This window comes from Bradyrhizobium sp. DOA9, from assembly GCF_000617845.2.
In the GTDB taxonomy this organism is placed as follows: Bacteria; Pseudomonadota; Alphaproteobacteria; order Rhizobiales; family Xanthobacteraceae; genus Bradyrhizobium.
This window is the reverse complement of sequence record NZ_DF820425.1, coordinates 2,194,433-2,304,744: the sequence shown is the minus strand read 5'-3', so window position 1 is coordinate 2,304,744 and position 110,312 is coordinate 2,194,433. Positions and strand designations below refer to the sequence as shown.

Here is a 110,312-nt window from a genome sequence, read left to right as displayed (position 1 = left end):
ACCGCAGCGATCTGCCCGATCATGACATCGGGCGCCGGGCTCGCGACGGAAGCGAGGTTGTGATGCTCGGCGAGCCAGTAGCGGACATAGCCGAGCCCATCGACGTGACGCGCCAGATCGATGCTGTTGCGCAGCGCCGCGGCGGGCTTGGTGCCTGTTGTGACGACGGAGAGGTCGAGGACGGAGAGCGGGATCATGGCGCGTTAACCTAACGAAGGGCCGGGCGGCGGCAACGGCAGGCTGCGCAGGTCAGAGGGTACGGAGGGGCAGGTCGCCGCGGAAGATGCAAGTTGGGACAGATTACATTCACAATATCATAACTTCATCCTGCCCACCAGCTGAATTGACATTTTGAAGGCGCCTGGATCAAGTAAATACGTTATAATACAACACACTATATCAGTTAATTCACTTTCCCACGACAAAGGGCATACAACATCAAACTTTCACATTATCCAGCATTAGTGGGCCATTTCCCATCGTCGATGGGCTGTCGGCCAAACTGCCTTTGCCTTATCTTAGGTGCTCCCAAGCTAGACCCCACGGCCGGCGGAAATTGGAGCGAGTGGTGCCATGACTGACGTGACGACGCCTGCGACGGCCGATGGGCACCTGAAGCGGCCTGCGATCTCCTTCGAATTCTTTCCGCCCAAGACGGAAGAGATGGAGCGCAATCTCTGGGAAACCATCAACCGGCTCGCCCCGCTCGATCCGAAATTCGTCTCGGTGACCTACGGCGCCGGTGGCTCGACCCGCGAGCGCACCCACTCGACCATCGCGCGCATCCTGAAAGAGACCGCGCTGCTACCGGCGGCGCACCTGACCTGCGTCGGTGCCTCGCGCGGCGAGATCGACGAGATCGTCGACCGCTATCACGACGTCGGCGTCCGCCACATCGTGGCCTTGCGCGGCGATCCCGCCGGCGGCATCGGCACGCCCTATTCGAGCCATCCCGAGGGCTATCAAAGCTCGGCCGCGCTCGTCGCCGGGATCAAGAAGCGGCACGGCGATATCGAGGTGAGCGTGTCGGCCTATCCCGAGAAGCACCCCGAAGCCCGGAACTTCGATGCCGATATCGACACGCTCAAGGCCAAGGTCGACGCCGGCGCGACGCGGGCGATCACGCAGGTGTTCTTCGATAACGACCTCTACTTCCGCTATCTCGACCGCGTGCGCGCGCGTGGCATCGACATCCCCGTAGTGCCGGGCATCATGCCCATGCACAATTTCAAGCAGGCGCGCAATTTCGTGACCCGTGCCGGCACAACGGTGCCGGACTGGTTCGCGGCGAAGTTCGAGGGCCTCGATGACGATGCCGAAACGCGGAAGCTGGTGGCCGCGACCGTTGCGGCCGGCCAGGTGCAGAAGCTCGCCAAGCACGGCGTCGACACCTTCCATTTCTACACCATGAACCGCGCCGATCTCGTCTTCGCGATCAGCCATTTGCTCGGCATTCGCGCCAAGAGCGCGCAGAAGGCGGCGTAACACAAAATGACTGTACCCGTTTCCGCCAAGCGAACTGCCCTGCTGAACGCCGCGCGCGAGCGCATCCTCGTGCTCGACGGCGCCATGGGCACGATGATCCAGAACCTGCAGCTCGACGAGACAGCCTTCCGCGGCGAGCGCTTCAAGTACTTCCATCGCGACCTGCGCGGCAACAACGACCTCTTGATCCTGACGCAGCCTCAGGCGATCGAGGACATTCACGCGGCTTACTTGCGCGTCGGCGCCGACATCGTCGCAACCAACACGTTCTCGACCACCTCGATCGCGCAGGCCGACTACGACCTCACCGACATCGTCTATGAGATGGCGCGCGAAGGCGCCCGCCTTGCTGGCAATGCGGCACGGCGCGTCGCGGCCGAGGACGGCAAGCCGCGCTTCGTCGCCGGTGCCATCGGTCCCACCAACCGCACCGCCTCGATCTCGCCCGACGTTTCCAATCCGGGTTACCGCGCCGTCACCTTCGACGATCTGCGCAAGTCCTATGGCGAGCAGATCCGCGGCCTGATCGACGGCGGCGTCGACCTCCTGCTGGTCGAGACCATCTTCGACACGCTCAACGCCAAGGCGGCGCTCTATGCGATCGCCGAGATCACCGAAGAGCGCGGCATCGACGTTCCCGTGATGGTGTCCGGCACCATCACCGACAAGTCCGGCCGCCTGCTCTCGGGGCAGATGCCGGAAGCGTTCTGGAATTCGGTGCGACATGCAAAGCCCATCACCATCGGCTTCAACTGCGCGCTCGGCGCCGAAGATCTGCGCGCGCATATCGCTGATATCGGCCGCGTCGCCGACACACTGGTGTGCGCCTATCCCAATGCCGGCCTGCCGAACGAGTTCGGCCAGTATGACGAGACGCCGGAATACATGGCGCGCCTCGTCGGCGAGTTCGCGCGCGATGGCCTCGTCAACATCGTCGGCGGCTGTTGCGGCACCACGCCGGAGCACATCGCGGCGATCGCTGCCGCAGTTGCCCCGCACAAGCCGCGGATCATGCCGGAGATCGCGCCGCGCCTGCGGCTCTCCGGCCTCGAGCCGTTCGTGCTGACGGACGCGATCCCGTTCGTGAATGTCGGCGAGCGCACCAACGTCACCGGCTCGGCGCGCTTCCGCAAGCTGATCACATCAGGCGATTACACCGCCGCGCTCCAGGTCGCGCGCGACCAGGTCGAGAACGGGGCGCAGATCATCGACGTCAACATGGACGAGGGCCTGCTCGACTCTGAAGCTGCGATGGTGACGTTCCTCAACCTCGTCGCCGCCGAACCGGACATCGCCCGTGTGCCCGTCATGGTCGACTCGTCAAAGTTCTCGGTGATCGAGGCCGGCCTGAAATGCGTGCAGGGCAAGCCGGTCGTCAACTCGATCTCGATGAAGGAAGGCGAGGAGAAGTTCATCCTCGAGGCCAGGATCGCCCGCCGTCACGGCGCGGCCGTGGTGGTGATGGCATTCGACGAGGTCGGCCAGGCCGACACGTTCGCGCGCAAGACCGAGATCTGCAAGCGCGCCTACGACATCCTGGTCAACAAGGTCGGCTTCCCGCCCGAGGACATCATCTTCGATCCGAACATCTTTGCGATCGCGACCGGCATCGAGGAGCACAACAATTACGGCGTCGACTTCATCGAGGCGACGCGCTGGATCCGCCAGAACCTGCCGGGCGCGCATGTCTCGGGCGGCGTCTCCAACCTGTCGTTCTCGTTCCGCGGCAACGAGCCGGTGCGCGAGGCCATGCACTCGGTGTTCCTGTATCACGCCATCAAGGCCGGCATGGATATGGGTATCGTCAATGCCGGGCAGATGATCGTCTATGACGACATCGACCGCGAACTGCGCCAGACCTGCGAGGACGTCGTCCTCAACCGCGATGCCGGCGCCTCCGAGCGGCTGCTCGCGCTCGCCGAGAAGTTCCGCGGCAAGAAGACCGAAAGCAAGGAAGCCGATCTCGCCTGGCGCGAATGGCCGGTGGAGAAGCGGCTGTCGCATTCGCTGGTGCATGGCATCACCGAATTCATCGAGCAGGATACCGAGGAGGCCCGCAAGACCTCCTCGCGCCCACTCGACGTCATCGAAGGCCCCCTGATGGCCGGAATGAACGTGGTCGGCGACCTCTTCGGCGACGGCAAGATGTTCTTGCCGCAGGTGGTGAAGTCCGCCCGCGTCATGAAGCAGGCGGTCGCCTACCTGATGCCGTTCATGGAGGAGGAGAAGGCGCGCAACCTGGCGAGCGGCATCGGCACCGAGGGCTCCTCGTCCGCCGGCAAGATCGTGCTCGCGACGGTGAAGGGCGACGTCCACGACATCGGCAAGAACATCGTCGGCATCGTGCTCCAGTGCAACAATTTCGAGGTGATCGATCTCGGCGTGATGGTGCCGGCCGCAAAGATCGTCGAGACCGTGAAGGCCGAGAAGGCCGACATCGTCGGGCTGTCGGGCCTGATCACGCCCTCGCTCGACGAGATGGCATTCTTCGCCGGCGAATTGCAGCGCGAAGGCTTGAGGCTGCCGCTCCTGATCGGCGGCGCCACCACCAGCCGCGTTCATACGGCCGTCAAGATCGACCCGAGCTATCGCGCCGGTCCCGTCGTGCATGTCAACGATGCCAGCCGCGCCGTCGGCGTCGCCTCCGCGCTGCTCTCGCCGGAGAAGCGCGAGGCCTATGCCGCCGAGGTCCGGGCGGAATACGCAAAAATCTCGGAGGCGCATCTGCGCGCGCAGGCCGACAAGAAGCGGCTGAAGCTCACTGACGCCCGCGCCAACCGCGTGCCGGTCGACTTTGCCAAGAGCAAGCCGGTGAAGCCGATCTTCCTCGGCATCAAGAGCTTTGACGATTACGATCTCGCCGAGCTCGTGCCTTACATTGACTGGACGCCGTTCTTCCAGACCTGGGAGCTCGTGGGGCGCTTCCCTGCCATCCTCGACGATGCCAAGGTCGGCGAGGTCGCGCGCTCGCTCTATGACGATGCGCGCAAGATGCTCGACACCATCGTGAGGGAGAAATGGTTCCGGGCGCGCGCCACGATCGGCTTCTGGCCGGCGAATGCGCAAGGCGACGACATCGTGCTCTATGCCGACGAGAGCCGCACCAGGAGCATCGCTACGCTGCACACGCTGCGCCAGCAGCTGGAGAAGCGCGAAGGCCGCTTCAACGCGGCGCTGTCCGACTTCATCGCGCCGGCCGGCGTGCCGGATTACATCGGCGGCTTCGTCGTCACCGCCGGGATCGGCGAGGATGCCGTTGCCGACCGCTTCAAGATGGCCAACGACGATTACTCATCGATCCTGTGCAAGGCGCTGGCCGACCGCCTCGCCGAAGCCTTTGCCGAACGCATGCACGCCCGCGTCCGCCGCGAGTTCTGGGCCTATGCGCCGGATGAGGCGCTCTCCAACGAGGAGCTGATCCTGGAGAAGTACTCCGGCATCCGCCCGGCGCCCGGCTATCCCGCGCAACCCGATCACACCGAGAAGGCGACGCTGTTCGAGTTGCTCGACGCGGAGGCGACCGCCGGCGTGAAGCTGACGGAGAGCTTTGCGATGTGGCCGGGCTCTTCCGTCTCCGGGCTCTATTTTGCGAACCCCGAGAGCTATTATTTCGGCGTCGGCAAGATCGAGCGCGACCAGGTCGAGGACTACGCCGCGCGCAAGGGCATGAGCGTCGCGGAAGCCGAGCGCTGGCTCGCGCCGGTGCTGAACTACATCCCCTCGCAGCAGGACAAGACCGTCGCGACAAGGCCTGCGAACGACGAGATGCCGAAAGACCTCGCCTCGCATCCGCCGGGCTGCACCTGCGCGGTGCACCTCGTCTGGCAGAAGAAGCGCGCGGGGGCGGGGTAAGCGGGGCGTTCAAAACAGAAAGCTGGAAAACAACCCCATGCACAGTAGCGATGGGGTTGAAAAGGCTTGAGGATTTTCGGTCTTACCGAAAACGCGTTGCGGCGTCGGGCAAAACAGGGGTATTATGGCATCATCGGCTGCTGTGCGGGGTGACGCAAAGGCGGCGGATGTATCCTGTACCCCTCCCAGATGCACGATGCCCATCCTCCCCTGGAGGGGGAGGATCGGTTCGCATGCAGCGAAGCGGAATGCGGACCGAGGTGGGGTGACGGTCTGTCCGCGTTGAACACTGCCCGCGGTGAGAGATCACCCCACCCCGCTCGCGCTGCGCGCGATCGACCACGGGCGAGCTACGCTCGTCCCGGACCCCTCCAGGGGAGGGTAAGCACCTCACCCCTTCGGCGGGGACAGCGGCTGCACGATCTCCTTGAACGGAGCCAGGGCCTCGCAACGCTCGCTGTGGGCCGCGAGCGCCGGATAGCGCGCGGCATCGAACAGAAGCGGGTGCGCTTCGCGGGTGAAGCGGATGACGCAGGCGACGGCAACGTCGGCGTGGCCGATGCGCATCCCCAGCCAGTACGGCGTCGTCACCTTGGCGCGGTCGGCTTCGAGCACCTTCAGCACGTCCGCGATCTGCGCCTGGCAGCGCTCGACCCATAGCGCGAGCTGCTCCTTCCGCAGCACGCGCTCGTAGAGCAGGCTGACCGCCTTGTCACCGAGGCCGGAGGCGAGCGCGCAGATGCGCAAATGCCTGCGCCGCTCGGTGCCGCCGCGCGGCAGCATGGCCTTGTCGGGGCCGACGAGGTCGTCGAGATAGTCGAGGATGATCATGCTCTCGATCAGCGCCTCGCCGTCGTCGAGCACCAGGGTCGGCACGCGGCGGAGCGGATTGTAGGGCGCGATCCTGTCGGCATCGCCGAAGGTCGACCATGGCTTGTGCTCGAAGGCGAGCCCATAGAGCCGCAGCGCAATCGCGACGCGGCGGACGAAGGGGGAATCATATTGGCCGATCAGGAACATGGTGCACCTCTCGTCATTGCCGGACTTGACCAGGCAATTCATCTTTCCTCAGAGTAGAGAGCGATGGATGCCCGGATCAAGTCCGGGCATGACAGATCGGAGCTTCATCGTGCGCATGCGACATCTGCCATTTCGTCTTCTCGCGCTCTTCGTCGCGATCCCCGCCCACGCCCAGGATCGCCCGATCGGCTTCCTGACGCCGTCGAAGAACATCGCCTGCCAGTTCTTCACCGACAACGGCCAGGGCGTGCTCCGCTGCGACATCATGAACATGGACGCGCGCCCGCGCCGGCCCGCCGATTGCGAGCTCGACTGGGGCCACGCCTTCGAGATGAGCGCGAAAGGCGCCGCGGGTCGCATCTGCGCGGGTGATACCGTGATGGACACGTCGCTGCCCGTGCTGGCCTATGGCGAGGTGTGGCAGCGCGGGGGATTCACCTGCCGGTCGGAGCAGACGGGGCTGACGTGCTTCAACGCGATGCAGCGGGGGTTTTCGCTGGCGCGGGGGAAGCAGGAGGTGTTTTGAGTTTATAGATAGGCAGACTCCGTCATTGCGAGCGCAGCGAAGCAATCCAGACTCTTTCCGCAGAGGCACTCTGGATTGCTTCGTCGCAAGGGCTCCTCGCAATGACGCTGGGGAGGCGGCCGCGTGCTATTCAATGATCGGCACATGCGACGCCGCGTCCCGCGGCGACCTGCCGTCGAGGCGCGGGTCGTCGTCGATTTCGATCTGGCGGCGGAAGGGACGGAAGCCGGAGCGCTGATAGAAGGCGACCGCTCCCGGATGATCGAAGGTGCAGGTGTGCAGCCAGAGGCGGCGGAGGTCGCGTGACCATGCGATCTCCAGCGCACGCTTCATCAGGAAGCGGGCGGCGCCGGTGCCGATCAGGCCGGCGGTGACGCCGAAATAGACCACCTCGCACTGGCCGGGCTCGCGGAAATCCAGCTCCAGAAAGCCTTCATCGCGCCCATCCTGAACGAGGGCATAGACCTCGACGCCGGGCGCGTGGATGATGGCGGCGAGCTCGGTGTCGGTCAGATGCGACCGCGCCAGCCACAGCCATTCCTCGCCGACGCGACGGAAGATGTCGCGATACCAGGGAAGCGCGGGCGCATCGACCTTGCGCAGGGACCAGTTTCCCGGCGGATCCCCGCGGCGCGCGGGAGGCGCGGTCATCTCGAGATGAGTGACGATGGCGGCGATCTTACCGTTCGGGACGTCGGAGTAGCCGTCGGGGACGATCATGGTTCTTGCTTCTTTTGTTTTGGGCTATGCCGATTTGAAGAACAGCAGCAGCCCCGCGCTCCGTCATTGCGAGCGCAGCGAAGCAATCCAGAATCTTTCCGCAGAGGCAGTCTGGATTGCTTCGTCGCAAGGGCTTCTCGCAATGACGGTCGAGGCAGTTGAGCGCACCTCGCGGGGTTGGAGCTAGGAGTCCGTGCTACCCTTCCCCCTCGTCGCTCGCGAGCACGCCCTTCACCGCGCGCGCCCAGCCGGCGAGCTTCCGCTCGCGCGTGGCCTGGCTCATGTTCGGCTTGAAGCGGTGCTCGAGGCGCCAATTGTCGGCGAATTTGGTCGGCTCGGGATAGACGCCCGCCTGGAGGCCGGCGAGGTAGGCGGCGCCAAGGGCCGTGGTCTCCTGGATCACGGGGCGGTCGACGGGAGCATCGAGCAAATCGGCGAGGCGCTGCATGGTCCAGTCGGAGGCGGTCATGCCGCCGTCGACGCGGAGCACGACGCTGGCGGTTTCCGAGCTCGGCCAGTCCGCGCGCATCGCGGCCCAAAGGTCGAAGGTCTGGTAGCAGACGCTCTCCAGCGCAGCATGGGCGAGCTCGGCGGGGCCAGTGTTGCGGGTGAGGCCGAACAGCGCGCCGCGGACGCGCGGATTCCAGTAGGGCGCGCCCATGCCGACGAAGGCCGGGACGAGATAGACGCTCTGCATGGAGTCCGATTGATCCGCAAGAGGTCCAGTCTCGGCGGCGTGCTTGATGATGCCGAGGCCGTCGCGCAGCCATTGCACGGCGGAGCCCGCGACGAAGATCGAGCCTTCGAGCGCGTAGGTGCGCTTGCCCTCGAGCTGATAGGCGACGGTGGTGAGCAGCTTGTTCCTGGAGACGACCGGCGTGGTGCCGGTGTTGAGCAGCGCGAAGCAGCCGGTGCCGTAGGTGGACTTCATCATGCCCGGGCGGAAGCAGGCCTGACCGATGGTGGCGGCCTGCTGGTCTCCGGCGATGCCGGCGATGACGATGGGGCCGCCGAACAAATCGGGCGTGCTCTCGCCGAAGCGCGCGGAGGAATCCTTCACCTCGGGCAACATCGAGCGCGGCACGCCGATGATCTCCAAGAGCTCGTCGTCCCATTCGCCGGTGTGGATGTTGAACAGCAGCGTGCGCGAGGCATTGGTGGCGTCGGTGGCGTGCACCTTGCCGCCGGTGAGGCGCCAGAGCAGATAGCAATCGATGGTGCCGAACATCAATTCGCCGCGCGCGGCGCGGGCGCGCGCACCGGGGACGTGATCGAGAATCCAGGCGACTTTGGTGCCGGAGAAATAGGGATCGATGATCAGGCCGGTCTTCTGCGAGATCACGCCCTCGCGGCCGTCGGCTTTCAGTTTCGCGCAGATGTCAGCGGTGCGGCGGTCCTGCCAGACGATGGCGCGGTGCACGGCCTGGCCCGTGGCACGGTCCCACACCACGGTGGTCTCGCGCTGGTTGGTGATGCCGATCGCGGCGATGTCCTTCGGCTTGATACCGGCGTGCTCGATCGCCTCGCGGCAGACCATCACGGTCGAGGTCCAGATGTCCTCCGGCTCGTGCTCGACCCAGCCGGAGGCCGGAAAATGCTGCGGAAACTCGGCCTGCGCCTTGGCGGCGATGGAAATGTCGCCGCGAAACACGATCGCGCGCGAAGAGGTGGTGCCCTGGTCGATGGCGAGGACGAAAGACATGGCGGCTTACCTTGGCGTTTTCTTTGGGCGTTTTTCCCTGGAGGGGGTCATTGTGTCGCGCCAAAGAAAACGAGATTGCCGGCAAGAGGTCAAGGCGGCTCTTCTCTTACCCTCCCCTGGAGGGGGAGGGTCGATCGCGCGCAGCGCGAGCGGGGTGGGGTGAAGCCACAAAGGTGGCTCACGTTTGTTCCCTGGATTCTTTTCCGTTCATTCCGAAGCACCGCATTCGCCGATAGTCTGTTACCCCACCCCGCTGCGCATTGCATGCGCAGCGACCCTGCCCCTCCAGGGGAGGGTAAGAAAGGGCGCTTCTCGATTACGTTGGCGTTTTTCGCTTGCGCCGGTGAGCGAGGTGCATCGTTTCCGCTTCGCGCGATCCGTACAGCTCGATATAGAATACGCTCGAGCACGGCGGTCAGGTCGCTGGCGATCTCCGAATTCCAGAATCGGATGAGGCGGTAGCCTTCGTGTTCGAGCCAGCGTTGGCGTTCGAGATCGCGTGCGGCCGCATCGTCTTCGTTGTGGTGGCCGCCGTCGAGCTCGATGATGAGACGCTTGGCTGGACAGAAGAAGTCGACAACGTAGGGACCAATTGGAGCTTGGCGGCGGAAGTGCGAGCCGTCCATCGGGAGTTCTTTGAGGGCACGCCATAACATCCGCTCGTGCGGCGTCGTGTTGGCTCGCAGCTTCTTTGCGGCGGCGCGTCGGATTGATGTCGAGACCATTGTTGTGGCTTCACCCCACCCCGCTCGCGCTTTTGCGCGAGCGACCCTCCTCCTCCAGGGGAGGGTGAAGTGAAGCGCGCTCGCGTTACAATTGCAAGTGGTGTGACAGCTACACCGCCGCAGTCGTGACGCCGCCGTCGATGACGATGGTCTGTCCGGTCATGAAGCTCGAGGCGTCGGAGGCGAGATAGGCCACCGCGCCGGCGATCTCTTCGGGCTCGCCGATGCGGCGCAGCGGCGTGGTGGCGGTGCGGCGCTTCAGATTGGCTTCGTCTTCCCAGAGCGCGCGCGCGAAGTCGGTCTTGACGAGGCCGGGCGCGATGCAGTTGACGCGGACGCCTTTCGGGCCCCATTCGCCGGCGAGCGAGCGGCACAGCGCAAAGTCGGCGGCCTTGGAGATGCCGTAGGCGCCGATCACGGTGGAGCCGCGCAGGCCCCCGATCGAGGAGATGATGATCACAGAGCCCTTGCCGCGCTCGGCCATCTCAGGGATCGCGAGCGCGGAGAGCCAGATGTTGCTCTTGACGTTGCTTCCCATGATCTTGTCGAAGGCTTCGTCTGATATGTCGAGCAGCGGGCCGTAATAAGGATTGACCGCGGCGTTGCAGACCAGGATGTCGATCTTGCCATAATGCTTCGTGGCACCCGCGATCAGCGCCTCGACCTCCGGCTTGCGCGCGATGTTGCAGGGGATGACGATCGCATCGCCGCCGGACGCATTGATGCCGTCGGCGACCTCCTTGCAGGCCTCCGCCTTGCGCGAGGAGACCACGACCTTGGCCCCGAGCCTGGCGAGCAGCTCGGCCGAGGAGCGGCCGATGCCGCGGCTGGAGCCGGTGACCACGGCGACCCTGCCGGTGAGATCGAACGGGGTGTTTTGCATTTGGTGTTGCTCCGCTGCTTCAACGGGGTCCGTCATTGCGAGGAGCGAAGCGACGAAGCAATCCAGACTGCCTCAACGGAAAGATCCTGGATTGCTTCGCTTCGCTCGCAATGACGATGTGGAGGGTTCCCGGGTTCACACTACGCGCGCCCATGGGTGACGCCAAGGCGTCAGATCAACCCGCCCGCGTCGGCAACACGGCGCTGGTGGTAGTCGGTGTCGCCAAACGTATTCTCGATCATGGTAAGGCGCTTGAAGTAGTGGCCGATCTTGGCCTCCATGGTCATGCCGATGCCGCCGTGGAGCTGGATCGATTGCTGGCCGACGAACTTCAGCGACTTGCCGATCTGCACCTTGGCCGCGGCGATCGCGCTCGAGCGCTCCCTGGCGTCCTCGAAATCGCCAGCCATGGTCGCGAACATCGACATCGAGCGCGCCTGCTCGGTGGCGACGAACATGTCGGAGGCGCGGTGCTGCAGCGACTGGAACGAGCCGATCGCGACGCCGAACTGCTTGCGCGTCTTGATGTACTCGACCGTGGTCTTGAGCGATTCGTCCATCAGGCCGACCGCCTCGGCGCAGAGCGCGATTCGGGCCTCATCAACCACGCGCTCGATCAGCGCCAGCGAATCCTCGGGGTTGCCGAGCACGGCGTCCGGGCCGACCTCGACGCCGGTGAAGGTGATGTCGGCGGCGTGCTGCCCGTCTTGCGTGGGATAGGACTTCCTGGCGACGCCCTTGGCATTGGCCGGGACCAGGAACACGCCGATGCCTGACTTGTCGCGGCGGTCGCCCTTGGTGCGCGCGGTGACGATCAGCGTGTCCGCATTCTCGCCGTTGAGCACGACGAACTTCTCGCCGTCGATCACGTAGGCGTCGCCCTTCTTCTTCGCGGTCGTGGTGACGTCGAACAGATCGTAGCGCGAGTTCTTCTCGAGCTGGGCGAAGGCCAGCGTCTTGCTGCCGTCGATGATGCCGGGCACGTGCGCGGCCTTCTGCGCCTCGGTGCCGGCATGGCGCAGGAAGCCGCCGCCGATCACGACCGTGGCGAGATACGGCTCCAGCACCAGCGCCTTGCCGAGCGCCTCCATCACGATCATGGTCTCGACGCCGCCGCCGCCGAAGCCGCCATCGGCTTCGCTGAAGGGAAGGCCGAGCAGGCCCTGCTCGGCGAGCTTGAGCCAGACCGTTTTGCTCCAGCCGCCCTTCTCCGCCATGTACTTCTTGCGCTGCTCGAAATCGTAGGAATCGGTCAAGAGGCCGTCGATGCTTTCCTTGAGAAGCCGCTGCTCCTCGTTCAGATCAAAATCCATGTTTCCCTATTCTCCCGGTATTGAGGTCGTCATGCCCGTCCTTGTGCCGGGCATCCACGTTCTTCGTGCCGCTAGGCGTGGATGGCCGGGTCAAGCCCGGCCATGACGGCGAGTGTGTGGTGACTGGCTACGATCACAGCCCCAGCACCGCCTTGGCGATGATATTGCGCTGGATCTCGTTGGAGCCGCCGTAGATCGAGACCTTGCGGTTGTTGAAGTAGCTCGGCGCGATCTGGGCGGTCCAGTCCATGGCTTCGTTCGAGCCGTCGTCGCCGTGCACGTCGTAGGGCGCGGCGAACGGGCCGATCACTTCCATGAGAAGCTCGGTGGTGGTCTGCTGGATCTCGGAGCCCTTGATCTTCAGCACCGAGGAGGCCGGATTGGGCTTGCCCTTGCCGTGCTTGCCTTCGTCGGCGACGACGCGCAGCTGCGTCAGCTCGAGCGCCTTCAGCTCGATCTCGCAGGCCGCCAGCTTCTCGCGGAAGGCGGGATCCTGGATGATCGGCTTGCCGGCGGATTCGACCTTCGACGCCAGATCCTTGATGCGGCGGATGCGCTCCTTGGAGACGCCGACGCGGGCGATGCCGGTGCGCTCGTTGCCGAGCAGGAACTTTGCGTAGTCCCAGCCCTTGTTCTCCTCGCCGATCAGGTTCTCGATCGGGACCTCGACGTCGTCGAAGAAGACCTCGTTGACCTCACGGCCGCCGTCGATGGTCTGGATCGGGCGCACGGTGACGCCTTTCGACTTCATCGAGAACACGATGAAGGAGATGCCCATCTGCTTCTTGGCGTTGTTGTCGGTGCGGCAGAGGCAGAAGATCATGTCGGCGTGCTGGGCGAGCGTGGTCCAGGTCTTCTGGCCGTTGATGATCCACTTGTCGCCTTTGCGCTCGGCTTTTGTCTTCAGCGAGGCGAGGTCGGAGCCGGAGCCGGGCTCCGAAAAGCCCTGGCACCACCAATCGTCGACATTGGCGATGCGCGGCAGGTACTTCTTCTTCTGCTCCTCGTTGCCGAAGGTGTAGATGACAGGGCCCACCATGCTGACGCCGAAGGCGAGCGGCTGCGGCGCCGGATAGGACTGCAGCTCCTCGTTGAAGATGTAGTGCTGCACGCTGGTCCAGCCGGTGCCGCCATATTCCTTCGGCCAATGGCTGACGCCCCAGCCCTTCTTGTTGAGGATGCGCCACCACGTGACCATTTCGTCCTTGGAGAGGTGGCGGCCCTCGACCAGCTTGCGCCGCGTATCCGGCGGCACGTTGTCGCGGAAGAACTGCCGCACTTCGTCGCGAAACGCCTGCTCTTCTTTCGTGAATGCGAGATCCATTGGATCCTCCTGTGAAACGTTACTTCATTTCGTCATTGCGGGGGCATCAGCAGCCCGAATCCCGGACGACGGTTTCTGCTGCTGGCGCAATTCGTGGCGCGACAATTTCCCGACCGGCGTGCGCGGCAGGTCGTCGACGAATTCGACCGCGGCCGGCAATTCGTGCTTGCCGAGCTTGCCGGCAAGCTCCGCGCGCAATTCGTCGAGCGTGAACGGCTTCGCCTCGGGCCTCAGCTTGATGAAGGCCTTTGCGGCTTCGCCGCGATAGGGATCGGGAATGCCGAGCACGATCACCTCGTGCACGCCCGGGATGGTGTAGATCGCCTGCTCGATCATCTGCGGATAGACGTTGAAGCCGCCGGAGATGATCATGTCCTTCTTGCGGTCGACCAGGAAGAAATAGCCGTCGTTGTCGACGTAGCCGATGTCGCCGGTGAGGAAGCGGCCGTCGACGAAGGCCTCCGCGGATCCCTCCGGCTTGTTCCAGTAACCCTTGGTGACGTTCGGGCCCTTGATGCGGATCTCGCCGACTTCGCCCGGCGGCAGCACGCGCTTGGGATCGTCGAGCGCGACGACGTCGAGCTCGATGCCGGGCAGCATCAGGCCGATCGAGCCGGGCTTCTCGGGTCCCGTGGGCGGATGGCCGGTGCCGGGCGAACAGGTCTCGGTCATGCCCCAGCCGCTCTTCAGCTTCTTGCCGACCTTGCGCTCGAAGAAGCTCGCGATCTCAACCGGCAGCGGCGCGCCGCCGGAGCCGATGGTGACGAGCGAGGAGAAGTCGCGCTTGTCGAGATCGGGCAGCGCGGCGATCGCGATCCACATCGTCGGCACGCCGGGAAAGTAGGTCGCGCGCTTGACCTCGATGTCGCGCATCACGGCTTCGACGTCGAAGCGCTGATGCAGCGAGATCAGATTGCCGCGGCGGAGTGAGGACAGCAGCACCACGGTGAGCGCGTAGATGTGGAACAGCGGCAGCACGCAGATCACGCGCTCGATTGTCTCGCCGCGGGCGGCACGGGCCGGCCTGCCCCAGACGTCGTAGATCGACACCGCCGAGGTGAGATTGCCGTGGGTGAGCATTGCGCCCTTGGGCAGGCCGGTGGTGCCGCCGGTATATTGCAGCAGCGCGACGTCATCGGCCGTAACGAGTGGCCATTGCGCAGGCGCGGTGGCGCCCTCGACGAAAGCCGCGAAGGTGACGATGCGGGGATCGTCGGGGATCGCCGCCTGCGGCGTGCCGACCTTGCCCCAATGATCGTCCTCGCAGACGACGAGCTTGTCGATCAGGCCCTTCTCCAGGAATTTCAACGCGGTCGGCAGCAGGGCCTGGAGGTTGGAGGTGACGAGCAGGCGCGAGCCGGAATCGGCGATCTTGTGCGTCAGCGCGATCTCGCCGTCGAGCGGCGACAGATGCGCGACGCGGCTGCCGGCCTTCAATGCGCCGAAGAAGTTGACGGGGTGATCGGGCGTGTTGCCGAGGAACAGCGCGACCGACGCGCCTTTGCCGATCCCGGCGCGCAGGAACGCCGCGGCGGCGCGATCGGCCAAGCTCGCGAGTTCGGTATAGGTGATGGGCCGGTCCCGGAATTCCAGCGCGGTGCGCGCGCCGTAATCGGCGGCGGCCTTCGCGAGAAGGTCCGGCAGCGTGCCCTGGACGATGGTCTCGTCCCAACGCACGCCCTCGGGGTAAAACTGTTCGCCGGGATGAGTCATGGAATCCTTAAACCGCACAAGCCGTCATTCCGGGGCGCCCGAAGGGCGAACCCGGAAGCCATCGGGCAGCGCACTCAGAGGCGAAATGGATTCCGGGCCTGGCCCTGCGGGCCATCCCGGAATGACACCGAGAGTGCAAGCCCCCATCACGCCGCCTTCGACTCCGCCGCGAGCGAGGCAAACGTCTTGCCTTCCGCCGCCAGCTTCTTCAGCAGCGGTGCCGGCTCGAGGCTGGGGTCGTTGGTCTCCCTGGCGTAGAAGGCCAGGCGATCGGCGATGTGCTTGAGGCCGACGCTGTCGGCCCAGAACATCGGGCCGCCGCGGTAGATCGGCCAGCCATAGCCGTAGAGCCAGACCACGTCGATGTCGGAGGGACGCGCCGCGATGCCCTCCTCCAGGATCTTCGCGCCCTCGTTGATCATCGGATACATCATGCGCTCGAGGATCTCCTCGTCGCTGACGATTCGCTTCTTGCGGCCGAGACGCAGCAAGGTCTCGTCGATCAGCTTCTCGACGTCGGGGTCAGGCAGCGGCGCGCGAGAACCCTGCTCGTACTTGTAGTAACCCTTGCCGGTCTTCTGGCCGAAGCGGCCGGCTTCGCAGAGCGCGTCCGCGATCTCCGACTTGATGCCGCGGTCCTTGCGCGAGCGCCAGCCGATGTCGAGGCCGGCGAGATCGCTCATCGCGAACGGGCCCATCGGCATGCCGAATTTCGTCACCACGGCATCGACCTGCTGCGGCAGCGCGCCCTCGAACAGCAGCTTCTCGGACTGCTTGCCGCGCTGCGCCAGCATGCGGTTGCCGACGAAGCCGTCGCAGACGCCGACCACGGCCGGCACCTTCGCGATTTTTCGCGCGATGGTCACCGCAGTCACCAGCGCATCCGGCGCGGTCTTGTCGGCGCGCACGATCTCGCACAGCTTCATGACGTTGGCCGGCGAGAAGAAGTGCATGCCGAGCACGTCCTGCGGACGCTTGGTCGACTTCGCGATCTCGTCGATGTTGAGATAGGAGGTGTTGGAGGCGAGCACGGCGCCGGGCTTGGCGTACTGGTCGAGCTTGCCGAACACCTCCTTCTTCACCGCCATGGTCTCGAACACGGCCTCGATGACGAGGTCGGCATCGCCGACATTTTCGATGCCGACCACGCCGTTGATCAGCGCCATGCGCTTGGCGGGCGCATCGGCCGGGATGCCGCCGCGCGCGGCGGTCGCCTCCCAGTTCTTCTGCATGATGCCCAGGCCGCGCTTGAGCTGCTCTTCGCCGGTCTCGATCAGGGTGACGGGCACGCCGGCATTGGCAAAGGACATCGCGATGCCGCCGCCCATGGTGCCGGCGCCGAGAATGGCAACACGGTTGACCTGTCGCGGCTTGGTGCCTTCGGGCACGCCCGCGATCTTGTTGGCCTCGCGCTCGGCGAAGAAAGCGTAGCGCTGCGCCTTGGACTGGTCGCTGGCGACGAGCTTGAGGAAGCCCTCGCGCTCCTTCTTCAAGCCTTCGTCGAAGGGTAGGTCAATGGCGTAGCCGACGGCGTCTGCGGCCGCGAACGGCGCCTCCAGGCCGCGCGACTTCTTGGTCATGGCAGCGACCGCATTGGTGAAGATCGAACGGTCGGCCTTGGCCGCCGCGAGCTTGGAATCGTCGTCGCGCAGGCGGCGCAGCGGACGCTTTTCCGCCAGCAGCTTGCGCACGAAAGCCTCGCCGCCGGAGGCCGGCCCTTCGATGATCTCCTCGATCAGGCCGTTCTTCAGCGCTTCCGCGGCCCCGATCGGGTCGCCGCCGACGATCATCTTGACGGCGAGCTCGGGCCCGACCGCGCGGGGCAGGCGCTGGGTGCCGCCGGCGCCGGGCAGCAGGCCGAGCTTGACCTCGGGCAGGCCGAGCTTGGCCTCTTTCACCGCGACGCGGAAATGGCAGGCCAGCGCGACCTCGAGGCCGCCGCCGAGCGCGGTGCCGTGGATGGCGGCAACGACCGGCTTCGGCGAATTCTCGATCTCGGACAGCACGTCGTTGAGGGCGGGCGGCTTCGGCGGCTTGCCGAACTCGGTGATGTCGGCCCCGGCGATGAAGGTGCGGCCGGCGCAGGTCAGCACGATGCCCTTGATGGCGGGATCGGCGATCGCGGCCTTGACGCACTCGAGGATCCCACCGCGGACTGCGGCACTCAGCGCATTGACCGGCGGGCTGTTCACCGTGACGATCCCGATTTCGTCATGACGCTCAAGCTTGACCACTTCGCTCACGGTGTCCCTCCTTGGTGGGGATTTGCTTTTGTTCGATTTCGCGGTGCGGAATTTAATTCCGCATCTTGACGGCAGGGTTATTTTGAAGCACGGACGTTGTCAACGACTCCGCGCAAGAAGCAGATCAGGGATGAAGCGTACAGGAAAGAAGACCGCGACCGATCGGAATTTCGTCGTCGCGCTTTCCCGCGGACTCGAAGTATTGCGCGCGTTCCAACCCAATGACGGCCTGCTCGGCAATCAGGAGATTGCCTCGCGCACCAATCTCCCCAAGCCCACCGTGTCGCGGCTGACCTACACGCTGACCAAGCTGGGCTATCTGACGCCGGTTCCCCGCTTCGAGAAGTACCAGCTCGCACCTGCAGCGATGTCGCTCGGCTACGCGGCGCTGGCCAATCTGGGCGTCCGGCATTTGTCCGAGCCGTTTCGCGAGGAAGTGATGCGCGCGACCGGCGGCGCCGTCGCCGTCGGCGGCCGTGACCGTCACAGCATGATCTATTTCGGGCAGAGCCGCGGAAGCGAGACCGTCGGCGTTCAACTTGACGTCGGCTCGCGCGTGCCGATTGCAACCAGCGCGATGGGCCGCGCCTATTTCTGGGCGCTCGACGACGAAGGTCGCGCCGAAGTGTCGCGCATTCTGCGCGAACATTACGGCAGCCGCTGGCCGAAGATGCGCGAGGGATTGGAGCGCTCCGGCGAGATGGTCGCGAAATACGGTTTTGCGATTTCGGTCGGCGACTGGCACGACGACATCGGCGCGGCCGGCGTCGCGCTCAGGCTCAACGACGGAACCGGACCTTACGCATTCAATTGCGGCGCGCCCGCATTCCGCTTCACGGAAGAGCGCTTGATCAACGACATTGGACCGCGTCTCTTGGCGATGGTAAGGAACATCGAAGCGGCGCTCGGGGGTCTGATGCCGCATTCAAAAAAAGACATCAGCAAAAAGCTGAAATCAGGAGGAAAAGTTGCGCGTGTGGCCGAGGGATTCAGATAGCCTTTGTCATCGTCGGGAGCGGCTCGCATCGCCCCATCGCTCACCGAACGACGTGAGCGAGACGAGATGACGCAGGCACAGCTCGCGCAGGGTACATCGCCCCTGCTCGCGGTTCGCGACGTCAGCGTCGTGTTCGGCGGCATCGTCGCGCTCAACGGCGTGTCTTTCGACATGCACAAGGGCCAGATCCTCGGCTTGATCGGCCCCAACGGCGCCGGCAAGACCACGCTGTTCAACTGCCTGTCGCGGCTGTATCAGCCGTCGTCCGGCGATATCCTGATGGACGGCGTGAGCATCCTGTCGCGGCCGCCGCACCGCATCGCCGAGATCGGCATCGGCCGCACCTTCCAGAACGTGGCGCTGTTCCCGAACCTGTCGGTGATGGACAACGTCCGCGTCGGCGCACATTCGAAGACCTCCAGCGACATCATCAGCGATTCCTTGCGGCTTGCCTGGGTCCGGCGCAGCGAGACCGGCATCAACAAGAAGGTGCACGAGATTCTCGCCTATCTCGGCCTCGAGGACGTCGCCCACACCGTCGTGTCCGGCCTGCCGTTCGGCACGCAGAAGCGGGTCGAGCTGGCGCGCGCGCTCGCGGCAGACCCGAAGATCCTGCTGCTCGACGAGCCCGCCGGCGGCCTCAACCACGAGGAAGTCTACGTGCTCGGAGCTCTCATCCGTCGCATTCGCGACGAGCGCCACATGACCGTGCTGCTGGTCGAGCACCATATGGGCCTCGTGATGTCGATCGCCGACCACGTCGTGGCGCTGAATTTCGGCAAGAAGCTCGCGGAGGGGACGCCCGCCCAGGTGCAGGCCGACCCCGACGTCATCAAGGCGTATCTCGGGAGCAAGGACCAATGACGACGCTGCTCAACGTCAAGGACCTGCGCGCCTATTACGGCCAGGTCCAGGCACTCCATGGCCTGTCGTTCTCACTCAACGAGGGCTCGCTGGTGACGCTGCTCGGTGCCAACGGCGCCGGCAAGACCACGACACTGCGCGCGATCTGCAACATGGTTCGATCGACCGGAGCGATCGAATTCGAAGGCAAGCCTCTGAACAACCGTTCGACCGAAAGCATCGTGCGGTTCGGCATTGCCCACGTGCCGCAGGGCCGCGGCACCTTCACCACCATGACGGTGGAGGAGAACCTGCAACTCGGCGCCATCACCCGCAAGGACAGCGCCGGCATCGTCTCCGACATCGAGCGCATGTACGCGCACTTCCCGGTGCTGAAGCAGCGGCACACCCAGGTGGCCGGCACACTCTCCGGCGGCGAGCAGCAGATGCTCGCGGTCGCCCGCGCCCTGATGCTGCGGCCACGGCTGATGCTGCTGGACGAGCCGTCTTTCGGGCTCGCGCCGCTGGTGGTGCGCGACCTGTTCGGCATCCTCGGCAAGATCAACCGCGAGGACAAGGTGTCGATCCTGGTGGTCGAGCAGAACGCCCAGCTCGCACTCGAGCTGGCCGACCAGGCCTATGTGATCGAGACCGGGCGCATCGTGATGTCGGGCAAGGCCAAGGACATCGCGAACAACGAAGAAATCCGCAAATCCTATCTGGGCTACTGAGGGAGCGGATGATGGCAACAATGTATCGTCGCGCTCAGTCCACCTCTCCCTTTGGGAGAGGTCGGCGCGCAGCGCCGGGTGAGGGGTTACGGTCTCAACTCGGAGCTGCGGCCCCTCACCCGGATTGCTTCGCAATCCGACCTCTCCCCTCCGGGGAGAGGTGGATCCTCGACCTCGCCGCATTTCAACCCAAAGCCGTCAGACTCTAGGAGCCGGGACAATGGAGCTGTTCACCAACCAGGTCCTGGCCGGCATCGCCACGGGCGCGATCTATGCCTGCATGGCGCTCGCCGTGGTCATGATCTACCAGGCCATCGACCATCTCAATTTCGCACAAGGCGAGATGGCGATGTTCTCGACCTTCATCTCCTGGCAGTTGATGCAGTGGGGCGTGCCCTATTGGGGCGCTTTCGTCCTTACGTTGGCTTTCGCGTTCGCAGGCGGCATCGTCATCGAGCGCGTCCTGTTCAAGCCGCTCGCCAAGGCACCGATCCTCACCAATGTCGCCGGTTTCATCGCGCTGTTCGCCATCATCAACTCCTCGGCCGGCCTGATCTGGGACTTTACGATCAAGCAGTATCCGACCCCGTTCGGCTCCGCGCCGTTCCTCGGCAGTCAGTTGATCTCGACCCACCAGGCCGGCATGATTGGTGTCACCCTGGTGCTTCTGCTCGCGCTCTACTTCTTCTTTCAGTACACGCGGATCGGGCTCGCGATGCGGGCTGCTGCCTCGTTGCCTGAATCGGCCCGGCTCGTCGGTATCAACACATCCTGGATGATTGCGCTCGGCTGGGGCATGGCGTCTGCCATCGGCGCGATTGCCGGCATGCTGATCGCGCCGGTCGTATTCCTGGAGCCCAACATGATGGTCGGCGTCCTGCTCTATGGCTTTGCCGCGGCGGTGCTGGGTGGCCTCACTTCGCCGCTCGGCGCTGTGGTCGGCGGCTTCCTGATGGGCATCTTCGAAAACCTCGTCGGCACCTACATTCCCGGCGTCGGCAACGAGCTGAAGCTCCCGATCGCGCTCGCGCTGATCATCTCCGTCCTGGTCGTCAAACCCGCCGGCCTGTTCGGCCGGCACATCGTCAAGCGAGTTTGATCATGAGCGCAGCAGAAGAAGTCGTCGCCGAAGGCCACGAGGCGGTCGAGGCGGTTCCGAAGCGGGCCATGACGCTGGGCACCGGCACCTCGCTGGTTGTGCTGGCGGCGCTCTTGATCGTTCCGGTGTTCGTCAAGAACTTCATCATCTTCCAGATGACGATGCTCCTGATCTACGGACTCGCGGTGCTGGCGCTGAACATCCTGACCGGCGGAAGCGGCCAGTTTTCGCTCGGCCAGAGCGCGTTCTACGCCGTCGGGGCCTATGTGTCGGCGGTGCTGATGGAGCATGCCAACGTCAATTACGCGCTGACCATTCCGATTTCCGCCGCGGTCTGCTTCGGATTCGGCTACCTGTTCGGCAAGCCGGCGCTGCGGCTGTCGGGGGTCTATCTCGCACTCGCGACCTTTGCGCTCGCGACCGCGATGCCGCAGCTGCTCAAGCTGAACTTCCTCGAGCACTGGACCGGCGGCGTGCAGGGCCTCGTCGTGACCAAGCCGGACGCGCCGTTTGGCCTGCCGATGTCGCAGGACATGTGGCTCTACTACTTCTCACTCGCCGTTGTGCTCGCGATCTACATCTTCTCGGTGAACCTGCTGCGCTCCCGCTCGGGGCGCGCCTTCATGGCGATCCGCGACAACGAGATCGCGGCTTCGGCCATGGGCGTCGACGTCGCGCTCTACAAGACGCTGGCCTTCGGCGTGTCCGCCGCCATCACCGGCGTTGCCGGCTCGCTCGGCGCCATCGCCGTGCAATTCGTGGCGCCGGACAGCTTCACGATCAACCTCGCAATCTCGCTGTTCCTCGGCATGGTCGTCGGCGGCGTCGGCTGGCTGCCCGGCTCGTTCGTCGGCGCGGCCTTCATCATCTTCGTGCCGAACATGGCGGAGAGCATCTCCAAGGGCCTCTCCGGCGCGGTGTTCGGCGTGCTGCTGTTCCTCGTCATCTACCTCGTGCCGCATGGCGCAAGGCAGGTCGCGATCCTGGGCCAGCAACTCGTCGGCAAGCTCAGGAAGAACTGAAGACCCGTTGAATTAACCAAGGAGACCGAATTGTATTCTGGAAGAACACTGCGAGCCGCCGCGCTGGTCACGGCAACGGCGGCCATCACTCTCACCTCCGGCGCTGCACTCGCCCAAAAGAAATACGACACCGGCGCGTCCGATACCGAGATCAAGATCGGCAACATCATGCCGTACAGCGGTCCGGCGTCGGCCTATGGCATCATCGGCAAGACCGAGGAAGCCTATTTCAAGATGATCAACGACAAGGGCGGCATCAACGGCCGCAAGATCAACTTCGTCACCTATGACGACGGCTATTCGCCGCCGAAGGCCGTCGAGCAGGTCCGCAAGCTGGTCGAAAGCGACGAGGTGCTGGTCGTTTTCAACCCGCTCGGCACGCCCTCGAACAGTGCGATCCAGAAATATCTCAACGCCAAGAAGATTCCGCAGCTCTTCGTCGCGACCGGCGCCACCAAGTGGAACGACCCCAAGAACTTCCCCTGGACCATGGGCTGGCAGCCCTCCTACCAGAGCGAAGCGCAGATCTACGCGAAATGGCTGATGAAGGAGAAGCCGGACGCCAAGATCGCGATCCTCTACCAGAACGACGATTTCGGCAAAGATTACCTCAAGGGCACCAAGGACGGCCTCGGCGCCAAGGCCTCGTCCATGATCGTCATGGAAGAGAGCTACGAGGTCTCCGAGCCCTCGATCGACGGCCACATCGTCAAGATCAAGGCCGCCAATCCCGACGTGCTGCTGATCTACACCACGCCGAAGTTCGCGGCCCAGACCATCAAGAAGACCGCCGAGCTCAGCTGGAAGCCGCTCCAGATCCTGACCAACGTGTCGATCTCGGTCGGCAGCGTGATGAAGCCGGCCGGCTTCGAGAATGCACAGGGCGTGCTCTCGGCCGCCTATGCCAAGGACTCCACGGATCCGCAATGGGCCAACGACCCCGGCATGAAGAAGTGGAACGAGTTCGTCGACAAGTACATGCCGGGCGCCGACAAGTCGGACACCAGCATGGTCTATGGCTATGGCGCGGCGTCGACGCTGGCCAAAGTGCTGGAGATGTGCGGTGACGATCTCACCCGCGCCAATATCATGAAGCAGGCCGCCTCATTGAAGGACTTTGCGCCGGATACGCTGCTGCCCGGCGTCAAGATCAACACCAGCGCCACCGACTTCGCTCCGATCGCGCAGCTGCAGATGATGCGCTTCAAGGGCGAGAAGTGGGAACTGTTCGGCGAGATCATCAGCGGCGACGTCGCCTCCGAGTGACGGTGACGCGATAATCGAGGACGATGAGCCCCCGCGGACAGCCGCGGGGGCTTTTTGTTGACGACGGGAGCCAATCTTGTTCAATGCGGTCGATCCATCCCGGGGCAGGAGAACAATGGCCGTCGTTCGTTCCCAGGTTGCGCTCCTCTGGGCCGCGCTCGCCTTGTGCACTGCAACGAGCAGCGGAGCACTGGCGCAGAAGAAATACGACAGCGGCGCGTCCGATGCCGAGATCAAGATCGGTAACATCATGCCCTATAGCGGGCCGGCCTCCGCCTATGGCGCGATCGGCAAGACCGAGGAAGCCTACTTCAACAAGATCAACGCCGAGGGCGGCATCAATGGCCGCAAGATCAAATTCATCTCCTATGACGACGCCTATTCGCCGCCGAAGACGGTCGAGCAGGCGCGCAAGCTGGTCGAGAGCGACGGGGTGCTGCTGATTTTCGGCTCGCTCGGCACCTCCACCAACAGCGCCATCCGCAAATACATGAACGAGAAGAAGGTGCCGCAATTGTTCGTGGCGAGCGGCGCATCGAAATGGAACGATCCCAGGCAATATCCCTGGACCATGGGCTGGCAGCCGAACTACGCGAGCGAGGCGCGCATCTACGCCAAATACCTTATGAAGGAGAAGCCGGACGGAAAGATCGGTGTGCTCTACCAGAACGACGATTTCGGCAAAGACTATCTGAACGGGCTGAAAGAGGGCCTCGGCGCCAAGGCCTCGATGATCGTGCTGGAAGAGCCCTACAGCACCTCGGAGCCGGCGATCGACGAGCACGTGGTCAAACTGAAAGCCTCCGGCGCTGACGTCTTCATCAGCATCACCACACCGAAATTCACGGCGCAGGGCATCAAGAAGGCGGCGGAGATCAACTGGCATCCGGTCCACATCATCTCGAACGTCTCGGCTTCGGTCGGCGGCGTGCTCGAACCGGCCGGGCTCGAGATCTCGCAAGGCGTCCTGTCGGCGAGCTACACCAAGGACGGCTCCGATCCGCAGTGGAATGCCGATGACGGCATGAAGAAATTCTACAATTTCCTCGCGCAATACGAGCCCAAGGCCAACAAGCTCGATGCCGGCGTCGTGTACGGCTATGCCGCCGCACAGACCATGGTGAAGGTGCTGCAGATGTGCGGCGACGATCTCACCCGCGAGAACGTCATGAAGCAGGCCGCCAGGCTGAAGGACTTCGCACCCGACACGCTGCTGCCCGGCATCAAGATCAACACCGCGCCCGACGATTTCGCCCCGATCGAGCAGCTCCAGATGATGCGTTTCAAGGGCAGGAAATGGGAGCTGTTCGGCGACATCATCTCGAGCGAGATGAGCCACTGAGTGCGGCCGCAGCGACGCAATTCAAGATAGCTCCTGTTCGACCGAACAACTTCAGAGCGGCCAAACAATGACACCGCCCTATCTCGCGCGCCGGAATATTCCGCAGCCTCGTTAAAAAAGAGCGTCTCGCCGTGCCAGCTCCGCCAGGGCGTTCTCCTTGCTGGCCGCTCGGGAAGGGTATTGAATGTGTGCCGGAGCGACGCGCAACGATCGCTCCCAACAAGAACAATCGACACATTCAATTCTGTCCAGGGAGATCAAAATGCCTGCAATGCATGTGCGATTGGGGGCCTTCTCGGCTGCCCTCGTGCTGGCTACCACCCTTTCCACGGCAGCGTCCGCGCAGAAGAAATATGACACCGGCGCTTCCGACACCGAAATCAAGATCGGCAACATCATGCCCTATAGCGGTCCCGCATCCGCCTACGGCGTGATCGGCAAGACCGAAGAGGCCTATTTCCGCAAGATCAACGCAGAAGGCGGCATCAACGGCCGCAAGGTCAACTTCGTCACCTATGACGACGCCTATTCGCCGCCGAAGACCGTGGAGCAGGCGCGCAAGCTGGTCGAGAGCGACGAGGTGCTGCTCGTCTTCAACTCGCTCGGCACGCCGCCGAACACCGCCATTCAGAAATACATGAATTCGAAGAAGGTGCCGCAGCTGTTCGTGGCCACCGGCGCCACGAAGTGGAACGATCCGCAGAACTTCCCGTGGACGATGGGCTGGCAACCCAACTACCAGAGCGAGTCGATCATCTACGCCAAGTACATCCTGAAGAACCATCCGAACGCCAAGATCGCCGTGCTCTACCAGAACGACGATTACGGCAAGGACTATCTGAAGGGCTTCAAGGACGGCCTGGGCGCCAAGGCCGCCTCGATGATCGTCATCGAGGACAGCTACGAAGTCTCCGAGCCGACCATCGACTCCCACATCGTGAAGATGAAGGCGACCGGCGCCGACGTGTTCTTCAACATCACGACGCCGAAATTCGCGGCACAGGCGATCAAGAAGAACGCCGAGATCGGCTGGAAGCCGCTGCACTTCCTCAACAACGTCTCGGGCTCGATCGGCAGCGTGATCAAGCCGGCCGGCTTCGAGAACGCGCAGGACATCATCTCGTCGCAATATTTCAAGGATCCGACCGACGCCCAGTGGAAGGACGACAAGGCGATGCTCGCCTGGAACGAATTCCTGGATAAGTACTATCCGGAAGCGAACCGCGCCGATGCCTCGGTGATGTACGGCTATATCGTCGCCCAAGGCCTCGTTCACGTGCTCAAGGCCTGCGGTGACAATCTGACCCGCGAAAACGTCATGAAGCAGGCCGCCAACATTAAGGACTTCGAGCCGGCTGGCCTGTTGCCGGGCGTCAAGGTCAACACCTCCGCCACCGATTTCGCGCCGCTCTCGCAGCTGCAACTGATCCGGTTCAAGGGCGAGCATTGGGAGCGGTTTGGCGAGGTCTTGAGCGGCGACGTCGGCGGCTGACCATTAACCAGTTGCTCAAGATGTAGCCAAATCGACTAAAGACGCAGCCCCTGCAGCCATGCCGCAGGGGCTTTTCCTTGAAGCGTTCGGGCAAATCGTATTGAATTGCGCTCGCGTCGCGAAGAAAAACCAGACAAGAAAAGGGACGCACACACAAAGAAAAAACAGGGAGATTGGAATGCCTGCTGTCACCGGCAAGATTGCGGCCGCATCATTGGCACTCGCGCTCATCGCGGCCTCGGCCTCAACCGCAACGGCCCAGAAGAAGTACGATACCGGTGCGACCGACACCGAGATCAAGATCGGCAACATCATGCCCTACAGCGGACCGGCCTCCGCCTACGGCATCATCGGTCGCACCGAAGCCGCCTATTTCAAGAAGATCAACGACGAGGGCGGCATCAACGGCCGCAAGATCAATTTCGTCTCCTACGACGACGCCTACTCGCCGCCGAAGACGGTGGAGCAGGCGCGCAAGCTGGTCGAGAGCGACGAGGTGCTGCTCGTCTTCAACTCGCTCGGCACGCCGCCGAACACGGCGATTCAGAAATACATGAACTCGAAGAAGGTGCCGCAGCTGTTCGTCGCCACCGGCGCCACCAAGTGGAACGATCCGCAGAACTTCCCGTGGACGATGGGCTGGCAGCCCAACTACCAGAGCGAGACGCAGATCTACGCGAAATACATCCTCAAGGCCATGCCGAACGCCAAGATCGGCGTCCTCTACCAGAACGACGATTACGGCAAGGATTACCTGAAGGGCCTGAAGGACGGCCTGGGCGCCAAGGCCGCGAGCATGATCGTGCTGGAGGAAAGCTACGAGACGTCGGAGCCGACCATCGACAATCACATCGTCAAGTTGAAAGCCACCGGCGCCGACGTCTTCATCAACATCACCACGCCGAAATTCGCGGCGCAGGCGATCAAGAAAATCTCCGAAATCGGCTGGAAGCCGACCCACTTCCTCAACAACGTCTCGGCCTCGGTCGGCAGCGTGATCAAGCCCGCCGGCTTTGAGAATTCGCAGGACATCATCTCGGCCGCCTATCTGAAGGACGTCTCCGATCCGCAGTGGAAGGACGACGCCGGCATGAAGGCGTTCCTGGACTTCATGACGAAGTACTTCCCCGAGGGCGACAAGCTCGACGGCGGCACCATCGTCGGCTACGGCGTCGCGCAGACGCTGGTCGAGGTGCTGAAGAAGTGCGGCGACAATCTCACGCGCGAGAACGTCATGAAGCAGGCGGCGAGCCTGAAGGACTTCCGCACCGAGGTGCTGCTGCCCGGCATCAAGATCAATACCGGGCCGAACGACTTCGCACCGATCAGCTCGCTGCAGCTGATGAAGTTCAAGGGCGACAAATGGGACCTGTTCGGCGAGGTGATCAGCGCCGACGCCGGCGGCTAGCGGCCGCAAAATCCGGACAACGAGCCCCCTGCGCCGATCGCGCAGGGGGCTTTTGCTTTGTGCGGCAATTACGATCACGCGATTGCACAATCGAATGACGGCGAAGGCCGCTTACGCTTTGGCGCACGATGCGGTAGGCAGATGGCGGCGACCTCCTCGCCGTCACTCCAGTCTGCGCAAGGCCATTGTCCATGACCGACCGTCGTCCCCTGCTCCGCGCGCTCTACGAGGCCGCCGTTGCTGCCGCCCATCCGGGCGTGGTGCTGGCCCCCCGTTTGCGGCCTGCGCCCACGGGGCGCGTGATCTGCCTCGCCGCGGGCAAGGGCGCCGGCGCGATGGCGGCGGCCGCGGAGCGGCATTATCTCGACGCGCTGGGATTGGCGCCGGAGCGGCTCGTCGGCATCGCCACCACGCGCCACGGCTACGGCGTGCCGACGCGCCGCATTCGCGTGGTCGAGGCCGGTCATCCCGTGCCGGATGAGGCTGGCTTGAAGGGCGCGGCCGACACGCTCGCCCTCGCGGCCGAGGCTGGGCCGGACGATCTCTTGCTGGTGCTGCTGACCGGGGGCGGCTCGGCCAACTGGATCGCGCCGGTGGACGGTATCAGCTTCGCGCAGAAGCAGGCCGTCAACAAGGCGCTGCTGCGCTCGGGCGCGCCGATCGGCGAGATGAACGTCGTGCGCAAGCACCTGTCGCGGATCAAGGGCGGTCGTCTCGCCCGCGCCGGCAGCAACGCCGCGGAGATCGTGACGCTTGCGATCTCCGACGTGCCGCATGACGACCCGTCCGCGATCGCCTCCGGCCCCACCGTGCCCGATCCGACCACGCTGGCCGACGCACGCGCGATCGTGGCGAAATACAGGCTCGACATCGACGATGCGGTGCGCCGCGCGCTCGACGATCCCGCCAATGAAAGTGCCAAGCCCGATGACGCCGCCTTTGCGCGCGCCTCGTTCGAGCTGATCGCGCGGCCCAGGCAATCGCTGGACGCCGCGGTGAAGCTCGCACGCGAGGCCGGTTACGAGACCATCGATCTCGGCGCCGATCTCGAAGGCGAGGCGCGCGAGGTCGCCGCCGATCACGCCAAGCTGGCGCTTGCCGCCCGCACGCAGGGCAAGCGCGTCGCGATCCTGTCCGGCGGCGAGCTCACGGTCACCGTGCGCGGCAATGGCCGCGGCGGACCGAACCAGGAATACGCGCTGGCGCTGGCCTCGCTCTTGAAGGACACGTCCGGCATCGCGGCGCTGGCCGGCGACACCGACGGCGCCGACGGCGGCGCCGGCCACCCGACCGATCCCGCCGGCGCGATGATCGATGCTGCGACCTTCGCGAAGATGAAGGCGCTTGGGCTCGAGCCGCAGGCCTATCTCGACAATAACGACGCGACCGCGTTCTTCGAGGCGACCGGCGACCTGCTGCAACCGGGCCCGACGCTGACCAACGTGAACGACATCCGGGTGATCTTGGTGGATTGAGGCTAGCCTTGTCCGATGCCATCGCGGGCGCGGATTGCAGCACGCTGGCAATGACGGAACGTATGAGCGCGGCTTACCGCTTGCCGCCGACGTGCTCCAGCAGCGCGAGCAGGCCCCTCAGCAGGTCCGTCGGCGACGGCGGGCAGCCCTTGATGTGCAGGTCCACGGGAATGGTCTCGGACACGGCGCCGGCGCAGGCGTAGCTGCCGCGGAAGATACCGCCATCGATCGCGCAATTGCCGGCGGCGACGACCCATTTCGGATCGGGCGTCGCGTTGTAGGTTCGCTCCAGCGCCTGTCGCATGTTCTTCGTCACCGGGCCCGTGACCAGCAGCACATCGGCATGCCGCGGCGAGGCGACGAAGCGCAGGCCGAAACGTTCGATGTCGTAGAAGGCGTTGGACAGCGCGTGGATCTCCAGCTCGCAGCCGTTGCAGGACCCGGCATCGACCTCACGTATCGCAAGAGAGCGCCCAAGCCGGGCCTTGGCCGCGCGGTCGACCTTCGTTGCAAGCTCCGCCAGCGCCGCCTCGTCCGGCGCCGGCGCGGGCTCCGTCAGCGAGCCGTGGGTGAGGCTTTCGATCAGGATCCTGCGCATGGCTCAGAGGTCCGCGCCCGAATAGGAGCAATTGAACGACTTATTGCAGAGCGGAAAGTCGGCGATGATGTTGCCCTCGATCGCAGTTTCCAGCAGCGGCCACTGGAACCAGGAGGCGTCGCGCAGGTGGCAGCGTTCGACGCGCAACTCACCATCGAGCCGCAGCCACACCAGAACGTCGCCACGGAAAGCTTCCGTCAACGCCAGGCCTTCACATGCGCCGCGCCCCGCCGGCAGCGTGCTCCTGATCTCGCCCGGCACCATCAGGTCGAGGATCTGCGCGATCAGCCCGACGCTCTGCTCGACCTCGCGGATGCGAATCCAGATCCGTGCGTTGACATCGCCGGCTTCCAGCACCGGCACCTCGAACGACAAGTGATCGTAGGGCGCGTAAGCCAGGTTACGTCGTGCATCGAAATTGCGGCCGGAGGCGCGGCCGACATAGCCGCCGGCGCCGAACTGCCGCGCATATTCCGCCTTCACGATCCCCGTGGTGACGGTACGGTCCTGCAGGGATGCGGTGTTGTCGTAAAGCTCGATCAGGCGCGGGAACACCTTCTCGATTTCAGCCAGCAGCGTTCGCAACGCCGGGATACCGTCCGGCGCGATGTCGCGCGCCACGCCACCGGGCACGACGGCGTCCATCATCAGGCGATGGCCGAACGCGGCATCCGCAGCGCGCAGGGTCCGCTCGCGCAAAATGCCGGTCTGGGCGTGCATCAGCGCGAAGGACGCATCGTTGCAGATCGCGCCGATGTCGCCGAAATGATTGGCGAGCCGCTCCAATTCCGCCATCAGCGCCCGCAAATAATTCGCGCGCCGCGGCACCTCGATGTCGAGCGCGACTTCCGCCGCGCGGGCAAAGGCGAAAGCGTAGGCCACCGCGCTGTCACCGGAGGTGCGGTTGGCGAGCCTTGCCGCGGCCTCCAGGTCAGCGCCCTGCATCAGCTGTTCGATACCCTTGTGGGTGTAGCCGAGCCACTGCTCCAGCCGAACCACATGCTCGCCATTGGCGGTGAAGCGGAAATGGCCGGGCTCGATGATCCCGGCATGGACGGGGCCGACCGCCACCTGATGCAATGCCTCGCCCTCGGCCGGAAGGAACTGGTACGGCTGCACGTGGCGCGCTGCGTTGCTGCCCGAGAGCGGATAGGATTTGCCCCAAGCGCCATGATCGAGCCATGGCCGCAGATCTGGCCGCAGATCGTCGGCCGCGGCGGTCGGAACAAGCCCAAACAGATCGTGAATGGTCCGCTCGAGCCGAAGCGCCGGCGGATGACGGCCGGCGACACCTGGAAACGTGCCGGCGGCACACGCGTAGGTGACGACCGCAATCTCGGCCGAGCCTGCCTCCAGCATCGCCATGTGCACCGCGGTCGGCTCGCCCCAGAAGCCGAGCAACGTGAGGCTGCCTTCGACCAGCCGATCGATCGCGACCTGCCAACCCGCCTCCGTCACGAGTGCGCGCGGCCAGGGTCGGTGCGAGGACACCGCATGGACATGGGGGATGCCGTCGAGGATGCCCATCGCCTACCCCAGCAGCTTCGCGACGTTCTGGAAGCCGGTGACCAGCCCCGGCGGCAGATAGATGCCGGCCATCAGAACCAATCCGAGATGCGTGAACATCGGCACGTAGGAGGCTTCCGCGGGCGCGGTCTTGCCTTTCGGCTCGCCGAACATCACCGGGCCGATCCGCAAGAAAAGCCCGCCGAGCGCGATGATGATGCCGAGCACCAGGATCACCGTCAGCCAGGGCGCACGGGCGAAAGTCGAGCTCACCACGAGAAACTCGCTCATGAAGATGCCGAGCGGCGGCAGCCCGACGATGGCGATGACGCCGAGCATCAATCCCCAGCCGAGCACCGGATTGGTCACCGTAAGTCCGCCGATGTCGGCGATCTTCTGTGTGCCCTTGACCTGCGCGATATGGCCGACCGCGAAGAAGATCGCCGACTTGGTCAGGGAATGCATGGTCATGTGGAGGAGGCCGGCAAAATTCGCGAGCGGCCCGCCCATGCCGAAGGCGAAGACGATGATGCCCATATGCTCGATCGAGGAGTAGGCGAACATCCGCTTGATGTCGCGGCGGCGGTAGAGCATCAGCGAAGCGAAGATCACCGAGATCAGGCCCATCGTCACCATCAACGGCCCCGGCGCGATCGCCGCGGTGTTGACCGCCAGCATCATCTTGAAGCGCAGCAGCGCATAGAGCGCGACATTGAGCAACAGACCGGACAGCACCGCCGAGATCGGCGTCGGGCCCTCGGCATGCGCATCCGGCAGCCAGGCGTGCAGCGGCGCCAGCCCGACCTTGGTGCCGTAGCCGAGCAGCAGGAAGACGAAGGCGACGTTGAGCAGCGCCGGGTCGAACTCTGCCGCGTGCTTCACCAGCACCGTCCACACCATGCCGTCGAGCCCTTCGCCGACCACGGGGCGCGCCGCCATATAGACCAGGATGGTGCCGAACAGCGCGAGCGCAATGCCGACGCTACCGAGGATGAAATATTTCCAGGCCGCCTCCAGCGCCTCATGGGTGCGGTAGATGCCGACCATCAGCACGGTCGTCAGCGTCGCCACCTCGACCGCGACCCACATCAGCCCGATATTGTTGGCGAGGAGCGCGAGGTTCATCGCGAACATCAGCGTCTGATACATCGCGTGATAGAAGCGCAGGAACGTCGGCGTCAGGCGTCCAATCTCGATCTCGTGCTGGATGTAGCTCGCGCTGAACACCGACGTGGTGAAGCTGACGAAGGTGGTCAATACGATGAAGACCTTGTTGAGGTCGTCCACCAGCAGATACTGCCCCGACACCGGCTCGACCACGAACAGCGACAGCGAGGTCAGGAAGGTGGCGAGTGCCGCCACGACGTTGAGCTTCGCCGTCTGTCCATAGCCCGGCAAAATCGCCAGCAGCGCCGCCGAGACGGCCGGGATCACGAGAATGGCGCTGAGGACGTCGATGCTCATCGCCGCTCTCCGCGGAAACGATCGAGCGCCTGCATGTCTACGCTGTCAAAGCGCTCGCGGATGCGGAACAGGAAGATGCCGATCACGATGAAGGCGATCAGCACCGAGAAGGCGACGCTGATTTCGACCACCAGCGGCATGCCCTTGGCGCCGGTTGCCGCCAGCACCAGCCCGTTCTCCAGCGACATGAAGCCGACCACCTGGCTCACCGCGTTGCGCCGCGTCACCATGATCAGCAGCCCCAGCAGCACCACCGACAGCGCGAAGGCGAGATCCTCGCGCGCGAGCGCGTCCGCGCCCGGCGTCACCCGCAGCATCACCACCATCGACAGTGCGACGAGGCCGATGCCGGCCATCATGGTCAGCCCGATCCCGATCACGTTCTCGATCTCGCGGTGGATACCGAGCCGCTTGATGATCCGGTGCAGCGCCACCGGGATGACGACGGCCTTGAACAGCAGCGCGATCAGCGCCGTGACATAGAGATGCGGCGCCTGCTGCACATATGCCTGCCAGGCCACCGACAGCGCGAGCACGCCGGCATGCAGCGCATAGACGTTGAGCAGCGCGTAGAGCCGGTCCTGATAGAGCATCATGAAGCTCGCCAGCACGAGGGAGCCGGCGAGCAGGTGGGCAATGTCGAATTGCAGGCTGCTCATCCGTCAGAGGCTCCCCGACACAAAGCGCAACAGGGTGGCGAGCAGCGCCAGCATCAGCGCCGCGCCCAGGAACTCGGGAATCCGGAACACGCGCATCTTGGCGATCGAGGTCTCGAACACTGCGAGCAGGAAGCCGAGAACCGTCAGCTTGCCGAGATAGAGCAGCGCGCCGAAGGCGAACCTGTCGACGCTCGCGTCCGCGGTCGCCATCCCCCATGGCACGAACACGCAGGCGATCAGCGAGACATAGAGCAGGAGCTTGAGCTGCGACGACAGGTCGATCAGCGCGAGATGCCGACCCGAATATTCCAGCACCATGGCCTCGTGCACCATGGTGAGCTCGAGATGGGTTGCGGGGTTGTCGACCGGGATACGGGCGTTCTCCGCCAGCGCCATGATGGTCAGCGCCACGAACGCCATGCCCAGCGACACGCGCAAGCCGACCGCGTCCGAGCCCATGAACTCGGCCACGTTGGCGAGCTGTGTCGAGCCGGCGATCATCGCAACCGAGAATACCGTGATCAGCATCGCGGGCTCGGCGAGGGAGGCGATCATGACCTCGCGGCTGGAGCCGATACCGCCGAAGGCGGTGCCGACATCCATGCCGGCGAGCGCCTGGAAGAAACGGGCGCTGCCGAGCAGCGCAATGATGGCGATGAGGTCGGCGGTCCAGGAGAACAACAGACCATTGCCGAAGGTCGGCACCAGGGATGCAGCGACCCAGGTGCCCGAGAAGATCAGATAGGGAATGACGCGGAACAGCCATGACGCATTGTCGGCCAGCACGACATCCTTGCGCATCAGGCGAACGAGGTCGCGATAGGGCTGGAGCAGCGGCGGCCCGCGCCGGCGCAGCAGCCGCGCCTTCACCTTGCGCACGAAACCCGTCAGCAGCGGCGCCAGCCCCAGCACCAGCGACATCTGGGCGCCCTGCGAGAGAATGTCGCCCAGCGCGTTCATAGTGCCACCACCAACAGCAGCACGATCAGCGCCACGAAGACCAGCGTCAGGTAGCGGCGGATGGTGAAGAACTGGAGGATATTGATGCGCTCCGTCGCAAAGCCGACGACCATCGCAATCGGCGCGTACAGCCCATCCCAGATCAGATCGTGCAGCTCGACCCGGAGCCGCGCAGGACGCGGCGAGGACGGCGGCGGCATCTCGCCGATCTCGCGCGCGGCGAAGATGACGCTGCCGAACACGCGGCGGATCGGCTGCGAGAAGCTGGACGCCGAGTACTGGATCGCCGGGTTCGGATCGGGATAGCCGCAATCCCAGGCGGGTGCACGGCGCAGGCGATCGGAAGCGAGACGGTGAATGGCTGATGCCGCCGCCGTGCCGCAGAGTGCTGCGAACACGAACACCAGAAGGCCGTTATAGGAGCTGCGGCTTTCTGCAATCGGCACGATGGTGAGCCACTGCAATCCGACCTGATGCGGCATGATGTTGCCGACCATAGCCTTGCTCACGGGCGCCAGCGCGTCGATGAACAGCCCGGGCAGGATGCCGGCAATGAGGCAGAGGGCGGCGAGCGCGAGCATCGCGGTGAGCGAGAAGCGGTCGGTCTCGAGCGCTGATGCCGCGACATCCGAACGCGGCCGGCCGAGGAAACTGATGCCATAGAGCTTGACGAAGCAGGCTGCAGCGAAGGCGGCCGCGAGCGCGAGCAGGCCGCCGACCGCCGGAATCGCCAGCTTGAGGCCCCAGGACGGCAATTGCGGTGAGAGCAGGATCGCCTGGAAGGTCAGCCATTCCGAAACGAAGCCGTTGAACGGTGGCAATGCCGAGATCGCGACGCAGCCGATCAGCATCGCGAACGCCGTCTTCGGCATGCGATGGATGAGCCCGCCGAGCTTCTCCATGTCGCGCTCGCCGGTTGCTCCCAGCACCGCGCCGGCGCCGAAGAACAACAAGCTCTTGAACAGCGCATGATTGAGGACATGCAGCATCGCCGCGGTGAAAGCCAGCGCCGCCACCCAGCCGAGCCCTTCCGCCTTGAAAGCCAGCGCCAGCCCGAGGCCGGTGAAGATGATGCCGATGTTCTCAATGGTTGAATAGGCCAGCACACGCTTGATATCGCGCTGCATCAGCGCGTAGAGCACGCCCAGCGTCGCCGTCGGACCGCCGACCAGCAACACCACCATGCTCCACCACCACGCCGGTTCGGGCAGAAGATCGAAGACGATGCGCACGAAGCCGTAGACGGCGACCTTGGTCATGACGCCGCTCATGAGGCCGGAGACGTGGCTGGGTGCGGCGGGATGGGCGAGCGGCAGCCAGGCGTGCAGCGGTACCAGGCCAGCCTTGGAGCCGGCCCCCAGCAGCGCGAGGATCACCACCATGCCGGCCACTGCAGCGGAAGGATGCGAGGCTCGGATCGCATCGAAACTGTAACCGGCGCCGCTCGCGAGCAGGCCGAAAGCCAGCAGCAGAGTCAGCGTGCCGAAGCTTGCCATCAAGAGATAGACATAACCAGCGCGGACGTTTTCGGCTTCCCGGTGATGCGAGACCACCATCACCCAGGAGGTCAGCGACATGAATTCCCAAGCGACCAGGAAGCTGAAGGCATCGTTTGCCAGCACGACGACGTTCATCCCGGCGAGATAGGCAGGATAGAACGGCAGCACGCGGCCGGGGGAGTCTTCGTGCCTGGAGTAGCCGAGCGCGAACAGGCTCGCAGCGGCGCCGCCGAGATTGACGACGACAAGGAAGAAGGCGGACAGCGCATCGAGCCGGAAATGGGCACCGAGCCAGGGCAGGCCGATCGGCAGCGTCGCGCTCGGCGACAGATGAGCAAAAAAGAGCAGATCTGACAGCGCCGTGACGCAGAGCGTCGATGTGGCGATCAGGCAGCCGCCATAGAGGATGATCGAGCCGCGCGGGCGCGCCGACAGCACGACTCCCGCAGGCGCCAGCACCAGCAGAGCCGCCACTGATAAGAGCGCCACGGCGATCATGACCGCTCCTGGATCATGATGTGCGCGCGCGTCATCACGATTGGCCGCCTGCGCTCGGGGGTGGAGGCTTCAGCCGCACACCGCGTCCACCGGTGCTCGACACTGCCCCCTCGGCGATCAGCTCGATGCCGGCGACCGACAGCGCCTCGACCAGCTTCACCAGCGAATCGACATTGCCGCGGATCACCCCTTCGGAGGCCTCCATGCGCTGGATCGTCGGCAACGACAGCGAGCAGCGCTGCGCGAGCTCGCGCTGGTCGATTCTGAGCAGAGCACGGGCGGCTCGAAGCTGCGCGGCGGTGATCACGGGGCACAATGTCCGTGGCAGTTACAGCGCTTGATTTACCAAGCTTATGGCGTGCAAAATGACGTTTCAAGCGTCATCTTCTAGGTGCGACGCATCATTCGGGCGACGTGCTTGGAGCCCACGCCCTCCGGGCGCGTGTGGGCGCGCTTACCCTCCAGCCGAGGATCAGAGTCAAAACTCGTTGGCGATCTTCGCGAGCATCCCGAGCAGGGCTTCGCGGTTGGCCTGGCCGAGCAGATCGTTCAGCCGGGCCTCGTGCTTGGTGGCGACGAGCTTCTTCGCGCGCGCCAGCACGGCCTTGCCCTTGTCGGTCAAGACCAGGATGTGCGAGCGGCGGTCGTTGGTGGAGCGGATCCGCGCGCAGAGGTCGCGGCTCTCCAGATTGTCGAGCATGGCCACGAAGTTCGGCCTGAGGATGCCGAGCGTGGAGGCGATCTCGGTCTGGTTACGGCCGGGGTTCTTCTCGACCAGCAGCAGCACCGAGAACTGCGCCGGCGTCAGCTGGAGCGAGGCCATGCAGCGCAGGAAATTCTCGAACACCTTGAGCTGTGCCCGTTTCAGGACATAGCCCAGCTGCTCGGACAGCTCGCCGAGCTGGAGGGCTTCCGCCTGCGGCTCGCTTGCGTCCTTGCGGCCCTTGGCCGCGTCGGCAGGCTTTTCGGAGGACTTTTCAGCGGTTTTGGAAACGGTCATCGCCTCGTGCTCGTAATCCCGCTAAATTCCGGGACGGGTCGCCCCCACCCTTGAAGTTATATTTGATAATTGTTATGGACCATACCAAATATCGCATGCGTTTTTCAATGGCTGTGAGCGGACCGTCCACCGCAATCGGGAGGACGGGTCCGGATTAGGGGGAGCGTCCGGTCTTGAATACCACCATCATGCTGTTCCTGGTGCAGGACGGCATCACCAATGGCGCGATCTACGCGCTGCTCGGCCTGGCGCTGGTGCTGGTGTTCGCCGTCACCCGCGTCATCCTCATTCCCCAGGGCGAATTCGTCACCTATGGCGCGCTGACCTATGCCTCGCTGGCCGCCGGCCAGATGCCGGGCACGGCAAAGCTGGCCCTGGCGCTCGGCATCGGCGCCTTCGCCTTCGACCTGTTCGAGGCGCGCAAGGCGCTGCATGGGCGGCTGATCGTCCGCAGCTTCATCGCCAACGTCGTGCTGCCGGCGATCGTGCTGGCGCTGACCCTGTCCCTCGCCGCGCAGAAGCCGCCGGTCGCGGTCTGCATCGTGCTGTCGCTCGTGATCGTGGCGATGATCGGCCTCTATCTCTACCGCATCGCGTTCCAGCCGCTGGCGCACACCTCGGTGCTGGTGCTGCTGATCGCCTCCGTCGGCGTCCACCTCGCGCTGCAGGGCCTCGGCCTGCTGTTCTTCGGCGCCGAGGGCCAGCGCGGCCCTGCCGTGCTGTCCGGCGCCTTCACCGCCGGCGCGCTGCGCTTCACCGGCCAGAGCATCACCGTCTATGCCATCACCATCGCCTTCATCGTCGCGCTCTGGCTGTTCTTCGGCCTGACGCTCTATGGCAAGGCGCTGCGCGCGACCGCGGTCAACCGGCTCGGGGCGCGGCTCGCGGGCATCCGCACCACGCTGTCGGGCCAGATCGCCTTCCTGCTGGCCTCGGTGATCGGCGCAATCTCCGGCATCCTGATCGTGCCGATCACGACGCTGTATTATGACTCCGGCTTCCTGATCGGGCTGAAGGGCTTCGTCGCCGCGATCATCGGCGGCCTCGTCAGCTATCCCCTCACCGCCGTCGCGGCGCTGGTGGTCGGCACCGTCGAGGCGTTCTCGTCCTTCTATGCCTCCAACTACAAGGAGGTGATCGTCTTCATGCTGCTGATCCCCGTGCTGCTGCTGCGCTCGCTCGCCGCGCCCGCGGTCGAGGAAGAGAAGGACTGAGCCCGATGCAGAGCCGGCTTCCCATCCTCTTCTTCGCGATTCTCATGGCGGCGATCCCGTTCATCCCGGGCGTGCCCCCGTTCTGGATCGTGCTGCTCGACAATATCGGCCTTGCGGCCCTGGTCGCGATGGGCCTCGTGCTGCTGACCGGCGTCGGCGGCCTCACCTCGTTCGGCCAGGCGGCCTTCGTCGGCTTCGGCGCCTATACCACCGCGGTGCTGTCGACGGCCTACGGCCTCTCGCCCTGGCTGACGCTGCCGCTGTCGCTTGTGGTCAGCGGCTCGCTCGCGGTGCTGCTCGGGCTGATCACCGTGCGCCTCTCGGGGCATTATCTGCCGCTCGGCACGCTCGCCTGGGGGCTTGGGCTGTTCTACCTGTTCAGCAAGCTGGAGTTTCTCGGACGCAACGACGGCATCTCGGCAATCCCGCCGCTGTCGATCGGCACGTTCAAGATGCTCTCGCCCGGCTCGATCTATTACGCGATCTGGGTCGCCGTGATCCTCTCGGCCCTGCTGACGATGAACCTCCTGGACTCCCGCACCGGCCGCGCCATCCGCGCGCTGCGCCGCGGCCATGTCGCGGCAGAGGCGTTCGGCGTCCACACGCCGCGCGCAAAGCTCCTGGTGTTCATCCATGCCGCGGTGCTCGCCGGCCTCTCCGGCTGGCTCTACGCCCATCTGCAGCGCGCGGTGAACCCGACGCCGTTCGGCGCGCATATGGGCATCGAATATCTCTTCATCGCCGTGGTCGGCGGCGCAGGCTATGTCTGGGGCGGCGTCCTGGGCGCGGCGATCGTCGTGGTGCTGAAAGAGGTGCTGCAGAGTTATCTGCCGCTGATCCTGCCCGGCTCCGGCCAGGTCGAGACCATCGTGTTCGGCATCATGCTGGTGGCGCTGCTGCAGCTTGCGCCCGGCGGCCTCTGGCCCTGGCTGATGTCGTTTTTTCCCGAGCGCACCGATGGCAAGAAGCCGGACACCTCGCTGAAGCTGGCGCATCGCGCCCGCGCGCCGGCCGAGGACGGCGTCCTGCTTCAGGTCGAGAAGGCGCGCAAACAGTTCGGCGGCGTGGTCGCCGTGAACAACGTCTCGTTCGACGTCCAGGCCCGCGAGATCGTCGCGCTGATCGGCCCGAACGGCGCCGGCAAGAGCACGACCTTCAACCTGATCACCGGCGTGCTGTCGGCGACCTCGGGCTCGATCTCGGTGCTCGGCCGGAAAGTCGACAACGCACCGCCGCAGGAGATCGTCAAGCTCGGGATCAGCAGGACCTTCCAGCACGTCAAGCTCGTCCCCGACATGACCGTGCTGGAGAACGTCGCGATCGGCGCGCATCTGCGCGGCCATTCCGGACCCGTTTCCTCGATGCTGCGGCTCGACCGCGCTGACGAGGCCAAGCTGCTCGCCGAGGCCGCGCGCCAGATCGAGCGCGTCGGCCTCACCGAGCAGATGCACCAGCTGGCCGGCTCGCTCTCGCTCGGCCAGCAGCGCATCGTCGAGATCGCCCGCGCGCTCTGCGTCGATCCGATGCTGCTGCTGCTCGACGAGCCGGCTGCGGGCCTGCGCCACATGGAAAAGCAGCGGCTCGCCGCGCTGCTCCGCGAGCTGCGCGACGGCGGCATGAGCGTGCTGCTGGTCGAGCACGACATGGGCTTCGTGATGAATCTCGCCGACCGCATCGTGGTGCTCGATTTCGGCACCAAGATCGCGGAGGGCACGCCGGCGACGATCAAGACCAATCCCGAAGTGATCAAGGCCTATCTCGGAGTGGCGGCATGAGCACGCTGTTGTCCGTCACCGACGCGCATGTCGCCTATGGCAAGGTCGAGGCGGTGCGTTCGGTCTCTCTCGAGGTCGGCACCAACGAGATCGTCACCATCGTCGGCGCCAACGGTGCCGGCAAGACCACGCTGCTTTCGGCCATCATGGGCATCCTGCCGCTGAAGGGCCGCGTCGCCTTTGCCGGGCAGGATCTCGCCAGGTTCGACATCGAGGACCGCGTCGCGATGGGGCTCGGTCTCGTTCCCGAGCACCGCGAATTGTTCGTGACCATGAATGTCGAGGATAATCTGGAGCTCGGCGCGTTCCGGATCGAGCGCAGCAAGGCGAAGGCCTCGATCGAGCGGGTCTATGCGCTGTTTCCGCGGCTGAAGGAGCGTCGCAAGCAGCTTGCCGGCACGCTCTCCGGCGGCGAGCAGCAGATGCTCGCGATGGGCCGCGCGCTGATGGGCGAGCCGAAGCTCCTGATGCTGGACGAGCCGAGCCTGGGCCTTGCCCCGATCATCGTCGCCGACATCTTCCGCATCGTCACCGAGCTCCGCGCCGCCGGCGTCTCGGTGCTGCTGGTCGAGCAGAACGCGCAAGCCGCGCTGAAGATCGCGGACCAGGCCTATGTCATGGAGCTCGGCGAGTTCGTGCTCAGCGGCAAGGCCAGCGACATCGCCGCCAACGAGCGGGTGGCGGCAAGCTATCTCGGCTTCCAGCACGAAGGCGCGAGTGTGATTTGATCTTTCTTACCCTCCCCTGGAGGGGGAGGGTCGGCTCACATGGAGCGCAGCGAAATGTGAGACGGGGTGGGGTGACGGTCTCTCCACATCCGACACTGCCCGCGTTGAGAGATCACCCCACCCCGCTCGCGCTTCGCGCGATCGACCCTCCCCCTCCAGGGGAGGGTAAGAGGGACCGCGGCTTACGGAGCTTCACCCGTCCCCTTCTCCCCCTTCAACGCCGCAACCTCCGCTTCAAGCTCCGCGATCCGCTGATCCCGCGCCGCGAGCGCGGCCGCGACATCGCCCGCGTCGAACTTCTGCGGAATGTGCTGCGGGCAATTGGTGTCCCAGGCTGCGATCTTGAACAGGATCACCTGCTCGGGCCGGGCCCGATAACCTTTCGGCATCAGCGAAGTCGTCAGCGCCTCGTCGTCCTCGACCACGCGCGCTTCGCCCCAGATCTTCACCCTCCGGCGATGGGCGTAGTCCATGACGAAGATGTAGGCCTTGGGGTTCTCGGACAGGTTGCCCTGGGTAATGTATTGCCGGTTGCCCGCGTAATCCGTGAAAGCCAGCGTCTGCTTGTCCAGCACCTTCAAGAACCCCTTCGGGCCGCCGCGGTGCTGGATGTAGGGCTGCCCATCGGCCGAGGCCGTCGCAAAATAGAAACTGTTGGCGTCAGCCAGGAATGCCGCAAGGTTCTCGTCGACCTCAGTGCGCCATCCCCGCTGCTCGGCATGGGCATAGCCCTCGCGCGATCCCTTGCGGGTCTGGATCGATTTCACCGCCGGCGAGAAGGCGACGTCGCTGGCATAGGTATGTACGGCAGTCATCGGAACATCTCCTGAAATTCCGGCGCATCTCTGCGTCTTCGCCGCCTAAGGTGGACCTTCCGGCGCTTAAAGCAATCTGCTCGCTTGACACTTCATCATTGCAATATATGCAATAATACCATGGACCGCCTGGAAGCCATGCACGTCTTCATCACGGTCGCCGATCTCAGCGGCTTTGCGCCGGCCGCGCGAAAACTGCGGCTGTCGCCGTCGGCGGTGACGCGGATGATCGCGGCGCTGGAGGAGCATCTCGGGGCGCGGCTGCTGCAGCGGACCACACGGCAGGTGACGCTGACGGACGTCGGCACGCGCTATCTGGAGCGCGCGCGGCGCATCCTCGCCGATGTCGAGGAGGCCGATGGCTCGGCGCGGGAGGAGCGCAACCGGCCGAGCGGGCGCCTCGTCGTGTCCGCCCCGGTCGGCTTCGGCCGGCTGCATGTCGGGCCGGTCATGACCGCCTATCTCAAGCGCTATCCCGAGGTCACGGCCGAACTCCGGCTGTCGGACCATCTCGTCAACCTCGTCGAGGACGCCGTCGACGCCGCGGTGCGGATCGGCCATCTCGCCGATTCCTCGCTTGTCGCACGCCAGGTCGGCGAGATGCGGCGGATCGTGGTGGCCGCGCCCGCTTATCTCAAGCGTCATGGCGAGCCGAAGACGCCGGAAGCGCTCGCCACGCACCAGACCATCCAGTTCGGCCCCTGGTCCGAATGGCGCTTCCTGCGCGACGGCCGCGAGTTCGGGCTGCCGCTGTCCCCCCGCTTCATCAGCAACAGCGCCGACGCGGCCCTGCAATATGCCGAGGCCGGCGGCGGCGTGACGCGGGTGCTGGCCTATCAGGCCGCCGAGGGCCTGAAGCGCGGACGCCTCAGAATCGTGCTGGCGAAATACGAGCAGCCGGCGCTGCCGATCCACATCGTCTACCCAACCTCGCGCCTGCTCTCGGCCAAGGTGCGCGCGTTCGTCGATCTCGTGGTGGAGACGGCGGAGTGGAGGTTTGGGTGAAGTCTCGTGTCCCGCACGCGCCGCGTCCGGAGCAGGGCAGTCTGGATTGCTTCGCTACGCTCGCAATGACGGAGCAAGGGGCGACATCGCAGCCCACCTCACGAGACCTTCACCCCTTCTTCGGCACCACCCGAAACGTGCCGCTGGCCCGCGCGATCACGGCGTCGTCCGCCTTCGCCAGGCACTGCGCGAAGCAGATCGTGTTGCCGGTCTTGATCGCCTCGCCTTCGACCGCAAGCCATTGGCCGATCTCGGCGGCCCCGACATAGTCGACCGACAGCGAGACGGTGACGAACGACGTCGTCCAGCCCGTCGCCTGGGCGCAGCTGTAGCCCATCGCGGCGTCGGCGAGCGCCGCGATCAGGCCGCCGTGGATCAGCCCGCGGGCGTTGGTGTGCGGCATCGCCAGGCGTAGTCCGACGGTGACGCCCTTGTCGGTCTTCTTCGAATAGAGGGGCTCCCAGGGATCGGTCAGCGGCGCTTTGCGGAAATGCGGTTCGTAGCCGGCGGGGATGTCGGTGAGGGTCATGGCGCTCTCGCTTCATTGCCTTGGCGACATTGGAAGCGAACGCAGCGGCGAATGCATCACCTACAAAGCTTTAAACGGAATTTGTGCAGATGTTTGAAGCGAGCTCCGCCGTCGCGGCGACGGCCCGGCTCCGGTGATTGCGACTTTTGCCCGCAATACTTGCTCCGCCCGATCCCGTAGGCTTTGGCCGGCGGCCTGCTTGTGGCGCGGGCTCGCAGACGATAATTATATCATATAACGTTTGCGCAAAGGGGGAGAGCGGTCGTCGCCCGGGCAGCGACAAATCCATGCAACATGGCTGACGTAGATGGCGCGACACGGCGCGCCTCAGTTCCGGCTTGAACGCGCCGGCCAATTAGATAACATGTTAATTAACGAGACCGGGCCAACGAAGCCCGCCGTCGCAAAAGGGAGAGACGCATGATGAGGAAAGCCTGTCTGGCGTTGCTGCTGGCAGCAAGCGTGAGCCCAGCGCTCGCGCAGGACAAAACTTTCGACCTGAAGGTCTCGCATTGGGTGCCGGCCTCGCATCCGCTGCAGAAATCGCTGGAAGACTGGGTGGCCGCGGTGAACAAGGATTCCGGCGGCACCATTACCGGCAAGGTGTTTCCGGCCCAGCAGCTCGGCAAGGCCTTCGATCATTACGACATGGCGCGCGACGGCATCGCCGACGTCACCTATGTCAATCCCGGCTACCAGCCCGGCCGCTTCCCGATCATCGGCGCCGGGGAATTGCCGTTCCTGATCTCGGATGCCAAGGGCGGCTCGATGGGGCTCGACGCCTGGTACCGCAAATATGCCGAGAAGGAGATGAAGGACGTCAAATACTGCCTCGCCTTCGTCCACTCGCCCTCCTCGTTCCATTCCCGCACCAAGAAGATCGTCAACCCTGAGGACGTGAAGGGCCTGAAGATCCGGCCCGCTCACGCGACCATGGCGAACTTCGTCACCTCGCTCGGCGGCACCAACGTGCAGTCCTCGGCGCCGGAAGTGCGCGACATCATCGAGCGCGGCGTCGCCGACGGCGTCACCTTCCCCTGGGGCTCCCTGGTGCTGTTCGGCATCGACAAGGTGACCAAGTACGACATGGAGGCTCCGCTCTACACCACGACCTTCGTGTTCGTGATCAACAAGGACAAGTACAATGCGATGTCCGACAAGCAGAAAGCCGCGATCGACAAGAACTGCACGGTCGAGACGGCGGGCGCGGTCGGCGAGCATTGGGGCAAGTTCGAGGATGCCGGCATCGCCAAGGTGAAGGCGGAATCCAGCCATGAGGTCTACAAGCTGACGCCCGAGCAGATCGCGGCCTGGAAGAAGGCGGCCGAGCCGCTGGTCAAGACCTGGGGCGACGGCGCCAGGAAGGCCGGCGCCGAACCGGATGCAGCGCTCGCAGAGCTCAAGGCCTCGCTGAAGAAGTACAACGCGCTGGCGGAGTGACGCCCAGCAGCGGCCGCGCGGACACTGCACCTCTCCCGCTTGCGGGAGAGGTCGCGCCCAACGGGTCGCGCCGAAGGCGCGCCCGATGACAGGCTCCGGCGCGGGTGAGGTTTTCTCATCTTGGGGGTTCTCGATTGTGGAGGCACCCTCTCCCCAACCCTCCCCCGCTAGCGGGGGAAGGAGCGGACCTTCCTCGTGGAAGCGGCTGCATCCAACTTCGCTGACCTTAAACAGGATTCCTCTCCCATGAAGCGCTCCTGGATGGATCGTGTGATCGACTCGATCGAATGGATCGCGGCCGGCTTCGTCGGCATCGTCGCGCTCGACATCTTCCTGTCGGTGCTGTTGCGAAACACGCTGAACTATTCGATCCCCGACAGTTTCGACATCGGCCGCATGCTGCTCGGCATCCTCATCTTCTGGGGCATCGCGGCAACCTCCTATCGCGGCACCCACATCACGGTCGACCTGGTCTGGGGCAATGTCGGGCCGCGCCATCAGCGCATGATCGACGTGTTCGCGACGCTGGTGCTGCTGTTCGTCGTCACCGTGCAGACCTGGACGCTGTTCGACAAGGTCAGGCTGACCTACAACGACAACGTCCAGACCTTCGACCTGCACATGCCGACATGGCCGTTCTTCCTGGTCGCCTGGATCGGCGACGTCTGCGCCGTGCTGCTGATCGCGATCCGCACGTACCGGCTGATCTTCCATCCCGAAGACATGCAAGAACCCAAGATCAAGGTGACGGAGTGACCATGAGTACCGACGCCGTCGCCGTCATCGGCTTCGTCTCCCTGTTCGCCCTGATGCTGCTGCGCGTGCCGGTCGGCATGGCCATGGGCCTCGTCGGCGTGTGCGGCTTCAGCTATCTCGTCGGCTCGACACCGGCCCTGAAGATGGTCGGTCAGGTCACCATGCGCACCGTGACCGACTACACCTTCGGCGTCATCCCGATGTTCCTGCTGATGGGCTCCTTCGTGTCCAATTCCGGCATGAGCCGCGAGCTGTTCCGCGCCGCCAACGGTTTCGTCGGCCATCTGCGCGGCGGGCTCGGCATTGCCACCGTCGGCGCCTGCGGCGGCTTTGCCGCGATCTGCGGCTCCTCGGTCGCGACCGCCGCGACCTTCTCCGCCGTCGCCTATCCCGAGATGCGGCGGTTCGGCTATCCGCAATCCTTCGCCACCGGCGTGATCGCGGCCGGCGGCACGCTGGGCGCGATGCTGCCGCCCTCCACCGTGCTCGCGGTCTACGGCATCATCACCGAGCAGGACATCGGCAAGCTGTTCATCGCCGGCATCATCCCGGGCCTGCTCGCGATGACCATGTACATGATCACGATCTTCCTGATCGGCTATTTCCGCCCCGACTTCCTGCCCAAGGGCAAGGTGACGCCGTGGCGCGAGCGCTTCGCCGGGCTGAAGGAGATCTGGGCACCGGTGCTGCTCTTCATCTTCGTCATCGGCGGCCTCTACGGCCTGCCCTTCCTGCCGCGCTTCACGCCGACCGAGGCCGGCGGCGTCGGCGCCACCGGTGCCTTCATCATCGGCGTGGTGACCGGCCGGCTCGACCGCGAGAAGGTGCTGGCCTCGCTGCTGCAGGCGACGCGCACCGCGGCTGCAGTGTTCACCGTGCTGATCGGCGCGCTGATCTTCGGCTATTTCCTCACGGTGACGCAGACGCCGCAGAAGGTGACGGAATTCCTCACCGGGCTCGGCCTCGGTCCCTACGGCGTGCTGGCCCTGATCATGGTGATGTATCTGGTGCTCGGCTGCCTGATGGACGCCATGGCGATGATCATCCTCACCGTGCCGATCATCTTCCCCGTGATCATGCATCTCGGCTTCGACCCGATCTGGTTCGGCATCATCATCGTCATGACGGTCGAGCTCGGCCTGATCCATCCGCCGGTCGGCATGAACGTCTTCGTCATCAAGAGCGTGGTGAAGGACGTCTCGTTCTCCACGATCTTCAGGGGCGTGATCCCGTTCGTGGCGACGGACCTGATCCGCCTCGTGATCCTGATCGCCTTCCCGCTGCTGGCGACCTGGCTGCCGACGCGGATGATGGCGCATTAGCGGATCGAAGATCGTCACTTACCCTCCCCTGGAGGGGGAGGGTCGATCGCGCATAGCGCGAGCGGGGTGGGGTGACGGTCTCTCCACATTGAATACTGCCTGAGCGGAGAGATCACCCACCCCGGCGCTTCGCGCCGACCCTCCCCCTCCAGGGGAGGGTAAGACGCGGTATCGTTCGTCATAGTCAATTGAGAGGTGAAGCGATGACCACACCGACCATCGAAACCAGATACGTCTTCACCATCACCGCGCGGATCGGCGACGTCATCACCGCGGGCGAGACCGGGATCGGCGTCCGGCGGATCATTCCGATCATCGGCGGCGAGGTGACGGGCGCGGTCAGGGGAAAGGTGCTCCCGTTCGGCGCCGACTTCCAGACCATCCGGCCCAACGAGCTGATCGATCTCGAAGCGAAATACGCCTTCGAGACCGACGACGGTGCGACCGTCTATGTCGAGAACAAGGGTATGCGCTTCGGCCCGGTCGAGCTGTTGCAGAAGCTCAAGCGCGGCGAGCCGCTCGATCCGAAGCTGATCTATTTCCGCACCGTGCCGAAATTCGAGACCGGGCACGAAAAGTACCGCTGGCTGATGGAGCACATCTTCGTGGCGTCAGCGGCGCGCCATGCGGATCGCGTCGTGATCGACGTGCATCAGGTGATGTGACGGCCAGGCCGAAGGGACTCTTCCTGATCGCGCCGGACGATGCTTTGCATCGCCGAGGCGACCTCGGTGAGGTGAAGACGCCTACAGCGTCTCCTGCTTGTGCCCGCAGTTCTTGCAGGCGAACTTGACGCGGGTCTGGCCCTTCTCCGCCTGCACCCGGTTCGGCGCTCCGCACTTGCCGCAGACCGCCTCGATACGGGTCGTGCCCTGCTTGACCACGATGGTCTTCTTTTCCATCGATTCGCGGATCAGGCGCTCGGCCTCCTCGCGCAGGGATTGTTTCGACAAAGCTCGTCTCCGCTTCTGGAAAGCGCGAGAGCCATATCGCACCTGCGCGCGAAGCACAATGCGCCCGTCCTGCCGAGGGGCGCGCGCCGCCCCCAACGGCGCGCTGCGACTATTCGCCTTACGCCGCCTTGGAGACCTCCATCAGCAGCCGCTCGGCCTTGGCGTCCTCGATGCGGTTCACGAGACGGCTGCTCTCATGATTGTCGCGCACGGTCTTGGTCAGGGTGATGCAGGTCTGGATCATCATCACGATACCCATGGTGAGATAACCCTTCATCCAGAGATCGATCGGCAGGAAGAAGATGCCAATGGCGACGAGGAAGGCGGAAGCTGCGAAGGACGCGTAGGTGAAGCTCACCCAGGCGCCGCTGTGAGGCTGGCCGTTCTGGTTCATGATGGTCTCCTGTTGATTGGAATGATGATTGCGTTCGGGTTCGGACGTGAGATCAGGCCGCCGGCATGCGCCGGGACTTCAACCGCGCCAGCACGTCGTCTGCGGTCGTCTTGAGCCGAGGGCCGAATCCCTGCTCGGCGAGTCGTTCGGCGGTGGCGAGCGGACCGGTGGCCGCGTCGAGCTCGACCAGAGCATCGTCGGCCGCCTGCGCCTCCATCTGCCGCTCGCGCAGACGCTTCAAGGTCCCCTCCGCCTCCGGCAAGGTCGATTCATAGGGGCGCGCGGCCTCGATGCCGCTGCGGCGAAGCGAGCGCACCGCTTCCGAGGCGCGGGCGATCCGGCGACCGCGATCGAGCTCGGTGATGCGGGCCTGCGCGTTGGCGACGTGGCGCTTCAGCCTGATGATCTCGGTGGCGAACAGCGCGCGCGCCGTCATGGCCGCATCGCGGTCGGCCTCAAGGGCCGCAATGGCTTCGGCGGCTTCCTTGGCGAGATCCTCGCGGCCGCCATCGAGCGCTGCAACGGCACGGGTCTCGAGATCGGCGATGCGCGCATTCGTGGCCTCGAGCTTGCGGCCTTCCTGCTGGTCCTGCGCGATCGCCAGCGCCAGCGTGCGCTTGCTGCGCTCGACGGCTGCGGCCGCATCGCGCATCTGCTGGTCCAGGATCAGAAGGGCAGTGCGATCTTCCAGTTCCTCCCCCGCAGCGGCGACGCTGCCGCGGAAGAGGGTCACGACGGTCTTGAACATTGGTTGCTCCCTGTTTATGAGCGTTGCTCACAAATGGTTTGTAGCAGGAATCTTGAACATCGTTCAATATTATTTTGAGCGACGCTCAAAAATTTGGTTAAGAATGACTAAAGCTTTGGAACGGCGAGAGAAATTGCGGATCGCCCTGATCCAGGCGGCCGAGCAGATGATCGCCGAGCGGGGGTTGGCGGGCCTGAAGACCCGCGATTTGGCCCGGGAGATCGGCTGCGCCAATGGCGCGGTCTATAATCTCGTCGCTGACCTCGATGAGCTGATCCTGCGGGTCGGCTCGCGCACTCTGTTCCGGCTCGACGAGGCGCTGACTCTCGCGACCCGTGCGGGCGAGCCATCGCCACGGGAAGCCCTGGTCCGCATCGCCCTCGCCTATTGCGATTTCGCCGCTGCAAACCTCCAGCTCTGGCGCGCGCTGTTCGAGCACCGCATGGCGGCCGACAAGCTGGTGCCGGATTGGTCGGTGCACGACCAGATGCAGCTGTTTCGTCACATCTACCAGCCGCTGGCCGCGCTGCTTCCCGGGCGCAGCCCGGAGCAACTCGGCATCACCGCGCGCAGCCTGTTCTCGGCCGTGCACGGCATGGTGGCGCTCGGGCTGGAGCAGAAGCTGGTGGCCGTGCCGCTGCCGGCGCTGCGCAAGGAGATCGCCGGCCTCGTGCGCGCGATGATCGACGGGCTGGCCGCGCGCGACGCGAAAGCATCGGCGGCGGCTGACTAAAATTTCACCTGTCGCATCGCCAGTCACGCGCTTAGCCTTCGAGTCGTCCCTCACCTCTCGGAGCTGCTCATGCCCCTCCTCATCCGCGGCGGCACCGTCGTCAATCACGATCATTCGCGCCGCGCGGACGTGCTGATCGACGGCGAGACCGTCGTTGCGATCGGCGCAGCGCTGGATGCGCCGGCAGGGAGCGAGATCATCGATGCAGGCGGCGCCTACGTCATCCCGGGCGGGATCGATCCGCACACCCATCTCGAAATGCCGTTCATGGGCACCGTCACCGCCGACGATTTCGAATCCGGAACCAAGGCGGCGCTGAGCGGCGGCACCACCATGGTGGTGGATTTCTGCCTGCCCGATCCCGGCCAATCCATGCTCGCGGCGTATCAGGAGTGGCGGCACAAATCCGAGAAGGCGGCCAGCGACTACGGCTTCCACATGGCGGTGACGTCGTGGTCGAAGCAGATCCACGACGAGATGGAAACCGTGGTCAAGACCTACGGCATCAACACCTTCAAGCATTTCATGGCCTACAAGGGCGCGCTGATGGTGAACGACGACGAGCTCTACAATTCGTTCGCGCGCTGCGCCCATCTCGGAGCCATGCCTGTCGTCCATGCCGAGAACGGCGACGTCGTCGCCTTGATGCAGGACGCGCTGATCGCGCGCGGCGTCACCGGCCCGGAAGGCCACGCCTATTCACGGCCGCCCGAGGTCGAGGGCGAAGCCACCAACCGCGCCATCATGATCGCCGACATGACGGGCACGCCGGTCTATATCGTGCACACCAGCTGCCGCGAGGCGCATGAGGCGATCGCGCGGGCACGCGCCGCCGGCAAGCGCGTCTATGGCGAGCCGCTGATCCAGCATCTGCTGCTGGATGAGAGTGAATATCAGAACAAGGACTGGGACCATTCCGCACAGCGCGTGATGTCGCCGCCGTTCCGCGACAAACAGCATCAGGACAGCCTCTGGGCCGGCCTGCAATCCGGCTCGCTCCAGGTGGTCGCAACCGACCATTGCGCCTTCACCACCGAGCAGAAGCGGTTCGGGCTTCACGATTTCAGGAAGATCCCGAACGGCACCGGCGGCCTCGAAGATCGCCTGGCGCTGCTCTGGACCGCGGGCGTCGCCACGGGGCGGCTGACAAAAGAGGAATTCGTCGCGGTGACCTCGGCGAACATCGCCCGCATCCTCAACATCTATCCGCGCAAGGGCGCGGTCGCCGTGGGCTCGGATGCCGACATCGTGGTGTGGGATCCCAGGCAGAGCAAGACCATCAGTGCCAAACGGCAGATGAGCCGGATCGATTACAACGTGTTCGAGGGTTTTGCCTGCACCGGCGGTGCGGCCGCGACGCTGTCGCGCGGCCGGATCGTCTGGAAGGATGGCGATCTGCGCGCCGGGGCCGGCGATGGCCGATACGTCGAACGTCCCGCCTTCTCGCCGGTGCATGTGGCAAATTCGACCTGGAAGGAACTGACGGCTCCGCGCGCCGTCGCACGCGGCGCGGTGACGCCGTAAGCCATCGCACGCCCCGGCAGACGTCCGGGCAACGTCAGCCTCGATCTTGGAGAGACTTAGGAACGAACGGCTGGAGGCCTCGTTGTCGCGTAGTTTTTCTCCAGCACGCGAGTCCCCCATGTATCACCACGTCAAGAAGCTGATGTTCACCGTGCGCGTCGACGAACCCGATCCGCGCTTCGGCAATATGCTGCTCGAGCAGTTCGGCGGCGCCAACGGCGAACTCGCGGCTGCGATGCAATATTCGATTCAAGGGTTGAATTGCGAGGATCCCGACCGCAAGGACCTCCTGATGGACATCGGCACCGAAGAGCTCAGCCACCTCGAGGTCGTCGGCTGCCTTGCCCGCATGCATCTCGCGCCCTCGAAGAACGACCGCCAGGCGGCCGAAGCCGATCCCCTGATCGCGATCGCCGGCGGCGGCGGCGTCAATCTGTTCAACTCGCAAGGCAATCCCTGGACCGCCGACTATCTCAAGATCACCGGGGAGCTCGACGTCGACCTCCGCAGCAACATCGCTGCCGAAGCGCGTGCCAAGATCGTCTACGAGCGCCTGATCAATTTCTGCGACGATGCCGGCAGCAAGGACGCGCTGCAATTCCTGATGACGCGCGAGATCACGCATATGAAGGCGTTCGCGCGCGCGCTCGAGAGCCTGTCGAAGCCGGCCTTCAGCATCGGCAGGATCGCTCCGACGCCCGGCCTCGTGAACCAGTACTTCAACGATTCCACCGGCAGCGGCGACCACGGCGAAATCGACACCCGCGGTCCCTGGAACGAAGGCGAGGACTGGGTGTTCACGGAATCGCCTGCGCTGCAATCCGCCGATCCCAACGCTGCGACACCGATCGTCACCGAGAGCTCGCCGCCCGTCGACGAGGCCGGCCTGACCGATCTCCTGCTCCACGAGCTGCGCGACATTCTCCATGCCGAGAAGCAGCTGACCAAGGCGCTCCCCAAGATGGCGCAGGCCGCGCGCTTCGACCAGTTGCGCGAGCTGTTCGAGCAGCATCTGGTCGAGACCGAGAATCAGGTCGAGCGCATCAACGAATGCTTCGAGCTCCTCGGCGAGAACGCCCGCGCCAAGCCTTGCAAGGGCATGATGGGCCTGATCGAGGAAGGCCAGGAGGTGATGAAGGAAGGCGAAGAGAAGGAGGATGCCGCCGCCGACCTCGCGCTGATCTCTGCGGCGCAACGCGTCGAGCATTACGAGATGGCCGGCTATACCACCGCGCGCAACCTTGCGCAGCAGCTGCGGCACAGCGCGGTCGTCGCCCTGCTCTCCAAATCCCTCGCCGAGGAAGAGAATGCCGATCTCCTGCTCAACCAGGTCGCGCGATCACTGATGTCGGTCGCGAAGATGCCCGCCGCGCTGGAGCAGGCCGAACAAACCTAAGCCGATCGCGCAGCGCGTATCGGAAACCGAGGCCGCCTCGCTCCTCGCGGGGCGGCTTGGCACGTCCTGGCTGTGGCATACACCTTGCCTCTCGATACCGGACAGTTCCGGACAGGAGGCACCCTTGAGCGTTTCACCCTTCGATTTGACCCGCCGCAGCGTCGTGCTCGGCGGCCTCGGTGTCGCCGGAATGACGGCCGTCGCGCCACGCCTCGCCTGGGCGCAGGGCCGAGCCGAGACGCTGTTGGTGGTGCAGGAGCTCGGGCCGAACTCGCTGGACATGCAAGGCGTCGGCTCCAACCAGACCGTGAACGGCCTGTCCTGGAATTGCTACGACCGCCTGCTCACCTACGCTGCCAAGACGCTGCCGGACGGTACGTTGTCGTATGATCGCGAGAAGCTCGCGCCCGAGCTCGCCGAGAGCTGGGAGGTCGCGCCCGACGGCATGTCCTGCACCTTCAAGCTTCGCAAGGACGCCAAGTTTCACGACGGCTCGCCGGTGACCGCCAAGGACGTCAAATGGTCGTTCGACCGCGCCGTGAAGGTCGGCGGCTTTCCGACCTTCCAGATGTCGGCGGGATCGCTGGAGAAGCCGGAGCAGTTCGTGGTGGTCGACGACCACACTTTCCGCATCGACTATGTGCGCAAGGACAAGATGCTGCTGTTCAACGTCGCCGTCGTCGTGCCCTTCATCATCAATTCCGAGCTCGCCAGGAAGAACGCGACGCCGGAAGACCCGTGGGCGCTGGCCTGGCTGAAGAACAACGAGGCCGGCGGCGGCGCCTACAAGATCGAGAGCTGGAAGCCCGGCAGCGAGACCGTGCTGACGCGCTTCGACGACTGGAAGAGCGGGCCGCTGCCGAAGGTGAAGCGCGTGATCGCACGCGACGTTCCCTCCGCCGGCACCCGCCGCGCCATGCTGGAGCGGGGCGATGCGGATATTTCCAGCGGCTTTGCGCCGCGCGATTTCGAGCAGATCATCAAGGAGGGCAAGGTCAAGGTCTCGGGGGTGCCGATCCCGAACGCGCTGTGGTACGTCGCGCTGAACACCGCCAAGCCGCCGTTCGACAATGTCAAGCTGCGCCAGGCCATCGCCTGGGCCATGCCCTACGAGCAGATCCAGAGCAGCGCCTTCTTCGGGCGTGCCGTTCCCATGCATGGCGGCGCCGCCGAGGTCTCGAAGCCGGTCTGGCCGCAGCCGTTTCCTTACGTCACAGATCTCGACAAGGCCAAGGCTCTGCTGAAGGAAGCAGGCTTCGAGTCCGGCCTGGAGACGACGCTGTCGCTCGACACCGGCACCGCCACCGTCGGCGAGCCGACCGCGATCCTGATCCAGGAGAGTCTCGCCAAGATCGGCATCAAGGCTTCAATCGAGAAAATTCCCGGCGCCAACTGGCGCACGACGCTGAACAAGAAGGAGCTGCCGCTCGCGCTCAACCGCTTCAGCGGCTGGCTCGATTATCCCGAATATTACTTCTACTGGAATTTCCACGGCAGCAACTCGATCTTCAACATCTCCTCGTACAAGAACAAGGAGATGGACGCCCTGATCGACAAGGCGCGCTTCACTAATGATGCCGCCGAGTACGACAAAACCGTGAAGGATTTCATCGCGCTCTGCATGCGCGACGTTCCCATCGTTCCGCTCAACCAGCCGATTCACGACGTGGCCATGCAGAAGAGCGTCAGCGGCTACGAATTCTGGTTTCACCGCGAGCCGGATTATCGCCAGTTCGCGAAAGGCTAGTTCTGCCGAGCGACGCTGAGGGTGCGTGAGGCGGCGCGGGCCTGTGCGATCAAAAAGCCGCGCTCCAGGCGCGCAGCACTCGCTTGCAGCATCGCGGCATCGAGCCTGCCCTGTCGCGATCCTTCCAAGGCGCAGGCAAAGACACGGTAGAACTGCACGCCGTCATAGGCGACCAGCAGCAGGTCGACGCCGGCATTGATCGCCTCGACCACGGCCTTGCAGACGTCGTTCTGGTAGATCGCGCCCATGACGAGGTCGTCGGTCATCACCACGCCCTGGTAGTTCCACTTGTCGCGGATGATCCCTTGGACGACGCGCTTAGAATGCGACGCGGCGCGATCGGGGTCGACCGCCGTGAGCGTGACATGGCCGACCATGAGGGCGCTGCGCGAATGCGACAGCACCTCGCGGAACGGCAGCCAGTCGGTTGCCTCCAGCTCCTTCACCGGCGTGTCCAGATTGGCGCTGAAATGATGGGTGTCGGTGCGTACGCGGCCGATGCCCGGAAAATGCTTGAGCGTGGCGCCGACGCCCGTCTCTTCCAGCCCGCGCACATAGGCACTCGCGATGGTGCTGACGACGGCGGGATCGGTCGCTATCGCGCGTTGGCCGATCAGCGTGTGGAAATCGAGACGATTGCGCCGCACCGGCGGCTTGAGGTCGAGCACCGGCGCGAGATTGAGGTTGACGCCGACTTCGGCCAGCTCGCGGCCGTGAATGCGGCCGAACTCCTCGGCCTTGGCCTGCTGCTCCTCGGGGGCGAGCCCCGTGAGCGTCGCCAGCGCCGGCACCTTCGTCAGCGGCGGCGCGAGATGCCCGACGATGCCGCCTTCCTGATCGGCGGCGACGATCAGCGGCGGCAGGCCGGCTGCGCGCCTGATATCCTGCAGCGCCGCGATCTCGGCCCGCAGCGTCTCGATGGTGCGGCCGCGGATATTGTGGCGGGTGACATAGACGCCGCCGATCAGGCTCCGCTCGGCGAGACGCGCGACCTCGGGAAGGGAGGAATAGCCGACCATGAAGTGAGGCCCGAGCTGCCGCGCCTCGATCGCGCTGGCGCCGAGAACGTCGTGCTTGCGCAGCTCGAACTTCAGATGCGCGGCGGACATCAGGACAGGCGGCAGGCACCAGAGCACGACGAGCACCTTGCCGGCCAAGGTGCGCCAGCGACCTCTGCGCAGCAAAAGAGCGACGATTGCGATGCTTGCGGCGAGAAGGGCGATGTTTCCGGCGCCACGCAGCACGAGCAGATAGGGATCGTTCTTGTTCGCGGCTGCAAATGCAACGAGCGGCGCGGCAAGCCAGAGCAGGACGAGGCCGATGCGGTCGAGCAATTGCATGATGCACCACATGCGATGGGCGATGAATGTTTCGCACCTAGCAAAGCGAATCACGCTGCGCGAGAGGCAAAGGCGCGCCTGCACGAAAACTGCAAAAAACTCCTGAAACCGTGCAGACGTTGGCCGCGGCTTCTGCGCAAGCGCCGTTCAGAGTTCGTGACGCCAATATTCACGGAGACTCTCTGAACATGACGAGCCTGGCTTCGACGTCGACGACGGATATCCAACCGATCAAGCCTTCTGCGCCGTCGGCCAAGCTTGCAACGGCGCTGCTGCTGGCCGCGCTCGCCGACTGGCTGTTCTATGATCAGAGGATCGGGCTGTCGCTGACACTGTTTGCGATCGCGACCGCCTGCGTGTCGGCGCTGTTCAATCATGCGGCCTTTAACTTGCGGCGAGCGGCGATCGGCGGCGCGGTCCTCACCCTCGGAATTGTCCCGGCCGTGGAGGAGCTCAACACCCTGTCGTTCCTGATCCTCGTCGCGTCGCTGGCGACTGCGCTGTTGCTTGCGACCAATCCGGATACGACGGAGTTCACCGAACGCGCCCGGGCGCTGCGCAACTTCCTCCTGCTCGGTCCCTTCAGGTTCTTCCTCGACGCGCCCCAGATGCTCAACGTGTCGGCGTTCACCCGCGGCATCGCGCTCTGGCTGATGCCTGCGGCGCTCGGCACCGTCTTCGTCGCGCTGTTCGCCGCGGCCAATCCGGTGATCGAGCAATGGGTGTCCCTGCTCAATCCCAAGGTCGTCTTCGGACATGTCAATATGTGGCGCGTTCTGTTCTGGACCTTGATGCTGGCTCTGGTCTGGCCGTTCATCCATGTGCGCTGGCGGCGCAAGGCGATCGTCACCAGCACCGAAGCCGACGGACCTGTGCCGCCGCCGCTCCCCCCCATGATCTCGGCGGAATTTCTCGGCCCCTCCACCATCCTACGCTCACTGATCCTGTTCAACCTGCTGTTCGCGGCGCAGTCCATTCTCGACGGCATCTATCTCTGGGGTCACGTGGCGCTGCCCGACAACATGACTTATGCGGCCTACGCCCATCGCGGCGCCTATCCGCTGATCGCGACAGCCCTGCTCGCCGCTGCCTTCGTGCTGGTGGCCATGCGTCCAGGCGGGCCGGCCGAGAAATCGAAGGTGATCCGTCCGCTGGTCTATCTCTGGGTCGGGCAGAACGTGCTGCTGGTCGCCTCCTCCATCCTGCGACTCGATCTTTACGTCGGCATCTACATGCTGACCTATTGGCGGACCGCGGCCTTCATCTGGATGGGCCTGGTGGCTCTCGGGCTGATCCTGATCGTCGCCCGCATCGCCCTCAACCGCTCCAACCGCTGGCTCGTCTGCGCCAACCTGACCGCATTGACGATCGTGCTCTATGGTGTCTCGCTGGTGAACTTCGATGCATTCATTGCCGACTACAATCTGACGCACAGCAGCGAAACGGGCGGGAACGGCGTGAAGGTCGATGCCAACTACCTCCTCACGCTCGGGCCGCAGGCGCTGCCTGCGATCGACAAGGTCATCGCGCTTCGCGGCGGCGATTACTGTCTTGCAGGACGTCGAGATCGGCTTGTAGAAAGTCAACGGCAGGACCTCGCCTGGCGGGCCTGGGGCTTCCGGAGCTGGCGGCTGCAACGTCGGCTGGACGCACAGGCCAAAATTCAGCCCGGCGATCAGCCGGCGGGGTGAGCGGAGAGTTTCTTGGCGCATCGCATTCTCATCGTCGACGACGAAGGCCATATCCGCGAGGTCATCCGCGTCGCCCTGAAGAAGGCCGGCATGGACGTGATCGAGGCCCGCGACGGCAGGGAGGCGCTTCTCCGCTTTGCCGCCGACAAGCCCGATCTAATCGTGCTCGACATCGGCATGCCCGAGTTCGACGGCCTCGACGTCTGCCGCGAGATCCGCAAAGGCTCGGACGTGCCGATCCTGTTCCTGTCGGCGCGCGACGAGGAGATCGACCGCATCCTCGGCCTCGAGATCGGCGGCGACGACTACGTCACCAAGCCGTTCAGCCCGCGCGAGCTGGTGGCGCGGGTCAATGTCATCCTGCGCCGCCTCAGCCCCCGCAACGGCGAGGCCAAGGCCGGGCCGGCCGCGCTGACGCAGGGCGGCCTGCTGATCGATCCCGAGCAGCATGTCGCAACCTTTGCCGGCACGCCGCTGAAGCTGACCGCGATCGAGTTCGGTATCCTGCGCGCGTTCCTGACCCGGCCGACATCGGTGTTCAACCGCGAGCAGCTGATGCGCGCGGCCTACCAGCTCAACATCCAGGTCTCCGACCGCACCATCGACAGTCACGTCCGCAACATCCGCGCCAAGCTCGCGGCCCTCGCCTGCGACAACGTCATCGAGACCATCCACGGCGTCGGCTTCAAGCTCGGCCGCTGCGAGAAAGAGGCATGAGCGCTGCGCCCGACAAATGGCGGCCGTCGCTGGGGCTCGTGATCTTCGCGGTGCTGACGACCGTCGGCGTGCTGCCGCTGGTCGGCCTGTTCTTCTTCCGCCTCTACGACAACCAGCTGATCCGCCAGACCCAGGCCGAGCTGATCGCACAGAGCCGCGTGCTGGCGACGATCTATGCGCAGGAGGTGGCGGCCAGGCTCGACAGCGGCCTCGTGCTCGGCGCCGAGGTGCCGCCGGGCGTGCTGCCCGATCCCGGCGACCAGGTCACGCCGATCCGCCCCGCGCTCGATCTCACCGCCAACGACCTGCTCCGGCGGCGACCGGATGCGCAACCTGCGTCCAAGCCTGCACAGCCAGCCTATGTCGAGATCGGCGCAAAACTGACGCCGATCATCCGCGAGACCCAGAAGGTGACGCTGGCCGGCTTTCGCATCCTCGATTCCCAGGGCGTCGTGATTGCCGGGCGGCAGGAGGTCGGGCAATCGCTCGCCCATATCGAGGAGATCGCCGACGCGCTGCGCGGGCAATACCGCGCGACTTTACGCAACCGCGTGCCGGACAAGCCGCCGCCGCCGATCTATTCCTTCAGCCGCGGCCTCGGCGTGCACGTGTTCTCGGCGATGCCCGTGATCGTCAACAACCGCGTCGCGGGCGTCATCTACACGACACGGACGCCGAGCAACATTTTCGACCATCTCTACCAGGAGCGGGCCAAGTTCGTGCTGGCCGGCCTTGCCGTCATTCTCGGCACGATCGCGATCGGCCTCGTGTTCTCGCGCACCATCACGCTGCCGATGCGCGAGCTGATCGACCGCGCCGCCCGAATCGGCCGCGGCGACCGCGAGGCGTTCCAGCCGCTGAAGCATTACGGCACGCGCGAGTTCGCCCAGCTCTCGCACAGCTTTCTCGGCATGGCCGAGCAGCTGGCGCGGCGCTCCGACTATATCGCGACCTTCTCGGCCCATCTCACCCACGAGCTGAAATCGCCGCTGACCTCGATCAAGGGTGCGGCCGAGCTGCTGCAGGATTCGGTTCAGGGCAAGGCCGAAGGCCTGACGCCGGCCGAGCAGAACACCTTCATCGCCAACATCCTGTCGGACACCCAGCGGCTGGAGGCGATGGCGCAGCGGCTGCGGGAGCTCGCCCGCGCCGAGAGCCTGCCGCAGAACGAGCGCACCGAGCTTAAGCCCGTGATCGCCGATCTCAGGAGCCGGTTTCCGGCAAGCGCGATCGAAGCCAGCGGCAGTCTCGAGCGGGCGATCGGCATGTCCTCGGAGAAGGCGCTGATCGTGCTGTCACACATCGCCGACAATGCGGTGCGGCACAAGGCCGGGACGATCAGGCTGGAGGCGGTCGACGAACGGACGACCGTGCTCGTGACGGTCAGCAATGACGGCGAGCCGATCTCGGCGCCGAACCGGGACAGGATCTTCGACGCGTTCTTCACCACCCGCCGCGACCAGGGCGGCACCGGGATGGGGCTGGCGATCGCGCGCGCGGTGATGGCGAGCCATGGCGGCTCGATCAGGCTGAAGCCGACCGACCAGGGTGCGGCCTTCGAGCTTCAGTTCCCGGTTGCCTAGATCGCAAAGACCCAGGCGGCCACGATGGTGCCGATGGTGACGAGACCGGCGATGGTCCAGCCGGCGGCGTATTCCAGCTCAGGATGACCGGTCGCCCGCATGATCTCGACCGGATCGGCGGTATGCTTCTCTGCCATGACAGCCTCGCACGTGTTTTCCCGTGTCACTAGATAAGTCGCACCAGCCGCCAAGAGGTTCCATCACGGAAATGCGAGGCATGACGCAGCTAGGTTTGTTCGCCGACCCGCAGGCAGGCCCGGCCGGCCTTCGCTACACGGACGATTTTATCGATCGCGCCGCCGAGCAGGATCTGATCGGCCGCATCGCAGCATTGCCGCTCCAGCGCTTCCAGTTCGGCGCCTTCGAGGGCAACCGCCGGGTGGCGTCGTTCGGCTACCGCTACGACTACAGGCTGCAGCGTCTAGCCGAGGCCGATCCGGTGCCGGACTGGGTGCAGCCGGTCGCGCGCCGGGCCGAGGCCTGGGCGGGGCTGCCGGAGGGCAGCGTCCGGCAGGTGCTGTGCACCGAATACGAGGTCGGCGTCGGCATCGGCTGGCATCGCGACAAGCCGCATTTCGACAAGGTGCTCGGCCTGTCGCTGGGCTCGCCCTGCAACTTCCGCTTCCGCCGCCGCAAGGGCGAGAGGTGGGAGCGCCACACGCTGGCGGCCCTGCCGCGCTCGCTGTACATGATGGACGGCGAGGCGCGGTCGCGGTGGGAGCACAGCATCCCGCCGGTCGAGGCAAAGCGCTATTCCATCACCTTCCGGACCATGAAGCGGGCCTGACGGACCATCCAAACAAAACTGCGAAAACAACCCCATGCACAGTAGAACGCCGTTTCAGGCGCGCGCCTTGGCGGCGCCGGACAATTGCTTGACGGATCGGGATAAAACGGCGGCTGCGCGCCAAAGGTGCCGCGAATTCGCCTCAAGGCCGGCTGACTAATGAAACGAATTGAAAAGACGAGCCAGATCAGCGAGCCAAGATGAGCCCCGCAAGGCCGCCACACCCATGAAGCATTTTCTGACATTTTTCCTGTTTCTGACCATGAGTGCGGCCGCCGCGCACGGACCCGTGCCGGGCCGGCTCCCGCCGCCCTCGGGTCTCGTGCAGGCGGGCCTCACCGATTCCGACACCACCGCCGGCGGCACCGCGCGGCTGTGCGAGCAGGTGACCTTCTCGCGCGGCCTGCGCTATGGCGAGAGCGAGGCCAACGTGCTCGATGTCGCGACCAGCGCGACCAAGGCCGATACGCCGCGGCCGGTGCTCGTGTTCGTGGCGGGTGACACCTTCACCGGCGACCGCGCGGCGCCGGAGCTGTCGCGCCAGATCCAGGACCAGGCGATGTGCTTTGCCGCCCGCAACGGCATGATCGGGGTCAGGGTCAATTACCGCCTGGCGCCTGCGGCAACGTGGCCGGCCGGCGCGTCCGATGTGGCCGCGGCGCTGTCCTGGGTCCACGGCAATATCGACCTCTTCAACGGCGATGCCCGCGAGATCGTCGCAGTCGGCTACGGCGCCGGCGCCTTCCACGTCGCCACCCTGCTGGCGCACCCCGAGTTGCAGACCGCCGGCGCCGATGTCGCGGGTGTCGTGCTGGTGTCCGGGATCTACCGCGCCGGCAAGGACGCGAGCGACAGCGAGAAGGCCTATCTCGGCGGTGATGCCACCCAGTACGACAAGCGCTCGGTCTTCCCCGGCATCCTCAATGTCGACGTGCCGATCGTGCTGGCCTGGGCCGCGGACGATTCCGCCGGCCTCGTGGCGCAGGGCGAGACGCTGAAGAAGACCCTGTGCGGCGCCGGCCATTGCCCGCGCAGCACGCTGCTGCGCAGCCGCGACGGCATCGCGAGCGCCTTCGGCCTCGATGGCTCCGGCGACAGCCTCGCCGAGCCGACGCTGCTGCTGGTGCGGCAGCTCGAGGCGCGGGGACTGCCGTAGCGGTCGGTTGCGGCAGCACGCCTGCCGCTTCATCAGAGCGCGCCGCCCAGCCACACGATTGCCAAACGCTTGACCTAGATCAATCGGCCTTGGTGGGGACGGAGCCGATCTCGTTGGGGGCCAACCACAAGGCATCGAACATGCGCGTCATCGGCAGGATGCTGTTCGTTTCCGTGATTGCCGCCGCATCGCTCGGCGCGATGTCGCAGCAGCAGCACTCGGATCAACCCGCAAGCGACCAGGAAATCCGCATCGGCAATGTCATGCCGTATTCGGGAGCGTTGTCGGAGTTCGGCGCGATCGGCCAGGCGGAAGCGGCCTATTTCGACATGGTCAACGCGCGCGGCGGCATCAACGGCCGCAAGATCCGCTTCATCACCCGCGACGACAATTCCGATCCGGGGGCAGCGCTGGAGCTGACGCGCAACCTGGTCGAGAAGGACGGCGTGCACCTGATGTTCGGCTCGTTCGGCACGCCCGGCAACCTCGCCACACGCCGGTACCTGAACGAGAAGAAGATCCCGCAGCTGTTCGTCGCTTCCGGCGACGAGGAACTGAGCCAGCCGCACGCGTTTCCCTGGACCATGGGCTGGCAGCCGTCGTTCCGGTCGGAGGGGCGCATCTATGCCAACTACATCCAGGCCTATTACCCCAGAAAGAAGATCGTCGTGCTCTGGCAGAACGACCAGTTCGGGCGCATGGTTTACAAGGGGATTCAGGAGGGCCTCGGCGATCTCAACCGTCACGTCCTCGTCGACATCGCCTTCGACCTTGCCGACGAGCATCTCGACGGGCACATCTCGATCCTCAAGCGCGCCGGCGCCGATATCTTCGTCTTCCTCGGCGTGCCCTCGACCGCTTCCAAGGTGATCAAGCTGGCAGCGTCCCTGAATTGGCGTCCCGTCTTCATCGTCAACGATGCCTCCGCCTCGATCGCCAACGCGATGGCACCCGCAGGGCTGGAAAATTCCGCCGGCGTAATCTCGGCAGCCTTCCTGAAGGATCCGAGCGATCCGGCCTGGAAGAACGATCCCGCCATGAAGGACTGGTTCGCCTTCATGGACAAATACCATCGGGTCGAAAGCACCAACAACAGCGCGGCCGTCTATGGCTACGCCGCGGCCGAAGCGCTGACGCAGGTGCTGAAGCAATGCGGCGACGATCTTTCGCGCGACAACATCATGCGCCAGGCGGCTTCACTGAAGGACGTCAATCCCTCCCTGGCGCTGCAAAACATCCGGATGAGCACTTCGCCGAACAATTATCTGCCGATCAGGCAGATGCGGCTGGTGCAATTCGACGGGCGGTCGTGGCAGCCGTTCGGGGACGTGATCGAGACGGCGTTCACGGAAGGCGCGGCAAGGTGAGGTGACTCGTGGGGCAAGAGCGACGAGCATGCATCATCCCTCGAAGCAGCCCGCGTCCGACAAGGCAGAATGCAGTGGTACCCCCGCCAGGTCGAGCGCGCCGGATGGGACTGGCCTGCCCAGAAGATAACCCTGAACGAAATCCACTCCCTGGCTGCGCAAGTACTGGAGCTGCTCCATCGTCTCGACACCCTCCGCCGTCACCTGCACATTGAGTCCCCTGGCCAATGTCATGATCGATGCGACGACTGCCCTGCTCGCGCGCTTGCTCGGAAGCTCGCTCGTAAACGAACGATCGACCTTCAGCTTGTCGAATGGAAATGCCACGACGGAACCGAGCGAAGCATAGCCAATGCCGAAGTCATCCAGTGCAAAGGACACCCCGATGCTCTTGAGTTGGCGGAACAAGCGAAGATTTTCTTCTTCGTCCTGCAGCAGCATCGATTCCGTCACTTCGAGCTCCAGCCGATGCGCCGGAAGACCGGTTTTCATCAGCACGCCGAAGACCGAGTCGAAGAGAAATCCTCCTCGAAATTGAGACGGAGACAAATTGACTGCCACCTTGATCTCTCCAGGCCACGCTACCGCGTCTGCGCACGCCCTTTCCAAGGTCCATCGTCCCAACGCTTCCATGAGCCCGGTTTCCTCCGCGACTCCGATGAACTCGTCCGGATAGAGCAAGCCTCGAGTGGGATGGCGCCATCGCACCAAGGCTTCCGCGCTGCGCGGCCGCAGCGATCCCGCCCCGCAGATGGGCTGATAGTGCAACTCGAACTCGCCACGCCCAACTGAAGCACGCAGCTCATTGACGAGCCGATTGCGGCTTTGCGCGCGGCTGCGCATTTCATCTTCAAAGACGTGAAATCCGCTCCGCCCCTCCGATTTGACCCGATAGAGAGCCAAATCAGCTTTGTAGAGGAGCTCCGGAGCCGTAAGACCATGCAACGGTGCAATCGATATTCCGATGCTGACGCCGACCGAAGCCTCCTGCGACTCCAACGAGAACGGTATGGCGATCGTTTGCAGGAGATCGACCGAGAGAGCTTGGGTCTCCTCACGCGCATCCTCCGCGCTGATCTGCACGATCGCAAATTCGTCCCCGCCCAGACGTGCGATCAGGGCGGTCGCCGGCACGACCGAGATCAGACGTCCACTCAGCTGCTTGAGCAATCCATCTCCGGCGGCGTGGCCAAGCGTGTCGTTCACATGCTTGAAGCCATCAAGATCCAGCAGGTAAACGATCAGGGTTTGCTGCTTTGACTGTGCTTGGGAAAGCCATTCCGAAAGACCGTCCAGCAGAGCTGCCCGGTTCAGAAGACCCGTCAGCGCATCGTGGCGGGCTGCGTGACTGAGCTGCGCCTCGGCCTTCTTTCGGGCCGTGATATCGACCCGGATCGCCATGTAGGCCACCGGCTTCCCTTCCGGGCCAAGCTGGGGCGTTATCACGGTGTCGACCCAATAGAGGTCCCCGTTTTTCGCCCTGTTGCAAAGCTCGCCCCGCCATACGCCGCCTCGGGCGAGGCGACGGTACATCTGTCGGAAAATATCCGGCGAATGAACCCCCGATTTCAGCAGGCGATGGTTGTTTCCAACCAGCTCCTCCCGGGTGTACCCACTGATCTCGCAAAATCGATCGTTGGCGTAAGTAATCGTTCCACGAACATCGGTGATCGCGACGATGACCGCCTGATCGATCGCGTACTGCTTCTCGATCAGCTCCTGCCTTGCTTTCTCGGCCCGGACCTCAGCAAGGCGAAGCTCCGTGACATTCCTGTGCCGTTCGACGAAGCCGCCGTCGGACATGGGATGCATATCGAGCTCGACAAACGACCCATCCTGCAATTCATACGTCGTCTGGAACTCTTCGCCCCGCCGTATCGCCGCCAGGTAGTCGGCCAGCTGGCCTCTCGCATTCGCCCCGACTACTCGGGCATGGCGGACCGTGAGAACATCCTCCACGGGCCGGCCCGGCGAAATCTCGGACGATGCCAGCGAGTAGAGGCTGCGATGCTGTTCATTCCCTATCACCAGCCTGGATCGATCGTCGAAGACACACAGGCCATGAGCGCTGCTTTCGATGGCCGTCTGCAGCAGCTGCTTCCAGTTCACCTCGGCCTTCCGCTGGCGATCGGTTTCGGCGCTCGCAGGCTGACGAGATCGGCGCGGATCGCAGGAAGCGGAAAACCCGTTATTCATGTCAACATTCGCGATATCGAGATCAATCGTTGTTTCGGTCATTGTGTCGCCAAGGCTCGATGACACGTCAGGCCGCCCGGATGTTGGCAAAGAACGCCTCCACTTCCGAGCGAAGAGCCGCAGCCTGAATGGACAGCTCTTCAGACGCGCTCAGAAGCTTTTCCGCCGTCTGCCGGGTTTCGGCGGCCACCTGGCTCACGCCGGTAATGTTGCTTGATACCTCGTTCGTGCCCTGGGCTGCTTGCTGGACGTTGCGCGCGATCTCGGCGGTAGCCACGCCCTGCTCTTCCACGGCCGCCGCTATCACGGTTGCGATCTCGCTGACCGACCCGATGGTGCGGCCGATGTCCTGGATGGCCCCCACCGCCTCCTTCGTTGCACCCTGAATCGAGAGGATCTGCTCACCGATCTCGCCGGTGGCCTTTGCCGTCTGCTCCGCCAAGGCTTTGACCTCGGAAGCAACGACGGCGAAGCCGCGCCCGGCCTCGCCGGCCCGGGCTGCTTCGATCGTGGCATTGAGAGCGAGCAAGTTGGTCTGCCCCGCGATGGTGCTGATCAACCCCACCACGTCGCCAATTCGCTGGGCCGCCTTTGCAAGGCTCTGGACCGTGTCGCCGGACCGGGCCGACTGATCCACCGCGGTCTGGACGATCTTCGTCGACTGGGACACCTGGCGGCCGATCTCCTGAATCGAGGAGGTGAGTTGCTCGGTCGATGCGGCAACCGCCTGCACATTCGTCGACGCTTCTTCCGAGGCGGCGGCCACCGCGCTGGACTGCTGGGTCGACTGGGACGAGCTCGCGGCCAGCGCATTGGCTGCGCTCTGGAGGTCGCCGGCCGAACCACCGATCGTATCCACGACCGCCTTCATCCGGACATCAAAGCTCCGAATGGCGGCGTGGATCGTCTCCTGACGTTTTTCCCGCTCGGCGAGCATTGCCTCCTGGTAGACGGAGATGGCGATCTCCATGTCGAGCATCACGGCGCAATTCACCGCGCTCAATATCTCGCAGAGATGGCCTGGTTTCCAGCGGTAGCGTCGAACAGCGAGCGCCACGAGCTGGTTCAGGACAAAGTTATATCCACCGATGTACCAACGCGGCTCCAAGCCGATCCTGTTGTGGACCATGCCGATGGCGCGGACCCCCTTCAGGTATTCATCATCGAACCGTCCGTTGAACAATCGTGCCCAATGGGTACCCTGGGCCGATTTCAATCTGGGAATATCATTCCCGATCAGCGCGGCAAGCTGAGGCTCGCTCGTGACATGACGGTAGAAGCCCTCCAGAATGCGGGGTACGGCAGGTTCGGCGATCGCCCAGAACTCCCGCAACAGCTCCCCACTGCGTGATGTGATTCCCATGAACCGCATTCTGGCCATGCGGTGCCGATCGGAATCGTCGCATGCATGCAAGTCCGTCATTGCTATGCCCTTTCAAATCTGATTGTGAGAAAATTGACTGGAACTCCGGTATTAAGCGGCTGGTCCACGAGCCCGTCGGAACTGTGAAAGCGTAAGGCTACATCGACGACCCGCGTGCGGAGCCGAGTGAGGCGTCGATTCCGAAATACCGAATATCTGCGTCATCATGCCCGCACGCCTTGTGGGAGCCCAACGTGCAGAACAATAATGCCGATCCCGCTAACCTTCTGTTAGGCAAAATTGGCGCGTGCGGTTCGGCTCATCGGGCAATTGCAATTGGCGATGCGCGATGTCACGACAATGGAACGCCAGATTTGCGTGGCGCGGCGTTTGCGATCGGATATTCGGCCAATTTTGCTGGATCAGTGCAGGTGAGGCGCTCATTTAGCGGGGGCGGACACCCGGCTTGCCTGCCTCTGGGAACAGGAATTCGACACCGGCTCTTGCAAGGGCCGTCTCGATCAATGGAAGTGCCGGGTCGTTGTGCGATGGGGCGCCGTCCAGTTCCTCGAGGCGACGGATGGTCGCGCGCGTCGTGCCCGCGGCCTGCGCCAGATCCACCACCGACCAACGCAGCAGTCCGCGGGCGGCCCTGATTTGCGCCCCGGTGATTCTATGGGCGCCGGAACGAGCCGTATTGCGGTCGAGATCAACGCTGATCCCGAGCCACTCCTTGATATTCCCTCCGTCATCGAGCACCGGCTGCCCGGTGGATCGCTTCCATTTGAAACTGCCATCGGGCTGAATGATACGGTGCACGACGTCGTAGCCACGCTTCTCGCGGCGTGCCGCGTCGTGAACTCGGATGATCTTCTCCTGGTCATCCGGATGGATGAGCTGCAGCCAACCCGATTCCGACGCAACGACCTGGCTGCCGCGATCGCAGTTGACGAGCTCGTGGATTCGGCCGTCCGATTTCGCGATCCATACCACTGCTCCGGCTGCCTTGATCAGGGCACGGTAGCGCTCATCGGCGATCCGCAGCTGGTTGAGCTGATCCTCGCGAGCCGTGATATCCGTGCAGATACCGATTGCCCTCTCTGCAACCCCTTCCGGATCGACGAAGATGATGATCTGGCAATAGATCCAGGCGATGTTACCGCCGCGGCGAATGACACGAAATTTCCGTCTGATGGTCGACGCCTTCTGGATGACGCGCTCGACCTCGGCCTGCGCACTGCGATCATCCGGGTGGGTCACCTGGAGAATGGCGGCAAAGGATGGTGCCACCATTCCCGGCTCGATACCCAGAAGATCATAGTACCCGCGCGACCAGTGCATCTCGTTCGCACGCAGATCCCAGCTCCACAGGCCGCACCGCAGTTCGCGCTCGATAACGCCGAAGCTTTCTTCGGTACCCCCCTTCAAGAGGTCCAACATTTTCTTGCTCTTGATGATCCCAAACCTAACAGTTAGCCAAGTTAGGATTATTGTCCAGCGGCATGCCCGCCCCCGGCGGCAGAGCTATCGCATTTGAGAGCTTTTTCCTGCGACCATCCTTCGAGACGCCCGCTTGGGCGGGCCCCTCAGGATGAGGATGGAGTGCGCGGCAGCAGTTTCAACGAGCGCTGATCCTGATGAGCCTCATCCTGAGGCGCGCCAGCGCCGTCTCGAACGACGAGGCGTGCGCGCAGGCCGCCGCCACGAGCCATATGCGATTGCCCCGTCTCCGGGCGGGTAGCATTGGCCCCCTCCGAGTCCATGCAATCAGCCAAGCTGGAGAAAGGTTCTGGCGCGGAGCGGCGCCAGAACGCTCATAGAACCGGAGCACCTTACTGGTGCCGACGGCCGGTGCTCTTCGGAGCGTACGCAAAAGACCCGGTCTCGTAGAAGGGATCGCGGGTGCAACTTCCACCTCGACCGGAAATCGAGGCAAGGCACTGCTCCATGGTGTCGAAGCTGCAGATGCGTTCGGGTCCCGCGCTACGGTCGATCCGGCAATATTCATAGTTCTTTGCGCTTGCGGGCTCTGCCGTGAACCAGAACGCCGCGGCGGCGAGCGCCGCCGCTGCGATGGTGCTCAAGGCGATAGTCTTGGTCATCTCTGCTCTCCGTGCTTCGGTTCGTTTGTAAAACCGATGCTCAATTAGCGGGAGCAAACCTTCGGAAAAAGCACACAGACCGGTAAACACTGTCTCGCGAATCGAGCCAATCCATCGGCCGGTCGAGCACATCGCGTGAGAGGAAAAGCATGAATCCCGGAGCGGCACGTCGCTACGAGCCCGAAATCCATAACCCCGATCGGGCGTATGGATTCCCAGATGCGCAATTGCGCATCATGGCTCGCGCTACGCGCGCCCCGGAATGACGGTGGTTGCCATTATGTCACCAGTCCGCGCATCGGCCGCGTTGCCGCGCTGTCCGGAAACACCGTCTCGGCCAGCACGCGATCGGACAGGCCGAACTGGTCCTGCAGCACGCCCTTGATGACCGAGCGCAGATCCGTGGTCGGCTTGAGGTCGCGGCCCTCATAGAGGTTCGCGAGCTTGAGGCCCGGCCAGTCCGAGATGACGCGGCCGCCCTTCACCGCGCCGCCGGCGAGCAAGGCGATCGTGCCGGTGCCGTGATCGGTGCCCTCGGTGCCATTGATGCGCGCGGTGCGGCCGAACTCGGTGGCGACGACGACGACGGTGTCGCGCCAGCGATCTCTTAAGCCGCTTTCGAACTCCGCGAGCGCGCCGTCGAGACCGCCGAGCAGGACGGCGAGACGCCCCAGGGGGCCGCCTTCATTGGCATGCGTGTCCCAGCCGTCGAAGGCGAGCGCGGCGATGCGCGGGCCGTCATCGGCCGCCATCAGCTTTGCGGCGCCGCGCGCGACCTGCCGCATCTGCGCGACGGCGTTGCCGCGCGTCGCTTTCATATCGTCGCCGCTCGCCGCCTTGTCGAGCTTGAGGCCTTGCGACAACGCGGAGGCCAAAGCGGGATCGCGGTGGCGGTAGAGCTCGACGAGACGCATCGCGGTGTCGTCATCGGCCTGCGGCAGCGCGACCGGCGCCCAGCCCACGGTGGGCGCGCCGCCACGCAGCACCAGCGGCGTGGTGGGGCCGACCGCAAGCCCGCTGGACACACGCTCGCCGCGCGGCAGTGATTCCAGCGCGCGATTGAGCCAGCCGGACTGCACGCGGCCCGGGCCGGCATAGCCGCTTTCGAGCACGTCCTGGCCGTCGAAATGCGAGCGGTCGCGATAGGGTGTCGCGACCGCATGGATCACCGCCGCGTGCTTGTCGCGATACATGCGGGCGAATTCCGGCATCGCCGGATGCAGCGCGAAGAACGAGTCGAGCATGATCGCGGGATGCGCACCATCGGCAGTGAGCGCGATCGATCCGTGCAGGCCGGCATAGTCAGGGTCGCCGATCGGCGCGACGGTCGAGAGCCCGTCCAGCGCGCCGCGCAGGATCACCACGACCAATCGCGGATCGCGTCCGTCCGTCGCGCGCGCGAATTTCGGCAGGTAGGCCCAGGCTGCGAAGGAGGCGCCGCCGAGCAGCAGACCACGGCGCGACGTGAGGAGCCGGTTCTCGACGCAGTCGGTCATCATCATCTCCTCTGCATTTCCGGCGACATCAACAGCAGCGCCAGCGCCTGTTGCCGCGACTCCGCGCGCTCGATGGTCCGCCGCGTCTCGGCCGAGGCGGCATCGCCGGCGGCGAACTCCAGGAGGTCGAGCGGATCGATGTTGTTGCCGAGCCGCGCGCCGATCTGCGCCGCGATGTCGAGCCTGAGCTTGATGCCTTCGGGCGCGGCCCAGGCGGCATTGCTGTCGGGAAAGCCGTTGGGACCCGGCGGCGACCACAGCGGCTGGCCGAGCAGATTGAGGCCGTTGAGATAGCGGCTCGGATCCTCCGGCACGCGCGCGAGCAGCCTGCCGCTGGCGACCAGGAACTCGTAAGGCGAGCGCATCTTGGTGAGCGGCGCCTTCCATGCTTCATCGGAATCGACCAGCCCCAATGCCAGCGCCTTGAGATCGCCGTCGGTCTTGACGAAGACGTCGCGCAGGCGCGCAACGAGCGCCGGCGGCGGATCGTCCGCGACGAAGTGACGGACGAACTTGGCGGCGATGAAACCCGCGGTCGACGGATGCCGCGCGAGATCGGCGAGCGCGGCTTCGCCCTGTGCGAGGCCGGCCTGATCGTAGGTCTTGCCGAGCAGGACTTGCGGCCCGGGCTGATGCGCATTGGTGTTGAAGACGAAGGAGCCGGGGACCCCGAGCTGCCCCTGCCTGCCGGCAAAGGTCCACCCCGTGATGATGCGCGCGAGCGAGGTGACGTCGCCTTGCGTGTAGCCGCCGCCGACGCCGAGCGTATGCAGCTCCATGATCTCGCGCGCGAGATTTTCGTTCAGCCCGCGCTTGCGGTTTTGTCCCGCGCGCGAGTCAGGTCCAAGCGATTGCTGGTTGTCGAGGAAGAACAGCATCGCCGGATGCTGCTCGACCGCCCTCAGCATGTCGGCGAAGCGCCCGAGCACGTGCGGCCGGATCGCCTCGCGCTCGAACGCGCCGGCCCAGATCCGCGCCAGCTCGCCCTTGCTGGCGGAGATGCAGAAATGATTGGACCAGAACGCGACGAGGCGCTCGGTGAAGCCGCACTCGGCGAGCGTGGCGCGCTGCAGCCGCGCCAGCGCCTCGGCGCGAAAGGTTTTCTGGATCACATTGAGCGGCTGCGGCGCGGGCTTGGCGGCGGACTGCGGCGCAGGCACACTCGGCTGCATGGTCTCAGGCTTCGGAGCGCCGTCGGCGGGCTTCGTATCGGCCATCTGGCCGGTGATCTCTGCCGCTGAATTCAGCGAGAGATTACGGCGCAAGGGCGGCTTCTGATCGGCCGGCGCTGGTGCCGGCGTCTCGGCGGGCGCGGCGGCCTTCGCCATCTCACGCGCCTGCTTGACCTCGTCCTGATAGGCGAACACCGCCTGCCCGAGCTGCGGCGTCGATTGCAGCGCGGGCGCTTCCAGCAGCGCGCTATTGGGACGCGAAAGCTCCGCCTTCACGAAGCCGCGCGGGTCGGAGCTCGCATTGACGAGATCGCCCGATGCACCGCCGCGGGCGCCGAAGCCGAAGCGGTTGAGCGCGATGAGGGCGGCTTGCGAATCGCGGGCCATCGATGATCTGTCCTTCGCGCGCCTGCGAGGTGCTTTCCTTTCGACGCGGGCGGCGCGTAATATACCGCAGCGGCAGATGAACCCGACATGAAAATGACGGCGAAGCTTCGACGTAGATCATGACAAATCCGAAAGAAATGCCGTCGGCGCCGGCACTTGCGCGCCGTCTCACCTGCTCCCGTTGCGGCAGCGAATTCGGCTGTGATCCCACCGGCAATTGCTGGTGCGCGGAGGAGACGGCACGGCTGCCGATGCCGATCGAGGGCGACGACTGCCTGTGCCGGGCGTGCTTGCGGAAAGCGGCGGCGGAGGTGGTATCCTAGGTGGCAGTCTCGCAGGGTGGGCAAAGCGAAGCGTGCCACCTTTTTTGCGATCGAGAGAGATGGTGGGCACGGCGCTTTGCGCCTTTGCCCACCCTACAAGACTGGCTCACACGCGATATGCCGACGACTTCCGCGCCATGCCGTCGAACGCATCGAGCAGCTTTTCGCGCCAGGCATAGACCGGATCATCCGCTTCCAGCAGCCTGAACGGGCTGACCACGCGCGCCCATTGGAATCCGCCGAACACGATGTAGTCGGCGTAGTTCGGCGCATTCCCGCCGAGAAAGGGCTGCGTCTTGAACGTCTGGCGCATCACCTCCAGCGACTTGCGGAACGCGATGACGCCGGCATCGCGGCTTGCCATGATGTCCTCGAGAGTCTTGCCGCCGAACCGCGCTTCGCGCGACTTGCGGAAATAGGCGGCGTCGACCTCGGCCAGATTGTTCGGGATATCGGCGATGATGAGCGGAAAGATGCCGCCGACGATGGCGATGTCGCCCCACGCGTTGATCATGCGCGCCATGGCACGGCCGCCCTCCCCGCCGAACAGCGACGGGCGATCCGGAAAATTGTCCTCGAGATAGTTCGCGATCACCCAGGAATCGACCACCGGCTTGTCGTGATGCAGCAGCACCGGGACCCTCGCCGAGCCGTGCGGCGCGATCGCGCTCTTCTCGGTGAAGCGCCAGGGCAGCGATTCCGCCGCAAGGCCCTTGTGCGCCAGCGCCATCCGCGTGCGCCAGCAATACGGGCTGAAGGGGCGCGCGGGATCGGTGCCGACGAGTTCATAGAGTTTAAGCGACATTGGCCAGTGCTCCGTCATTGCGAGCGCAGCGAAGCAATCCAGACTGCCGCCGCGGATATATTCTGGATTGCTTCGCGTGCGCTCGCAATGACGTTGTGGAGAGAGCTGCGCGTCACCGCCCGTTGGCGCGCAACAGCTTCTCGCCGCCTTCCGTCACCGCGATGACCAGCCCGAGGCCTGCAATCGTCTCGCGCGCGACGTAGCCGCGCTCTGCAGCGTCCTCCCAGATGGTGAGGCGCGGGCACGAGGTCTTCCAGGTCGCGATCACCTCGGCATAGGCGCGCGGCTCGCGCGCCACCCATTCGACGAAGTCCAGCACCAGCGGGTCGGCCGTCTCGCTCATTGCAAGCCTCCCTTGTCGAAGGCGGCCAGAACCGGCGCACGCAGCAACAGCCAGCCGCCATAGGCGATGTAGTAACAGGCGATGGTGGTGATCAGCTTGTTGGACCAGGCGATGAACTGCTGGTCGGTCATGGCTTCGAGGATGCGCCGCGCCAGCGTGGTGCCGAGCATCGAGGCTGCGACCGCGACGGCGGCGAGCACGGGATCGAGGGTCGCGGCCTGGTCGATGATGCCGCCGAAATAGATCAGCTTGGTGAAATGACTGATGAGCTGGCACATCGCCTTGGTCGCGACCTTCTCGCGCCGGCCGAAATCGCCGCCGAGGAAGAAGGTGTCGAGCAGCGGACCGGAGACGCCGGTCGTCAGCATCAGGCCCATGCAGATCGTGCCGTAGACCGTGCCCTGCCAGAGACGGTCGGGATCCGGCTTGATGTTCGCCGGCAGGAGCCGCGCCATGAACGGGGTGACGCCGAGCAGCAGCAGCGCGACCGGCTTGTCCGGCACGTAGCGGGTCAGCGACCACGCCGCGAGCGCGAGGGCCGCGCCGACCATATAGTTCGCGACCGGCCGCCAGCGGATATGCGCCCGCCACAGGAACGCGCGCCAGCCGTTCGAGGCCATCTGCGTGATCGCATGCAGCACCATCGCGGTCGGCAGCGGCATCAGGGCCAGCAGCACGCCGATCAGGATCAGCCCGCCCGCCATGCCGAACAGCCCCGACAGGAACGCGGTGGCCACCATCAGCAATCCAAGGGCAGCGATCATGATGGGCGTCACGACGGGGGCTCCTGTCGGTGGATTGTCGGAGGTGAACGTGCCTCGCTTGCCCCTCTCGCGCAAACTGAGTTATCTTGCCCTGGCATCAGCTTTCCTGAGGGTGGGTCATTTGCGGCGGCTGCTGTTTCTCAACGGCATCAAGGCGTTCGAGGCGGCGGCGCGGACCGGCAGCTTTGCTGCGGCCGGGCTGGAGCTGAGCGTGTCGGCGGCCGCGGTCAGCCGCATGGTGCACCTCCTGGAAGAACGGCTCGGCGTCGCATTGTTCGAGCGCAAGGCCAATCGCCTGGTGCTGACGCAGGCCGGCCGCGCCTATCAGAGCGGCCTGACCCCGATCTTCGATGCGCTGGCGAGCCTGACGGCGCAGGTGACGGCGCCCGCCAGCGTCCGCGTGCTCACCATCGGCGTCGGCCACACCTTCGCGATGCGCTGGCTGATCCCGCGCCTGTCGGAGTTTCGCAGCGAGGAGCCCGACATCGAGGTGCGCTTCACCACCGGCGGCGCCGCGGTGCCGTTCGGCGAGGACTGGAACTGCGGCATCAAGCTCGGGACCGGCGACTGGCCCGGCCTCGTCGCCGAGCCGCTGTTCGCCGGCGACCTCACCCCCGTCTGCGTGCCGCGCCTGGCAGGCGCATTGAAGCGCCCGGCCGACCTGAAGGGACCGAGCCTGATCCGCGTCGCGCACTCGCCCGAGGACTGGCCGATCTGGCTGAAGGCGGCGGGCACGGCTCGGATCAACGCGCGCGGGCCCGAGTTCCAATTCTACGGCCAGGCGCTGCAGGCCGCGGCCGACGGGCTCGGCATCGCCATGGGCATCCGCCCCTATATCGACGACGATCTCGCCGCCGGCCGGCTGGTGGCGCCGTTCGACCTCTCGGTGCCCAAGGGCATGCGCTGGTACCTCGTCTATCGCAGCTTCCAGACCGAGCAGCGCGACTTTGCCGCCTTCCGCCGCTGGATCATGCGGGCGGCATCGGAACCCGCCGCCCGCCCGCGCCGGATCGGCCGCGCCGCAGCCCGGAACTGAAGCCCGGCGGGCAAAAAAGCCGCCTGCTTGTGAACGGCTTCACATCCCAGAATCCGCAAATGTGGTCCCCTGACCCTCCGAAAAGAAACGTGGGATCTACACTATGACGACCCTCTACGACGGCTTTGACATCGAATCCTTCGAAGCTGGCAAGGGGCTGTGGCACGCGCGGATCCGCCGTGCCGATCTCAGCCCGGTGGCCATCGACGGCGTGCTGTTTCCGGCCATGGAAGTCGGCTTCGCCTGGCCCGATCGCGATGCCGCGATTGCCGATGCCAAGCACCACATCGATCGTTTCCGGCTGCGGGCCGGCGACGAAGATTAGGCGGTCCGCAGGCCGACCAGAGACAGGACGGCGAAAAAGGGGGAAACCGGTCATGTCCATCATCGAATCCGACGCGGCGCAACCGCGGATCTACGCCCGCGCAGTGCTGTCCAATTGCCCGGAATGCGACGGCGCTCTCACGGTGCTCCGCGTGATCGGCGGCCGCGCCGGATGCGAGTACTGGACCATGCGCTGCATTGATTGCGGCGGCATTCATCTCGACATCCTCGAGCCGAATGTCACCGCCGGAAACGACGAGGGACCGCTGCCGGCGGCGTGAACTGCAAGGCTGCTGCCAAGCTGCTGTCAGCAGCCTGCATGGCCGCGGCCATTCACCCTTTATTGCGGGGCGGACTCGTCCCATATTCGCCTCATGGCGAAGAAACCTGCATCCTCCGAAAAATCCGGCAAATCCCCCAAATCCAAAGCGCATCGTCCCGATGTGCAACCGATCGGGCCGGCGCTGGCCGAATTGCTCAATCCCGCGATCAATCGCGGCGATGCGGGCTTGGGATCGGGCACCGGCCTGCAGCCGCCGCCGGACAATTCGCGCGACCGCCGCGCCGGGGGCGAAGCCGCCGCGCATCGCGCACGGGCTTCGACGCCGAAGGACTTCCCCAGCGACCGCCCCGCGGGGCTAGACGAAGTACCGCAGGCCAATTACGGAACCGCGGCCACCATTCCGACGCTCGATCCGGAACTGGCGCGGCAGCTCGGCCTGCCCACCGAGGAGGACGATGCCGAGGCGCTGGCGCGTCCGCCGCGGTCCAAGATGGAGGCGCTCGGGGTCAAGGCCACCGCGGATGCACTGGAATCGCTGATCCGCGAGGGCCGGCCGGAGTTCCGCAAGGGCGACGGCTCCATGAAGGTTTGGACGCCGCACCGGCCGCCGCGGCCGGAAAAGTCCGAAGGCGGTGTGCGCTTCGAGATCAAGTCGGCCTACGAGCCCAAGGGCGACCAGCCGACGGCGATCGCCGAGCTGGTCGAGGGCATCAACCGCAACGACCGTTCGCAGGTGCTGCTCGGCGTCACCGGCTCCGGCAAGACCTACACCATGGCCAAGGTGATCGAGGCGACGCAGCGCCCGGCGCTGATCCTGGCACCGAACAAGACGCTGGCCGCGCAGCTCTATGGCGAGTTCAAGAACTTTTTTCCGGACAACGCGGTCGAGTATTTCGTCAGCTATTACGACTACTACCAGCCGGAAGCGTATGTGCCCCGCACGGACACGTACATCGAAAAGGATTCCTCGATCAACGAGCAGATCGACCGCATGCGCCACTCGGCGACGCGCGCGCTGCTCGAACGCGACGACGTCATCATCGTGGCGTCGGTGTCCTGCATCTACGGTATCGGCTCGGTCGAGACCTACACCGCGATGACCTTCGCGCTGAAGAAGGGCGAGCGCATCGACCAGCGCCAGCTGATCGCCGACCTCGTCGCGCTGCAGTACAAGCGCACCCAGGCCGATTTTACCCGCGGTACGTTCCGCGTCCGCGGCGACATCATCGACATCTTCCCGGCGCACTATGAGGATCGCGCCTGGCGCGTGAACCTGTTCGGCGACACCATCGAGACCATCGAGGAGTTCGATCCGCTCACCGGCCACAAGCAGGACGAGCTCGAATTCATCAAGATGTACGCCAATTCGCACTATGTGACGCCGCGGCCGACGCTGGTGCAGGCGATCAAGTCGATCAAGTCAGAGTTGAAGCAGCGGCTCGACCAGCTCCACAACCAGGGACGTCTCCTGGAGGCGCAGCGGCTGGAGCAGCGCACCACCTTCGACCTCGAGATGATGGAGGCGACGGGCAGCTGCGCCGGCATCGAGAATTATTCGCGCTATCTCACCGGGCGCCGCCCCGGCGAGCCGCCGCCGACGCTGTTCGAATATGTGCCCGACAACGCGCTGATCTTCGCCGACGAAAGCCACGTCACCATCCCGCAGATCGGCGCGATGTTCCGCGGCGACTTCCGCCGCAAGGCGACGCTGGCCGAATACGGCTTCCGCCTGCCCTCCTGCATGGACAACCGCCCGCTCCGCTTCGAGGAATGGGACATGATGCGGCCGCAGACCGTCGCGGTGTCGGCGACCCCCGGCAGCTGGGAGCTGAACGAGAGCGGCGGCGTGTTCGTCGAGCAGGTCATTCGCCCGACCGGCCTGATCGATCCGCCGGTCGACATCCGCCCCGCCCGCACGCAGGTGGACGATCTCGTCGGCGAGGTGCGCGCCACCGCGCAGGCGGGCTATCGCTCGCTGATCACGGTTCTCACAAAACGCATGGCGGAGGATCTCACCGAATATCTGCACGAGCAGGGCATCCGCGTCCGCTACATGCACTCCGACATCGACACCATCGAGCGCATCGAGATCATCAGGGATCTGCGCCTCGGCGCGTTCGACGCGCTGGTGGGCATCAACCTGCTCCGCGAAGGCCTCGACATTCCCGAATGCGCGCTGGTCGCGATCCTCGACGCCGACAAGGAAGGCTTTTTGCGCAGCGAGACCTCGCTGATCCAGACCATCGGCCGCGCGGCGCGCAACGTCGACGGCAAGGTGATCCTCTATGCCGACCAGATGACGGGGTCGATGGAGCGCGCCATTGCCGAGACCAACCGCCGCCGCGAGAAGCAGGTCGAGTACAACACCGCCAACGGCATCACGCCGGAGAGCGTGAAGAAGCAGATCGGCGACATCCTCAACTCGGTCTACGAGCGCGACCACGTGCTGGTCGAGGTCGGCGGCCACGACATGACCGACGACGTCATCTCGATCGGCCACAACTTCGAAGCCGTGCTCGCCGACCTCGAAACAAGGATGCGCGAGGCCGCCGCCGACCTGAACTTCGAGGAAGCCGCCCGCCTGCGCGACGAAGTCAAGCGCCTGCGCGCGACGGAGCTCGCCGTGGTCGACGACCCCACCGTCAAGCAGCGCACCGTCGCTGGCAAGGCCGGCGCCTATGCGGGCGCGAAGAAATACGGCGACGCCGCCAACCTCCCCGTCAGCGCCATGAAGAACAAGAGCGCCGCAACCGCGCTGAAGGCCGGCGGGGCTAAGGGCTCCCGCGTGCACAAGCCGCATCTCGACGAGATGCACGGCCCGGAATCGCTCCCCTACCGCGAGAGCCGCGCGCTGCCGTCAAAGCCGTTCGGCAGCACGAGCCGGATCATCCAGCCGACGGATTCGCGGCAGTCGGGCCCGGAGTTCGGGCCGGCGCCGAAGTCGACGGGTGGGCAGCCGGGACGGCGCGGGGGGTGGAAGAAGAGATAGGCGCAGCCCGGCGAATAGTGGTTATGGATTCTCGGATGCTCAATTGCGCATCATAGCTCGCTGCTTCGCAGCGCCCCGGAATGACGAGGAGGGGATTGCTCCCCTCACCCCACGCTCGCCGTCACTACCGCCATCACCGACAGCAGCAGCACGATCGTCACCAGTTGCAGCGAGGCGACGGGCTGGGTGCGCCAGGCCGTGATCTTGTCGGAGAGCGACAGATGGGCTTCGAAGAATTTCGGCTCGTAGACGGTCTTGAACAGGTGGGGAGAGCTCGGGCCCAACGTTACGGCCAGCATCGCGTGGGCGAGCGAGGCAACCGCGACGAAGATGGCGACGCCGGGGTCGCCGACGAGGTCGTGGTTGCCGACGAGCTTGAGCAGGAAGGCCGCAGTGGCGAAGGTCGGGAAGCTCTGCAGCGTCGCGGTCAGCGCGAGGCCTTCGAGCGCGTTGTGCAGGCGGGACTTTCTGGCGGTGGCGATGGCGGCCATGGCGCGTCTCCCTGATGACATGCCGATGACGGTAGTCGGGGCGCCGGCGGGGTGATGTGAGATGGGTCACGCGGGGGCGGGCCGGAAGCCAAGGTCCGGGTTGAGCCCGCAGTTGCTCTCCACGTCGTCATTGCGAGCGCAGCGAAGCAATCCAGAATCCCGTCCGCGCAAAGACTCTGGATTGCTTCGCTGCGCTCGCAATGACGTGTTGAAGGAGCGCAGCCTCGCGATCGTCGGAGGACTCGCGGAGATTTCCCACCCCTCCCAGCGGCGGATCAGAGCGGGGCGAGAGAGGTCGGCCGGCGTTGCGGACCTCTCTCGGTTCCGAGCGCCCGCATGGTGATGACATTGCGCACGGCGCCACACGCGTTGCGCGTGAGGCGAGCGAATGCGGCGCGAATTCGTGCAGCCATCGCGCGGCTCAACCGGAAATTGCATGCCATGAACCGGGCATTGCGCTCGCGCGTCAAAACCGCTGCAACATCCGCGAGATTTTGCGATTGTTGATGGGCGAGCCGGCGCGATGGCGTTGCGGAACGCCACGGGGCCGAACAAGGACGGGCGGAATGACGGTGGAGCAGCTGAATCGCCAACGCGTCGTGCACCTGCTCGATGCCTTCGCGCGCGGCGATATCGAGACGGCGCTGGCCTGCTGCACCGACGACGTCGATTTCCTCACCCACGCGCCGATCGACGTGCTGCCGCACATGGTGCCGCGCCATGGCAAGCAGGAGCTGCGCGAGCTCTGGCAGACGGTCGGGTCGCGCTACTCGGAGATTCGTTACAAGACGCCGCACATCGTCGCCGAGGGCGAGACGGTCGCGACCTACGTGCACGCTTATTTCAAGAAGCGCAGCAACGGCCGCATCGTGCAGTTCGACATGGCGGTGTTCTACACCTTCCGCGGCGGCCTGGTGGCGGAGATCCGCGAGATCATCGATTCCTACGATTTGGTTCAGCAGGTGCTGGAACGGGAGATCGGGCCGCTGATCACGGGGGTGGACTGAGCCTCGAGACCCGGACAATTACGGGGTTCTGTTGTCAATCTCACAAATCCCGTTCAATGGTGCATTGCGAAAACGTGAATTGCGTTTTGGCCGAAATCTGCTATTTGTTCGTATACAAATGAATTGAGCCCCGGCGCCCGACCGCGCGTGGGGTTGTTTGCCGTTTTTTCCGTAAAGCCAGCTTCAGGACTGCCCCAGATGACAGAGCACAGCCTCTGGCGTTTCTCGCGCGCGTTGCACCGCGCGATCAACGACCGGGAGTTCAGGGATATCGAGGCGCTGATCGACGAGGACGTCGAATGGGCGCTCTACGGCCCGATCGACATGTTTCCGTTCCTCGGCGCGCGGCAGGGCAAGGATGCCGTGCTCGACGTCATCCGCCAGCTCGCCGACAATTTCCAGGTCCGCCGCTTCGACCGCGAGAGCATCATGCTGGGCGTCGATTCCGCCGCCTCGATGCTGCGCTATTCGCTGACGGCGCTGGATTCCAACAAGCCGATCAGCCTGCGCGTGGCGCAGTTCGCCCAGTTCAAGGCGGACAAGCTGATCAGCATGCGGGTGCTGATCGACACCTTCGACCTGGTCGAGCAGGCACTCGGCCGGGCCATTCATCTGCCGAAGATGACCAGCGTCGGCTGACGCATGATCCGGACCCGAGGGCCGCGTCAGCGCAAAGTGCGACGCGGCTTTCCGGGAAGACCATGCGCAAACGACAACCCAAAGCGTGATGATGATCATCGCGCTTCAGGGGGACGCCAACGGGCCCCGCTGTTCGGGACCGATGACGAGACGATCGCGACGTCCTGGCCTCCAGCCCCGCCGGATGCCGTCGCATCACGAGCTCGTTATCGGGCGCGCGCCTTTCGCGCGGCCCGTTGGTTCGCGTCTTCCCGCGAACCGCCACAATTCCGCAACGATAAATCGGCACGTTCAACGCCGGAATGGCGCATGGTCGTTGCGGCCGCTATATGTTGGCGGACAGCATGCGCCGGGGTTCGTGGGCAGGACGATGGAATTCTCGACAGGGTTTGGCTGGACCAGACTGCCATTGCTGGCGGCCGCATTCATCCTGGGCTCGGCGCTGACGTTACAGGCGCAGATCATTCCGCCCTTCTCCCCTCCTGCGGCCGCAGTGCCCGACGACGAAGAGGCCGAGACGGCGGAGGCCCCCAGCGTCAACGATCCCGACATCATGAAGGGCATCGACGTCGACAAGCTCGATTGGAGCCAGCTTGCGGTCGATGCGGGGACCGGCATCGATCCGATGGCCGCCAAGCAGCGCGCCCAGGCCGCCGCCAGGGAAGGCCTCGACTGGTCGTCGAACCCCAATGCCAACGGCTCCTCGGCCGTGACCGTGAAGCAATCCGTGTCCTCGTTTTGGGATACGCGGATCGGCGCCGACATGACGCTGGCCAGCGAGCCCAGGACGATGTCCGAGCTGCTGGCGCAGAAGGCCACCAACGGCGGCAACCTGCCGCAATCCTCGGGCAGCGCCTGGGCGACGGCAACCGCGCCGGGCGCGGGCGCGATCTGGGACAAGACCGCGGTCGAAGCCAGGGTCGATCCCGGCGCCGAGCACAGCAAGATCGGGGCGTCGCTGACCAAATCGGTGCCGCTGTCGGGCGACACCTCGCTGACGCTGCAGAACGGCTACAATGTCAACCAGCAGGGCACCACAGCCGTCCCCGGCCTCGGCGGCTACGTCACGCGCAATTACGAGACCGACCAGAGCGCCAAGGTCACGGTGACCGACACCGGCACCAGCATCGTTGCCGGCCAGACGCTGTCGACCAATGACGACAAATGGCTGCGCAAGGTCGGGGCGGAGCAGAAGCTGTTCGACAACGTCACCGTTTCGGGCTCGGTCGGCGAGACCTCGCAAGGCACGCTGAACAAGAGCGTGACGGCGGGCTTCAAGAAGAGCTGGTGAACCCCTTGCCTCTCCCCGCCTGTGGGGAGAGGCCATCACCGCCGCTGCCGCCTTCGCACTTCCCTAACCATACGCCACGGCAAAACCCCCGAATGGTCCGGCCTTGCCGCATCTCGGCCCATTTGCGGTCAAAATCGGACGCCCTGATGCGGCCCTGCCTCACAGACGTCGTCGTGCGGGGGACACTCGCGCTGCGCCCAACGCGAACAGGGGAACAACGATGAACGCCATGCGTCCTGAAAAGGTCGAAGCCACCGAGACCGAGACGGTCGAACCCAACCTCGCCGCCGTGACCGAGGTCGAGGCCGGCATCCGCGATTTCGTCCGCAACGACATCGCCTATCTGCGCCGTCCGGCGTCCGGCACCGCCGACGCGCCGCCGCTCGACCCGAGCGCGGAAGCCACCGTCAACAACGTCAACTCGCTGATCCAGCGCGTCGCCGGCACCTCGCTCGCCGAGATCGAGAATTTGATCTCCGAGCTCGAGAGCCTGCGCGACCTGCTCCACGCCGAAGGCCAGCGCGTCCAGCGCGAGATCTCCGGCTACGCCCAGCTCAGCCAGGCCGCGATGAAGTCGACCCGCATGATCGCCGACAACGTCGCGCAGTGGAAACGCGCCGCCGACGGCCTGCGCAACAGCTGATCGGTCAGCACCGCATCATTGGCCGCCGCGTTCCCGGAAAGGGAGCGCGGCGGTTTTGCTTTGTGGAGGGGCCGCAGCCGTTTCTCGGACACAACAGGTGTCATCACCCGCGAAGGCGGGCATGACAGCGGAGAATGTGGCGCGGCCAACGCCCACCATTGAACCCCCAGCCCCTTTTCGGCGACAAACGCCAAGCGCCCGTGCCATCGCGGCCGGGCTCGGGGGACATTTCAGATGGAAAGCATTCGGCCCGACACCACGGACCCGATCCCGTTGCGGCCCGCGCCGAATCAATTCGGCACGATCATTCTGCGCTTTGTCGGGCTGCTGGCGGTTGCGATCGCCGTCCTGGCGTTCGTCTATAGCCGCTGAGCTGCGGCCGGATGCCGGCCGCGAATCGTGAACGAATTCTTAACGGGCCGCTTCCACGGTCGAGGCTTCCAGCGTGTAGGCGCCATCGGCATAGCCCTTCACCACCATGCCGGCGACCAGCATCACGGCCAGCGTCGCGGTCGCGAAGATGAATCCAACAATTTTGAGTGCGCCGCGATCTGCCATGGTCCTCGTCCCCTGTCTCTGCCCCATTCGTTTCAAATAGACAGCGACAGGTTCATAATTAGTTAGCAACTGACTGGTTCCGCGAAACTGCCTGGCGGTAACCGTGTTGCGCAGGCTTATGGCAGCCACCCGGAACAGCGTCCATAGCGCGCGGGCAACACTCGCGCACTCATTTGCCCGTTCATCTTGGAACGGATCTAACCGCCCTTGCGCAGCGGCACGAAGGCGGACGCGGTGATGGAATAGACCTCCTCGCCGCGCTGATTGGTGCCGGTGGTGCGGGCCGTCAAAATGCCCCAGCCGGGACGGGAGGCGGAGGTGCGCTTGTCGACGACTTCATTGACGTAGGAGACGATGTCGCCGGCGAGCACCGGCCTGATCCAGCGCAGGTCGCGAAATCCCGGCGACGGGCCCCATATCGCGACCTCTTCGCCGCGCGAGATGGCCTCGCGCGCCAGACGCTGGCCGTCGGCGACAAGCAGGCTCATGCAGGCCGAGCCGACATGCCAGCCCGAAGCAGCCAATCCGCCGAACAGGGAGTTCTTGCCCTCCTCCTCGTCGAGGTGAAAGCGTTGCGGATCGAACTTGGCCGCGAATGTCTTGATGGCCTCCGCCGTGAACGTATAGGCGCCGATCTCCCGGCGCTGTCCGATCGCGATGTCTTCGAAGAACCGCATCAGGCCGCCCCCTCGCGCCGCTTGATCAGGATCGGCGAGGTCATCTCGGCGAGCGCCTGCCCCGCCGCATTGCGCGCGGTGCATTTGAACTTGACGATGCCGAGTTCGGGACGGCTTTTCGAGGCCCGCGCCTCCAGCACATCGACGTCGAGCGTGAGATCATCGCCGGGCCGCAGCGGCGACAGCCAGCGCACCTCGTCGACGCCGGGAGATCCCAGCGACGCGGCGCGCGTGATGAAGCCGTCGGCCATCATCCGCATCATCAGCGAGCACAGGTGCCAACCCGAACCGGACAGGCCGCGCAGCATGCTCGCAGCCGCTGCCGCCTCGTCGAGGTGCATCGGCTGCGGATCGAACTCGGCGGCAAAGGCCAGGATCTCGTCGCGGGTGACATGGCGCGGGCCGAACGTTCCGAACCGGCCGGGCGGAAAATCTTCGAAGGTCAGGGTCATCTCGGGAAAGCTTTGCGGGAATGACAGATTGTGGCCGCACTTTGCGGCAATCTCAACCCGCCGGCTCGCATGGCTCGTGCTACATACGTGGGATCGGCGTTGATTTGAGTCGGATCGATCGACGGCCGAAGCCCGATTTGAAGTCCCGATTCGCCTTGGGATTGCCTTGGGATTTGACTTGGGGAGAGCAATGTTTTCATTCAGCGACCTGTTCCAATGGGACCGCTTCATCACGCCGACGATCATCAAGACCTTCTACTGGCTGGTGATCGCGCTGATCTGCCTGTTCGGCCTCTCCGGCATCTTCTCAGGGCTCGCCGCGATGGCGATCAGCCCGTTCGGCGGTTTCCTGGTGCTGCTGTCCTCGATCGCCAGCGTCGTGGTCGGCATCGTGTTCTCGCGCATCGTCGCGGAGCTGATCCTGATCGTGTTCCGCATCAACGAGCATCTCGGCGCGATCCGGGACCAGGGCGGCGGGATGCGATGAGGCACGCACAGGTGCGGTAGGGTGGGCAAAGGCGCACAGCGCCGTGCCCACGATCATTCCGCAATATGAGGGAGGTGGTGGGCACGCTTCGCTTTGCCCACCCTACGGCACCGATGTTGGTCGCTGCGCTGCGTCCGGGGCACGAGATCCAGCCTACGTATTGAACCTGAAATGCATCACGTCGCCGTCGGCGACGACGTAGTCCTTGCCTTCGAGGCGGAGCTTGCCGGCATCGCGGGCGCCGGCTTCGCCGCCGAGGGCGACGTAATCGTCGTAAGCGATGGTCTCGGCGCGGATGAAACCCTTCTCGAAATCGGTGTGGATCACGCCGGCCGCCGCCGGCGCCTTGGTGCCGCGATGGATGGTCCAGGCGCGCGCTTCCTTCGGGCCCACGGTGAAGTAGGTGATGAGGTCGAGCAGGCCGTAGCCGGCGCGGATCAGGCGATCGAGGCCGGCTTCTTCGAGGCCCAAGGTCTCCAGGAAGTCCGCGCGCTCGTCACGCGAGATGGTCGCGATCTCGGATTCGATCTTGGCGGAGATGACGACGGCGACCGCGCCTTCCTTGGCGGCCTGCTCCTCGACCGCCTTGGAGAAGGCGTTGCCGGTGGCCGCAGATCCCTCTTCGACGTTGCAGACGTAAAGCACGGGCTTTGACGACAGCAGGCCAAGCATCGCGAACGCCCGCTCCTCCTCGGCCTTGCGCTCGACGAGGCGCGCGGGCTTGCCGTCGCGCAGCAGTACCAGCGTGCGGTTCACGAGGTCGAGCTGCTCCTTGGCATCCTTGTCGTTGCCCTTGGCCTTCTTGGTGAGGTTGTCGACGCGCTTCTCGAGGCTGTCGAGGTCGGCGAGCATCAGCTCGGTCTCGATGGTCTCGATGTCGGCCAGCGGGGCGATCTTGCCTTCGACATGGGTAATGTCGGAATCCTCAAAGCAGCGCACCACATGCGCGATGGCGTCGACCTCGCGGATGTTGGCCAGGAACTGGTTGCCGAGGCCCTCGCCCTTGGAGGCGCCGCGCACCAGGCCGGCGATGTCGACGAAGGTCAGCCGGGTCGGGATGATCTGACCCGACTTGGCGATCGCCGCGAGCTTGTCGAGCCTGGGATCGGGCACGGCGACCTCGCCGACATTCGGCTCGATGGTGCAGAACGGATAGTTCGCAGCCTGCGCCGCGGCCGTCTCGGTCAGCGCATTGAACAAGGTCGACTTGCCGACATTGGGCAATCCGACGATCCCGCATTTGAATCCCATGGTGGTCCTGGCCTCCGCGCTCCGCGCGTCAATGTCTTCCGAACTCGTCATGCGCGGGCTTGACCCGCGCATCCATCATCTTCGAAGGATGGATCGCCGGATCAAGTCCGGCGATGACAGGTGTTATTCCTTGCCGTTCTCGTCCTTGGTCAAAAATCCCTTCGCCTGCATGGCCAGATGCACCCTGTTGGCGAAGGTCGCGTCCGTGCCCTTGGCGATCAGTGCGGCATGCTCGGCGACCGCCTCGCACAGCGTCGCCACCCATTCGTTGTCGGCCTTGGCGAAGTCCGACAGCACGTGGCCGTGCACCAGCTCCTTGACGCCGGGATGCCCAATGCCGAGGCGCACGCGGCGATAATCGTTGCCGATATGCGCCGAGATCGAGCGCAGGCCGTTATGGCCGGCGATACCGCCGCCGATCTTCACCCGCACCTTGCCCGGCGGCAGTTCGAGCTCGTCATGAAACACCGTGGTGTCGCCCGGCGCGATCTTGAAGAAGCTCGCCGCTTCCTGAACGCTGCGGCCGGACTCGTTCATGTAGGTCGTGGGCTTGAGCAGGATCACGCGCTCCGTGCCGAGCGCGCCTTCCGAGGTCTCGCCCTGAAAGCGGCGGCGCCACGGCGAAAAGCCATGACGCCGCGCGATCTCGTCGACGGCCATGAAGCCGATATTGTGCCGGTTACGTGCGTATTTCGCGCCGGGATTGCCGAGCCCAACAAAGAGTCGCATGACGCGGCGCGCCCCTCAGCTAGCGCGCGATCAGGGACCACGCGCCAGCTCTTTCGAGAGATTACTTCTTCTTGTCGCCGCCGGCGGGAGCCTTGGCAGCAGCGGCAGGAGCAGCAGCGGCCGGAGCCGCAGCGCCAGCGGCCGGAGCAGCCGCAGCGCCCGGCGCCGCACCAGCAGCGGCAGCAGCCGCGGCCTTCTGCTCTTCGGCGTAACCGGACGGCGGCACGATGGTGACGAGGGTCGCGTCCTCGCGGGTCAGCGCCTTGACGCCGGCCGGCAGCTTGACGTCGGCCAGATGCAGGGAGTGACCGATCTCGAGCGAGCCGACATCAGCCTCGATGTATTGCGGGATGCTCTCGACGCCGCATTCGAGCTCGATCGCGTGGGCGACGATGTTGACGGTGCCGCCGCGCTTCACGCCCGGGGAGGTTTCCGCCTTCACCACGTGCAGGGGAACGCTGATGCGGATGGTGGCGCCTTCGCCCAGCCGCATGAAGTCGACATGGATCGGGAAGTCCTTGACCGGATCGAGGTGGTAGTCGCGCGGAATGACGCGGTGCTTCTTGCCCTCGAGGTCGATGTCGACCAGCGTGGTCAGGAACCGGCCGGCGAGGATGCGCTGGCGCAGTTCACGATCTTCGATCGAGATCGTCAGCGGGGGCTGGTTGTTGCCGTAGATCACTCCGGGCACTCGCCCGGCGCGACGCTCAGCCCGGGCGGCCCCCTTGCCGCTCTTCGGACGTGCGGTCGCCTTCAATTCCTTGACGGTCGTCGCCATGTCGTTAAGTCCTTGTTTTTGCAAAAGTTAATGGGCCGCAAGGCGGCCCATGGCATGGTCCGCAGCAAGCCTCCAGGGGTGCGGGGGCCGCGGACGTGGCGGGCTTTTACCCGGAAGCTGCGGAAATGACAAGGAGAATGGGCTGGCACCCTCCCCTGGAGGGGGAGGGTCAGAGAGACAGCGCTCTACGACGTCGGGGTGCCCCCCCCGAGCCTCGCCTCCAGCGCTGCGATCCGCGCTTTCAGCGCTTCGTTCTCCTCGCGCGCCAGGCGCGCCATGTCCTTGACCGCCTCGAACTCCTCGCGCTTGACGAGGTCCATGTCGCGCAGGAATTTTTCGGCCTGGTTGCGCATCACGGAATCGAACTCGCGCTTGACGCCCTGGGCAGCACCGGCGGCGTCGTTCATCAGGCGGCCGATCTCGTCGAAAAACCGGTTGTTGGTCTGGGTCATTGTGGGCCTTTCGATAAACTTTGCGCGAACTCAACGGAGACAATGGCAATCTGAGGGGGCTGGTTCAAGGGCGAAGCGGCGGTATCCTTGTCATGCGCCGGTTTCCTTGCAATCGTATTCAACGTCCCTGCATAAGAGGTATCACGGGGCGTCGGCCGGCGCCCGCGATCCCGCTTGAACATAGAAGGCGCGATGCCGTTTCTGCTGATCGACTTCCCCGCCTTCAAGCCGACCGCGATCGAGATCGGCCCGTTCGCGATCCGCTGGTACGCGCTGGCCTATATCTGCGGCATCGTCTTCGGCTGGCTCTATGCGCGCTCGCTGCTGAAGAACGAACGCCTGTGGGGCGGTCCGGCGCCGATATCGCTGCTGCAGATCGACGACTTCATCCTGTGGGTCACGCTCGGCATCATCCTCGGCGGCCGCACGGGGTACGTGCTGTTCTACAACCTGCCCTTCTTCATCGATCATCCCGCCGCGATCTTCAAATTGTGGGAGGGCGGGATGTCGTTCCATGGCGGCTTCCTCGGCTGCGTCGTCGCGGTGATGTGGTTCGCCTGGCGCAACGGCATCTCGATCCTGTCGCTCGGCGACATCACCACCGCGGTCGCCCCGGTCGGGCTCCTGCTCGGACGCATCGCCAATTTCATCAACGGCGAATTGTGGGGCCGCGCCACCGACCCGAGCCTGCCCTGGGCGATGATCTTCCCCAACGATCCGACGCAGCTGCCGCGCCATCCGAGCCAGCTCTACCAGGCCGGCATGGAGGGCATCCTGCTGTTCACGGTGCTGGCGATCATGATCCGGTTCGGCGCCTTGAAGCGCCCCGGCATGATCCTCGGCGCCTTCATCCTGGTCTATGGCCTGGCCCGCATCGCCGGCGAGCATTTCCGCGAGCCGGACGCGCAGCTCGGTTTTCTCTGGGGTGGATTAACCATGGGCATGCTGCTGTCGATCCCGATGCTTATCGTAGGCCTCATACTTATTGTATGGGCTGTCAGGCGCGGTGCGCCGACGCCCGCCCCGGCCATTCGTTAATTCATTTCGAGAAGATCGCCGTGACCGACCAGCCGCTCCTCAACGAGATCAAGGCGCTGATCAAATCCTCCGGGCCGATGCCGGTCTGGCGGTACATGGAACTGTGCCTGATGCATCCGCGCTACGGCTATTACGTCTCGCGCGATCCGCTCGGACGCGAGGGCGACTTCACCACGGCGCCCGAAGTCAGCCAGATGTTCGGCGAACTATTAGGGTTGTGGACCGCCTCGGTGTGGAAGCAGATGGGCTCGCCGCAATTCCTGCGGCTGATCGAGCTCGGCCCCGGCCGCGGCACGATGATGGCGGATGCGCTGCGCGCGCTCCGCGTGCTGCCGCCGCTCTACCAGGCGCTCCACATCCACATGGTCGAGGTCAATCCCGTCTTGCGCGACCGGCAGAGCGCGGCGCTGGCGAACGTCCGCAACATCGCCTGGCACGACAGCATCGACGAGGTGCCGGAGGGCCCGAGCATCATCCTCGCCAACGAATATTTCGACGTGCTGCCCATTCACCAGATGGTCCGGCTCGAGAACGGCTGGCATGAGCGCGTGATCGAGATCGATCCCAACGGCAAGCTTCAGTTCGGCGCGGCGCCGGAGCCGACGCCGCGCTTCGACGTGCTGCTGCCGCCCTTGGTGCGCGCCGCCCCCATCGGCGCCGTGTTCGAGTGGCGCCCCGACGGCGAGATCATGAAGCTCGCCACGCGCGTGCGCGATCAGGACGGCGCGGCGCTGATCATCGATTACGGTCATCTTCGCAGCGACGCCGGCGATACCTTCCAGGCCATCGCGCGCCATACCTTCGCCGATCCCTTGAGGGCGCCGGGCCAGGCCGACGTCACCGCCCATGTCGATTTCCAGGCGCTGGCGCGCGCGGCCGAGGATGTCGGTGCGCGCGTGCACGGGCCGGTGACGCAAGGCGACTTCCTCAAGCGGATCGGCATCGACACCCGCGCCGCCGCCCTGATGCAGAAAGCTGCGCCCGAAATCGCCACCGACATTTCGGTGGCGCTCAAGCGCCTGACCGATACCGGACGTGGCGGCATGGGCTCGATGTTCAAGGTGCTCGGCATCTCCGAGCCGCGGCTGACGGGCCTTGCCGGTCTCAGCGATCTCGAGCAGGCGGGAGAGGCCTCATGACGATAGCTTCGTCGCTGCTGTCCGCCGTACCCGGCCTGCGCCATGCCTTCTTCACCCGCGAAGGCGGCGTCTCCGGCGGCATCTATTCCGCGCTGAACGGCGGGCTCGGCTCCAACGACGATCAGGCCCTGGTCGCCGAGAACCGGCGCCGCATGGCCGAGCATGTCGGCGTTGCGCCCGAGCACTTCCTCAGCCTGCACCAGATCCATTCGCCCGACGTGCTGGTTGCCGAGGCACCGTGGCCGAGCGGGCCGCGACCGAAGGGCGATGCGCTGGTGACGAAGACGCCCGGCATCGCGCTCGGCGTCTCCACCGCCGATTGCGGACCGGTGCTGTTCGTTGATCCGGAGGCGCGCGTCATCGGCGGCGCGCATGCGGGGTGGAAGGGCGCACTGACAGGCGTGCTGGAATCCACCATCGCGGCGATGGAGCAGCTCGGCGCCACCCGCGGCGGCATCATTGCCGCGATCGGCCCCTTGATCCGCCAGGACAGCTACGAGGTCGGCAACGAGTTCGTCGCGCGCTTCATCGACCAGGATGCGGAGAACGCCGTGTTCTTCATCCCCTCGGTGCGCGAGGGCCACGCGATGTTCGACCTCGCCGGCTTCATCCGCAAGCGGCTGGAGGCCGCCGGCATCCTGATGATCGACGACCTCGCCCTCGACACCTATTCCGACGAGCGCTTCTTCAGCTATCGCCGCTCGGTGCATCGCAAGGAGCCGGACTACGGCCGCCACGTTCACGCGATCGCGCTGGAGGGGTGAGGGCTCGTGCCCCGGAATGACGGTGCGTTGTGTCGCGCCTGCCCTAGACCTTAATCGATTTTAACGATATCGCTGCCCTCCATAATGAGGGACGCGTCATTCATCTTCCGCCGCGCGGGTTCGCGCGTGCTGGCGGTCATGCTGCTGGCGGCGGCGGCCGCGCTTGGCGGCTGCGCCGGTGGCGGCGGCAGTGCCGCCAATTCCTATGCGATGGCGCCGAGCGCCGGCAGCTGGGCGACAATTGCCTTCGAATCGATCGACGGACCGCCGCCGCACGTGTTCGACCGCATGGTCGGCGTGCTCGACAGCGAATCCAAGCTGCGCAGCCTGTCCGTGGTCTCCCGCGAAGGCGCGGCTGCCTATCGCGTGCGCAGCTACCTCTCCGCCCAGGTGGTGCGCGGCAAGACCGTGATCGCCTGGGTCTGGGACGTCTACGACGCCAACCAGCAGCGGGCGCTACGCCTGTCCGGCGAGGAACCGACCTCGGCCAAGGGCGGCCGCGACGCGTGGTCGGCTGCCGACGACCTCGTGCTGCGGAAAATCGCCCAGGCCGGATTCAGCGGACTTTCCAACATGATCAACGGAACGCCGGATGCACCCGGTGCGGCTCCGGCGTTGCGGGGACCGGCGGTGGCAAGCGTCGTCAAGGACGCTCCCGCGCCTGATATGCCGGCCGCAGCGCTCGGCTATGCCGAGCAATAACCCCCGCTAAACCACGGGCTCAAGTTGCGGCCAAGCCGTTGGCCCGACTCGGGATTTTCGCAGGGAAAACGTAGCCTCCCGGGTTGCCATTGCAGCCTTCCGCCTGATATTTCCTCGCCCGTCGTAACCGTGCTGCCAGCGGGTATTTTCTCATGTTGAAGGTCGTATCCAGCAAAGCGCGGGAGGAAGCGTCCATGTCGGCCAAAAACGGCTCAATCAAGCTCGTCGCCGGCAACTCCAATCCGGCCCTCGCCCAGGCGATCGCGCAGGGTCTCGACCTGCCGCTGACCAAGGCGGTGGTGCGGCGCTTCGCCGACATGGAGATCTTCGTCGAGATCCAGGAGAACGTCCGCGGCTCGGATGCCTTCATCATCCAGTCGACCTCGTTCCCCGCCAACGACCATCTGATGGAATTGCTGATCATCACCGACGCGCTGCGCCGCTCCTCGGCGCGCCGCATCACCGCGGTGCTGCCCTATTTCGGCTACGCAAGGCAGGATCGCAAATCCGGCTCGCGCACGCCGATCTCGGCCAAGCTCGTCGCCAACCTGATCACGCAAGCCGGCGTCGACCGCGTCATGACGCTCGACCTGCATGCCGGCCAGATCCAGGGCTTCTTCGATATCCCGACCGACAATCTCTACGCCGCGCCGCTGATGGTGCGCGACATCAAGGACAAGTTCGACCTCTCCAAGGTCATGGTGATCTCTCCCGACGTCGGCGGCGTGGCCCGCGCGCGCGGCCTGGCCAAGCGCATCAACACCCCGCTCGCCATCGTCGACAAGCGCCGCGAGCGCCCGGGTGAATCCGAGGTCATGAACGTGATCGGCGACGTCGCCGGCTACACCTGCATCCTCGTCGACGACATCGTGGATTCCGGCGGCACGCTGGTGAATGCGGCCGATGCGCTGATCGCCAAGGGCGCCAAGGACGTCTACGCCTACATCACCCACGGCGTGCTCTCCGGCGGCGCCGCCGCGCGCATCTCCGGCTCCAAGCTGAAGGAGCTGGTGATCACCGACTCGATCCTGCCGACCGACGCGGTGACCAAGGCGCCGAACATCCGCACGCTGCCGATCGCCAGCCTGATCTCGGACGCGATCGCGCGCACGGCGGCGGAAGAATCGGTGTCGAGCCTGTTCGACTGACACCGTCATCAGTCTCGTAGGGTGGGCAAAGGCGCAAAGCGCCGAGCCCACCTTTTCTTTTGTAAGGAAGGTGATGGGCACGCTTGCGCTTTGCCCACCCTGCGGCAGTGAGCCTACCCCACGATCCCCGCCGCGACCTGGCCGCGCAGGCGCTCCAGGCCGTGCAACGTCTCCGCGCAGGCGGTCGCGACCTCGACGCCCTTGATCGCGAAGTGCCTGCGGAAGAAGTCGTAGTGCACCTCGGTCTCGTGGAATTGCTGCGGCGTCAGCACGGCCGAGAACACCGGCACCTCGGTGCGCAGCTGCACGTCCATCAGCGCCTTGATCACGGTGTCGGCGACGAATTCGTGGCGGTAGATGCCGCCGTCGACGACGAGGCCGGCCGCGACGATGGCGGTGTAGCGCCGCGTCTTGGCGAGGATCTGCGCGTGCAGCGGGATCTCGAACGAGCCCGGCACCTCGAACACGTCGACATGGGTGAGGTGGCGGGCTTCCGCCTCCGTCATGAAGGCGATGCGGGCTTCCGCGACCACGTCGCGGTGCCAGCAGGCCTGCACGAAGGCCACCCGCTGCGGCTTGGCGAAGCGCGGATGCGAAAGGGCCGGGTCCACGGGAACCGGCGGCGTTTGGGACATTTCGGTTTGGGGGTCTTGCAGCATCTGATTCATGGCTTTCCTCGGTTCAAGGACCAGAATCAGGGCACACGGAACGACAAACAGCCGCACCTTGCGATGCGTCTGCCACCGACCGTTCTCTTTCATCCGGACTTTAACCGTCGGCTTCGGAATTGCACCGAATCTGCTGACCCTTCCGTTCGGGACACCCTCGCGGAAGGCGCTCGCGGGCTATAAGCCTTTCGGCCCTTACCGCCGGTGGGGACTTTCACCCCGCCCTGAGAACATCGGCCGCCCGGAATGGACGGCCTTGTCGGAAATATGCCGCCGGGGGGCGGTCGCGGCAAGCGTGTTCCGCATGGGCAAGGCGCATGGTCCCATGCCCGCATGGCGGCCCGGCCCTCGCCCGGCGGAATTTGCGGACAGAGTTTTTGCCGAATCCGATTCCGGTTTGTTCTCGTTCGTTAAGAATTGTGGCGGAGATGAGCTGTGGACGAACGAGTCCTGGCTTGTGGACGGACTCGCGACCCCGTTGCGCAGATTCCGCAAATCACATCACTTGATCCGCGACAGGCCCGCGCTGATCCGAGGGGTCGCAACAGCGACTCCGAGGGGATTGCAAAGGCTGATCCGAGGGGACGCCGCAGCGACGTTTAGGGAGTGCGCGCCGGGCCCAACCGCGTGCGTATCAAAGACAACAAGAAGGCAAGAGGTCGAGACGGCATGTCCCTGCTCGAAGGCACTATCGATTCCAGAAACCATCCGCTCGCGGTGGTCGAGGACATCGCCGCCAGCAACAACTGGCCGTTCGAACGCTCCGGCGAGGACGAGCTCACGATTGTCTCCAAGGGACAATGGACCGACTACCAGCTCTCCTTCACCTGGATGGGCGAGATCGAGGCGCTGCATCTGGCCTGCGCCTTCGACATGAAGATTCCGCCCGCGCGCCGCGGCGAGGTGCAGCGGCTCGTCGCCGCCGTGAACGAGCAGCTGTGGGTCGGCCATTTCGACCTGTGGACCAACACCGGCATGGTGATGCACCGCCAGGCCCTGGTGCTGCCGGGCGGCCTCACCGCCTCGCCCGCGCAATGCGAGGTCATGCTCGCCGGCGCCATCCATGCGTGCGAGCGCTACTTCCCCGCGTTCCAGTTCGTGGTGTGGGCCGGCAAGAGCACCGCGGAGGCAATGGACGCGGCGATGTTCGACACGGTGGGCGAGGCGTAGGGCCGTAAGGGAGCCAACGCTCCCTGCCCACGTCATTCCGGACAAGCGCGCCCAAAGCGCGCGCCGATCCGGGATCCATACTGCGCGACTTCGCTTGCGGCACAACGCTTGTTGCTCTGCCCTCCGTCCATTAGAACGGCCTGTGGTTATGGGTCCCCGCCTTCGCGGGGACGACACCGAGTAATTGGCGACACCGATGGCGAACAACACCCTCCAAAACGTCACCGGCACCATCCTGCTCGCCGGCGCCGGCAAGATGGGCGGCGCGATGCTGACCGGATGGCTGGCAGGCGGGCTCGATCCGCGCCGCGTCGCGGTGATCGAGCCGCACATTGCGCCCGAGATCTCCGCGCTGGCCGCCAAGGGCGTCGCGCTCAATCCTGACGTGAACACCGCAGGCGTCGTCGAGACGCTGGTCGTGGCGGTGAAGCCGCAGATGTTCCGCGAGGCCGGCGCCAAGCTGAAGCCGTTCGTCTCGGACAAGACCTCGGTGGTCTCGATCATGGCGGGCACCACGATCGCCTCGCTCCAGGAAGTCTGCGGCGGCGCCGTGGTGCGCGCAATGCCGAATACGCCGGCCGCAATCGGCCGCGGCATCACCGTCGCTGTCGCAGCGAACGACGTCAGCGCCGCGCAGCGCGCGGTGGCCGACGCGCTGCTGCGCGCCACCGGCTCGGTCGAATGGGTCGAGGACGAAGCATTGATGGACGCGGTCACCGCGGTGTCCGGCTCAGGGCCAGCCTATGTGTTCCTGCTCGCGGAAGAGCTCGCGCGCGCCGGCATCGAAGCGGGATTGCCCGAATCGCTGGCGACCAGGCTCGCCCGCGAGACCGTCGCCGGCTCCGGCGAGCTGCTGCACCGGTCTGAGCTGCCATCGAACACCCTGCGCCAGAACGTCACCTCGCCCGGCGGCACCACGGCCGCAGCGCTCAGTGTGCTGATGGGCGAGCCGGGCCTGCGCGATCTCATGATCCGCGCCATCGCCGCGGCGACGCAGCGATCGAAGGAATTGGCGAAGTAAACCGGTGGCGCGCGCTACGCCCCGAGCCGCTTGTTGAACATCTCGACATTGACGAGCCCGCGGGCGTGGCGGCCCTCGCCAAGCTTGCGCGTGCCTTCGAACGCCTCGACCTCGAAGCGGATGACGCGGCGCTCGACGGCGACCACCTTTGCGGTGGTCCGCACCGTCGCGCCAACCAGCGCGGCGGCAAGATGGCGGATGTCGACCTCGGTACCGACAGTGACCCAGCCCGGCTGAAGCGCCGCGCGGATCGCATCGCCCGATGCCATCTCCATCTCCAGGATCATCATCGGCGTCGCGTAGACAAACGGCATGCCTGACACGAAATGGCCGACGGTGCGCTCCACCGGGACCACCAGCGTGCGCTCGGCACTCATGCCGATTGTGATGAAATCGCGTGCGTCCATGGACCCTCACACACGGTGTCGTCCCGGATCAGCGCTGACGTTTGTCCGGGACGACAGCGGAAAATGCCGCGCCGGCCGAAGCTACTTCTTCGCCGCCGCCGCGCGCTCCACGAAGGTCTTGCCGCCCTTCATCTTGTGGCGGAGCGGGGCTTCGTTGATCTGGATGACGACGGCATCGGCATCGACGCCGAGATTCTTCACCAGCGCCTGGGTGATGTCGCGCATCATGCCGGCCTTCTGCTCGTCGGTACGGCCTTCGGCCATGCTGATGGTGATCTCAGGCATTTTTCTCTCCCTGCTGGTCGTTCGTCGTTCACTCGTCATTGCCGGGCTTGACCCGGCAATCCATCATTTTGAAGATGGATGCGCGGGTCAAGCCCGCGCATGACGATCGAGGCGAATGGCTAGCCCCAGCTCACGTCATGGCGGGCCAGGACCTCGCGCACCCTGGCGACGAGTTCGGCTTCGCTGCACGAGAATTGCGCCGGCCGAGTTTCGCGCCATTCCTGGTTGGACGCGATCGCTGCGGCCGCCTTGGCGCCTTCGATCAGGTCCTTGACCTGCACCTCGCCGCGCGCCTTTTCATCCGAGCCCTGGATGATGACGCAAGGTGAGTTGCGGCGGTCGGCATATTTGAGCTGGTTGCCCATGTTCTTGGGATTGCCGAGATAAAGCTCGGCGCGGATGCCGGCGCTGCGCAAGCTCGAGACCATCTTCTGGTAGTCGGCGACGCGGTCGCGGTCGAACACGGTGACGACCACGGGTCCGAATTCGGGCCGCGTGTCGAGCTTGCCGAGCAGCGTCAGCGCCGCCTGCAGCCGCGACACGCCGATCGAGAAACCGGTTGCCGGCACCGGCTCGCCGCGGAAGCGCGAGACGAGGCCGTCATAACGCCCGCCGCCGCCGACCGAGCCGAAGCGTACCGGGCGGCCCTTCTCGTCCTTGGTGTCGAGGAGGAGTTCAACTTCGAAGACAGGGCCAGTGTAGTATTCCAACCCCCGCACCACCGAAGGATCGATGCGAATACGCCCGTCATCGTAACCCGCAGCGGCTACTAGGGGAGCAAACACCTCGAGCATCTCATTCAAGGCATCTTCATACGGTAGATGGCCCGGCCCGCCATGGGGGTCGGGCACTCCCTTCGTGTCCATCGTTATTTGATCAAGCGCTTGCTTGAGACTGTTGAGATCTTTGGCCACGACCACAGACAACACAGACGCAATCTGCTTGTCGTTCAGCCCGGCTCCTTTTGTAAAGTCGCCGCTTTCGTCTTTGCGTCCCTCACCAAGCAGCTTCTTTACTTCGTCGACCGGAAACTTGTCGGCCTTATCGATCGCTCGTAGCACCGTAAGCCGTCGACCGGCATCGCTATCGCCGTGGAGCCCGATCGCCTCCATCACTCCGTCGAGAATCTTGCGGTTGTTCACCTTCACGACATAGGAGCCCCGCGCGATCCCGAGCGCCTCCATCGTGTCCGCCGCCATCATGCAGATCTCGGCGTCCGCCGCCGGCGTCGCCGAGCCGACCGTGTCGGCATCGAACTGCATGAACTGGCGAAAGCGGCCGGGGCCGGGCTTCTCGTTGCGGAAGACATAGCCGACGCGGTAGCTGCGATAGGGCAGCACCAGACCGTCGGTGCCGTAGCGCTCGCCGACATAGCGCGCCAGCGGCGCGGTCAGGTCGTAGCGCAGGCTGATCCATTGCTCGTCGTCGTCCTGGAACGAGAACACGCCCTCGTTGGGGCGGTCCTGGTCAGGCAGGAATTTGCCGAGCGCGTCGGTATATTCCATCGCCGGCGTCTCCACCGGCTCGAAACCGTAGAGCTCGTAGACGGCGCGGATCTTCTCGACCATCTCGCGCGTCGCCCGGATCGCGGCAGGGTCGCGATCCTCGAGCCCGCGCGGCAGGCGCGCCTTCAGTTTCTGGGGTTTTTTGGGTTTCTCGGCCATGCGCGCGTTTACCAGCCGGCGCGGGAGGCGGCAACTGCCCTACGGCTGCTCCATCCGCGCCCGGAGCGCGTCCGCGTCGGCCTTGGGCAGCGACTTCAGGGTCGGCTTGATAGTTTCGCCGCCGACGATCTTGCCGTTGCGCATGAACATCCAGTCCGAGATGTCGGCCTCCGCGAACTTGACCTTATCGCCGGCCCGCTTGCCCGGCAGATCGCGCGGCTCGTTGGCGAACAGGCCCGAATATGTCCCGCCGGGCTGCTTCTTCAGCTCGCCGATCCAGACGTGCTCGCCGCCCCGGCGGGTCGTGAAGTGCACCTTCAAAGCGTGTCCGGTCTCGGACGGCTTTGGCGATTCATAGGAGGCCCAGAAGGTGGAGAGGGAGCCACGGGCGCGCGCGATCGCCGCATTCATCTCGGGATCGCCGGTGCGCACGTCGACGATCGGCGAGCGGTCCTGCGCGACGACCTCGTGCGTCGGGCCGATGGTCAGGATGCCGAAAACCGAGATGCCGGTAATGGCGGCGAGAACGACCCATTTCATGGGTTGGGAGAGTTTGGGCGCCATGATCGCGATGTCCAGGATGCTTGTTGTGTCCTGGCTTTGTCGCGGGATCGCGGCGGGGCGTTCATGCTGCTCTTACCCTCCCCTGGGGGGGAGGGTCGCTACGCATGCAGCGAAGCGAAATGCGTAGCGGGGTGGGGTGAAGATCTCTCCACATCGAACACTGCCCGAGTGGAGAGATCATCCCACCCCGCTCGCGCTACGCGCGATCGACCACGGGCGAGCTACGCTCGTCCCGGACCCCTCCAGGGGAGGGTAAGCGCATCAAAACACCTTGCGGATCCAGTTGTGCGGATCGTTGGTGCGGCCGTACTGGATGTCGACGAGCTGCTTGCGCAGGCCCATGGCGACGGGGCCGGCGGCGCCGCCGGAGATCTCGAAGTCGCCGCTGACCGAACGCACCTTGCCGATCGGCGAGATCACGGCGGCGGTGCCGCAGGCGAAGGCTTCCTTGAGCCTGCCCGAGGCCGCATCCTTGCGCCATTGCTCGAGCGAATAGGGTTCTTCGCGCACGGTCTTGCCGGCGTCCCGTGCCAGCGTGATGATGGAGTCGCGGGTGATGCCGGGCAGGATCGTGCCGAGCGGCGGCGTCGTCAGCGAACCGTCGTCGAACACGAAGAACACGTTCATGCCACCGAGCTCCTCGACGTAGCGGCGCTCGATCGCATCGAGGAAGACGACCTGGTCGCAGCCGTGCTGCATCGCCTCGGCCTGCGCACGCAGGCTGGCGGCGTAATTGCCGCCGCACTTGACGGCGCCGGTGCCGCCGACCGCGGCCCGCGTATAGTTCTCCGACACCCAGATCGAGACCGGCGCGGGCCCGCCCTTGAAGTAGGAGCCGACAGGCGAGGCGATCACCGAAAAGATGTATTCGGACGACGGCTTGACGCCGAGGAAGGTCTCGCTCGCGATCATGAACGGGCGCAAATAGAGGCTGCCCTCGCCGCCCGGCATCCAGGCCCGGTCGATGCGCACGACCTGCTCGACCGCCTCGATGAAGACGTCTTCGGGCAGCTGCGCCATCGCCATGCGCTCGGCGGAGTCCTTGAAGCGGCGCGCATTGGCGTCCGGACGGAACAGGTTCACCCCGCCGTCGTCGCGCTTGTAGGCCTTCAGGCCTTCGAAGATCTCCTGGGCGTAGTGCAGAACCGCGCCTGCGGGATCGAGCTGGAAGTTGGCCCGCGCCTCGATCTTCGCCTCGTACCAGCCGCCCTTGGCCTGGTTGTAGCGAACGATCGCCATGTGGTCGGTGAAGACCCGCCCGAAGCCGGGATCCACCAGCTTGGCGACGCGATCCTTCTCGGACGTCGGATTGGATGCGGGCTGGATGTCGAATGTCATGCTCATGTCCTTGCCTCCCCTGCCGGTGGCGGCGCTGTTTCTCGCGCCCGCCTGCCCGTTCGGGCCCGGTTGGCTTGATTGGGTTTCTGGCCGGACAACCACCAGCCATGTTACGGCCGGTTTCCGCGGCCAGCATGTCCCCGAGGACATGCTTTTGCGGAAGGCGGAAGTCCAGTATGTTTTGCCGAAATGCCGCTCGACAATCGCACGGTAGATCTGCTTCGGCCGTCGCCGCCTGTCCGGCTCTCTCCGGCCGTCCTGCTCCGATGCCACCCGCGCGAAACGATCTAAAATTTCGTCCGGGTCGATCGTTTTGTAACATTGAACCCAAGATACGTCAATATGCCTGACATAAATTTCGCGACTCCTTCTCAAGACGCTGCCGCGCCTCGGCCGGCCGCAGGCGATGGAGGCAATTTGCGCTGGGATATCATCGAGCTGCTGTTCTTCGCCTATCGCGATTTCGTCGGCGATCCCGATCAGGAGCTGGAGGCGTTCGGCTTCGGCCGCGCCCATCACCGGGTCATGCACTTCGTCTACCGCTATCCCGGGCTGAAGGTCGCCGACCTGCTCGACGTCCTGCGCATTACAAAGCAGTCGCTCGGCCGGGTGCTGAAGCAGCTCCTGGACGAGGGCTATATCGTGCAGAAGACCGGCGACAATGACCGTCGCCAGCGCCTGCTCTACGCCACGCCGAAGGGCGAGGCGCTGGTGCAGAAGCTCGCCGGGCTGCAGACCACGCGGATCACCAGGGCGCTCGCCGAGATGGGTTCGCAGGACGCCGAGACGGTCAAGCGCTTCCTGCGCGCGATGATCGACCGCGACGATCCAGACAAGGTGCTCGAGACGATCTTCGCTTCCGTCAACCAAGACGCCAAGGAGTGACCGTGCCGCTCGCTGCCACGCTCGCCCGCCCGCCGGTGCAACCGGCCGACGATGCTCCGCATCTCCTGCTGGTCGATGACGACCGCCGCATCCGCGACCTGCTCTCGCGCTTTCTTGCGAGTGAAGGCTACCGCGTCACCACCGCGGCGAGCGCCGGCGATGCGCGCTCGAAGCTGATGGGCCTGCATTTCGATCTCCTGATCCTCGACGTCATGATGCCCGGCGAGACCGGCTTCGACCTCGCCCGCTTCATCCGCACCTCGTCGTCGGTGCCGATCGTGATGCTGACCGCGCGCCACGAGGCGGAAGCCCGCATCGAGGGCTTGCAGATCGGCGCCGACGATTACGTCGCAAAACCGTTCGAGCCGCGCGAGCTGGCGCTGCGCATCAACAACATCCTCAAGCGCGCAGCGCCGCCGCCGCAGGCCACGGCCGTCGAGAAGATCGCGTTCGGCCCCTATGTCTACCATCTCGAACGCGGCGAATTGCGCCAGGGCGAGGAGGTCATCCACCTCACCGACCGCGAGCGCGAGATGCTGCGGATTCTCGCGGAGACGCCGGGCGAGACCGTGCCGCGCAGCGCTCTGACCGGCAATGGCAGCGTCAACGAGCGCGCCGTCGACGTGCAGATCAACCGCCTCCGGCGCAAGATCGAGACCGATCCTGCCAATCCGCTGTTCCTGCAGGCGGTGCGCGGCATCGGCTACCGCCTGGTGGCCTCGCCATAACCAGTGAAGCGCGCGAGATGAGCACGATCGATACCGGCCTGACGCTTCTGAAGAGCGCCGCCGGCCGCGTCTCCGCCGCCAATGGCTGGATGGGCAACGCGTTCAAGGGCTGGATGCCGACCGGCCTCTACGCCCGCGCGCTCCTCATCATGATCGTGCCGATGGTGATCCTGCAATCGGTCGTCGCCTTCGTGTTCATGGAGCGGCACTGGAATACGGTGACGCGCCGCCTGTCGGCAGCCGTGGTGCAGGACATCGCCGCACTCATCGACGTCTACAAGGGCTATCCGCAGGACAAGGACCGCAACGAGATCCGCCGCATCGCCCAGCAGCGGCTCGGCCTCGTCGTGGACTTCCTGCCCGCCGGCGACATGCCGCCGCCGGGACCAAAACCGTTCTTCTCGTTGCTTGACCAGACGCTGTCGGTGCAGCTCGGCCGCCAGATCGGCCGCTCGTTCTGGATCGATACGGTCGGCCGCTCCAATTTGGTCGAGATCCGCATCCAGCTCGACGATGCCGTGATGCGCGTGTTTGCGCAGCGCAGCGCCGCCTATGCCTCGAACTCGGAGATCTTCCTGTTCTGGATGGTCGGCACGTCCTCGATCCTGTTGATCGTCGCGGTGCTGTTCCTGCGCAACCAAATCAAGCCGATCCTGCGCCTTGCCGATGCCGCCGAGAGCTTCGGCAAGGGCCGCGAAGCGCCGAATTTCCGCCCCAGAGGCGCGCGCGAGGTGCGGCGCGCGGCGGTCGCCTTCCTGGAGATGAAGTCGCGCATCGAGCGCACGATGGAGCAGCGCACCGCGATGCTCGCCGGCGTCAGCCACGATCTGCGCACCATCCTGACCCGCTTCAAGCTCGAGCTGGCGCTGATCGGCGACAGCCCGGAGCTCGAGGGCATGCGCAAGGACGTCGACGAGATGTCGATGATGCTGGAGGATTATCTCGCGTTTGCCCGCGGCGATTCCGGCGAGCAGTCGCAGCCGACCGACATGGCGCAGGCGCTCGAGGAGCTGCGCAGCGATGCCGAACGCCACGGCCATACCGCGACCGTCGCGTTCAACGGCCTGCCCGTGGTGACGGTGAAGCCGGCCTCGTTCAAGCGCTGCCTCGCCAACCTCGTCACCAACGCGGCGCGCTACGGCAAGAACATCGCCATCACCGGTCAGCGCGATCACCGTTATTTGACCGTCACCGTCGATGACGACGGCCCGGGCATTCCCGCGCATTTGCGCGAAGAGGTGTTCAAGCCGTTCCTGCGGCTGGACAACGCCCGCAACCAGGACGAAGGCGGCACCGGCCTCGGGCTCGCGATCGCCCGCGACATCGCCCGCTCGCATGGCGGCGACATCACGCTGGGTGACAGCCCGATGGGGGGATTGAGGGCGAGCGTGCGGATTCCGGTGTAGCCGACCGCACTCTACTTCGGCAGCAGCGCCTTCAGCTTGTCCATGTCGCGCGTGTTCATCTTGAAGCCGCCGGGCATGACGATGTCGCCGGGCTTCTGATCCGGCTTGCAGGCCCCGAGCCACTTGGCTTGCAAGGTCGTGGTGCTGTCGCGCCCGGCCGCACCGGCGACGCCGCCTTTTGCGTGTGAAGTCGTCTTCACAGTGTAGGCCGAGTTGAAGTCGCCAGTGATCTCGGCATGCGAGGTCGTGCTGACGCCGGCGACGCTGCACTCGGAATCGCTGACATAGCCGGTCGCGGTCTTCTTGATCTCCTGCTTGGCGCAGATCTGCTTGGCCATCGGGGAGACGTTGTTGCTCATCTCCTTGTCGACGGTCTCATCGGTGCAGTGCTGCATGGTCATCTCGGGCACCGGCGAGCCTGATGTGACCAGCTTCATCTCCCAAAGACCGGGTTTGCGCACCGGCAGGTCGTCGGCGCCGGCGCTGCCTGCGGACAACGCAAGGCAAAGCGTCGAGCCGAGCAAAGCGAGTTTGCGCGTCATGTCGAAGGCTCCCGGTTGAGAGACGTGCGGCGCGACGACAGCGCCTCAGTAGAGCGTGCGGATCGGCCGATCGGCGGCGCCATAGGGCACCCAGCGGCAGGCGAACGAGACGTAGCCGCCCTCATAGGCCTGCACACCCAGGAATTTCGCGACCTTGCCGTAGCGGGCGCAATGATCGACCGCGACCTGACGCGCATCGACCTGGGTCGCCAACGAATAGGCGATGATGCCGCCGGTGTCGTTGCCCTTGAACGGCGGCACGTAATCGGCGTGCGCCGACTGGCTCGCCATCAGACCCGAGACAACCAGGCTGGCGAGAAGACCCGCGGCCGCAATGATTCGCATTACCGTCACTCCAATTGGCTGGCGGCAGTTTACGGTGCCGGGACCGGCGTGAAAAGAACTGAAGCCCTGCTGGCGGCAGCGTTGCAGTCAACTCCTGGCGAAGTGTTGCCGCGCTGCACTTGACCTCCCCCGGCCTTCGCGGCACCGTCCGGCCTTCGCAAGACTTGGATGTCCGGATTGACCATGCGCGCCCCCTCCCTGAAATCGCTCCGCTTTGCCGCCGTGCTCGGCCTCATGTTCGGAGCGCTGTCGCTCGGCGAGGCCAGGGCCGCCAATCCGCTGGAGCTGAACTTCTGGCTGAGCGGGCCGCGCTATGACGGTGCCGTGGCCGATTGCGACAGGGCGCTGCCGACGATCGCGACTCAGTTCTGGGAAAAAGAAAGCACGTTCTGGAATTCCTCGTTGAAGATCACCGGTTTTTCCGCCGTTCGCGAGGTCGCTTTCCGTCCCTGGCAGTCCGACAACATCCCTCGCCGCTACTGCACCGCTGACGCCATGCTTACCGACGGCAAGGTGCGCAAGGTGCATTTCTCGCTCATTGAGGATGGCGGCTTCGCCGGCTATGGCAACGGCGTCGAGTGGTGCGTGGTCGGCGTCGACCGCAACTGGGCCTACAATCCGGCCTGCCGCGCCGCCAAGCCCTGACCTGAAGCCGCTGATTCGGGCTGATCAGCCGCTGCCGACCGCTGCCCCAAATTTTGTTCTTGAAATGTTCCCATCGCCTGCTAGGCTGTGCGCACAGTCTAGTTGAGGGGCATCGCCATGTTTCACTCCAGATTGCGTTCGTTGTCCCGCCTGATGATCTCGCTGATCCTCGCTGCGGGGTTGGCCGGCCTCGCCGGCGCTGCGAAGGCGCAGGACAAGCGGCAGAACGCACCCGGCGAGTTCGATTTCTATGTGCTGTCGCTGTCGTGGTCGCCCTCGTTCTGCGAGGAAGCCGCCGAACGCGGCGGCCGCTCCCAGATGCAATGCGGCGGACGGCCCTACGCCTTCGTGGTGCATGGGCTGTGGCCGCAATATGAAAACGGCTTTCCGGAATATTGCCAGCGGCCGGCGCCGCGGCTGAACCGCAACATCGTCTCCTCGATGCTCGATTTGATGCCGGCGCCGGGCCTGATCTTCAACGAGTGGGACAAGCACGGCACCTGTTCCGGCCTCGAGGGCCGCGGCTATTTCGAGACGATCCGCAAGGCGCGCGCCGCGATCAAGATCCCGGCCGAATATCTCGATCTGTCGCAGGCCAAGACCGTCGCGCCGGCGGAGGTCGAGGAGGCCTTCATCAAGGCCAATCCGGGTCTCAACAATGCCGCCGTCTCGGTCACCTGCAACCGGACACGGCTGTCCGAGGTCCGCATCTGCCTCAGCAAGGACCTGCAATTCCGCGCCTGCGACGAGATCGAGCGCCGCGCCTGCCGCCGCGACCAGGTGACGATGCCGCCGATCAGGGGCGGGTAGGCTCCGTCATTGCGAGGCGCGCGAACTATGATACACAATTGCGCATCCGAGAATCCATCTCGCCACAGACACTGCTGACAGATGGATTCCGGGTTCGGTGCTGACGAACCGCCCCGGAATGACGGGAGTTGCTTTCATCGCGCGATGTCGTAACTCTCCGCCATGAACTACCGTCACGCCTTCCACGCCGGCAGCTTCACCGATGTCATCAAGCACATCGTGCTGGCGCGCATCCTCACCTATCTGCAGGACAAGCCGGCCGCGTTCCGCGTCATCGACACCCATGCCGGTGCGGGGCTCTACGATCTCGACAGCGACGAGGCGCGCCGCGGCGGCGAATGGCTGACCGGCATTGCGCGGCTGCTGCAGGCGCGCCTGTCGAACGAGAGCGCGGCGCTGACGAAGCCCTATCTCGACATCGTCCGCGCCTTCAATCCGAAGGGCGAGCTGAAGGCCTATCCAGGCTCGCCGTTGATCGCGCGCGGCCTGCTCAGGCCGCAGGACCGGCTCGTCGCCTGCGAGCTCGAGCCGAAGGCACGGAAAGCGCTGATCGACGCGCTGCGTCGCGACGAGCAGGCCCGGGTGGTCGATCTCGATGGCTGGGTGGCGCTGCCGGCCTTCGTGCCGCCGAAGGAGCGGCGCGGCCTCGTGCTGATCGATCCGCCCTTCGAGGCCAAGGACGAGTTCGAGCGGCTCGGCGAAGCCTTCTCGGCGGCCTTCACGAAATGGCCGACCGGTATCTACGTAATCTGGTATCCCGCCAAGAACCGGCGGGCCACCGACACACTGGCGCAAGCCGTGGCGCGGCTCGCAGCTGCAGCAAAGCCGCCCGGAAAATGCCTGCGCCTCGAATTCAGCGTCGCGCCGCAAGCCGACAGCGCCGCCCTCACTTCCACCGGGCTCCTGATCGTCAATCCGCCCTACACGCTGCACGGCGAGCTCAAGACCATTCTGCCGGAGCTGGAAATACCACTCGGCCAGGGCGGGGCTGCCAGATTCCGACTGGAGGTGCCCAAGCCTTAAGGCCAAGCCTTGAAGCCAAGCCGTAACACTCCGGCATTCTTGGGAAAAATATGCAGGACCGGTAGTCAATCTGCAGAGAACCGTATTATGCTATTTCTGTGACTGGCTTTGCGTTCCGCTTCCGCGAATGGTTGCGGCGGAGTGAAGGCCCTAAGAAAGATCCCGCCGGACCGATCAGGTCCGTCCAAGGATGGCCAGCTCCCGGGCTCCGTAAGGCCCGGTCATGTCGCGACGTGAGTCTGCGTCGCGACGGAGGAGCAATGAGGGGGAGTTTCCCGATGGCCATGACGGGAACGGTCAAGTTCTTCAACGGCGAGCGCGGCTACGGTTTCATCAAGCCTGACGACGGCGGTCGCGATGTCTTCGTTCACATCACCGCCGTGGAGCGGGCGGGACTGAAGGACCTTGCCGAAGGACAGCGTATTACTTTCGAAGTCGAACCGGACAAGAAGGGGAAGGGACCGAAGGCGGTCAATCTGGTGATCCTCTCCTAGCGAGCCTGGCGCAAAAAAATTCCCGGCCGCGAGCGGCCGGGAGGCTGGTCCGGTATTTTCTTCTTTGGATCTCAGAAGCGATAGTTCACGCCTGCGCGGACAACGCTGGCGCTATAGCCGTTTGACACGCCCGTAATTGCGAACTGGCTGGTCGACAGATCGATGTAGAGATATTCGAGCTTGGCGCTCCAGTTCGGCGCGAGGCCGACTTCCGCGCCGGCACCGATGGTCCAGCCCGCAGTGGTGTGCGACTCCGACCAGCCGAAAGTCTGCGCCCGCAGCTCGCCGAAGGCGAGACCGGCGGTGCCGTAGAACAGCACGTTGCTGAACGAATAGCCGGCGCGGCCGCGCAGGGTGCCGAACCATGGATTGGAGAATTTCCACGGCGCAAAGGTATCGTCGGCGCCGGCGGCCTGGATGTCGCCCTCGACGCCGAACACCCACGGACCGTTCTGGAAATTGTAGCCGGCCTGCACACCGCCGACGAAGCCGGACGGCTTGGTGGGATTGTTGTCGACCGAGCCCCATTCATAGCCGATGTTGCCGCCGAGATAGGGACCTGCCCAGCTATAGGCGTTGAGCGGCTGATTGACGGTATAGGGCGCGCGCTGCCCGTAATTGAGATCGGCGGCCTGTGCCGAAGCTGTCCAGCCGGCTGCAACCAACGCGGCTGCGCCCACAACGAGCCTCTTCATCACTCACTCCAACGCAACTGTCGCAACCCGAGCGATGCCCGCGCCGCCGCGCGAGCAAAACCGAATGGTCACGGAACCAAGACCTTTTCGCGTAGGATTTATCGAGAGTTTTAAGTTAAAGGGCTGTTAAGTCGGGTTACCGCCCGCTTAACAGACTTAAGGAAGCGTTACCCGGGAACCGGCCGCCATCTGTGCGTGCCGCACGGCCGGAACTTCAAATCGGCACCCCCAGCGCCTAAATTCGCCCCATGGTTCACGATTCCCCCGACAATCCGGACGACCGCGCGCGCAAGTCGCCGGCTGCTGCGAGCGAGGCGCCGCCCGAGCGGCTGGCCGCGCCGGACGTCGATCCCGCGCTAGCAGCGGGCGATGACGAGGACGATGCCCTGCTGCCGGACATCCTGGAAGAGAGCGGCGCCATCGGCGAAGGCCCGCTCGCGACCGGCCACGAGGCGATCGAGCGCGCCGTGCGCCTCGCGCCCACCTCGCCCGGCGTCTATCGCATGCTCAATGCGAACGCCGACGTGCTCTATGTCGGCAAGGCCAAGAACGTCAAAAAGCGCCTGTCCAGCTATGCGCGCCAGAGTGCACCGCTGCCGGCCCGCATCCTGCGCATGATCGCGGCCACCGTCACCGTGGAGATCGTCTCGACCACGACCGAGACCGAGGCGCTGCTGCTGGAGGCCAACCTCATCAAGCAGCTGCGGCCGCGCTTCAACGTGCAGCTGCGCGACGACAAGTCGTTTCCCTACATCCTGATCACCGGCGACCATTGGGCGCCGCAGATCCTCAAGCATCGCGGTGCGCAGACCCGGTCCGGGCGCTATTTCGGCCCGTTCGCCTCCGCCGGCGCGGTCAACCGCACCATCACGGCGCTGCAGCGCGCGTTCCTGATCCGCTCTTGCACCGATTCCTTCTTCGAGAGCCGCACCCGGCCCTGCCTGCTCCACCAGATCCGCCGCTGCGCCGGCCCCTGCACCCGCGAGATCGATTTCGGCGGCTATTCGACGCTGGTGCGCGAGGCGAGCGACTTCCTCTCCGGCAAGAGCCATGCGGTGAAGCAGGAGCTCGCCGGCGAGATGGAGAAGGCCTCGAACGAGCTCGAATTCGAGCGCGCCGCACTCTACCGCGACCGCCTCGCCGCGCTGTCGGCGATCCAGTCGCAGCAGGGCATCAATCCGCGCACGGTCGAGGAAGCCGACGTGTTCGCGATCCACCAGGAGGGCGGCTTCTCCTGCGTCGAGGTGTTCTTCTTCCGCACCGGACAGAACTGGGGCAACCGTGCCTATTTTCCGCGCGCGGAGAAGAGCTTTACGCCGGAGGAGGTGCTGGGGTCCTTCCTGGCCCAGTTCTACGATGACAAGCCGCCGCCGAGGAACATCCTGCTCTCGCACGAGATCGAGGAGAGCGAGCTGCTCGCCAACGCGCTGTCGATCAAGGCCGGCCACAAGGTCGAGGTCACCGCGCCCAAGCGCGGCGAGAAGAAGGAGCTGGTCCTCCACGCGCTGACCAATGCGCGGGAAGCGCTCGGCCGCAAGCTCGCGGACACCGCGACGCAAAGCCGGCTGCTCGAGGCCATGGCCACGACGCTGAACCTGCCGCACGTGCCCAAGCGCATCGAGGTCTACGACAACAGCCACATCCAGGGCACCAATGCGGTCGGCGCCATGATCGTCGCCGGCCCCGATGGCTTCGTGAAGAACCAGTACCGCAAGTTCAACATCAAGTCGGAAGGGATCACGCCCGGCGACGACTTCGCCATGATGCGCGAAGTGCTGGAGCGCCGCTTCAAGCGCCTGATCAATCCGCCCGAGGACGCCGCCAGCAAGGCCAAGGACGACGATTTCCCGCAATGGCCCGACCTCGTGATCATCGACGGCGGCCGCGGCCAGCTCAACGCCGTGCGCGAGATCTTCGCCAATCTCGGCCTGACCCAGGTGTCGCTGATGTCGGTCGCCAAGGGACCGGACCGGGATGCCGGCCGCGAGACCCTGTTCATGCCGGAGCGCGAGGCGATCAAGCTGGAGCCGCGCGATCCCGTGCTCTATTTCATTCAGCGCCTGCGCGACGAAGCCCACCGCTTCGTCATCGGCTCGCACCGCAAGCTGCGCAAGAAGGACATCCGCGAGGCCGGCTTGCAGGAAATTCCGGGCATCGGCCCGTCACGCAAACGTGCCTTGCTGCACCATTTCGGGACCCTGAAAGAGATCGAACGGGCCTCGATCGCCGATCTCGGCAAGGTTCCGGGGGTCAGCGCCGAGAGCGCGCGCAGGATTTTCGAGTATTTCCATCCCCAGCCGGGGTGAACTAAAGGGGGACCGCAGTCATATGAACGTCGCGTCCGCACCTCATTTGGGGTGCGGAACGGTTGACCTTCAGGCTCGAGCGGTATTGGTAGGACGGATGAACATCGCCACGACACGAGGGACCACCAGCCGCGCGATGTCCCTCCCCAACATCCTGACCTATGGCCGGATCGCCGCGATCCCGGTCGTGGTCGGATGTATCTATGCACAGTCGATTCTGGATCAGCCGCTCTGGCTGCGCTGGGTCGCGGTCGCCATCTTCATCGGCGCCGCGGTGACCGATTACCTTGACGGCTACTACGCGCGGATCTGGAATCAGCAATCGGCGTTCGGCCGGATGCTCGACCCGATCGCCGACAAGCTGCTGGTCGCATCGTGCCTCTTGATGCTGGCCGCGGACGG

General features: G+C 65.0%; 110 protein-coding genes and 1 riboswitch (2 of these 111 running past the window's edge). Of the genes, 59 read left to right on the top strand and 51 right to left on the bottom strand.

Annotated features, from left to right (window positions below):
* A protein-coding gene (locus BDOA9_RS10700) for an LLM class flavin-dependent oxidoreductase (RefSeq protein WP_025033934.1) crosses the window boundary here: on the bottom strand, positions 1-197 show its start. The gene continues 823 nt to the left of window position 1, outside the view; 197 of the gene's 1,020 nt are visible here — the first part of the coding sequence; the start codon lies at positions 195-197; the stop codon falls past the left edge of the window.
* Positions 198-573: 376 nt separating this feature from the next.
* Between BDOA9_RS10700 and metF the strand changes: the two genes are divergently transcribed.
* Complete coding sequence (metF, locus tag BDOA9_RS10695) at positions 574-1,485, top strand: methylenetetrahydrofolate reductase [NAD(P)H] (RefSeq protein WP_025033933.1); 912 nt, start codon at positions 574-576, stop codon at positions 1,483-1,485.
* Positions 1,486-1,491: 6 nt separating this feature from the next.
* Positions 1,492-5,337 carry a methionine synthase gene (gene metH, locus BDOA9_RS10690; RefSeq protein WP_025033932.1) on the top strand — a complete coding sequence of 1,282 codons (3,846 nt, stop codon included), beginning with the start codon at positions 1,492-1,494 and terminating at the stop codon, positions 5,335-5,337.
* Positions 5,338-5,727: 390 nt separating this feature from the next.
* Here metH and BDOA9_RS10685 read toward each other — a convergent pair whose 3' ends face one another.
* Positions 5,728-6,357 (bottom strand): glutathione S-transferase family protein, encoded by a 630-nt coding sequence (locus tag BDOA9_RS10685; RefSeq protein ID WP_025033931.1) that lies wholly within the window; start codon positions 6,355-6,357, stop codon positions 5,728-5,730.
* A gap of 88 nt (positions 6,358-6,445) precedes the next feature.
* Here BDOA9_RS10685 and BDOA9_RS10680 point away from each other — a divergent pair, with 88 nt between their 5' ends.
* A complete protein-coding gene (locus BDOA9_RS10680) occupies positions 6,446-6,883 on the top strand; it encodes a DUF6636 domain-containing protein (protein WP_244521465.1) in 438 nt (145 codons plus the stop codon).
* A 126-nt stretch (positions 6,884-7,009) separates the two neighbouring features.
* Here BDOA9_RS10680 and BDOA9_RS10675 read toward each other — a convergent pair whose 3' ends face one another.
* Positions 7,010-7,603, bottom strand: coding sequence for a GNAT family N-acetyltransferase (locus BDOA9_RS10675; protein ID WP_025033929.1), 594 nt, complete (start codon positions 7,601-7,603; stop codon positions 7,010-7,012).
* On the opposite strand from BDOA9_RS10675, the gene BDOA9_RS38785 reads away from it, so the two are divergent.
* The gene (locus tag BDOA9_RS38785; RefSeq protein WP_192859554.1) at positions 7,602-7,790 is read left to right on the top strand and encodes a hypothetical protein; all 189 of its coding nucleotides are present in this window, start codon (positions 7,602-7,604) and stop codon (positions 7,788-7,790) included. The two genes, BDOA9_RS10675 and BDOA9_RS38785, sit on opposite strands and share 2 nt — an antisense overlap.
* 9 nt (positions 7,791-7,799) lie before the next feature.
* On the opposite strand, the gene glpK is transcribed toward BDOA9_RS38785, so the two are convergent.
* The 7 genes from glpK to BDOA9_RS10640 all read right to left on the bottom strand — a co-directional run bounded on the left by glpK (position 7,800) and on the right by BDOA9_RS10640 (position 17,506).
* The gene (gene glpK, locus BDOA9_RS10670) at positions 7,800-9,305 is read right to left on the bottom strand and encodes a glycerol kinase GlpK (RefSeq protein WP_025033928.1); all 1,506 of its coding nucleotides are present in this window, start codon (positions 9,303-9,305) and stop codon (positions 7,800-7,802) included.
* Between the two features lie 89 nt (positions 9,306-9,394).
* On the bottom strand, positions 9,395-9,961 hold the full coding sequence (locus tag BDOA9_RS39395) for an endonuclease domain-containing protein (RefSeq protein WP_244521578.1): 567 nt from the start codon (positions 9,959-9,961) through the stop codon (positions 9,395-9,397).
* A 178-nt stretch (positions 9,962-10,139) separates the two neighbouring features.
* Entirely contained in the window at positions 10,140-10,913 is a 774-nt protein-coding gene (locus BDOA9_RS10660; protein ID WP_025033926.1) for an SDR family NAD(P)-dependent oxidoreductase, read from the bottom strand.
* A gap of 170 nt (positions 10,914-11,083) precedes the next feature.
* Complete coding sequence (pimD, locus tag BDOA9_RS10655; RefSeq protein ID WP_025033925.1) at positions 11,084-12,226, bottom strand: pimeloyl-CoA dehydrogenase small subunit; 1,143 nt, start codon at positions 12,224-12,226, stop codon at positions 11,084-11,086.
* 133 nt (positions 12,227-12,359) lie between these two features.
* Entirely contained in the window at positions 12,360-13,550 is a 1,191-nt protein-coding gene (gene pimC, locus BDOA9_RS10650) for a pimeloyl-CoA dehydrogenase large subunit (protein WP_025033924.1), read from the bottom strand.
* 24 nt (positions 13,551-13,574) lie between these two features.
* A complete protein-coding gene (gene pimA / locus BDOA9_RS10645; protein ID WP_025033923.1) occupies positions 13,575-15,263 on the bottom strand; it encodes a dicarboxylate--CoA ligase PimA in 1,689 nt (562 codons plus the stop codon).
* 146 nt (positions 15,264-15,409) lie between these two features.
* Positions 15,410-17,506, bottom strand: a complete 2,097-nt coding sequence (locus tag BDOA9_RS10640; protein WP_025033922.1) for a 3-hydroxyacyl-CoA dehydrogenase NAD-binding domain-containing protein — start codon at positions 17,504-17,506, stop codon at positions 15,410-15,412.
* A gap of 130 nt (positions 17,507-17,636) precedes the next feature.
* On the opposite strand from BDOA9_RS10640, the gene BDOA9_RS10635 reads away from it, so the two are divergent.
* The 10 genes from BDOA9_RS10635 to BDOA9_RS10590 all read left to right on the top strand — a co-directional run bounded on the left by BDOA9_RS10635 (position 17,637) and on the right by BDOA9_RS10590 (position 29,181).
* Positions 17,637-18,503, top strand: a complete 867-nt coding sequence (locus BDOA9_RS10635) for an IclR family transcriptional regulator (RefSeq protein WP_025033921.1) — start codon at positions 17,637-17,639, stop codon at positions 18,501-18,503.
* Between the two features lie 66 nt (positions 18,504-18,569).
* Complete coding sequence (locus BDOA9_RS10630) at positions 18,570-19,367, top strand: ABC transporter ATP-binding protein (protein ID WP_025033920.1); 798 nt, start codon at positions 18,570-18,572, stop codon at positions 19,365-19,367.
* Entirely contained in the window at positions 19,364-20,077 is a 714-nt protein-coding gene (locus BDOA9_RS10625) for an ABC transporter ATP-binding protein (protein ID WP_025033919.1), read from the top strand. The genes BDOA9_RS10630 and BDOA9_RS10625 overlap by 4 nt, the downstream gene beginning before the upstream one ends.
* A 220-nt stretch (positions 20,078-20,297) precedes the next feature.
* A complete protein-coding gene (locus BDOA9_RS10620; RefSeq protein WP_025033918.1) occupies positions 20,298-21,176 on the top strand; it encodes a branched-chain amino acid ABC transporter permease in 879 nt (292 codons plus the stop codon).
* Positions 21,177-21,178: 2 nt separating this feature from the next.
* On the top strand, positions 21,179-22,198 hold the full coding sequence (locus BDOA9_RS10615; RefSeq protein WP_025033917.1) for a branched-chain amino acid ABC transporter permease: 1,020 nt from the start codon (positions 21,179-21,181) through the stop codon (positions 22,196-22,198).
* 30 nt (positions 22,199-22,228) lie between these two features.
* A complete protein-coding gene (locus tag BDOA9_RS10610; protein WP_025033916.1) occupies positions 22,229-23,464 on the top strand; it encodes an ABC transporter substrate-binding protein in 1,236 nt (411 codons plus the stop codon).
* Positions 23,465-23,579: 115 nt separating this feature from the next.
* Positions 23,580-24,806, top strand: coding sequence for an ABC transporter substrate-binding protein (locus BDOA9_RS10605; RefSeq protein WP_025033915.1), 1,227 nt, complete (start codon positions 23,580-23,582; stop codon positions 24,804-24,806).
* A 262-nt stretch (positions 24,807-25,068) separates the two neighbouring features.
* A complete protein-coding gene (locus BDOA9_RS10600; protein ID WP_025033914.1) occupies positions 25,069-26,298 on the top strand; it encodes an ABC transporter substrate-binding protein in 1,230 nt (409 codons plus the stop codon).
* 178 nt (positions 26,299-26,476) lie between these two features.
* A complete protein-coding gene (locus BDOA9_RS10595; protein ID WP_025033913.1) occupies positions 26,477-27,706 on the top strand; it encodes an ABC transporter substrate-binding protein in 1,230 nt (409 codons plus the stop codon).
* 191 nt (positions 27,707-27,897) lie between these two features.
* Positions 27,898-29,181, top strand: a complete 1,284-nt coding sequence (locus tag BDOA9_RS10590) for a glycerate kinase type-2 family protein (protein WP_025033912.1) — start codon at positions 27,898-27,900, stop codon at positions 29,179-29,181.
* Positions 29,182-29,254: 73 nt separating this feature from the next.
* On the opposite strand, the gene BDOA9_RS10585 is transcribed toward BDOA9_RS10590, so the two are convergent.
* The 8 genes from BDOA9_RS10585 to BDOA9_RS10550 form a co-directional block, all read right to left on the bottom strand.
* Positions 29,255-29,779, bottom strand: coding sequence for an NADH-quinone oxidoreductase subunit B family protein (locus BDOA9_RS10585; RefSeq protein ID WP_025033911.1), 525 nt, complete (start codon positions 29,777-29,779; stop codon positions 29,255-29,257).
* A 3-nt stretch (positions 29,780-29,782) separates the two neighbouring features.
* Entirely contained in the window at positions 29,783-31,306 is a 1,524-nt protein-coding gene (locus tag BDOA9_RS10580; RefSeq protein WP_025033910.1) for a hydrogenase large subunit, read from the bottom strand.
* Positions 31,307-31,309: 3 nt separating this feature from the next.
* Complete coding sequence (locus BDOA9_RS10575; protein ID WP_025033909.1) at positions 31,310-32,749, bottom strand: hydrogenase 4 subunit F; 1,440 nt, start codon at positions 32,747-32,749, stop codon at positions 31,310-31,312.
* The gene (locus tag BDOA9_RS10570; RefSeq protein WP_025033908.1) at positions 32,746-33,408 is read right to left on the bottom strand and encodes a hydrogenase-4 component E; all 663 of its coding nucleotides are present in this window, start codon (positions 33,406-33,408) and stop codon (positions 32,746-32,748) included. The genes BDOA9_RS10575 and BDOA9_RS10570 overlap by 4 nt, the downstream gene beginning before the upstream one ends.
* Before the next feature lie 3 nt (positions 33,409-33,411).
* Positions 33,412-34,368 carry a respiratory chain complex I subunit 1 family protein gene (locus tag BDOA9_RS10565; RefSeq protein WP_042335944.1) on the bottom strand — a complete coding sequence of 319 codons (957 nt, stop codon included), beginning with the start codon at positions 34,366-34,368 and terminating at the stop codon, positions 33,412-33,414.
* On the bottom strand, positions 34,365-36,365 hold the full coding sequence (hyfB, locus tag BDOA9_RS10560; protein WP_042335942.1) for a hydrogenase 4 subunit B: 2,001 nt from the start codon (positions 36,363-36,365) through the stop codon (positions 34,365-34,367). The genes BDOA9_RS10565 and hyfB overlap by 4 nt, the downstream gene beginning before the upstream one ends.
* A gap of 34 nt (positions 36,366-36,399) precedes the next feature.
* On the bottom strand, positions 36,400-36,672 hold the full coding sequence (locus tag BDOA9_RS10555) for a helix-turn-helix domain-containing protein (protein ID WP_025033907.1): 273 nt from the start codon (positions 36,670-36,672) through the stop codon (positions 36,400-36,402).
* A 171-nt stretch (positions 36,673-36,843) separates the two neighbouring features.
* On the bottom strand, positions 36,844-37,365 hold the full coding sequence (locus BDOA9_RS10550; RefSeq protein WP_025033906.1) for a MarR family winged helix-turn-helix transcriptional regulator: 522 nt from the start codon (positions 37,363-37,365) through the stop codon (positions 36,844-36,846).
* A 173-nt stretch (positions 37,366-37,538) separates the two neighbouring features.
* Between BDOA9_RS10550 and BDOA9_RS10545 the strand changes: the two genes are divergently transcribed.
* The 3 genes from BDOA9_RS10545 to BDOA9_RS10535 are packed head-to-tail and all read left to right on the top strand — an operon-like array spanning position 37,539 to position 41,082.
* Complete coding sequence (locus tag BDOA9_RS10545; RefSeq protein ID WP_025033905.1) at positions 37,539-38,579, top strand: branched-chain amino acid ABC transporter permease; 1,041 nt, start codon at positions 37,539-37,541, stop codon at positions 38,577-38,579.
* 5 nt (positions 38,580-38,584) lie between these two features.
* A complete protein-coding gene (locus BDOA9_RS10540) occupies positions 38,585-40,354 on the top strand; it encodes a branched-chain amino acid ABC transporter ATP-binding protein/permease (protein ID WP_025033904.1) in 1,770 nt (589 codons plus the stop codon).
* Positions 40,351-41,082: an ABC transporter ATP-binding protein gene (locus tag BDOA9_RS10535; protein WP_025033903.1), complete on the top strand. Its 732-nt coding sequence runs from the start codon at positions 40,351-40,353 to the stop codon at positions 41,080-41,082. The genes BDOA9_RS10540 and BDOA9_RS10535 overlap by 4 nt, the downstream gene beginning before the upstream one ends.
* A 182-nt stretch (positions 41,083-41,264) precedes the next feature.
* Here BDOA9_RS10535 and BDOA9_RS10530 read toward each other — a convergent pair whose 3' ends face one another.
* Positions 41,265-41,897 carry a pyridoxamine 5'-phosphate oxidase family protein gene (locus BDOA9_RS10530; protein ID WP_025033902.1) on the bottom strand — a complete coding sequence of 211 codons (633 nt, stop codon included), beginning with the start codon at positions 41,895-41,897 and terminating at the stop codon, positions 41,265-41,267.
* A 120-nt stretch (positions 41,898-42,017) separates the two neighbouring features.
* Here BDOA9_RS10530 and BDOA9_RS10525 point away from each other — a divergent pair, with 120 nt between their 5' ends.
* Positions 42,018-42,902 carry a LysR family transcriptional regulator gene (locus BDOA9_RS10525; RefSeq protein WP_025033901.1) on the top strand — a complete coding sequence of 295 codons (885 nt, stop codon included), beginning with the start codon at positions 42,018-42,020 and terminating at the stop codon, positions 42,900-42,902.
* Positions 42,903-43,011: 109 nt separating this feature from the next.
* On the opposite strand, the gene BDOA9_RS10520 is transcribed toward BDOA9_RS10525, so the two are convergent.
* On the bottom strand, positions 43,012-43,431 hold the full coding sequence (locus BDOA9_RS10520) for a PaaI family thioesterase (protein ID WP_025033900.1): 420 nt from the start codon (positions 43,429-43,431) through the stop codon (positions 43,012-43,014).
* A 423-nt stretch (positions 43,432-43,854) separates the two neighbouring features.
* On the opposite strand from BDOA9_RS10520, the gene BDOA9_RS10515 reads away from it, so the two are divergent.
* The 4 genes from BDOA9_RS10515 to BDOA9_RS10500 all read left to right on the top strand — a co-directional run bounded on the left by BDOA9_RS10515 (position 43,855) and on the right by BDOA9_RS10500 (position 47,614).
* Entirely contained in the window at positions 43,855-44,871 is a 1,017-nt protein-coding gene (locus tag BDOA9_RS10515; RefSeq protein WP_025033899.1) for a TRAP transporter substrate-binding protein, read from the top strand.
* 246 nt (positions 44,872-45,117) lie between these two features.
* Entirely contained in the window at positions 45,118-45,627 is a 510-nt protein-coding gene (locus BDOA9_RS10510; protein ID WP_025033898.1) for a TRAP transporter small permease, read from the top strand.
* A 2-nt stretch (positions 45,628-45,629) separates the two neighbouring features.
* The gene (locus tag BDOA9_RS10505) at positions 45,630-46,949 is read left to right on the top strand and encodes a TRAP transporter large permease (RefSeq protein WP_025033897.1); all 1,320 of its coding nucleotides are present in this window, start codon (positions 45,630-45,632) and stop codon (positions 46,947-46,949) included.
* A gap of 203 nt (positions 46,950-47,152) precedes the next feature.
* Entirely contained in the window at positions 47,153-47,614 is a 462-nt protein-coding gene (locus tag BDOA9_RS10500; RefSeq protein WP_025033896.1) for a DUF3237 domain-containing protein, read from the top strand.
* Positions 47,615-47,695: 81 nt separating this feature from the next.
* Here BDOA9_RS10500 and BDOA9_RS10495 read toward each other — a convergent pair whose 3' ends face one another.
* The 3 genes from BDOA9_RS10495 to BDOA9_RS10485 all read right to left on the bottom strand — a co-directional run bounded on the left by BDOA9_RS10495 (position 47,696) and on the right by BDOA9_RS10485 (position 49,044).
* On the bottom strand, positions 47,696-47,902 hold the full coding sequence (locus BDOA9_RS10495) for a hypothetical protein (protein WP_025033895.1): 207 nt from the start codon (positions 47,900-47,902) through the stop codon (positions 47,696-47,698).
* A 118-nt stretch (positions 47,903-48,020) separates the two neighbouring features.
* On the bottom strand, positions 48,021-48,296 hold the full coding sequence (locus tag BDOA9_RS10490) for a YiaA/YiaB family inner membrane protein (RefSeq protein ID WP_025033894.1): 276 nt from the start codon (positions 48,294-48,296) through the stop codon (positions 48,021-48,023).
* Between the two features lie 52 nt (positions 48,297-48,348).
* Positions 48,349-49,044, bottom strand: coding sequence for a PspA/IM30 family protein (locus BDOA9_RS10485; RefSeq protein ID WP_025033893.1), 696 nt, complete (start codon positions 49,042-49,044; stop codon positions 48,349-48,351).
* Between the two features lie 103 nt (positions 49,045-49,147).
* Between BDOA9_RS10485 and BDOA9_RS10480 the strand changes: the two genes are divergently transcribed.
* The 4 genes from BDOA9_RS10480 to BDOA9_RS10465 all read left to right on the top strand — a co-directional run bounded on the left by BDOA9_RS10480 (position 49,148) and on the right by BDOA9_RS10465 (position 54,444).
* Entirely contained in the window at positions 49,148-49,777 is a 630-nt protein-coding gene (locus BDOA9_RS10480; protein WP_025033892.1) for a TetR/AcrR family transcriptional regulator, read from the top strand.
* Between the two features lie 69 nt (positions 49,778-49,846).
* Positions 49,847-51,301 (top strand): dihydropyrimidinase, encoded by a 1,455-nt coding sequence (gene hydA / locus BDOA9_RS10475; RefSeq protein ID WP_025033891.1) that lies wholly within the window; start codon positions 49,847-49,849, stop codon positions 51,299-51,301.
* A gap of 118 nt (positions 51,302-51,419) precedes the next feature.
* The gene (locus BDOA9_RS10470; protein WP_025033890.1) at positions 51,420-52,697 is read left to right on the top strand and encodes a DUF892 family protein; all 1,278 of its coding nucleotides are present in this window, start codon (positions 51,420-51,422) and stop codon (positions 52,695-52,697) included.
* A 124-nt stretch (positions 52,698-52,821) separates the two neighbouring features.
* A complete protein-coding gene (locus BDOA9_RS10465) occupies positions 52,822-54,444 on the top strand; it encodes an ABC transporter substrate-binding protein (RefSeq protein WP_025033889.1) in 1,623 nt (540 codons plus the stop codon).
* Here BDOA9_RS10465 and BDOA9_RS10460 read toward each other — a convergent pair.
* A complete protein-coding gene (locus BDOA9_RS10460; protein ID WP_025033888.1) occupies positions 54,441-55,784 on the bottom strand; it encodes a glycoside hydrolase family 3 N-terminal domain-containing protein in 1,344 nt (447 codons plus the stop codon). The genes BDOA9_RS10465 and BDOA9_RS10460 overlap by 4 nt on opposite strands.
* Before the next feature lie 188 nt (positions 55,785-55,972).
* On the opposite strand from BDOA9_RS10460, the gene BDOA9_RS10455 reads away from it, so the two are divergent.
* The 3 genes from BDOA9_RS10455 to BDOA9_RS10445 are packed head-to-tail and all read left to right on the top strand — an operon-like array spanning position 55,973 to position 59,775.
* A complete protein-coding gene (locus BDOA9_RS10455) occupies positions 55,973-57,475 on the top strand; it encodes a DUF4153 domain-containing protein (RefSeq protein WP_025033887.1) in 1,503 nt (500 codons plus the stop codon).
* Positions 57,476-57,487: 12 nt separating this feature from the next.
* On the top strand, positions 57,488-58,192 hold the full coding sequence (locus BDOA9_RS10450; RefSeq protein ID WP_025033886.1) for a response regulator transcription factor: 705 nt from the start codon (positions 57,488-57,490) through the stop codon (positions 58,190-58,192).
* A complete protein-coding gene (locus BDOA9_RS10445) occupies positions 58,189-59,775 on the top strand; it encodes an ATP-binding protein (protein WP_025033885.1) in 1,587 nt (528 codons plus the stop codon). Before BDOA9_RS10450 ends, BDOA9_RS10445 begins: the two co-directional genes overlap by 4 nt.
* On the opposite strand, the gene BDOA9_RS38780 is transcribed toward BDOA9_RS10445, so the two are convergent.
* A complete protein-coding gene (locus BDOA9_RS38780) occupies positions 59,772-59,912 on the bottom strand; it encodes a hypothetical protein (RefSeq protein WP_165935896.1) in 141 nt (46 codons plus the stop codon). The two genes, BDOA9_RS10445 and BDOA9_RS38780, sit on opposite strands and share 4 nt — an antisense overlap.
* 80 nt (positions 59,913-59,992) lie before the next feature.
* On the opposite strand from BDOA9_RS38780, the gene BDOA9_RS10440 reads away from it, so the two are divergent.
* The 3 genes from BDOA9_RS10440 to BDOA9_RS10430 all read left to right on the top strand — a co-directional run bounded on the left by BDOA9_RS10440 (position 59,993) and on the right by BDOA9_RS10430 (position 63,085).
* Positions 59,993-60,562 (top strand): alpha-ketoglutarate-dependent dioxygenase AlkB, encoded by a 570-nt coding sequence (locus BDOA9_RS10440; protein ID WP_025033884.1) that lies wholly within the window; start codon positions 59,993-59,995, stop codon positions 60,560-60,562.
* 226 nt (positions 60,563-60,788) lie between these two features.
* On the top strand, positions 60,789-61,718 hold the full coding sequence (locus BDOA9_RS10435; RefSeq protein ID WP_025033883.1) for an alpha/beta hydrolase: 930 nt from the start codon (positions 60,789-60,791) through the stop codon (positions 61,716-61,718).
* 140 nt (positions 61,719-61,858) lie between these two features.
* On the top strand, positions 61,859-63,085 hold the full coding sequence (locus BDOA9_RS10430; protein WP_025033882.1) for an ABC transporter substrate-binding protein: 1,227 nt from the start codon (positions 61,859-61,861) through the stop codon (positions 63,083-63,085).
* 33 nt (positions 63,086-63,118) lie between these two features.
* Here the strand turns inward: BDOA9_RS10430 and BDOA9_RS10425 are convergent, their stop codons facing one another.
* The 6 genes from BDOA9_RS10425 to BDOA9_RS10400 form a co-directional block, all read right to left on the bottom strand.
* On the bottom strand, positions 63,119-65,323 hold the full coding sequence (locus tag BDOA9_RS10425) for a putative bifunctional diguanylate cyclase/phosphodiesterase (RefSeq protein WP_025033881.1): 2,205 nt from the start codon (positions 65,321-65,323) through the stop codon (positions 63,119-63,121).
* Between the two features lie 25 nt (positions 65,324-65,348).
* Positions 65,349-66,644 (bottom strand): globin-coupled sensor protein, encoded by a 1,296-nt coding sequence (locus BDOA9_RS10420; RefSeq protein WP_192859553.1) that lies wholly within the window; start codon positions 66,642-66,644, stop codon positions 65,349-65,351.
* Between the two features lie 444 nt (positions 66,645-67,088).
* Positions 67,089-68,084 carry a PAS domain-containing protein gene (locus BDOA9_RS36705; protein WP_025033879.1) on the bottom strand — a complete coding sequence of 332 codons (996 nt, stop codon included), beginning with the start codon at positions 68,082-68,084 and terminating at the stop codon, positions 67,089-67,091.
* Positions 68,085-68,476: 392 nt separating this feature from the next.
* On the bottom strand, positions 68,477-68,746 hold the full coding sequence (locus BDOA9_RS10410; RefSeq protein ID WP_025033878.1) for a DUF3551 domain-containing protein: 270 nt from the start codon (positions 68,744-68,746) through the stop codon (positions 68,477-68,479).
* A gap of 278 nt (positions 68,747-69,024) precedes the next feature.
* A complete protein-coding gene (locus BDOA9_RS10405) occupies positions 69,025-70,242 on the bottom strand; it encodes a DUF1501 domain-containing protein (protein WP_042336460.1) in 1,218 nt (405 codons plus the stop codon).
* 2 nt (positions 70,243-70,244) lie between these two features.
* On the bottom strand, positions 70,245-71,801 hold the full coding sequence (locus tag BDOA9_RS10400; RefSeq protein WP_025033876.1) for a DUF1800 domain-containing protein: 1,557 nt from the start codon (positions 71,799-71,801) through the stop codon (positions 70,245-70,247).
* 119 nt (positions 71,802-71,920) lie between these two features.
* Here BDOA9_RS10400 and BDOA9_RS39390 point away from each other — a divergent pair, with 119 nt between their 5' ends.
* Positions 71,921-72,124, top strand: coding sequence for a cysteine-rich CWC family protein (locus BDOA9_RS39390; RefSeq protein ID WP_042335939.1), 204 nt, complete (start codon positions 71,921-71,923; stop codon positions 72,122-72,124).
* Between the two features lie 106 nt (positions 72,125-72,230).
* Here BDOA9_RS39390 and BDOA9_RS10390 read toward each other — a convergent pair whose 3' ends face one another.
* The 3 genes from BDOA9_RS10390 to BDOA9_RS10380 all read right to left on the bottom strand — a co-directional run bounded on the left by BDOA9_RS10390 (position 72,231) and on the right by BDOA9_RS10380 (position 74,048).
* A complete protein-coding gene (locus BDOA9_RS10390; protein WP_025033875.1) occupies positions 72,231-72,929 on the bottom strand; it encodes a glutathione S-transferase family protein in 699 nt (232 codons plus the stop codon).
* A gap of 112 nt (positions 72,930-73,041) precedes the next feature.
* Positions 73,042-73,272 (bottom strand): hypothetical protein, encoded by a 231-nt coding sequence (locus BDOA9_RS10385; RefSeq protein WP_025033874.1) that lies wholly within the window; start codon positions 73,270-73,272, stop codon positions 73,042-73,044.
* A complete protein-coding gene (locus BDOA9_RS10380) occupies positions 73,269-74,048 on the bottom strand; it encodes a sulfite exporter TauE/SafE family protein (RefSeq protein WP_025033873.1) in 780 nt (259 codons plus the stop codon). The genes BDOA9_RS10385 and BDOA9_RS10380 overlap by 4 nt, the downstream gene beginning before the upstream one ends.
* A gap of 109 nt (positions 74,049-74,157) precedes the next feature.
* On the opposite strand from BDOA9_RS10380, the gene BDOA9_RS10375 reads away from it, so the two are divergent.
* From BDOA9_RS10375 to uvrB, 4 genes are all read left to right on the top strand, one after another.
* Positions 74,158-75,072 (top strand): LysR substrate-binding domain-containing protein, encoded by a 915-nt coding sequence (locus BDOA9_RS10375; RefSeq protein WP_025033872.1) that lies wholly within the window; start codon positions 74,158-74,160, stop codon positions 75,070-75,072.
* Between the two features lie 103 nt (positions 75,073-75,175).
* Positions 75,176-75,397 (top strand): hypothetical protein, encoded by a 222-nt coding sequence (locus BDOA9_RS10370; protein ID WP_025033871.1) that lies wholly within the window; start codon positions 75,176-75,178, stop codon positions 75,395-75,397.
* Positions 75,398-75,449: 52 nt separating this feature from the next.
* On the top strand, positions 75,450-75,677 hold the full coding sequence (locus BDOA9_RS10365) for a hypothetical protein (RefSeq protein WP_025033870.1): 228 nt from the start codon (positions 75,450-75,452) through the stop codon (positions 75,675-75,677).
* A gap of 93 nt (positions 75,678-75,770) precedes the next feature.
* Positions 75,771-78,668, top strand: coding sequence for an excinuclease ABC subunit UvrB (uvrB, locus tag BDOA9_RS10360; protein WP_042335936.1), 2,898 nt, complete (start codon positions 75,771-75,773; stop codon positions 78,666-78,668).
* 104 nt (positions 78,669-78,772) lie between these two features.
* Here the strand turns inward: uvrB and BDOA9_RS10355 are convergent, their stop codons facing one another.
* Positions 78,773-79,159 carry a hypothetical protein gene (locus tag BDOA9_RS10355; RefSeq protein ID WP_025033868.1) on the bottom strand — a complete coding sequence of 129 codons (387 nt, stop codon included), beginning with the start codon at positions 79,157-79,159 and terminating at the stop codon, positions 78,773-78,775.
* 566 nt (positions 79,160-79,725) lie between these two features.
* Here BDOA9_RS10355 and BDOA9_RS10350 point away from each other — a divergent pair.
* The 5 genes from BDOA9_RS10350 (at position 79,726) to BDOA9_RS38775 (ending at position 83,111) form a co-directional block, all read left to right on the top strand.
* Complete coding sequence (locus BDOA9_RS10350) at positions 79,726-80,166, top strand: nuclear transport factor 2 family protein (RefSeq protein ID WP_025033867.1); 441 nt, start codon at positions 79,726-79,728, stop codon at positions 80,164-80,166.
* 198 nt (positions 80,167-80,364) lie between these two features.
* The gene (locus BDOA9_RS10345; protein WP_025033866.1) at positions 80,365-80,805 is read left to right on the top strand and encodes a nuclear transport factor 2 family protein; all 441 of its coding nucleotides are present in this window, start codon (positions 80,365-80,367) and stop codon (positions 80,803-80,805) included.
* Between the two features lie 370 nt (positions 80,806-81,175).
* Complete coding sequence (locus tag BDOA9_RS10340; RefSeq protein ID WP_025033865.1) at positions 81,176-82,096, top strand: hypothetical protein; 921 nt, start codon at positions 81,176-81,178, stop codon at positions 82,094-82,096.
* A 220-nt stretch (positions 82,097-82,316) separates the two neighbouring features.
* Positions 82,317-82,739 carry a hypothetical protein gene (locus BDOA9_RS10335; protein ID WP_025033864.1) on the top strand — a complete coding sequence of 141 codons (423 nt, stop codon included), beginning with the start codon at positions 82,317-82,319 and terminating at the stop codon, positions 82,737-82,739.
* Between the two features lie 234 nt (positions 82,740-82,973).
* Positions 82,974-83,111, top strand: a complete 138-nt coding sequence (locus BDOA9_RS38775) for a hypothetical protein (protein ID WP_192859552.1) — start codon at positions 82,974-82,976, stop codon at positions 83,109-83,111.
* A gap of 39 nt (positions 83,112-83,150) precedes the next feature.
* On the opposite strand, the gene BDOA9_RS38770 is transcribed toward BDOA9_RS38775, so the two are convergent.
* The 3 genes from BDOA9_RS38770 to BDOA9_RS10325 form a co-directional block, all read right to left on the bottom strand.
* A complete protein-coding gene (locus tag BDOA9_RS38770; protein WP_025033863.1) occupies positions 83,151-83,297 on the bottom strand; it encodes a hypothetical protein in 147 nt (48 codons plus the stop codon).
* 197 nt (positions 83,298-83,494) lie between these two features.
* On the bottom strand, positions 83,495-83,974 hold the full coding sequence (locus tag BDOA9_RS10330; RefSeq protein WP_025033862.1) for a MaoC family dehydratase: 480 nt from the start codon (positions 83,972-83,974) through the stop codon (positions 83,495-83,497).
* Positions 83,974-84,426 carry a MaoC family dehydratase gene (locus BDOA9_RS10325; RefSeq protein WP_025033861.1) on the bottom strand — a complete coding sequence of 151 codons (453 nt, stop codon included), beginning with the start codon at positions 84,424-84,426 and terminating at the stop codon, positions 83,974-83,976. The genes BDOA9_RS10330 and BDOA9_RS10325 overlap by 1 nt, the downstream gene beginning before the upstream one ends.
* 190 nt (positions 84,427-84,616) lie before the next feature.
* On the opposite strand from BDOA9_RS10325, the gene BDOA9_RS10320 reads away from it, so the two are divergent.
* Positions 84,617-84,913: a DUF4282 domain-containing protein gene (locus tag BDOA9_RS10320; RefSeq protein WP_018648333.1), complete on the top strand. Its 297-nt coding sequence runs from the start codon at positions 84,617-84,619 to the stop codon at positions 84,911-84,913.
* Positions 84,914-85,066: 153 nt separating this feature from the next.
* On the opposite strand, the gene ychF is transcribed toward BDOA9_RS10320, so the two are convergent.
* From ychF to BDOA9_RS10300, 4 genes are all read right to left on the bottom strand, one after another.
* A complete protein-coding gene (gene ychF / locus BDOA9_RS10315; RefSeq protein ID WP_025033860.1) occupies positions 85,067-86,164 on the bottom strand; it encodes a redox-regulated ATPase YchF in 1,098 nt (365 codons plus the stop codon).
* A 123-nt stretch (positions 86,165-86,287) separates the two neighbouring features.
* Positions 86,288-86,893, bottom strand: coding sequence for an aminoacyl-tRNA hydrolase (pth, locus tag BDOA9_RS10310; protein ID WP_025033859.1), 606 nt, complete (start codon positions 86,891-86,893; stop codon positions 86,288-86,290).
* Positions 86,894-86,954: 61 nt separating this feature from the next.
* Positions 86,955-87,671: a 50S ribosomal protein L25/general stress protein Ctc gene (locus tag BDOA9_RS10305; RefSeq protein WP_025033858.1), complete on the bottom strand. Its 717-nt coding sequence runs from the start codon at positions 87,669-87,671 to the stop codon at positions 86,955-86,957.
* A gap of 185 nt (positions 87,672-87,856) precedes the next feature.
* The gene (locus tag BDOA9_RS10300; protein WP_025033857.1) at positions 87,857-88,123 is read right to left on the bottom strand and encodes an accessory factor UbiK family protein; all 267 of its coding nucleotides are present in this window, start codon (positions 88,121-88,123) and stop codon (positions 87,857-87,859) included.
* A 192-nt stretch (positions 88,124-88,315) separates the two neighbouring features.
* Between BDOA9_RS10300 and lgt the strand changes: the two genes are divergently transcribed.
* The 5 genes from lgt (at position 88,316) to BDOA9_RS10275 (ending at position 92,914) form a co-directional block, all read left to right on the top strand.
* Complete coding sequence (gene lgt, locus BDOA9_RS10295) at positions 88,316-89,161, top strand: prolipoprotein diacylglyceryl transferase (RefSeq protein ID WP_025033856.1); 846 nt, start codon at positions 88,316-88,318, stop codon at positions 89,159-89,161.
* Positions 89,162-89,181: 20 nt separating this feature from the next.
* A complete protein-coding gene (locus tag BDOA9_RS10290) occupies positions 89,182-90,300 on the top strand; it encodes a class I SAM-dependent methyltransferase (RefSeq protein WP_025033855.1) in 1,119 nt (372 codons plus the stop codon).
* A complete protein-coding gene (gene pgeF, locus BDOA9_RS10285) occupies positions 90,297-91,064 on the top strand; it encodes a peptidoglycan editing factor PgeF (protein ID WP_025033854.1) in 768 nt (255 codons plus the stop codon). The genes BDOA9_RS10290 and pgeF overlap by 4 nt, the downstream gene beginning before the upstream one ends.
* Before the next feature lie 84 nt (positions 91,065-91,148).
* Positions 91,149-91,766 carry a hypothetical protein gene (locus BDOA9_RS10280; RefSeq protein ID WP_025033853.1) on the top strand — a complete coding sequence of 206 codons (618 nt, stop codon included), beginning with the start codon at positions 91,149-91,151 and terminating at the stop codon, positions 91,764-91,766.
* 194 nt (positions 91,767-91,960) lie between these two features.
* Entirely contained in the window at positions 91,961-92,914 is a 954-nt protein-coding gene (locus BDOA9_RS10275; protein ID WP_025033852.1) for a ribose-phosphate pyrophosphokinase, read from the top strand.
* A 113-nt stretch (positions 92,915-93,027) separates the two neighbouring features.
* On the opposite strand, the gene BDOA9_RS10270 is transcribed toward BDOA9_RS10275, so the two are convergent.
* A complete protein-coding gene (locus BDOA9_RS10270) occupies positions 93,028-93,582 on the bottom strand; it encodes a 6,7-dimethyl-8-ribityllumazine synthase (RefSeq protein WP_025033851.1) in 555 nt (184 codons plus the stop codon).
* 77 nt (positions 93,583-93,659) lie between these two features.
* Positions 93,660-93,818: riboswitch (FMN riboswitch) on the bottom strand.
* Positions 93,819-94,251: 433 nt separating this feature from the next.
* On the opposite strand from BDOA9_RS10270, the gene BDOA9_RS10265 reads away from it, so the two are divergent.
* Both BDOA9_RS10265 and proC read left to right on the top strand, forming a co-directional pair.
* On the top strand, positions 94,252-94,752 hold the full coding sequence (locus tag BDOA9_RS10265; protein ID WP_025033850.1) for a YbjN domain-containing protein: 501 nt from the start codon (positions 94,252-94,254) through the stop codon (positions 94,750-94,752).
* 196 nt (positions 94,753-94,948) lie between these two features.
* Entirely contained in the window at positions 94,949-95,773 is an 825-nt protein-coding gene (gene proC / locus BDOA9_RS10260) for a pyrroline-5-carboxylate reductase (RefSeq protein WP_025033849.1), read from the top strand.
* A 14-nt stretch (positions 95,774-95,787) separates the two neighbouring features.
* Here proC and BDOA9_RS10255 read toward each other — a convergent pair whose 3' ends face one another.
* From BDOA9_RS10255 to BDOA9_RS10235, 5 genes are all read right to left on the bottom strand, one after another.
* Positions 95,788-96,180 (bottom strand): thioesterase family protein, encoded by a 393-nt coding sequence (locus BDOA9_RS10255; protein ID WP_025033848.1) that lies wholly within the window; start codon positions 96,178-96,180, stop codon positions 95,788-95,790.
* Positions 96,181-96,261: 81 nt separating this feature from the next.
* Positions 96,262-96,504 (bottom strand): tautomerase family protein, encoded by a 243-nt coding sequence (locus BDOA9_RS10250; protein ID WP_082847808.1) that lies wholly within the window; start codon positions 96,502-96,504, stop codon positions 96,262-96,264.
* A gap of 80 nt (positions 96,505-96,584) precedes the next feature.
* Positions 96,585-98,033, bottom strand: coding sequence for a histidine--tRNA ligase (gene hisS / locus BDOA9_RS10245; RefSeq protein WP_445291818.1), 1,449 nt, complete (start codon positions 98,031-98,033; stop codon positions 96,585-96,587).
* Between the two features lie 135 nt (positions 98,034-98,168).
* Positions 98,169-98,693, bottom strand: coding sequence for a YegJ family protein (locus BDOA9_RS10240; RefSeq protein ID WP_025033845.1), 525 nt, complete (start codon positions 98,691-98,693; stop codon positions 98,169-98,171).
* Positions 98,694-98,954: 261 nt separating this feature from the next.
* Positions 98,955-100,037, bottom strand: a complete 1,083-nt coding sequence (locus tag BDOA9_RS10235; protein ID WP_025033844.1) for a branched-chain amino acid aminotransferase — start codon at positions 100,035-100,037, stop codon at positions 98,955-98,957.
* Between the two features lie 336 nt (positions 100,038-100,373).
* Between BDOA9_RS10235 and BDOA9_RS10225 the strand changes: the two genes are divergently transcribed.
* Genes BDOA9_RS10225 through BDOA9_RS10215 form a run of 3 tightly spaced genes read left to right on the top strand, consistent with a single transcriptional unit; the run spans position 100,374 to position 103,050 of the window.
* Positions 100,374-100,916 carry a MarR family winged helix-turn-helix transcriptional regulator gene (locus tag BDOA9_RS10225; RefSeq protein WP_025033842.1) on the top strand — a complete coding sequence of 181 codons (543 nt, stop codon included), beginning with the start codon at positions 100,374-100,376 and terminating at the stop codon, positions 100,914-100,916.
* Positions 100,913-101,644 carry a response regulator gene (locus BDOA9_RS10220; protein ID WP_025033841.1) on the top strand — a complete coding sequence of 244 codons (732 nt, stop codon included), beginning with the start codon at positions 100,913-100,915 and terminating at the stop codon, positions 101,642-101,644. Before BDOA9_RS10225 ends, BDOA9_RS10220 begins: the two co-directional genes overlap by 4 nt.
* 17 nt (positions 101,645-101,661) lie before the next feature.
* Positions 101,662-103,050, top strand: coding sequence for an ATP-binding protein (locus BDOA9_RS10215; protein WP_025033840.1), 1,389 nt, complete (start codon positions 101,662-101,664; stop codon positions 103,048-103,050).
* 11 nt (positions 103,051-103,061) lie between these two features.
* Here BDOA9_RS10215 and BDOA9_RS10210 read toward each other — a convergent pair whose 3' ends face one another.
* Both BDOA9_RS10210 and BDOA9_RS10205 read right to left on the bottom strand, forming a co-directional pair.
* The gene (locus BDOA9_RS10210; protein WP_025033839.1) at positions 103,062-103,592 is read right to left on the bottom strand and encodes a DUF3617 domain-containing protein; all 531 of its coding nucleotides are present in this window, start codon (positions 103,590-103,592) and stop codon (positions 103,062-103,064) included.
* 45 nt (positions 103,593-103,637) lie between these two features.
* The gene (locus tag BDOA9_RS10205; RefSeq protein ID WP_025033838.1) at positions 103,638-103,937 is read right to left on the bottom strand and encodes a hypothetical protein; all 300 of its coding nucleotides are present in this window, start codon (positions 103,935-103,937) and stop codon (positions 103,638-103,640) included.
* Positions 103,938-104,120: 183 nt separating this feature from the next.
* Here BDOA9_RS10205 and BDOA9_RS10200 point away from each other — a divergent pair, with 183 nt between their 5' ends.
* The 4 genes from BDOA9_RS10200 to BDOA9_RS10185 all read left to right on the top strand — a co-directional run bounded on the left by BDOA9_RS10200 (position 104,121) and on the right by BDOA9_RS10185 (position 106,909).
* On the top strand, positions 104,121-104,582 hold the full coding sequence (locus BDOA9_RS10200) for a hypothetical protein (protein ID WP_025033837.1): 462 nt from the start codon (positions 104,121-104,123) through the stop codon (positions 104,580-104,582).
* A 117-nt stretch (positions 104,583-104,699) separates the two neighbouring features.
* Positions 104,700-105,392, top strand: coding sequence for a ribonuclease T2 family protein (locus BDOA9_RS10195; RefSeq protein WP_025033836.1), 693 nt, complete (start codon positions 104,700-104,702; stop codon positions 105,390-105,392).
* 162 nt (positions 105,393-105,554) lie between these two features.
* Complete coding sequence (locus tag BDOA9_RS10190) at positions 105,555-106,415, top strand: 23S rRNA (adenine(2030)-N(6))-methyltransferase RlmJ (protein ID WP_025033835.1); 861 nt, start codon at positions 105,555-105,557, stop codon at positions 106,413-106,415.
* Positions 106,416-106,693: 278 nt separating this feature from the next.
* On the top strand, positions 106,694-106,909 hold the full coding sequence (locus BDOA9_RS10185) for a cold-shock protein (RefSeq protein ID WP_008544396.1): 216 nt from the start codon (positions 106,694-106,696) through the stop codon (positions 106,907-106,909).
* 71 nt (positions 106,910-106,980) lie between these two features.
* Here BDOA9_RS10185 and BDOA9_RS10180 read toward each other — a convergent pair whose 3' ends face one another.
* Entirely contained in the window at positions 106,981-107,604 is a 624-nt protein-coding gene (locus BDOA9_RS10180) for an outer membrane protein (RefSeq protein WP_025033834.1), read from the bottom strand.
* 248 nt (positions 107,605-107,852) lie between these two features.
* Here BDOA9_RS10180 and uvrC point away from each other — a divergent pair, with 248 nt between their 5' ends.
* Together uvrC and pgsA are read left to right on the top strand one after the other, a co-directional pair.
* Complete coding sequence (gene uvrC, locus BDOA9_RS10175; protein WP_025033833.1) at positions 107,853-109,910, top strand: excinuclease ABC subunit UvrC; 2,058 nt, start codon at positions 107,853-107,855, stop codon at positions 109,908-109,910.
* A 97-nt stretch (positions 109,911-110,007) separates the two neighbouring features.
* A protein-coding gene (pgsA, locus tag BDOA9_RS10170; protein ID WP_025033832.1) for a CDP-diacylglycerol--glycerol-3-phosphate 3-phosphatidyltransferase crosses the window boundary here: on the top strand, positions 110,008-110,312 show its beginning. The gene runs 313 nt beyond the window's last position; the window shows 305 of its 618 coding nt (coding positions 1-305); the start codon lies at positions 110,008-110,010; its stop codon lies off the right edge, out of view.

What these genes read in the sequence shown, in the direction of transcription:
- metH (WP_025033932.1), top strand. Translation starts at nt 1,492, where the DNA reads ATGACTGTACCCGTTTCCGCCAAGCGAACTGCCCTGCTGAACGCCGCG.
- pgeF (WP_025033854.1), top strand. Translation starts at nt 90,297, where the DNA reads ATGACGATAGCTTCGTCGCTGCTGTCCGCCGTACCCGGCCTGCGCCAT.
- BDOA9_RS10510 (WP_025033898.1), top strand. Translation starts at nt 45,118, where the DNA reads ATGAAGCGCTCCTGGATGGATCGTGTGATCGACTCGATCGAATGGATC.
- BDOA9_RS10345 (WP_025033866.1), top strand. Translation starts at nt 80,365, where the DNA reads ATGACAGAGCACAGCCTCTGGCGTTTCTCGCGCGCGTTGCACCGCGCG.
- BDOA9_RS10390 (WP_025033875.1), bottom strand. Translation starts at nt 72,929, where the DNA reads ATGTCGCTTAAACTCTATGAACTCGTCGGCACCGATCCCGCGCGCCCC.
- BDOA9_RS10235 (WP_025033844.1), bottom strand. Translation starts at nt 100,037, where the DNA reads ATGAGCATGACATTCGACATCCAGCCCGCATCCAATCCGACGTCCGAG.
- proC (WP_025033849.1), top strand. Translation starts at nt 94,949, where the DNA reads ATGGCGAACAACACCCTCCAAAACGTCACCGGCACCATCCTGCTCGCC.
- BDOA9_RS10275 (WP_025033852.1), top strand. Translation starts at nt 91,961, where the DNA reads ATGTCGGCCAAAAACGGCTCAATCAAGCTCGTCGCCGGCAACTCCAAT.
- BDOA9_RS10405 (WP_042336460.1), bottom strand. Translation starts at nt 70,242, where the DNA reads ATGACCGACTGCGTCGAGAACCGGCTCCTCACGTCGCGCCGTGGTCTG.
- BDOA9_RS10365 (WP_025033870.1), top strand. Translation starts at nt 75,450, where the DNA reads ATGTCCATCATCGAATCCGACGCGGCGCAACCGCGGATCTACGCCCGC.
- BDOA9_RS10180 (WP_025033834.1), bottom strand. Translation starts at nt 107,604, where the DNA reads ATGAAGAGGCTCGTTGTGGGCGCAGCCGCGTTGGTTGCAGCCGGCTGG.
- BDOA9_RS10340 (WP_025033865.1), top strand. Translation starts at nt 81,176, where the DNA reads ATGGAATTCTCGACAGGGTTTGGCTGGACCAGACTGCCATTGCTGGCG.
- BDOA9_RS10400 (WP_025033876.1), bottom strand. Translation starts at nt 71,801, where the DNA reads ATGGCCCGCGATTCGCAAGCCGCCCTCATCGCGCTCAACCGCTTCGGC.
- BDOA9_RS10570 (WP_025033908.1), bottom strand. Translation starts at nt 33,408, where the DNA reads ATGAGCAGCCTGCAATTCGACATTGCCCACCTGCTCGCCGGCTCCCTC.
- BDOA9_RS10480 (WP_025033892.1), top strand. Translation starts at nt 49,148, where the DNA reads ATGACTAAAGCTTTGGAACGGCGAGAGAAATTGCGGATCGCCCTGATC.
- BDOA9_RS10370 (WP_025033871.1), top strand. Translation starts at nt 75,176, where the DNA reads ATGACGACCCTCTACGACGGCTTTGACATCGAATCCTTCGAAGCTGGC.
- BDOA9_RS10335 (WP_025033864.1), top strand. Translation starts at nt 82,317, where the DNA reads ATGAACGCCATGCGTCCTGAAAAGGTCGAAGCCACCGAGACCGAGACG.
- BDOA9_RS10630 (WP_025033920.1), top strand. Translation starts at nt 18,570, where the DNA reads ATGACGCAGGCACAGCTCGCGCAGGGTACATCGCCCCTGCTCGCGGTT.
- pimA (WP_025033923.1), bottom strand. Translation starts at nt 15,263, where the DNA reads ATGACTCATCCCGGCGAACAGTTTTACCCCGAGGGCGTGCGTTGGGAC.
- BDOA9_RS10485 (WP_025033893.1), bottom strand. Translation starts at nt 49,044, where the DNA reads ATGTTCAAGACCGTCGTGACCCTCTTCCGCGGCAGCGTCGCCGCTGCG.
- BDOA9_RS38785 (WP_192859554.1), top strand. Translation starts at nt 7,602, where the DNA reads ATGGTTCTTGCTTCTTTTGTTTTGGGCTATGCCGATTTGAAGAACAGC.
- BDOA9_RS10355 (WP_025033868.1), bottom strand. Translation starts at nt 79,159, where the DNA reads ATGGCCGCCATCGCCACCGCCAGAAAGTCCCGCCTGCACAACGCGCTC.
- BDOA9_RS10660 (WP_025033926.1), bottom strand. Translation starts at nt 10,913, where the DNA reads ATGCAAAACACCCCGTTCGATCTCACCGGCAGGGTCGCCGTGGTCACC.
- lgt (WP_025033856.1), top strand. Translation starts at nt 88,316, where the DNA reads ATGCCGTTTCTGCTGATCGACTTCCCCGCCTTCAAGCCGACCGCGATC.
- BDOA9_RS10505 (WP_025033897.1), top strand. Translation starts at nt 45,630, where the DNA reads ATGAGTACCGACGCCGTCGCCGTCATCGGCTTCGTCTCCCTGTTCGCC.
- BDOA9_RS10595 (WP_025033913.1), top strand. Translation starts at nt 26,477, where the DNA reads ATGCCTGCTGTCACCGGCAAGATTGCGGCCGCATCATTGGCACTCGCG.
- BDOA9_RS10240 (WP_025033845.1), bottom strand. Translation starts at nt 98,693, where the DNA reads ATGGCGCCCAAACTCTCCCAACCCATGAAATGGGTCGTTCTCGCCGCC.
- BDOA9_RS10455 (WP_025033887.1), top strand. Translation starts at nt 55,973, where the DNA reads ATGACGAGCCTGGCTTCGACGTCGACGACGGATATCCAACCGATCAAG.
- BDOA9_RS10205 (WP_025033838.1), bottom strand. Translation starts at nt 103,937, where the DNA reads ATGCGAATCATTGCGGCCGCGGGTCTTCTCGCCAGCCTGGTTGTCTCG.
- hisS (WP_445291818.1), bottom strand. Translation starts at nt 98,033, where the DNA reads ATGGTCGAGAAGATCCGCGCCGTCTACGAGCTCTACGGTTTCGAGCCG.
- BDOA9_RS10430 (WP_025033882.1), top strand. Translation starts at nt 61,859, where the DNA reads ATGCGCGTCATCGGCAGGATGCTGTTCGTTTCCGTGATTGCCGCCGCA.
- BDOA9_RS10550 (WP_025033906.1), bottom strand. Translation starts at nt 37,365, where the DNA reads ATGACCGTTTCCAAAACCGCTGAAAAGTCCTCCGAAAAGCCTGCCGAC.
- BDOA9_RS38780 (WP_165935896.1), bottom strand. Translation starts at nt 59,912, where the DNA reads ATGGCAGAGAAGCATACCGCCGATCCGGTCGAGATCATGCGGGCGACC.
- BDOA9_RS10565 (WP_042335944.1), bottom strand. Translation starts at nt 34,368, where the DNA reads ATGAACGCGCTGGGCGACATTCTCTCGCAGGGCGCCCAGATGTCGCTG.
- BDOA9_RS38770 (WP_025033863.1), bottom strand. Translation starts at nt 83,297, where the DNA reads ATGGCAGATCGCGGCGCACTCAAAATTGTTGGATTCATCTTCGCGACC.
- BDOA9_RS10425 (WP_025033881.1), bottom strand. Translation starts at nt 65,323, where the DNA reads ATGACCGAAACAACGATTGATCTCGATATCGCGAATGTTGACATGAAT.
- BDOA9_RS10585 (WP_025033911.1), bottom strand. Translation starts at nt 29,779, where the DNA reads ATGCGCAGGATCCTGATCGAAAGCCTCACCCACGGCTCGCTGACGGAG.
- BDOA9_RS10590 (WP_025033912.1), top strand. Translation starts at nt 27,898, where the DNA reads ATGACCGACCGTCGTCCCCTGCTCCGCGCGCTCTACGAGGCCGCCGTT.
- BDOA9_RS39390 (WP_042335939.1), top strand. Translation starts at nt 71,921, where the DNA reads ATGACAAATCCGAAAGAAATGCCGTCGGCGCCGGCACTTGCGCGCCGT.
- BDOA9_RS10520 (WP_025033900.1), bottom strand. Translation starts at nt 43,431, where the DNA reads ATGACCCTCACCGACATCCCCGCCGGCTACGAACCGCATTTCCGCAAA.
- pimC (WP_025033924.1), bottom strand. Translation starts at nt 13,550, where the DNA reads ATGGATCTCGCATTCACGAAAGAAGAGCAGGCGTTTCGCGACGAAGTG.
- BDOA9_RS38775 (WP_192859552.1), top strand. Translation starts at nt 82,974, where the DNA reads ATGGAAAGCATTCGGCCCGACACCACGGACCCGATCCCGTTGCGGCCC.
- BDOA9_RS10320 (WP_018648333.1), top strand. Translation starts at nt 84,617, where the DNA reads ATGTTTTCATTCAGCGACCTGTTCCAATGGGACCGCTTCATCACGCCG.
- ychF (WP_025033860.1), bottom strand. Translation starts at nt 86,164, where the DNA reads ATGGGATTCAAATGCGGGATCGTCGGATTGCCCAATGTCGGCAAGTCG.
- BDOA9_RS10605 (WP_025033915.1), top strand. Translation starts at nt 23,580, where the DNA reads ATGGCCGTCGTTCGTTCCCAGGTTGCGCTCCTCTGGGCCGCGCTCGCC.
- BDOA9_RS10535 (WP_025033903.1), top strand. Translation starts at nt 40,351, where the DNA reads ATGAGCACGCTGTTGTCCGTCACCGACGCGCATGTCGCCTATGGCAAG.
- BDOA9_RS10515 (WP_025033899.1), top strand. Translation starts at nt 43,855, where the DNA reads ATGAGGAAAGCCTGTCTGGCGTTGCTGCTGGCAGCAAGCGTGAGCCCA.
- BDOA9_RS10580 (WP_025033910.1), bottom strand. Translation starts at nt 31,306, where the DNA reads ATGGGCATCCTCGACGGCATCCCCCATGTCCATGCGGTGTCCTCGCAC.
- uvrB (WP_042335936.1), top strand. Translation starts at nt 75,771, where the DNA reads ATGGCGAAGAAACCTGCATCCTCCGAAAAATCCGGCAAATCCCCCAAA.
- BDOA9_RS10325 (WP_025033861.1), bottom strand. Translation starts at nt 84,426, where the DNA reads ATGACCCTGACCTTCGAAGATTTTCCGCCCGGCCGGTTCGGAACGTTC.
- BDOA9_RS10210 (WP_025033839.1), bottom strand. Translation starts at nt 103,592, where the DNA reads ATGACGCGCAAACTCGCTTTGCTCGGCTCGACGCTTTGCCTTGCGTTG.
- BDOA9_RS10625 (WP_025033919.1), top strand. Translation starts at nt 19,364, where the DNA reads ATGACGACGCTGCTCAACGTCAAGGACCTGCGCGCCTATTACGGCCAG.
- BDOA9_RS10490 (WP_025033894.1), bottom strand. Translation starts at nt 48,296, where the DNA reads ATGAACCAGAACGGCCAGCCTCACAGCGGCGCCTGGGTGAGCTTCACC.
- BDOA9_RS10330 (WP_025033862.1), bottom strand. Translation starts at nt 83,974, where the DNA reads ATGCGGTTCTTCGAAGACATCGCGATCGGACAGCGCCGGGAGATCGGC.
- BDOA9_RS10680 (WP_244521465.1), top strand. Translation starts at nt 6,446, where the DNA reads ATGACAGATCGGAGCTTCATCGTGCGCATGCGACATCTGCCATTTCGT.
- BDOA9_RS10525 (WP_025033901.1), top strand. Translation starts at nt 42,018, where the DNA reads ATGGACCGCCTGGAAGCCATGCACGTCTTCATCACGGTCGCCGATCTC.
- BDOA9_RS10385 (WP_025033874.1), bottom strand. Translation starts at nt 73,272, where the DNA reads ATGAGCGAGACGGCCGACCCGCTGGTGCTGGACTTCGTCGAATGGGTG.
- BDOA9_RS10215 (WP_025033840.1), top strand. Translation starts at nt 101,662, where the DNA reads ATGAGCACGATCGATACCGGCCTGACGCTTCTGAAGAGCGCCGCCGGC.
- BDOA9_RS10635 (WP_025033921.1), top strand. Translation starts at nt 17,637, where the DNA reads ATGAAGCGTACAGGAAAGAAGACCGCGACCGATCGGAATTTCGTCGTC.
- BDOA9_RS10435 (WP_025033883.1), top strand. Translation starts at nt 60,789, where the DNA reads ATGAAGCATTTTCTGACATTTTTCCTGTTTCTGACCATGAGTGCGGCC.
- BDOA9_RS10460 (WP_025033888.1), bottom strand. Translation starts at nt 55,784, where the DNA reads ATGCAATTGCTCGACCGCATCGGCCTCGTCCTGCTCTGGCTTGCCGCG.
- BDOA9_RS10190 (WP_025033835.1), top strand. Translation starts at nt 105,555, where the DNA reads ATGAACTACCGTCACGCCTTCCACGCCGGCAGCTTCACCGATGTCATC.
- BDOA9_RS10440 (WP_025033884.1), top strand. Translation starts at nt 59,993, where the DNA reads ATGACGCAGCTAGGTTTGTTCGCCGACCCGCAGGCAGGCCCGGCCGGC.
- BDOA9_RS10470 (WP_025033890.1), top strand. Translation starts at nt 51,420, where the DNA reads ATGTATCACCACGTCAAGAAGCTGATGTTCACCGTGCGCGTCGACGAA.
- BDOA9_RS10195 (WP_025033836.1), top strand. Translation starts at nt 104,700, where the DNA reads ATGTTTCACTCCAGATTGCGTTCGTTGTCCCGCCTGATGATCTCGCTG.
- hydA (WP_025033891.1), top strand. Translation starts at nt 49,847, where the DNA reads ATGCCCCTCCTCATCCGCGGCGGCACCGTCGTCAATCACGATCATTCG.
- BDOA9_RS10530 (WP_025033902.1), bottom strand. Translation starts at nt 41,897, where the DNA reads ATGACTGCCGTACATACCTATGCCAGCGACGTCGCCTTCTCGCCGGCG.
- BDOA9_RS10420 (WP_192859553.1), bottom strand. Translation starts at nt 66,644, where the DNA reads ATGGGAATCACATCACGCAGTGGGGAGCTGTTGCGGGAGTTCTGGGCG.
- BDOA9_RS10250 (WP_082847808.1), bottom strand. Translation starts at nt 96,504, where the DNA reads ATGACGAGTGAACGACGAACGACCAGCAGGGAGAGAAAAATGCCTGAG.
- BDOA9_RS10600 (WP_025033914.1), top strand. Translation starts at nt 25,069, where the DNA reads ATGCCTGCAATGCATGTGCGATTGGGGGCCTTCTCGGCTGCCCTCGTG.
- pimD (WP_025033925.1), bottom strand. Translation starts at nt 12,226, where the DNA reads ATGGATTTTGATCTGAACGAGGAGCAGCGGCTTCTCAAGGAAAGCATC.
- BDOA9_RS10445 (WP_025033885.1), top strand. Translation starts at nt 58,189, where the DNA reads ATGAGCGCTGCGCCCGACAAATGGCGGCCGTCGCTGGGGCTCGTGATC.
- BDOA9_RS10305 (WP_025033858.1), bottom strand. Translation starts at nt 87,671, where the DNA reads ATGGCGACGACCGTCAAGGAATTGAAGGCGACCGCACGTCCGAAGAGC.
- BDOA9_RS10350 (WP_025033867.1), top strand. Translation starts at nt 79,726, where the DNA reads ATGACGGTGGAGCAGCTGAATCGCCAACGCGTCGTGCACCTGCTCGAT.
- BDOA9_RS10620 (WP_025033918.1), top strand. Translation starts at nt 20,298, where the DNA reads ATGGAGCTGTTCACCAACCAGGTCCTGGCCGGCATCGCCACGGGCGCG.
- BDOA9_RS36705 (WP_025033879.1), bottom strand. Translation starts at nt 68,084, where the DNA reads ATGTTGGACCTCTTGAAGGGGGGTACCGAAGAAAGCTTCGGCGTTATC.
- BDOA9_RS39395 (WP_244521578.1), bottom strand. Translation starts at nt 9,961, where the DNA reads ATGTTATGGCGTGCCCTCAAAGAACTCCCGATGGACGGCTCGCACTTC.
- metF (WP_025033933.1), top strand. Translation starts at nt 574, where the DNA reads ATGACTGACGTGACGACGCCTGCGACGGCCGATGGGCACCTGAAGCGG.
- BDOA9_RS10200 (WP_025033837.1), top strand. Translation starts at nt 104,121, where the DNA reads ATGCGCGCCCCCTCCCTGAAATCGCTCCGCTTTGCCGCCGTGCTCGGC.
- BDOA9_RS10685 (WP_025033931.1), bottom strand. Translation starts at nt 6,357, where the DNA reads ATGTTCCTGATCGGCCAATATGATTCCCCCTTCGTCCGCCGCGTCGCG.
- BDOA9_RS10265 (WP_025033850.1), top strand. Translation starts at nt 94,252, where the DNA reads ATGTCCCTGCTCGAAGGCACTATCGATTCCAGAAACCATCCGCTCGCG.
- BDOA9_RS10255 (WP_025033848.1), bottom strand. Translation starts at nt 96,180, where the DNA reads ATGGACGCACGCGATTTCATCACAATCGGCATGAGTGCCGAGCGCACG.
- BDOA9_RS10410 (WP_025033878.1), bottom strand. Translation starts at nt 68,746, where the DNA reads ATGACCAAGACTATCGCCTTGAGCACCATCGCAGCGGCGGCGCTCGCC.
- BDOA9_RS10615 (WP_025033917.1), top strand. Translation starts at nt 21,179, where the DNA reads ATGAGCGCAGCAGAAGAAGTCGTCGCCGAAGGCCACGAGGCGGTCGAG.
- pth (WP_025033859.1), bottom strand. Translation starts at nt 86,893, where the DNA reads ATGCGACTCTTTGTTGGGCTCGGCAATCCCGGCGCGAAATACGCACGT.
- BDOA9_RS10500 (WP_025033896.1), top strand. Translation starts at nt 47,153, where the DNA reads ATGACCACACCGACCATCGAAACCAGATACGTCTTCACCATCACCGCG.
- BDOA9_RS10540 (WP_025033904.1), top strand. Translation starts at nt 38,585, where the DNA reads ATGCAGAGCCGGCTTCCCATCCTCTTCTTCGCGATTCTCATGGCGGCG.
- BDOA9_RS10270 (WP_025033851.1), bottom strand. Translation starts at nt 93,582, where the DNA reads ATGAATCAGATGCTGCAAGACCCCCAAACCGAAATGTCCCAAACGCCG.
- BDOA9_RS10185 (WP_008544396.1), top strand. Translation starts at nt 106,694, where the DNA reads ATGGCCATGACGGGAACGGTCAAGTTCTTCAACGGCGAGCGCGGCTAC.
- BDOA9_RS10675 (WP_025033929.1), bottom strand. Translation starts at nt 7,603, where the DNA reads ATGATCGTCCCCGACGGCTACTCCGACGTCCCGAACGGTAAGATCGCC.
- glpK (WP_025033928.1), bottom strand. Translation starts at nt 9,305, where the DNA reads ATGTCTTTCGTCCTCGCCATCGACCAGGGCACCACCTCTTCGCGCGCG.
- uvrC (WP_025033833.1), top strand. Translation starts at nt 107,853, where the DNA reads ATGGTTCACGATTCCCCCGACAATCCGGACGACCGCGCGCGCAAGTCG.
- BDOA9_RS10280 (WP_025033853.1), top strand. Translation starts at nt 91,149, where the DNA reads ATGAGGGACGCGTCATTCATCTTCCGCCGCGCGGGTTCGCGCGTGCTG.
- BDOA9_RS10225 (WP_025033842.1), top strand. Translation starts at nt 100,374, where the DNA reads ATGCCTGACATAAATTTCGCGACTCCTTCTCAAGACGCTGCCGCGCCT.
- BDOA9_RS10300 (WP_025033857.1), bottom strand. Translation starts at nt 88,123, where the DNA reads ATGACCCAGACCAACAACCGGTTTTTCGACGAGATCGGCCGCCTGATG.
- BDOA9_RS10575 (WP_025033909.1), bottom strand. Translation starts at nt 32,749, where the DNA reads ATGAGCATCGACGTCCTCAGCGCCATTCTCGTGATCCCGGCCGTCTCG.
- hyfB (WP_042335942.1), bottom strand. Translation starts at nt 36,365, where the DNA reads ATGATCGCCGTGGCGCTCTTATCAGTGGCGGCTCTGCTGGTGCTGGCG.